Origin of the sequence: Haliea sp., assembly GCF_040221975.1 — a bacterium.
Taxonomy (GTDB): Bacteria; Pseudomonadota; Gammaproteobacteria; order Pseudomonadales; family Halieaceae; genus Haliea.
In genome coordinates, this window is record NZ_JAVJWR010000006.1 from 1 (window position 1) to 94,361 (window position 94,361).

The 94,361-nt window shown below is 62.8% G+C and carries 93 protein-coding genes; 70 read left to right on the plus strand and 23 right to left on the minus strand.

From position 1 onward, the window contains the following. On the plus strand, positions 1-139 hold a 139-nt coding region (locus tag RLO07_RS01315; protein ID WP_462290412.1), incomplete at its 5' end, for an EF-Tu C-terminal domain-related protein. Between the two features lie 60 nt (positions 140-199). Here RLO07_RS01315 and RLO07_RS01320 read toward each other — a convergent pair. Then, positions 200-559 carry an NINE protein gene (locus RLO07_RS01320; RefSeq protein WP_462290413.1) on the minus strand — a complete coding sequence of 120 codons (360 nt, stop codon included), beginning with the start codon at positions 557-559 and terminating at the stop codon, positions 200-202. A 260-nt stretch (positions 560-819) separates the two neighbouring features. Here RLO07_RS01320 and RLO07_RS01325 point away from each other — a divergent pair, with 260 nt between their 5' ends. From RLO07_RS01325 to rplQ, 30 genes are all read left to right on the plus strand, one after another. Further along, on the plus strand, positions 820-1,065 hold the full coding sequence (locus RLO07_RS01325) for a YdcH family protein (protein ID WP_462290329.1): 246 nt from the start codon (positions 820-822) through the stop codon (positions 1,063-1,065). A 127-nt stretch (positions 1,066-1,192) separates the two neighbouring features. Further along, positions 1,193-1,507 carry a TraR/DksA family transcriptional regulator gene (locus tag RLO07_RS01330; protein ID WP_462290330.1) on the plus strand — a complete coding sequence of 105 codons (315 nt, stop codon included), beginning with the start codon at positions 1,193-1,195 and terminating at the stop codon, positions 1,505-1,507. 130 nt (positions 1,508-1,637) lie between these two features. Continuing rightward, entirely contained in the window at positions 1,638-1,949 is a 312-nt protein-coding gene (gene rpsJ, locus RLO07_RS01335) for a 30S ribosomal protein S10 (protein ID WP_462290331.1), read from the plus strand. A gap of 123 nt (positions 1,950-2,072) precedes the next feature. Continuing rightward, positions 2,073-2,708 (plus strand): 50S ribosomal protein L3, encoded by a 636-nt coding sequence (rplC, locus tag RLO07_RS01340; protein ID WP_462290332.1) that lies wholly within the window; start codon positions 2,073-2,075, stop codon positions 2,706-2,708. An 18-nt stretch (positions 2,709-2,726) separates the two neighbouring features. Beyond that, a complete protein-coding gene (gene rplD / locus RLO07_RS01345) occupies positions 2,727-3,344 on the plus strand; it encodes a 50S ribosomal protein L4 (RefSeq protein ID WP_462290333.1) in 618 nt (205 codons plus the stop codon). Beyond that, positions 3,341-3,637 carry a 50S ribosomal protein L23 gene (gene rplW / locus RLO07_RS01350; protein ID WP_350144913.1) on the plus strand — a complete coding sequence of 99 codons (297 nt, stop codon included), beginning with the start codon at positions 3,341-3,343 and terminating at the stop codon, positions 3,635-3,637. The genes rplD and rplW overlap by 4 nt, the downstream gene beginning before the upstream one ends. A gap of 14 nt (positions 3,638-3,651) precedes the next feature. After that, positions 3,652-4,479 carry a 50S ribosomal protein L2 gene (gene rplB / locus RLO07_RS01355; RefSeq protein ID WP_462290334.1) on the plus strand — a complete coding sequence of 276 codons (828 nt, stop codon included), beginning with the start codon at positions 3,652-3,654 and terminating at the stop codon, positions 4,477-4,479. A gap of 36 nt (positions 4,480-4,515) precedes the next feature. Next, positions 4,516-4,791, plus strand: coding sequence for a 30S ribosomal protein S19 (gene rpsS / locus RLO07_RS01360; protein ID WP_350144909.1), 276 nt, complete (start codon positions 4,516-4,518; stop codon positions 4,789-4,791). Between the two features lie 28 nt (positions 4,792-4,819). Beyond that, entirely contained in the window at positions 4,820-5,158 is a 339-nt protein-coding gene (gene rplV, locus RLO07_RS01365; protein WP_462290335.1) for a 50S ribosomal protein L22, read from the plus strand. Positions 5,159-5,175: 17 nt separating this feature from the next. Further along, positions 5,176-5,847, plus strand: a complete 672-nt coding sequence (gene rpsC / locus RLO07_RS01370; RefSeq protein WP_462290336.1) for a 30S ribosomal protein S3 — start codon at positions 5,176-5,178, stop codon at positions 5,845-5,847. Between the two features lie 11 nt (positions 5,848-5,858). Next, positions 5,859-6,272, plus strand: a complete 414-nt coding sequence (gene rplP, locus RLO07_RS01375; RefSeq protein ID WP_290742613.1) for a 50S ribosomal protein L16 — start codon at positions 5,859-5,861, stop codon at positions 6,270-6,272. Further along, on the plus strand, positions 6,272-6,463 hold the full coding sequence (gene rpmC / locus RLO07_RS01380) for a 50S ribosomal protein L29 (protein ID WP_462290337.1): 192 nt from the start codon (positions 6,272-6,274) through the stop codon (positions 6,461-6,463). Before rplP ends, rpmC begins: the two co-directional genes overlap by 1 nt. 2 nt (positions 6,464-6,465) lie before the next feature. After that, positions 6,466-6,732 carry a 30S ribosomal protein S17 gene (gene rpsQ / locus RLO07_RS01385; RefSeq protein WP_462290338.1) on the plus strand — a complete coding sequence of 89 codons (267 nt, stop codon included), beginning with the start codon at positions 6,466-6,468 and terminating at the stop codon, positions 6,730-6,732. A gap of 40 nt (positions 6,733-6,772) precedes the next feature. After that, positions 6,773-7,141, plus strand: a complete 369-nt coding sequence (gene rplN / locus RLO07_RS01390) for a 50S ribosomal protein L14 (protein ID WP_350144897.1) — start codon at positions 6,773-6,775, stop codon at positions 7,139-7,141. Positions 7,142-7,168: 27 nt separating this feature from the next. Beyond that, the gene (gene rplX / locus RLO07_RS01395) at positions 7,169-7,483 is read left to right on the plus strand and encodes a 50S ribosomal protein L24 (RefSeq protein WP_462290339.1); all 315 of its coding nucleotides are present in this window, start codon (positions 7,169-7,171) and stop codon (positions 7,481-7,483) included. A 23-nt stretch (positions 7,484-7,506) separates the two neighbouring features. After that, a complete protein-coding gene (gene rplE, locus RLO07_RS01400; protein WP_462290340.1) occupies positions 7,507-8,046 on the plus strand; it encodes a 50S ribosomal protein L5 in 540 nt (179 codons plus the stop codon). A gap of 10 nt (positions 8,047-8,056) precedes the next feature. Then, positions 8,057-8,362 carry a 30S ribosomal protein S14 gene (gene rpsN, locus RLO07_RS01405; protein ID WP_462290341.1) on the plus strand — a complete coding sequence of 102 codons (306 nt, stop codon included), beginning with the start codon at positions 8,057-8,059 and terminating at the stop codon, positions 8,360-8,362. Positions 8,363-8,377: 15 nt separating this feature from the next. Next, positions 8,378-8,773, plus strand: coding sequence for a 30S ribosomal protein S8 (gene rpsH, locus RLO07_RS01410; RefSeq protein WP_462290342.1), 396 nt, complete (start codon positions 8,378-8,380; stop codon positions 8,771-8,773). A gap of 24 nt (positions 8,774-8,797) precedes the next feature. Next, positions 8,798-9,325: a 50S ribosomal protein L6 gene (gene rplF, locus RLO07_RS01415; RefSeq protein ID WP_462290343.1), complete on the plus strand. Its 528-nt coding sequence runs from the start codon at positions 8,798-8,800 to the stop codon at positions 9,323-9,325. A gap of 10 nt (positions 9,326-9,335) precedes the next feature. Next, on the plus strand, positions 9,336-9,686 hold the full coding sequence (gene rplR, locus RLO07_RS01420) for a 50S ribosomal protein L18 (protein ID WP_462290344.1): 351 nt from the start codon (positions 9,336-9,338) through the stop codon (positions 9,684-9,686). A gap of 9 nt (positions 9,687-9,695) precedes the next feature. Next, a complete protein-coding gene (rpsE, locus tag RLO07_RS01425; RefSeq protein WP_462290345.1) occupies positions 9,696-10,208 on the plus strand; it encodes a 30S ribosomal protein S5 in 513 nt (170 codons plus the stop codon). An 18-nt stretch (positions 10,209-10,226) separates the two neighbouring features. Then, positions 10,227-10,409 (plus strand): 50S ribosomal protein L30, encoded by a 183-nt coding sequence (gene rpmD, locus RLO07_RS01430; protein ID WP_462290346.1) that lies wholly within the window; start codon positions 10,227-10,229, stop codon positions 10,407-10,409. A 15-nt stretch (positions 10,410-10,424) separates the two neighbouring features. Then, a complete protein-coding gene (gene rplO, locus RLO07_RS01435; RefSeq protein ID WP_462290414.1) occupies positions 10,425-10,859 on the plus strand; it encodes a 50S ribosomal protein L15 in 435 nt (144 codons plus the stop codon). After that, positions 10,860-12,182, plus strand: coding sequence for a preprotein translocase subunit SecY (gene secY / locus RLO07_RS01440; RefSeq protein WP_462290347.1), 1,323 nt, complete (start codon positions 10,860-10,862; stop codon positions 12,180-12,182). A gap of 30 nt (positions 12,183-12,212) precedes the next feature. Continuing rightward, positions 12,213-12,329, plus strand: coding sequence for a 50S ribosomal protein L36 (rpmJ, locus tag RLO07_RS01445; RefSeq protein WP_462290348.1), 117 nt, complete (start codon positions 12,213-12,215; stop codon positions 12,327-12,329). A 151-nt stretch (positions 12,330-12,480) separates the two neighbouring features. Then, positions 12,481-12,837, plus strand: coding sequence for a 30S ribosomal protein S13 (gene rpsM / locus RLO07_RS01450; RefSeq protein WP_462290349.1), 357 nt, complete (start codon positions 12,481-12,483; stop codon positions 12,835-12,837). A 75-nt stretch (positions 12,838-12,912) separates the two neighbouring features. Then, positions 12,913-13,305, plus strand: a complete 393-nt coding sequence (gene rpsK / locus RLO07_RS01455) for a 30S ribosomal protein S11 (protein ID WP_304704044.1) — start codon at positions 12,913-12,915, stop codon at positions 13,303-13,305. 20 nt (positions 13,306-13,325) lie between these two features. Continuing rightward, complete coding sequence (gene rpsD / locus RLO07_RS01460; protein WP_462290350.1) at positions 13,326-13,946, plus strand: 30S ribosomal protein S4; 621 nt, start codon at positions 13,326-13,328, stop codon at positions 13,944-13,946. A 37-nt stretch (positions 13,947-13,983) separates the two neighbouring features. Then, on the plus strand, positions 13,984-14,988 hold the full coding sequence (locus tag RLO07_RS01465; protein WP_462290351.1) for a DNA-directed RNA polymerase subunit alpha: 1,005 nt from the start codon (positions 13,984-13,986) through the stop codon (positions 14,986-14,988). 58 nt (positions 14,989-15,046) lie between these two features. Then, positions 15,047-15,436, plus strand: a complete 390-nt coding sequence (gene rplQ, locus RLO07_RS01470; RefSeq protein WP_462290352.1) for a 50S ribosomal protein L17 — start codon at positions 15,047-15,049, stop codon at positions 15,434-15,436. 222 nt (positions 15,437-15,658) lie between these two features. On the opposite strand, the gene uvrA is transcribed toward rplQ, so the two are convergent. After that, complete coding sequence (gene uvrA / locus RLO07_RS01475; RefSeq protein WP_462290353.1) at positions 15,659-18,553, minus strand: excinuclease ABC subunit UvrA; 2,895 nt, start codon at positions 18,551-18,553, stop codon at positions 15,659-15,661. A gap of 175 nt (positions 18,554-18,728) precedes the next feature. On the opposite strand from uvrA, the gene RLO07_RS01480 reads away from it, so the two are divergent. The 7 genes from RLO07_RS01480 (at position 18,729) to RLO07_RS01510 (ending at position 25,294) form a co-directional block, all read left to right on the plus strand. Continuing rightward, positions 18,729-19,925 (plus strand): MFS transporter, encoded by a 1,197-nt coding sequence (locus RLO07_RS01480; RefSeq protein WP_462290354.1) that lies wholly within the window; start codon positions 18,729-18,731, stop codon positions 19,923-19,925. Between the two features lie 95 nt (positions 19,926-20,020). After that, a complete protein-coding gene (locus RLO07_RS01485) occupies positions 20,021-21,337 on the plus strand; it encodes an NAD(P)/FAD-dependent oxidoreductase (protein ID WP_462290355.1) in 1,317 nt (438 codons plus the stop codon). A 99-nt stretch (positions 21,338-21,436) separates the two neighbouring features. Next, positions 21,437-21,940: a single-stranded DNA-binding protein gene (ssb, locus tag RLO07_RS01490; protein ID WP_462290356.1), complete on the plus strand. Its 504-nt coding sequence runs from the start codon at positions 21,437-21,439 to the stop codon at positions 21,938-21,940. Between the two features lie 54 nt (positions 21,941-21,994). Continuing rightward, a complete protein-coding gene (locus RLO07_RS01495; RefSeq protein ID WP_462290357.1) occupies positions 21,995-22,879 on the plus strand; it encodes a sugar nucleotide-binding protein in 885 nt (294 codons plus the stop codon). A gap of 7 nt (positions 22,880-22,886) precedes the next feature. Further along, positions 22,887-23,417 carry a molybdenum cofactor biosynthesis protein B gene (gene moaB, locus RLO07_RS01500; RefSeq protein WP_462290358.1) on the plus strand — a complete coding sequence of 177 codons (531 nt, stop codon included), beginning with the start codon at positions 22,887-22,889 and terminating at the stop codon, positions 23,415-23,417. Continuing rightward, complete coding sequence (locus tag RLO07_RS01505) at positions 23,414-24,616, plus strand: molybdopterin molybdotransferase MoeA (RefSeq protein WP_462290359.1); 1,203 nt, start codon at positions 23,414-23,416, stop codon at positions 24,614-24,616. The genes moaB and RLO07_RS01505 overlap by 4 nt, the downstream gene beginning before the upstream one ends. A 72-nt stretch (positions 24,617-24,688) precedes the next feature. After that, positions 24,689-25,294, plus strand: coding sequence for a GNAT family N-acetyltransferase (locus RLO07_RS01510; RefSeq protein WP_462290360.1), 606 nt, complete (start codon positions 24,689-24,691; stop codon positions 25,292-25,294). Positions 25,295-25,367: 73 nt separating this feature from the next. On the opposite strand, the gene fabB is transcribed toward RLO07_RS01510, so the two are convergent. Continuing rightward, positions 25,368-26,594 (minus strand): beta-ketoacyl-ACP synthase I, encoded by a 1,227-nt coding sequence (gene fabB / locus RLO07_RS01515; RefSeq protein WP_462290361.1) that lies wholly within the window; start codon positions 26,592-26,594, stop codon positions 25,368-25,370. A gap of 4 nt (positions 26,595-26,598) precedes the next feature. Beyond that, on the minus strand, positions 26,599-27,114 hold the full coding sequence (gene fabA / locus RLO07_RS01520) for a 3-hydroxyacyl-[acyl-carrier-protein] dehydratase FabA (protein WP_462290362.1): 516 nt from the start codon (positions 27,112-27,114) through the stop codon (positions 26,599-26,601). A gap of 202 nt (positions 27,115-27,316) precedes the next feature. Here fabA and RLO07_RS01525 point away from each other — a divergent pair, with 202 nt between their 5' ends. Genes RLO07_RS01525 through RLO07_RS01535 form a run of 3 tightly spaced genes read left to right on the plus strand, consistent with a single transcriptional unit; the run spans position 27,317 to position 30,951 of the window. Then, positions 27,317-28,750, plus strand: a complete 1,434-nt coding sequence (locus RLO07_RS01525) for a mannose-1-phosphate guanylyltransferase/mannose-6-phosphate isomerase (RefSeq protein WP_462290363.1) — start codon at positions 27,317-27,319, stop codon at positions 28,748-28,750. Beyond that, entirely contained in the window at positions 28,750-29,580 is an 831-nt protein-coding gene (gene galU / locus RLO07_RS01530) for a UTP--glucose-1-phosphate uridylyltransferase GalU (protein ID WP_462290364.1), read from the plus strand. The genes RLO07_RS01525 and galU overlap by 1 nt, the downstream gene beginning before the upstream one ends. Before the next feature lie 15 nt (positions 29,581-29,595). Beyond that, entirely contained in the window at positions 29,596-30,951 is a 1,356-nt protein-coding gene (locus RLO07_RS01535) for a phosphohexomutase domain-containing protein (RefSeq protein ID WP_462290365.1), read from the plus strand. Here RLO07_RS01535 and pgi read toward each other — a convergent pair. Both pgi and RLO07_RS01545 read right to left on the minus strand, forming a co-directional pair. After that, positions 30,942-32,606: a glucose-6-phosphate isomerase gene (pgi, locus tag RLO07_RS01540; RefSeq protein WP_462290366.1), complete on the minus strand. Its 1,665-nt coding sequence runs from the start codon at positions 32,604-32,606 to the stop codon at positions 30,942-30,944. The genes RLO07_RS01535 and pgi overlap by 10 nt on opposite strands. A 62-nt stretch (positions 32,607-32,668) precedes the next feature. Further along, positions 32,669-33,631 carry a polyprenyl synthetase family protein gene (locus tag RLO07_RS01545; RefSeq protein ID WP_462290367.1) on the minus strand — a complete coding sequence of 321 codons (963 nt, stop codon included), beginning with the start codon at positions 33,629-33,631 and terminating at the stop codon, positions 32,669-32,671. Between the two features lie 250 nt (positions 33,632-33,881). On the opposite strand from RLO07_RS01545, the gene rplU reads away from it, so the two are divergent. The 6 genes from rplU to RLO07_RS01575 all read left to right on the plus strand — a co-directional run bounded on the left by rplU (position 33,882) and on the right by RLO07_RS01575 (position 38,254). Then, the gene (gene rplU / locus RLO07_RS01550) at positions 33,882-34,190 is read left to right on the plus strand and encodes a 50S ribosomal protein L21 (protein ID WP_462290368.1); all 309 of its coding nucleotides are present in this window, start codon (positions 33,882-33,884) and stop codon (positions 34,188-34,190) included. Between the two features lie 15 nt (positions 34,191-34,205). Next, entirely contained in the window at positions 34,206-34,463 is a 258-nt protein-coding gene (gene rpmA, locus RLO07_RS01555; RefSeq protein WP_462290369.1) for a 50S ribosomal protein L27, read from the plus strand. A gap of 120 nt (positions 34,464-34,583) precedes the next feature. After that, positions 34,584-35,774 carry an Obg family GTPase CgtA gene (cgtA, locus tag RLO07_RS01560; protein ID WP_462290370.1) on the plus strand — a complete coding sequence of 397 codons (1,191 nt, stop codon included), beginning with the start codon at positions 34,584-34,586 and terminating at the stop codon, positions 35,772-35,774. Further along, a complete protein-coding gene (proB, locus tag RLO07_RS01565; RefSeq protein WP_462290371.1) occupies positions 35,774-36,901 on the plus strand; it encodes a glutamate 5-kinase in 1,128 nt (375 codons plus the stop codon). Before cgtA ends, proB begins: the two co-directional genes overlap by 1 nt. A 4-nt stretch (positions 36,902-36,905) precedes the next feature. After that, a complete protein-coding gene (locus RLO07_RS01570; protein WP_462290372.1) occupies positions 36,906-37,787 on the plus strand; it encodes a ZIP family metal transporter in 882 nt (293 codons plus the stop codon). Positions 37,788-37,804: 17 nt separating this feature from the next. Beyond that, positions 37,805-38,254, plus strand: coding sequence for a methyltransferase family protein (locus tag RLO07_RS01575; RefSeq protein WP_462290373.1), 450 nt, complete (start codon positions 37,805-37,807; stop codon positions 38,252-38,254). A gap of 5 nt (positions 38,255-38,259) precedes the next feature. Here the strand turns inward: RLO07_RS01575 and hemH are convergent, their stop codons facing one another. Together hemH and RLO07_RS01585 are read right to left on the minus strand one after the other, a co-directional pair. Then, positions 38,260-39,342 carry a ferrochelatase gene (hemH, locus tag RLO07_RS01580; RefSeq protein ID WP_462290374.1) on the minus strand — a complete coding sequence of 361 codons (1,083 nt, stop codon included), beginning with the start codon at positions 39,340-39,342 and terminating at the stop codon, positions 38,260-38,262. Between the two features lie 85 nt (positions 39,343-39,427). Then, on the minus strand, positions 39,428-40,420 hold the full coding sequence (locus RLO07_RS01585; RefSeq protein WP_462290375.1) for a prenyltransferase: 993 nt from the start codon (positions 40,418-40,420) through the stop codon (positions 39,428-39,430). Positions 40,421-40,525: 105 nt separating this feature from the next. Here RLO07_RS01585 and RLO07_RS01590 point away from each other — a divergent pair, with 105 nt between their 5' ends. From RLO07_RS01590 to RLO07_RS01625, 8 genes are all read left to right on the plus strand, one after another. Further along, complete coding sequence (locus RLO07_RS01590) at positions 40,526-41,956, plus strand: amidohydrolase (protein ID WP_462290376.1); 1,431 nt, start codon at positions 40,526-40,528, stop codon at positions 41,954-41,956. A gap of 93 nt (positions 41,957-42,049) precedes the next feature. Next, positions 42,050-42,526: a MarR family winged helix-turn-helix transcriptional regulator gene (locus RLO07_RS01595; protein WP_462290377.1), complete on the plus strand. Its 477-nt coding sequence runs from the start codon at positions 42,050-42,052 to the stop codon at positions 42,524-42,526. Positions 42,527-42,643: 117 nt separating this feature from the next. Next, positions 42,644-43,816, plus strand: a complete 1,173-nt coding sequence (locus tag RLO07_RS01600; RefSeq protein ID WP_462290378.1) for an acyl-CoA dehydrogenase family protein — start codon at positions 42,644-42,646, stop codon at positions 43,814-43,816. Position 43,817: 1 nt separating this feature from the next. Next, the gene (locus RLO07_RS01605; RefSeq protein ID WP_462290379.1) at positions 43,818-44,456 is read left to right on the plus strand and encodes a glutathione S-transferase family protein; all 639 of its coding nucleotides are present in this window, start codon (positions 43,818-43,820) and stop codon (positions 44,454-44,456) included. A 30-nt stretch (positions 44,457-44,486) separates the two neighbouring features. After that, entirely contained in the window at positions 44,487-45,692 is a 1,206-nt protein-coding gene (locus RLO07_RS01610; RefSeq protein WP_462290380.1) for an acyl-CoA dehydrogenase family protein, read from the plus strand. Positions 45,693-45,704: 12 nt separating this feature from the next. Beyond that, positions 45,705-46,835, plus strand: a complete 1,131-nt coding sequence (locus RLO07_RS01615; RefSeq protein ID WP_462290381.1) for an acyl-CoA dehydrogenase family protein — start codon at positions 45,705-45,707, stop codon at positions 46,833-46,835. Positions 46,836-46,904: 69 nt separating this feature from the next. Then, on the plus strand, positions 46,905-48,302 hold the full coding sequence (locus tag RLO07_RS01620; protein ID WP_462290382.1) for an ABC1 kinase family protein: 1,398 nt from the start codon (positions 46,905-46,907) through the stop codon (positions 48,300-48,302). Further along, positions 48,299-49,621 carry an ABC1 kinase family protein gene (locus RLO07_RS01625; RefSeq protein WP_462290383.1) on the plus strand — a complete coding sequence of 441 codons (1,323 nt, stop codon included), beginning with the start codon at positions 48,299-48,301 and terminating at the stop codon, positions 49,619-49,621. The genes RLO07_RS01620 and RLO07_RS01625 overlap by 4 nt, the downstream gene beginning before the upstream one ends. A gap of 3 nt (positions 49,622-49,624) precedes the next feature. Here the strand turns inward: RLO07_RS01625 and nagA are convergent, their stop codons facing one another. From nagA to RLO07_RS01640, 3 genes are all read right to left on the minus strand, one after another. Beyond that, a complete protein-coding gene (nagA, locus tag RLO07_RS01630) occupies positions 49,625-50,800 on the minus strand; it encodes an N-acetylglucosamine-6-phosphate deacetylase (protein WP_462290384.1) in 1,176 nt (391 codons plus the stop codon). A gap of 6 nt (positions 50,801-50,806) precedes the next feature. Next, entirely contained in the window at positions 50,807-51,409 is a 603-nt protein-coding gene (locus RLO07_RS01635) for a nitroreductase family protein (RefSeq protein ID WP_462290385.1), read from the minus strand. 118 nt (positions 51,410-51,527) lie between these two features. Continuing rightward, positions 51,528-52,634, minus strand: a complete 1,107-nt coding sequence (locus RLO07_RS01640) for an LLM class flavin-dependent oxidoreductase (RefSeq protein WP_462290386.1) — start codon at positions 52,632-52,634, stop codon at positions 51,528-51,530. A 170-nt stretch (positions 52,635-52,804) separates the two neighbouring features. Here RLO07_RS01640 and RLO07_RS01645 point away from each other — a divergent pair, with 170 nt between their 5' ends. Beyond that, the gene (locus RLO07_RS01645) at positions 52,805-53,440 is read left to right on the plus strand and encodes a winged helix DNA-binding protein (RefSeq protein WP_462290387.1); all 636 of its coding nucleotides are present in this window, start codon (positions 52,805-52,807) and stop codon (positions 53,438-53,440) included. Between the two features lie 22 nt (positions 53,441-53,462). On the opposite strand, the gene RLO07_RS01650 is transcribed toward RLO07_RS01645, so the two are convergent. After that, the gene (locus RLO07_RS01650) at positions 53,463-53,897 is read right to left on the minus strand and encodes a MaoC family dehydratase (protein WP_462290388.1); all 435 of its coding nucleotides are present in this window, start codon (positions 53,895-53,897) and stop codon (positions 53,463-53,465) included. Positions 53,898-54,128: 231 nt separating this feature from the next. Here RLO07_RS01650 and RLO07_RS01655 point away from each other — a divergent pair, with 231 nt between their 5' ends. The 7 genes from RLO07_RS01655 to RLO07_RS01685 all read left to right on the plus strand — a co-directional run bounded on the left by RLO07_RS01655 (position 54,129) and on the right by RLO07_RS01685 (position 64,684). Continuing rightward, positions 54,129-56,552 (plus strand): TonB-dependent receptor, encoded by a 2,424-nt coding sequence (locus RLO07_RS01655; protein ID WP_462290389.1) that lies wholly within the window; start codon positions 54,129-54,131, stop codon positions 56,550-56,552. Positions 56,553-56,557: 5 nt separating this feature from the next. Continuing rightward, positions 56,558-57,112, plus strand: a complete 555-nt coding sequence (locus RLO07_RS01660) for a gluconate 2-dehydrogenase subunit 3 family protein (RefSeq protein ID WP_462290390.1) — start codon at positions 56,558-56,560, stop codon at positions 57,110-57,112. Beyond that, positions 57,106-58,671, plus strand: coding sequence for a GMC family oxidoreductase (locus tag RLO07_RS01665; protein ID WP_462290391.1), 1,566 nt, complete (start codon positions 57,106-57,108; stop codon positions 58,669-58,671). Before RLO07_RS01660 ends, RLO07_RS01665 begins: the two co-directional genes overlap by 7 nt. A gap of 325 nt (positions 58,672-58,996) precedes the next feature. Next, a complete protein-coding gene (locus tag RLO07_RS01670) occupies positions 58,997-59,584 on the plus strand; it encodes a UbiX family flavin prenyltransferase (RefSeq protein ID WP_462290392.1) in 588 nt (195 codons plus the stop codon). Positions 59,585-59,708: 124 nt separating this feature from the next. Then, the gene (locus RLO07_RS01675) at positions 59,709-60,494 is read left to right on the plus strand and encodes a cyclase family protein (protein WP_462290393.1); all 786 of its coding nucleotides are present in this window, start codon (positions 59,709-59,711) and stop codon (positions 60,492-60,494) included. An 84-nt stretch (positions 60,495-60,578) separates the two neighbouring features. Then, positions 60,579-63,035 carry a penicillin acylase family protein gene (locus RLO07_RS01680; RefSeq protein ID WP_462290394.1) on the plus strand — a complete coding sequence of 819 codons (2,457 nt, stop codon included), beginning with the start codon at positions 60,579-60,581 and terminating at the stop codon, positions 63,033-63,035. A 53-nt stretch (positions 63,036-63,088) separates the two neighbouring features. Further along, a complete protein-coding gene (locus RLO07_RS01685) occupies positions 63,089-64,684 on the plus strand; it encodes a cryptochrome/photolyase family protein (protein ID WP_462290395.1) in 1,596 nt (531 codons plus the stop codon). Here the strand turns inward: RLO07_RS01685 and RLO07_RS01690 are convergent. Further along, on the minus strand, positions 64,575-65,942 hold the full coding sequence (locus tag RLO07_RS01690; RefSeq protein ID WP_462290396.1) for a DASH family cryptochrome: 1,368 nt from the start codon (positions 65,940-65,942) through the stop codon (positions 64,575-64,577). The genes RLO07_RS01685 and RLO07_RS01690 overlap by 110 nt on opposite strands. Positions 65,943-66,068: 126 nt before the next feature. Between RLO07_RS01690 and RLO07_RS01695 the strand changes: the two genes are divergently transcribed. From RLO07_RS01695 to RLO07_RS01705, 3 genes are read left to right on the plus strand one after another with little or no spacing between them, the layout of a single operon-like run. After that, complete coding sequence (locus RLO07_RS01695) at positions 66,069-66,653, plus strand: oxidoreductase (RefSeq protein ID WP_462290397.1); 585 nt, start codon at positions 66,069-66,071, stop codon at positions 66,651-66,653. 11 nt (positions 66,654-66,664) lie between these two features. Beyond that, positions 66,665-68,119, plus strand: coding sequence for a RimK family protein (locus RLO07_RS01700; RefSeq protein WP_462290398.1), 1,455 nt, complete (start codon positions 66,665-66,667; stop codon positions 68,117-68,119). Next, positions 68,116-68,787 carry a 2OG-Fe(II) oxygenase gene (locus RLO07_RS01705; protein ID WP_462290399.1) on the plus strand — a complete coding sequence of 224 codons (672 nt, stop codon included), beginning with the start codon at positions 68,116-68,118 and terminating at the stop codon, positions 68,785-68,787. The genes RLO07_RS01700 and RLO07_RS01705 overlap by 4 nt, the downstream gene beginning before the upstream one ends. Positions 68,788-68,794: 7 nt before the next feature. Here RLO07_RS01705 and RLO07_RS01710 read toward each other — a convergent pair whose 3' ends face one another. Next, entirely contained in the window at positions 68,795-70,405 is a 1,611-nt protein-coding gene (locus tag RLO07_RS01710) for a tetratricopeptide repeat-containing sulfotransferase family protein (RefSeq protein ID WP_462290415.1), read from the minus strand. Next, positions 70,402-72,768, minus strand: coding sequence for a TonB-dependent receptor (locus tag RLO07_RS01715; protein WP_462290400.1), 2,367 nt, complete (start codon positions 72,766-72,768; stop codon positions 70,402-70,404). Before RLO07_RS01715 ends, RLO07_RS01710 begins: the two co-directional genes overlap by 4 nt. 235 nt (positions 72,769-73,003) lie before the next feature. On the opposite strand from RLO07_RS01715, the gene gdhA reads away from it, so the two are divergent. Continuing rightward, complete coding sequence (gene gdhA / locus RLO07_RS01720) at positions 73,004-74,359, plus strand: NADP-specific glutamate dehydrogenase (RefSeq protein ID WP_462290401.1); 1,356 nt, start codon at positions 73,004-73,006, stop codon at positions 74,357-74,359. 3 nt (positions 74,360-74,362) lie between these two features. On the opposite strand, the gene RLO07_RS01725 is transcribed toward gdhA, so the two are convergent. From RLO07_RS01725 to RLO07_RS01740, 4 genes are read right to left on the minus strand one after another with little or no spacing between them, the layout of a single operon-like run. After that, a complete protein-coding gene (locus RLO07_RS01725; RefSeq protein ID WP_462290402.1) occupies positions 74,363-75,988 on the minus strand; it encodes an ABC transporter ATP-binding protein in 1,626 nt (541 codons plus the stop codon). Further along, positions 75,985-77,355: an ABC transporter permease gene (locus tag RLO07_RS01730; RefSeq protein ID WP_462290403.1), complete on the minus strand. Its 1,371-nt coding sequence runs from the start codon at positions 77,353-77,355 to the stop codon at positions 75,985-75,987. Before RLO07_RS01730 ends, RLO07_RS01725 begins: the two co-directional genes overlap by 4 nt. A gap of 13 nt (positions 77,356-77,368) precedes the next feature. After that, positions 77,369-78,346 carry an ABC transporter permease gene (locus tag RLO07_RS01735; protein WP_462290404.1) on the minus strand — a complete coding sequence of 326 codons (978 nt, stop codon included), beginning with the start codon at positions 78,344-78,346 and terminating at the stop codon, positions 77,369-77,371. 12 nt (positions 78,347-78,358) lie between these two features. Next, positions 78,359-80,530, minus strand: coding sequence for an ABC transporter substrate-binding protein (locus tag RLO07_RS01740; protein WP_462290405.1), 2,172 nt, complete (start codon positions 80,528-80,530; stop codon positions 78,359-78,361). Between the two features lie 127 nt (positions 80,531-80,657). Between RLO07_RS01740 and RLO07_RS01745 the strand changes: the two genes are divergently transcribed. Then, complete coding sequence (locus RLO07_RS01745) at positions 80,658-83,006, plus strand: M1 family metallopeptidase (RefSeq protein WP_462290406.1); 2,349 nt, start codon at positions 80,658-80,660, stop codon at positions 83,004-83,006. A gap of 115 nt (positions 83,007-83,121) precedes the next feature. Here RLO07_RS01745 and RLO07_RS01750 read toward each other — a convergent pair whose 3' ends face one another. The 3 genes from RLO07_RS01750 to RLO07_RS01760 all read right to left on the minus strand — a co-directional run bounded on the left by RLO07_RS01750 (position 83,122) and on the right by RLO07_RS01760 (position 87,161). Then, entirely contained in the window at positions 83,122-83,904 is a 783-nt protein-coding gene (locus RLO07_RS01750; RefSeq protein WP_462290416.1) for a PhoX family protein, read from the minus strand. Further along, a complete protein-coding gene (locus tag RLO07_RS01755) occupies positions 83,787-84,476 on the minus strand; it encodes a PhoX family protein (protein WP_462290407.1) in 690 nt (229 codons plus the stop codon). Before RLO07_RS01755 ends, RLO07_RS01750 begins: the two co-directional genes overlap by 118 nt. Positions 84,477-84,731: 255 nt before the next feature. Then, a complete protein-coding gene (locus RLO07_RS01760) occupies positions 84,732-87,161 on the minus strand; it encodes a TonB-dependent receptor (protein WP_462290408.1) in 2,430 nt (809 codons plus the stop codon). Positions 87,162-87,490: 329 nt separating this feature from the next. Between RLO07_RS01760 and RLO07_RS01765 the strand changes: the two genes are divergently transcribed. Next, the gene (locus tag RLO07_RS01765) at positions 87,491-90,772 is read left to right on the plus strand and encodes a bifunctional diguanylate cyclase/phosphodiesterase (RefSeq protein ID WP_462290409.1); all 3,282 of its coding nucleotides are present in this window, start codon (positions 87,491-87,493) and stop codon (positions 90,770-90,772) included. Here the strand turns inward: RLO07_RS01765 and RLO07_RS01770 are convergent. Continuing rightward, positions 90,755-91,720 carry a calcium/sodium antiporter gene (locus tag RLO07_RS01770; protein ID WP_462290410.1) on the minus strand — a complete coding sequence of 322 codons (966 nt, stop codon included), beginning with the start codon at positions 91,718-91,720 and terminating at the stop codon, positions 90,755-90,757. The two genes, RLO07_RS01765 and RLO07_RS01770, sit on opposite strands and share 18 nt — an antisense overlap. Positions 91,721-91,926: 206 nt before the next feature. On the opposite strand from RLO07_RS01770, the gene RLO07_RS01775 reads away from it, so the two are divergent. Beyond that, a complete protein-coding gene (locus tag RLO07_RS01775) occupies positions 91,927-94,287 on the plus strand; it encodes a parallel beta-helix domain-containing protein (protein WP_462290411.1) in 2,361 nt (786 codons plus the stop codon). The last annotated feature ends 74 nt before the right edge of the window (positions 94,288-94,361 follow it).

The window sequence follows — 94,361 nt, forward strand, 5'->3', positions numbered from 1 at the left end:
GATGGTAATGCCGGGTGACAACGTGCAGATGGTTGTGACCCTGATTGCGCCGATCGCGATGGAAGACGGTCTGCGCTTTGCGATCCGCGAAGGCGGCCGCACCGTGGGTGCCGGCGTCGTCGCCAAGATCATCGAGTAAGAGCTCGAGCGTTAACGCATAGCCCGGCCTGGTGCCGGGCTTTTTCGTTTCTGGACCCGGCTACCGGTTCTTCTCGGAAATCTGCCCGTTCAGGGTCAGGAAGTCGTACAGTATCCCCAGGCCGAACAGGCCCACAGTCAGCAGGTAGATCAGACCGGTGATGATCTTGCCCATGTAGAAGCGGTGGACCCCGAAGATTCCCAGGAAGGTCAACAGTATCCAGGCGAGGTTGTAGTCGACCGGACCTTCGCTGTAGCGCCGGTCCGCGGCCCGGGACATGCCGGGTATCAGGAACAGGTCGATAATCCAGCCAATGAACAGCAGCCCCAGGGTAAAGAACCAGATGACACCGGTAATCTGCCGCCCATAATAGAAGCGGTGGGCCCCCATGAAGCCGAAAATCCAGAGCAGGTAGCCCATGAATACCGAATGTGTCTCGTTGCCTTCCCGCACTGGCCTGAACTCCGTACAATGTGTGCCCCTATCGTCTGCTGCAGCCGACTTCGGGTCAAGCACAAGTTGGTGTCGCGGGCAGGACATCTGGATAGCCTGCCCGGCCGGGCCGGGCCTGATCTGGCCGGGCCTGACCTGGCCGGGCCTGATCTGGATCATGGAGTCGAGGCCGCGGCTGCACTATGCTGCCGAAGTGGCAAAATCAGCCCGATTCACAAGGAGTCACCATGTCAGTAGAACACCATGACCTTATCCACGAATTTCCGGAATTTCGCGACCGCATCCACGAACTGAAAATGGGGGACGCACACTTCCGCAAGCTGTTTGACGAGTACCACGAGCTGACGCGAAGCATTGAGAACATGGAAAATGAAGTGACGCCGGTGGCGACACATACAGAGGAGCAGGCCAAGGTGCGTCGCTTGCACCTCAAGGACGCCCTGTACTGCATGTTGAATGCGGCGGCCGGCTAGGTGCCGGCTAGGTGCGGCCGGCCAGGTGCGGCAGCCGGCCAGGTGCGGCGGCCAGGCGCCCATGACCAGGCGTCCCTGACCGGGCGTCCCTGACCGGGCGTCCCAATAAATGTAGAGGAGGTATGATGTGACGGAATCGGCAATTCGGGCCCAGCTCGAAGCAAAGCTGGCAGGACTTGAGCAGCGTCTCGCCAGCATCAAGCGCGATGTTACCCGCAGTCACTCGATCGACTCGGCTGAGCAGGCACAGGAGCGCGAGAACGATGAGGTCGAGGAAGCCATTGGGGTGGAGACCGAGCAGTCCCTCCGCGATGTCAAGGCGGCTCTGGCGCGGCTGGACGAGGGGCTCTACGGAATCTGCGAGCGTTGCGGCGACGAAATTGCCCCGGGCCGGCTTGAGGTCTTGCCGGAAACCGTGTTGTGTGTGAAATGTGCGCAATAAGTGGCGCGCCCCGCTAAAATAATCCGGAGGCCTGCTTGACAGGCAGGTAGGCGCTCATTAGAATTCGCGTTCCTTTTTCGGGGGGCTCCTTCGCGGACCCCTGGTTTTTTATTGATTGGAGTTAGGTCTGGTGCAGAGTCAACGCATTCGTATTCGCCTCAAGGCTTTCGACCACCGCCTGATAGATACGTCTACTCAGGAGATCGTGGAAACGGCACGCCGTACCGGTGCCCAGGTCAAGGGGCCGATCCCGCTTCCGACCCGGAAAGAAAAGTTCACCGTGCTGATTTCACCGCACGTTAATAAAGATGCGCGTGATCAGTACGAGATTCGTACTCACAAGCGTCTGTTGGACATCGTGGAGCCCACGGAAAAAACCGTGGACGCCCTGATGAAACTGGACCTGGCAGCAGGTGTGGAAGTACAGATCAGTCTTGGTTAACTACAATTTGTAGCAAGACCTGCCCGCAGGCCCACATGGTCTGCGGGTGTGTAACGCCCGGTTCTTTAAAGCAAGGCGGGGCGGCCATAGAGGGTAAGCCCCGTACACTGAGAGGTTAGCAAAATGACTATTGGCTTAGTCGGCCGCAAGTCCGGTATGACTCGTGTTTTTACCGAGGACGGCGCATCCATCCCAGTAACCGTAGTGGAGGTCTCTCCAAACCGGGTTACTCAGATCAAAGAGCTCGAGAGCCACGGCTATCGTGCGATTCAGGTGACTGCGGGCAACCGCAAGGCCTCGAAAGTGAGTAAATCAGAAGCCGGACACTTCGCCAAGGCGGGTGTCGAGGCGGGCTACGGTTTGTGGGAATTCCGCCTCGGTGCGAGCGATGACGCTCCCGCTGTCGGTTCCGAATTGACCGTAGAGCGCTTCGAGGCCGGGCAGAAAGTTGATGTGGCGGGCAAGTCCAAGGGCAAGGGTTTCCAGGGCGTTATCAAGCGCTGGAACTTTTCCATGCAGGACGCTACCCACGGCAACTCCCTGTCGCACCGTGCCCCGGGTTCCATCGGCCAGTGCCAAACGCCTGGTCGCGTTTTCAAGGGCAAGAAGATGTCCGGGCACATGGGTGCAGAGAATGTCACCACCCAGGGGTTGGAAATCGTGCGCGTTGATCTGGAGCGGAACCTGCTCCTCATCAAGGGCGCTGTCCCCGGTGCACCCGGCGGCGACGTGATCGTGCGTCCCGCGGTCAAGGCTTAAGGTTAGGGGGTCTCTAGCGTGGAATTGAGTGTAGTCAAGCCAGGTAACGCCACAGCGGGCACGGTTTCCGTGTCTGATGTCGCCTTTGCCCGCGAGTACAATGAGGACCTGGTTCACCAGGTGGTTACTGCCTATCTGGCCGGCGCCCGTCAGGGCACCCGGGCCCAGAAGACCCGCTCTGAAGTGAGTGGCGGTGGCAAGAAGCCGTGGCGCCAGAAGGGCACCGGCCGCGCCCGAGCGGGAACCATTCGTTCGCCCATCTGGCGCAGCGGCGGTGTGACCTTTGCGGCCCGGCCGCAGGATCATTCGCAGAAAGTGAACCGCAAGATGTACCGCGCGGCCATGCGTTCAATCATGTCCGAGCTGGCCCGCCAGGGTCGCCTGCTGGTGGTTGAAAGTGTCGAGATTGAGGCGCCGAAGACCAAGCTGCTGGTGCAGCAGCTGGGTGAATACGGGCTCGACAACGTGCTGATCGTGACCTCGGAGCTGGGTGAAAACCTGTATCTCGCGGCTCGCAACCTGCACAAGGTGGACGTGCGCGATGTCGACGGCGTGGACCCGGTCAGCCTGATCGCCTATGACAAGGTGATGGTCACCGTCGATGCGGTGAAGAAGTTTGAGGAGATGCTGGCATGAACCAGGAGCGAATTTTCCAGGTGCTGGTCGCCCCGCACGTGTCCGAAAAGGCCGCGGTGCTGGCAGACAGTAATAACCAGTACGTGTTCAAGGTTGCGGTCAACGCAACCAAGGCCGAAATCAAGAAGTCGGTTGAGCAGCTGTTCAAGGTCAAGGTTGACGCGGTCCAGACTCTCAAGGTCAAGGGCAAGGTCAAGCGCAACAAGTACGGCCTGAGCGCCAAGCCGACCTGGAAGAAAGCATATGTTCAACTGGAGCAGGGTCAGGACATTGACTTTGCCGTGGCTGAATAAGGAGTAGGTTCGAGATGGCAGTATTAACAAGTAAGCCCACTTCGCCCGGACGTCGTCACGTCGTCCGTGTGACGACTGAGGACCTGCACAAGGGCGCTCCCTATGCCCCGCTGCTGGAAAAGCAGACCCGCAATGGTGGCCGCAACAACAACGGTCGTATCACCACGCGGCACATCGGTGGCGGCCACAAGCAGCACTACCGCATCATTGATTTCAAGCGCACCAAGGACGGTATCCCGGCCAAGGTTGAGCGGATTGAATATGACCCGAACCGTACCGCGCACATTGCGCTGCTGCTGTTCGCTGATGGCGAGCGCCGCTACATTATCGCACCCAAGGGTGTGAAGGCCGGTGATGCCCTGCAGTCCGGTGCCGCAGCGCCGATCAAGAACGGCAACTGCCTGCCGCTGCGCAACATCCCGGTGGGCTCCGTGATCCATGCGGTCGAATTGAAGCCGGGCAAGGGTGCCCAGCTTGCACGCTCGGCGGGTGCTTCCATCCAGCTGGTCGCTCGGGAAGGCCAGTACGCGACACTGCGCTTGCGCTCTGGCGAAATGCGCAAGGTGCTGTCCGACTGCCGCGCAACCCTGGGCGAAGTGTCGAACTCCGAGCACAGCCTGCGCAAGCTCGGCAAGGCTGGCGCCACGCGCTGGCGCGGTGTGCGCCCGACTGTTCGCGGTGTGGCGATGAACCCGGTCGATCACCCGCATGGTGGTGGCGAGGGTCGCACCTCCGGTGGCCGTCATCCGGTCAGCCCCTGGGGTACTCCGACCAAGGGATACAAGACGCGCTCGAACAAGCGCACTGACGGCCTCATTATACGCCGTCGTGGCAAGAAGTAAGTTCGGTCGACAGACTAGAGATTAGAGGAAGACACTGTGCCGCGTTCACTGAAGAAAGGTCCATTTATCGACCTTCACTTGATTAAGAAAGTCGAAGCCGCGATTGAGAGCAACGATCGTCGTCCGATCAAGACCTGGTCGCGCCGTTCCATGATATCGCCCGATATGGTTGGTCTGACGATCGCCGTTCACAACGGCCGGCAGCACGTTCCGGTGTTGATCAACGAAGACATGGTTGGTCACAAGCTCGGTGAATTTGCGGCGACCCGTACGTTCAAGGGCCACATTGTGGACAAGAAGGCGAAGCGCTGAGCGCTGGTCTATAGCGAGGTTTAGGAAGATGGAAGTTGCAGCAAGACTGAAAGGCGCGCGGATCTCGGCCCAGAAAGCCCGCCTGGTCGCAGACCAGGTACGTGGCAAGCCCGTGGAAGAGGCGCTGAGCCTGCTGGAATTCAGCACCAAGAAGGCGGCCCATATTGTCAAGAAGATCCTTGACTCTGCGATTGCCAACGCGGAAAACAATGAAGGTGCGGACGTGGACGAGTTGAAAGTGTCCAGCATCTTCGTGGATGAAGGTATGACCATGAAGCGTCTGCGGCCTCGAGCCAAGGGTCGCGCTGATCGGATTTTAAAGCGCACCTGTCATATCACAGTGAAAGTTGCAGACGGCCAAAGCTAAGTTCAGGAGAAGACCACATGGGTCAGAAAGTACATCCGGTCGGCATACGGTTGGGAATCGTCAAGGATCATAATTCGATCTGGTATGCGGATAGCAAAAACTATGCGAAGACGCTGATCACCGACCTCGCTGTGCGCAAGTACATCGAGAAGACGCTGGACCACGCGTCGGTCAGCCGTGTAGTAATCGAGCGTCCGGCGCAGACTGCACGAATCACCATTCACACTGCCCGCCCCGGCATTGTTATTGGCAAGAAGGGTGAGGACGTGGATGGTCTGCGCAAGAAGCTGGCCGAGCTGATGGGTGTGCCCGTGCACATCAACATCGAAGAGATCCGCAAGCCGGATCTGGATGCCAAGCTAGTCGCCCAGAACGTGGCGCAGCAGCTTGAGCGCCGGGTGATGTTTCGCCGGGCGATGAAGCGTGTGGTGCAGAACGCCATGCGCCAGGGTGCGGAGGGTATCAAGATCCAGGTGGGTGGTCGCCTGGGCGGTGCCGAGATTGCCCGTACCGAATGGTACCGCGAAGGTCGTGTGCCGCTGCACACCCTGCGTGCGGATATTGATTACGCCACCTACGAGGCATCCACGACCTACGGCATCATCGGGGTCAAGGTGTGGATCTTCAAGGGTGAAGTGATTGGCACTGAAGGCCATTCCGACGGCGCCAAGAAGACAGCAACTAATTAAGGGTTACGCAGATGCTTCAACCAAAGCGTACTAAATTTCGCAAGATGATGAAGGGCCGCAATCGCGGCCTGGCCGAGCGTGGCAGCAAGGTAAGCTTCGGCGAATTCGGTTTGAAGGCGACTGGCCGCGGCCGTATTACGGCGCGGCAGATCGAGGCGGCCCGTCGTGCGATGACACGCCACATCAAGCGTGGTGGCAAGATCTGGATCCGCGTCTTCCCGGACAAGCCGATTACCGGCAAGCCACTGGAAGTTCGTCAGGGCAAGGGCAAGGGTAACGTTGAGTACTGGGTGGCACAGGTTCAGCCCGGAAAGGTGCTGTACGAAGTGCAGGGCGTATCCGAGGAGCTTGCGCGTGAAGCATTCGCGCTGGCAGCTGCCAAGATCCCGGTGGCGACAACATTTGTAAAACGGTCGGTGATGTGATGAAAGCTAGCGAATTGCGTGATAAGTCCGCGGAGGACCTGAACAAGCAGTTGCTTACCCTGCGTGAAGAGCAGTTCAAGCTGCGGATGCAGAAGTCAACTGGTCAGCTTGGGCAGACACATCTGCTGCAACAGAACCAGCGCGACATCGCACGCGTCAAGACTGTACTGAATGAAAAGGCGGGTAACTGAACATGTCTGGTGCAGAGAAGCGGATACGGACGGCGACCGGCAAGGTTGTCAGCAACAAAATGGACAAAACCATCACGGTTCTGATTGAGCGTCGGGTCAAGCACCCGGTGTACGGCAAGTACATTACCCGCTCTTCCAAGATCCATGCGCATGATGAAGAGAATGTGTGTGGTATTGGCGATACCGTCAAGGTTACCGAGTCGCGGCCCATTTCCAAGAGCAAGACCTGGAAGTTGCTCGAAGTCGTGGAAAGTGCCCCACAGGTATAAGCGCTGTATTTTGCGGTCTGGCCGCAGTTTGGAGTAAGAGATGATTCAGACAGAGTCGTATTTGGATGTCGCTGACAACAGCGGTGCCCGCCGGGTGATGTGTATCAAGGTGCTGGGTGGCTCCAAGCGTCGCTATGCGCGTGTGGGCGACCTGATCAAGGTGACTGTCAAGGAAGCGATTCCCCGGGGCAAGGTCAAGAAGGGCCAGGTCATGACCGCGGTTGTGGTGCGTACCCGCAAGGGTGTGCGTCGCCCCGACGGCTCGCTGATCAAGTTTGACGACAATGCGGCAGTTCTGCTGAACAACCAGCAGGCGCCCATTGGTACCCGTATATTTGGCCCCGTAACTCGTGAGCTGCGCGGCGAGAAGTTCATGAAGATCATTTCCCTGGCGCCGGAAGTTATCTGATTCGGCCCCAGGAGGAGAGGAAAGGAAATGTCCAAGATCAAGCGCGATGATGAAGTGGTTATCCTGGCCGGCAAGGACAAGGGTAAGCGCGGGAAGGTTCGCAAGGTGATGGCTGACAACCGGGTGGTTGTTGCAGGCATCAACATGGTGAAAAAGCACACCAAGCCCAATCCGCAAATGGGTGTGGCTGGCGGTATTGTTGAGCAGGAGGCCCCCATTCAGGTCTCCAATGTGGCGATCTACAACCCCGCCACCAGCAAGGCCGACAAGGTTGGTTACAAAGTTGATGGGGATACCAAGGTGCGTATCTTCAAATCCAGTGGCGAGGCGATTGACGCCTGAGTCGGGTGTCAAGGGTAAAAGACATGGCAACGTTGAAAGAAAGATACAATAGCGAGCTTGCTCCCCGGCTGCAGGAAGAGCTGGGTCTGAAGAACGTGATGGAGATTCCGCGCATCACCAAGATTACCCTGAACATGGGTGTTGGCGAGGCCGTGGGCGACAAGAAGGTTCTGGAAAACGCGGTAGCGGACATGGAGAAAATCTCCGGCCAGAAGCCCATCATCACTCTGGCGCGCAAGTCCATCGCCGGCTTCAAGATCCGCGACGGCTGGCCAATTGGCTGCAAGGTCACCCTGCGCTCGGAGCGGATGTACGAGTTCCTGGACCGCCTGATCAGCATCGCCATCCCGCGTATTCGCGACTTCCGCGGCGTTAGCCCGAAGTCCTTTGACGGTCGCGGCAATTTCGCCATGGGCGTGAGCGAGCAGATTATTTTCCCGGAAATCGAGTACGACCAGGTGGACACCTTGCGTGGCATGGACATTACCATCACCACCACGGCTCGTACGGATGATGAAGGCCGCGCGCTGCTGCGTGCCTTCAACTTCCCCCTGAAAGGTTAAGAGGCTTACCATGGCTAAGAAATCGATGATCGCACGTGAGAAGAAGCGCGCGCAGACGGTAGTAAAGTATGCCGCCAAGCGGGCTGCGTTGAAGGCGGTCCTGAGCGATCAGGGCGCCACCGAAGACGCCAAGTGGGAAGCACAGATTGCGCTGCAGAAGTTGCCCCGCGATGCCAGCCCGGTGCGCAAGCAGCGTCGCTGCCAGCTGACCGGCCGTCCTCACGGTGTCTATCGTAAATTTGGCCTGTGCCGTAACAAGCTGCGTGAAGCAGCGATGCGCGGTGATGTACCTGGTCTGGTTAAAGCCAGCTGGTAACGGAGAGATTCGATCATGAGTATGCAAGATCCGCTGTCAGATATGCTGACCCGTATTCGCAACGCCCAGATGGCCGGCAAGCCCCGTGTGGAGATGCCCGGTTCCAAGCTCAAGGCCGCCGTTGCGGAAGTACTGAAGCAAGAAGGTTACATTGGTGATTTCGCAGCTGCGACAGACACCGGCAAGCCGCGCCTGAGCATCGAGCTCAAGTATTTCGAGGGCAAGCCGGTTATTGCAGAGATTGATCGAGTCAGCCGTCCGGGCCTGCGCAATTATGCAGCCAAGGGTGAGTTGCCGACAGTCCGCGGAGGCCTGGGTGTAGCTATAGTGTCCACCTCCCGGGGTGTGATGACCGATCGTGCTGCCCGGGCTGCCGGTGTCGGCGGCGAAGTGCTCTGCACCGTTTTCTAGAATTACTGAGGAAGGGCATTCAACATGTCTAGAGTCGCAAAATTTCCGGTACAACTGCCCAAAGGGGTGGAAGTCAACCAGAGTGGTCGGGATCTCACTGTCAAGGGTGGTCGAGGTACATTGGCGCTTGAAATGGGTGAGGGCATTGCCATCACTCAGGAAGGCGGCGCGGTGACCATTGCCTATGAGAGTGACAAGTCAAGCGCACTGGCTGGCACTACGCGTGCGCTGCTGAACAATATGGTCATCGGTGTCAGTGACGGTTGGGAGAAGAAACTGATTCTCAACGGCGTTGGCTACCGTGCCAAGGCGGACGGCAAGACGGTGAACCTGACCGTGGGCCTGTCGCACCCGGTGGACTATCAGTTGCCAGAGGGTGTCAGCGCCGAGACCCCGACGCAGACTGAAATCGTCGTCAAGGGTATAGACAAGCAGGCTGTTGGCCAGGCCGCTGCAGAGATTCGCAGCTTCCGTCCGCCGGAGCCTTACAAGGGCAAGGGTATTCGTTACGCGAACGAAGTCGTTCGCCGTAAAGAAGCCAAGAAGAAGTAGGTAGGTTGAGATGAGTGCAAAGAATGAATCAAGGCTGCGCCGCGCACGTCGCGCTCGCAACCGGATGCGTGAGCAGGGCGTCAACCGCCTGACAGTGCACCGTACCCCGCGCCACATCTATGCGCAGGTTATTGCTCCTGCCGGCGATCGTGTTCTGGCCAGCGCTTCGACGCTGGACGGCAGCTTGCGCAGCGGCAGCACTGGCAACCAGACCGCTGCCGCTGCGGTAGGCAAGCTGGTCGCCGAGCGGGCGAAGGCTGCAGGCGTCGACAAGGTCGCGTTTGATCGCGCTGGCTACAAGTACCACGGACGTGTCAAGGCGCTTGCCGACGCAGCCCGTGAAAGTGGACTGGAATTCTAGGGTAGGGCTATGGCGTTTAACGATCAGAAGAAGCAGCAGCAGGACGGTGACCTCCAGGAGAAACTGGTACAGGTCAACCGCGTTGCCAAGGTGGTCAAGGGTGGCCGTATATTCAGCTTCACCGCCCTCACTGTGGTCGGCGATGGCAATGGCAAGGTCGGTTTTGGCCGCGGCAAGGCGCGTGAGGTGCCGGTGGCGATCCAGAAGGCCATGGAGGCCGCTCGTCGCAACATGATTCAGGTCGACCTGAACAACGGCACGATCCAGTATCCGGTCAAGGCCAGCCACGGCGCCTCCAAGGTGTACATGCAGCCCGCGTCCGAGGGTACCGGCGTGATTGCCGGTGGCGCGATGCGCGCCGTACTGGAAATTGCCGGGGTACACAACGTACTGGCCAAGTGCTATGGCTCCACCAACCCGGTCAACGTGGTGCGCGCGACCTTTAACGGCCTGCGCGACATGGTTGCTCCGGAAGATGTTGCCGCCAAGCGTGGCAAGACTGTTGAAGAAATTCTGAACTAATTACTGGGTTGGCTAGTCATGGCTAAAGCAACAATCAAGGTTACGCAGATCAAGAGCGTCCACGGTCGCCTGAAGAACCATCGCGCCTGTATCGCAGGCCTGGGTCTGCGCCGCATCGGTCATACCGTCGAGGTGGAAGACACACCTTCCGTTCGCGGCATGATCAACAAAGTGAACTACATGGTTCGGATCGAGGAATAGATCATGTCTGATGTTTTGCGACTGAATAGCCTGAGCCCGAGCCCGGGCTCCCGCAAGGACGCCAAGCGCGTCGGACGCGGTATCGGCAGTGGCCTCGGCAAGACAGCCGGCCGCGGCCACAAGGGGCAGAAGTCCCGTTCCGGCGGCACTGTTCGTCCGGGTTTCGAGGGCGGCCAGATGCCGCTGCAGAAGCGCCTGCCGAAATATGGTTTCACTTCGCGCGTTTCGCGGACGACTGCGCAGGTACGCCTGGGCGAGTTGAACGCAGTGCAGTCCGATGTGGTGGATCTCGAGGCGCTCAAGGACGCCGATGTGATTCGTCAGGACGTGTTGCGCGTGCGTGTGTTCCTGTCTGGCGAAGTCACCAGGCCGCTGACCCTCAAGGGCCTGGCAATCACCAAGGGTGCCCGCGAGGCAATCGAACAGGCCGGCGGGAAAGTAGAGGAATAAATGGCACAAGGTCAGCTGCCAGGTAGCAACAAGGCCGGACTGGGCGAGCTCTTTGCTCGCCTTCGTTTCGTTTTGCTGGCTATTATCGTTTACCGGATCGGTACCCATATCCCGGTGCCGGGTATTGACCCTGCCCAGCTGGCGGCCCTGTTCAATCAGAACCAGGGCACCATCCTCGGTCTGGCGAACATGTTTTCCGGTGGCGCACTCGAGCGCATGAGTATTCTCGCGCTGGGGATCATGCCCTATATCTCCGCCTCCATCATCATGCAATTGATGTCGGCGGTAACGCCTCAGCTGGAGGCCTTGAAGAAGGAAGGTGAATCCGGAAGGCGGAAGATCAGTCAGTACACGCGCTACCTGACGGTGGTGCTGGCGATCATCCAGGCGACGGGCATGACAGTGGGCATGGCCAACCAGGGCATGTCCTACGATGCCTCCGTGGTGTTCTACGTGATTGCCATTACCTCGCTGGTCACCGGCGCAGTGTTCATGATGTGGCTGGGCGAGCAGATCACCGAGAAAGGTGTGGGGAACGGCATCTCGTTGCTGATCTTTGCCGGCATTGTCGCTGGCCTGCCCTCCGCCATTGGGCAGTCACTGGAGTCGGCGCGGCAGGGTGAGCTGAATATCCTCGTGCTGCTCTTTATCCTGACCCTGGCGATCGCGGTGATCTACATGATCGTGTTCATTGAGCGCGGCCAGCGGCGGATCACGGTGAACTACGCCAAGCGCCAGCAGGGTCGCAAGATGATGCAGGCGCAGAGCTCGCACCTGCCACTGAAGGTCAACATGGCGGGGGTGATTCCCGCGATCTTTGCCAGCAGCATATTGCTGTTTCCGGCCTCGATCGCCCAGTGGTTCGGGTCCAGTGGTTCTGCCGACTGGCTGCAGGATCTCGCTCTGGCCATTGGCCCCGGGCAGCCTTTGAACATCCTGCTGTTCACCGGCTTCATTGTGTTTTTCTGCTTCTTCTATACGGCGTTGATGTTCAACCCGCAGGAAGTGGCCGACAACCTCAAGCGCTCCGGCGCGTTTGTCCCCGGCATCCGCCCCGGGCAGCAGACCGCCAACTATATAGACGGCGTATTGACGAGGTTGACAGTATTTGGATCGGCATACATTGCGCTGGTCTGCCTCATGCCCCAGTTTCTGGTGGTGATGTGGAACGTACCGTTTTATCTGGGTGGTACCTCCCTGCTGATCGTTGTGGTCGTAGTGATGGACTTCATGGCCCAGGTCCAGAGTCACCTGATGTCGCACCAGTACGATTCGGTGATGAAGAAGGCGAAATTGAATACTTATGGTGCTTCCGGCCGCTGACAGGATGGCCGGTTTTTGGAGAAAAGCGAAATGAAAGTACGTGCATCAGTAAAGAAGGTCTGCAGGAACTGCAAGATCGTTCGTCGCAACAGTGTCGTGCGTGTGATCTGTCATACAGATCCCCGTCACAAACAGCGCCAGGGCTGATCCCGGTTCCGGGCTGCTGACTGTTGATTTTTAGTAAACATACCGCTAGAATGCTGCGCCTTTCGCGCCCACCCACGGAGCCAAGCAGGTTCCAGGGTGGGGCTTGATTGCCCAGCGCAAAGCGACGATTTGAGTATTTGGAGAGAGTTGGATGGCTCGTATTGCCGGCGTCAACGTACCCGATAACAAGCACGCTGTTATCGCCCTGACCTATATATATGGTGTCGGTCGCACTCAGGCCAAGCGCCTCTGCGCCGATACGGGTGTTGCTGAAAACAGCAAGATCGGTGAGCTCAGTGAAGAGCAAATGGACGCACTGCGGACCAGGGTGGGCGATCTGACGGTAGAGGGTGACCTGCGCCGGGAAGTGTCGATGAATATCAAGCGTCTGATGGACCTGGGCTGCAACCGTGGCCTGCGTCATCGTCGCAGCTTGCCGCTGCGTGGTCAGCGCACCAAGACCAATGCCCGCACCCGCAAGGGTCCGCGCAAGCCGATTCGCCGGTAGGGCGTCGCCCCGGGCGAATCCTTTTAGTGTAGCTGCACCCGTGTGCAGTGTTGATATTAAAGCAGGAAACAAAGTATGGCCAAGCCAGGTGCCAAGAGCACTCGCAAGAAGATTACCAAGACCGTGGTAGACGGCATTGCCCACGTGCATGCGTCTTTCAACAACACGATCATCACCATTACCGACCGCCAGGGCAATACGCTGAGCTGGGCGACTTCCGGCGGCTCCGGCTTCCGCGGCTCGCGCAAGAGCACTCCCTTCGCTGCGCAGGTCGCTGCGGAACGCGCAGGTGAAGCGGCCAAGGAATACGGGCTGAAGAATCTTGATGTGCAGGTGAAAGGCCCCGGCCCGGGTCGCGAGTCAGCAGTGCGTGCGCTCAATTCCTGCGGCTACAAGATCACCAATATCACCGACGTGACGCCGATCCCGCATAACGGTTGCCGTCCACCCAAGAAACGTCGCGTCTAGCGCTCACAGGAATATTTGACATGGCTCGATATATTGGACCCACGTGCAAGCTCTCCCGTCGTGAAGGAACAGATCTGTTCCTGAAGAGCGGAGTCCGTGCGCTGGAAAGCAAGTGCAAGCCCGAATCGGCTCCCGGCCAGCACGGCGCCCGTCGCGGCCGTCTGTCTGACTACGGTGTGCAGCTGCGCGAGAAGCAGAAAGTACGCCGTATCTACGGTGTCCTTGAGAAGCAGTTTCGGAACTATTACAAGGAAGCTGCTCGCCTCAAGGGCGCAACCGGTGAGAACCTGTTGCAGCTGCTGGAAAGTCGCCTCGACAATGTGGTCTACCGCATGGGGTTTGGGTCCACCCGCGCCGAGTCGCGGCAGCTGGTCAGCCACAAGGGCATCCTGGTCAATGGCGCCGTGGTAAATGTGCCTTCTTACCAGGTGCAGGCCGGTGACATCGTTTCCTTGCGCGAAAAAGCCAAAAAGCAGCTGCGGGTGCAGTCTGCCATGGCCCTGGCTGCCCAGCGTGGCGAGCCCGAGTGGATAGACTTCAACAGCGAGAAGCTGGAAGGAGTTTTCAAGTCAGCCCCTGAGCGTCAGGACCTGTCTTCCGAGATCAATGAAAACCTGATCGTGGAACTGTACTCCAAGTAATCCGACTCAGGACCAACCTACTCATACAGGTGCCAGAATGCAGATTGCAGTAAACGAATTTTTGACTCCGCGCGTGATCAACGTCGAAGAGAAGACCAGTACCCGCGCCCAGGTCACTCTGGAGCCGCTGGAGCGGGGCTTTGGCCATACTCTTGGCAATGCCCTGCGTCGCATACTGCTGTCTTCAATGCCAGGCTGCGCTATCACTGAAGTCGAGATCGACGGTGTTGAGCACGAATACAGCGCCATTGAGGGCGTGCAGGAAGACGTCATTGAAATCCTGCTGAACCTGAAGGGCGTGGCCCTGGTCATGAGCGGCAAGGAAGAGGCCGAGCTGACTTTGAGCCGCAAGGGTCCGGGTGTCGTCACTGCGGGTGATATCCAGGTTGATCACGATATCGAGATTCGCAATCCCGAGCACGTTATCTGTACGCTCACTGGCAGCTCGCATGTCAGCATGAAGCTGACGGTGGCACGCGGTCGCGGCTACTCTCCCGCCGACTCCCGCGAGAATCCCGAGGAAGAGACCCGCTCCATTGGTCGCCTGCACCTGGACGCCACTTTCTCGCCCATCAATCGCGTCTCCTACGTGGTTGAAGCGGCCCGGGTCGAGCAGCGCACGGACCTGGACAAGCTGGTACTGGATCTCGAGACCAACGGTACCATTGATCCCGAGGAAGCCATCCGTCGCGCGGCGACCATCCTCCAGCAGCAGCTGGCTGTGTTCGTGGACCTGGAAAGCGAGAGCCACAGCGAGTCCGTGGTCGAGGAAGACGAAGTCGACCCGATTCTGCTGCGCCCGGTGGACGATCTCGAACTCACCGTTCGCTCGGCCAACTGCCTCAAGGCAGAGAATATTTACTACATCGGTGACCTGGTTCAGCGTACAGAGGTGGAGTTGCTGAAAACTCCCAACCTGGGCAAGAAGTCACTGACCGAAATAAAGGATGTACTGGCGTCTCGCGGCTTGTCCCTGGGTATGCGCCTGGACAACTGGCCGCCGGCCAGCCTCAGAAACGACGACCGGGTGCTGAGCATCTAAGCTCCCGAGTTAACAGTTGGCAGTGCTGAGATAGCACAGACAGTATAGGAAAGTAAAAATGCGTCACCGTCACAGCGGACGTCAGTTGAACCGGAATGCCTCCCACCGCAAGGCCATGTTTCGGAACATGACCGTGTCTCTGGTAGAGCACGAGTTGATCAAGACCACCCTGCCCAAGGCCAAGGAGCTGCGCAGCTACGCCGAGCCCCTGATAACCCTGGCCAAGAGCGACAGCGTCGCCAACCGGCGCCTGGCGTTCGACCGCATGCGCGACAAGGCAGCCGTTGGCAAGCTCTTCTCCGAGCTGGGTCCGCGCTACCAGGCCCGCCCCGGCGGCTACATCCGCATCCTCAAGTGCGGCTTCCGCTCCGGCGACCAGGCTCCCATGGCCTACGTCGAGCTGGTTGATCGTCCGCTGGAAGATGACGCGGATTCCGACGAGTCGTAACGACTCGTCGTTGTGAAGAAGCCGGGCCAGTCCCGGCTTTTTTGTGCCCGGTGCCCCGTGTTCGGGGCCCAGTCGCCGCCCGCAGGTACTCTCGGGGGCTGCCCGGACCGTTGACGGCATGGATGCCGTCACCGAGCCCCCATGGATGGGTTCACGGCGTGTCCGGCCGGCCCCCAACAGCCACGCACGGGGCTCGGGCCGAAGCGCTACCCATCCAACAACTCAAGCGGCTGCACGCTTCCCGGCCTTGCGCTTTGGTGCCTTGGGCTTCCCGGCAGCGTCCCTGGAGGCCTGTCGCTTCAGTAGCGGCCCCAGGAACCGCCCGGTGTAGGATTTCTTCACCTTGGCCACGTCCTCGGGGGTGCCGGTGGCGATGATCTGGCCGCCACCCGACCCGCCCTCGGGCCCCAGGTCAATGATCCAGTCCGCGGTTTTGATCACATCCAGGTTGTGCTCGATGATGACCACGGTGTTGCCGTGGTCGCGCAGGCGGTGGAGGACTTCCAGCAGCTGGCGGATGTCCTCGAAGTGGAGGCCTGTGGTGGGCTCGTCGAGGATGTAGAGGGTCTTGCCGGTGTCGCGCTTGGACAGCTCGCGGGACAGCTTTACCCGCTGGGCCTCGCCCCCGGACAGGGTGGTGGCGGCTTGGCCGAGGCGGATGTAGGACAGGCCCACGTCGATCAGGGTCTGCAGTTTCCGGGCAATGGCGGGCACGGGTTCGAAAAAGGCCAGTGCATCCTCCACCGTCATTTCCAGCACTTCGTGGATGTTCCTGCCCTTGTAGCGGATTTCCAGGGTCTCGCGGTTGTAGCGCTTGCCCTTGCAGACATCGCAGGGGACGAAGATATCCGGCAGGAAGTGCATCTCGACCTTGGTGACGCCGTCGCCCTGGCAGGCCTCGCAGCGGCCACCCTTGACGTTGAAGCTGAAGCGGCCCGGCTTGTAGCCGCGGGAGCGCGCTTCCTGGGTGCCGGCGAACAGCTCCCGCACCGGGGTAAAGATGCCGGTGTAGGTGGCGGGGTTGGAGCGTGGAGTGCGCCCGATGGGACTCTGGTCGATATCAATGCACTTGTCGATGTGCTCCATGCCCCTGATCCCGGTGTGGGGTGCCGGGTTCAGCGTGGTAGCACCGTTGAGCTCGGTGGCAGCGATCGGGTACAGGGTGTTGTTGATCAGGGTGGATTTGCCGGAACCGGAGACGCCGGTGACACAGGTCAACAGCCCCAGCGGCAGCTCGAGGTCCACTGCCTGCAGATTGTTGCCGCTGGCTCCGGTCAACTGCAGCAGGCGTTTCGGATCGGCCGGGATGCGCTTGTCCGGGACCGCGATACTGCGCTTGCCGGAGAGGTAGGCGCCGGTCAGGGACTCGTCGTTGTCGATGATATCCTGCAGGCTGCCCTGGGCGACGATGCGGCCGCCGTGGACCCCGGCGCCGGGGCCGATGTCGATGATGTGGTCTGCCTTGCGGATGGCGTCCTCGTCGTGCTCCACCACCAGGACGGTATTGCCCAGGTCCCGCAGGTGGGTGAGGGTACCCAGCAGGCGCTCGTTGTCGCGCTGGTGCAGGCCGATGGAGGGCTCGTCGAGGATATACATGACACCCACCAGGCCGGCGCCGATCTGGGAGGCCAGGCGGATGCGCTGAGCCTCGCCGCCAGACAGGGTTTCGGCGCTGCGGCTCAGGGTCAGGTAGTTCAGGCCCACATCCACCAGAAAGCGGTAGCGGGCGCGCAGCTCCTTGAGGATCTTGCCGGCGATTTCGCCCTTGCGACCCTCCAGTTCAAGCTGGCCAAAATACACCTCTGCCTCACCCACGGGAAGCTCGGTGATGCTGGGCAGGTTGCGGTCGTCCACGAACACGTGGCGAGCATCCCGGCGCAGGCGGGTGCCGTGGCAGTCGGGGCAGGGCTGGGTGGACAGGAACTTCGCCAGCTCTTCGCGCACGGACTGGGATTCGGTGTCGCGGTAGCGCCGCTCCATGTTGGGGATGATGCCCTCGAAAGGATGGGTGCGCTTGTAGACGTCACCGCGATCATTCATGTAGGCGAACGCCACCTCCTCATCGCCGCTGCCGTGGAGTATGGCTGCGCGGTGGCCCTTCTTCAGCTGCTGGAACGGGGTGTCGATGGAAAAGCCGTAGTGATCCGCGAGGCTGGTGAGCATGTGGAAGTAGTAGACGTTGCGGCGATCCCAGCCGCGTATCGCCCCCTCGGCCAGGCTCGCCTCCGGGTGCAGGACAATCCGGTCGGGGTCAAAGTACTGTTTTACACCGAGGCCATCACAGGTGGGACACGCGCCCGCGGGGTTGTTGAAGGAAAACAGGCGCGGTTCCAGTTCATCGATGCTGTGGCCGCAGACCGGGCAGGCAAATCGGGCCGAAAACATGATGTCCTCGCCGCCACCGTCCATGTAGTTGATCGTCGCCAGACCGTCGGTCAGTCCGAGCGCGGTCTCGAAGGACTCCGCCAGCCTCAGGTTCAGGTCGGCGCGGACCTTGAAGCGGTCCACTACCACCTCGATGTCGTGCTTCCTCTTCTTGTCCAGCTTTGGCAGGTCGTCCAGATCGGTGACGATGCCGTTGACCCGGGCGCGGACGAAGCCGGCGGCGCGCAGTTCCTCGAAGATGTGCAGGTGCTCGCCCTTGCGCGCTTTCACCACAGGCGCCAGCAGCATCAGGCGGGTGCCCTCGGGCAGCGCCAGCACCGAATCCACCATCTGGCTGACGGTCTGGGCCCGCAGGCTCTCACCGTGTTCGGGGCAGCGCGGTTCGCCTACGCGGGCATACAGCAGGCGCAGATAGTCGTAGATTTCGGTAATGGTACCGACAGTGGAGCGCGGATTGTGGGAGGTGGACTTCTGTTCGATGGAAATTGCCGGTGACAGCCCCTCGATATGGTCCATATCCGGCTTTTCCATCATCGACAGGAACTGCCTCGCGTAGGTGGACAGCGATTCAACGTAGCGCCGCTGGCCCTCGGCGTAGAGTGTGTCGAAGGCAAGGGACGACTTGCCGGAACCGGACAGCCCGGTAATGACCACCAGCTGGTCGCGAGGGATGTCCAGATCGATGTTCTTGAGATTGTGGGTGCGTGCACCGCGGACGTAAATGGTGTCCATGAGTCTCCGGTCAGGGCCTGCCAGTCGAACCTGACAGTATAGGGGGTCGGTTCATGTTGAAGCAAAATATACCGGGTTCTACGCAGGCCCGGGAGCGGCGGATGCCACCGGGGCAGGGAAGCTGTTAACATTAGGGTTTTTGCGAAGCTGCCGGCCTGTGATTACCGAACACCCCATGACTGCCCTGGAACGTCGCTCCGTGACGTCCCTCGCTCTGCTGTACAACTTTCGCATGTTGGGGCTGTTCATGGTCCTGCCGCTGCTGGCGCTGTATGCAATCGATTTCGAGGGCGCGACCCCGACCCTGATCGGCATTGCTCTCGGCGCCTACGGCCTGACCCAGGCCTGTCTGCAGATTCCATTTGGCTGGTTATCCGACCGGGTCGGGCGCAAGCCGGTGATCATCGGCGGGCTGCTCATTTTTGCCTTCGGCAGCATTGTCGCAGCGCTGGCAGACAGCATCGACGGGATCATCCTGGGGCGCGCCCTGCAGGGCGCCGGTGCCATTGCCAGCAGCGTGATGGCCCTGGTGGCGGACCTCACCCGGCCGGAGCAGCGTACCAAGGCGATGGCGATTGTCGGTGCCAGTATCGGCCTGGCGTTCGCCCTGGCGCTGGTTCTGGGACCGCTGGTGGCGGGGTTTGGCGGCCTCGAGGCGGTCTTCGGCTTCACCGCTTTCCTCGCCCTTTGCGGTATTGCCATCGTCACCTGGCAGATACCGGACCCGCCGCGGACCGGTACAATTCATGCTGAAGTCGGCGCCCGACCAGGCCTGATGGGGCTCAGTCTGCGCAATCCCACCCTGCTGCGGCTGGACGCGGGAATATTCACCCTGCATTTTGTCCTCATGGCCAGCTTCCAGGTGGTCCCCGGGGTTCTGGAAGGGGCCATCGGCGTTGACCGTGAGCAGCACTGGCAGGTGTATCTGCCGGCGGTTTTGCTGTCCGTGTTGGGGATTCTGCCGCTGATGCGTCTGGCGGAGAAGGGCGGCCGCCCCCACCTCGTATTCCTCGGCAGTATTGGCCTGCTGTTTCTGTCGCTGGCGCTGCTGGGTCTGGTGCGGGAGCCCTGGCTGTTCTATGCCGCCCTGTGGCTGTTTTTCGTAGGTTTCAACTACATGGAGGCGGTATTGCCCTCCATGGTCAGCAAGGCGGTAGACCCGGGCGGCAAGGGCACCGCCCTGGGTATATTCTCCACCGCCCAGTTCCTGGGAATCTTCGCGGGCGGAGCCGCCGGGGGCTGGGTTCTGGAGCAGTATGGCGTGACCGGGATGACGGAACTCTGCCTGGGGCTCATTGCGCTCTGGTTCCTGGTCGCCCTGCCGGTGCCGCGCACAGTGCCGGCGGCGGTCGGCGGGGTGTCCTCGCCCTGACCTTCTCGCCTGCTTTTCCCGAGGTCAGTCTCTGGCACGACAGCGCCGGCCGGCCTGCCCCTCTTCCCGCATTGACGGGCGAGCAGCAGTGCGATGTGGCAATAATCGGCGGTGGCTACAGCGGCCTGTGGACTGCCTATTACCTGAAAACCCTGGCGCCCGATTGCGCGGTCTGCATCCTTGAGGCGGAACACTGCGGCTTCGGTGCTTCCGGCCGCAACGGTGGCTGGATGATGGCAGCACTGCAGGGCGAGCAGCGCTTTCATCATGACCAGTGGGGCGGGGATGGCGCCGAGGTGCGTCAGACAATCCTCGATATCCTGCCTGAAGTGGAGCGCGTGCTCGCTCGGGAGCGGCTGGAATGCGACTATCAGCGGGGTGGCGGGCTGTTCGCCGCGGCCCGCTATCCCGAACAGCTGGAGTGGCAGCGGCAGCATTTGGCAGCACTGTACTCCCTGGGCTACGACGAGGCGGATTACCGCTGGCTGGATAGCGCCGAACTCGGTGCACGACTGCGTGTGGCCCAGCCGCTGGGTGCCATCTATACCCCCCATGTCGCCCGCATCCAGCCGGCGATGCTGGCTTTCGGACTCGCCGCTGCGGTGAGCCGCCTGGGGGTGACAGTCTATGAGCAGACACCCGTGGTCGCCAGCAGTGGCGAGACACTGACCACTCCCGGTGGCAGCATGAAAGCGCCGGTCAGGGTGCTGGCGGTGGAGGGGTTCAACAGCCGGTTTGGAGATTACCGCAGGCGGGTACTGCCGGTGCAGAGCCGCATTATAGCGACCGAGCCGCTGACCGCGGGGCAGTGGCAGGAGCTCGGTCTTGCCAGCGGCGAGGTGTTCTCGGATGCCAGCCCGGTTGTCACCTACGGCCAGCGCAGTGCCGACAACCGGCTGGTGTTCGGCGCCCGCGGCGCCTACCGTTTTGCTGGCCGTCCCCGCAGTTGCTTTACTGGTGACCGGGAGGCGTTCCTTGAGGTCCGGCGGCTGCTGTTGGCCTGCCTGCCGCAACTGCAGGAGGTCGCGGTGACCCACGCCTGGGGCGGCACCCTGGGTATTCCCCGCTCGGGCAGCCCCCACGCGGTGCTGGACCCCGTCTCCGGGTTTGCCTGTCTTGGTGGCTACAGCGGCGAGGGTGTCGGCGCGTCGAACCTGCTGGCGCGCAGCCTGGTCGATCTTATCCTGAATCGCAATAGCCGGCTGAGCCGCATGCCCTGGTGCCGGCGCCTGCCAGTGAGCAGGGCACTCCCGCGCTGGGAGCCGGAACCATTGCGCTGGCTGGGATTCAGGGCTACCAGTGCAGTGCTGGGTTGGCAGGAGGCGGCCTGTGCCGGTGGCGCACCCCTTTGGCGGCGGCGTTTGCTGGGCCTGGCCGCCGATCGTCTGAATGGCTTGCGCGACCGGGATTGACGGTTTCTGGCGGTTATTGCTGTCGCATTTGCAGTAGGGGATTGCTATAGTCGCCGACACTATTTCATTCCCTAAACCGTCCATGACAAAGGAGTTGCTATGGCTTCACGGGGCGTAAACAAAGTCATACTGGTCGGTAACCTGGGTGCGGATCCGGAAACCCGCTACATGCCTTCCGGGGGTGCCGTCACCAACGTCAATCTCGCCACCTCCGAGAGCTGGAAGGACAAGCAGACCGGTCAGCCACAGGAACGCACGGAATGGCATCGGGTGGTGTTCTTCAACCGCCTGGCCGAGATTGCGGGTGAGTACCTGAAGAAGGGCTCCAAGGTCTATGTCGAGGGGTCCCTGCGTACGCGCAAGTGGCAGGGGCAGGATGGCCAGGATCGCTACACCACCGAGATCGTTGCCAATGAAATGCAGATGCTGGACAGCCGCAGTGGCGGTCAGCAGGGTGGCAATTATCCGCAGGACGACTACAACCAGGGCGGCCAGGGCCAGGGCGGCGCACCCCAGCAACAGCAGCCGGCGGCCTCTGGTCGGCAGACGAGCGCGCCACCTCCCGGTGATTTCGGCGACTTCGACGACGACATCCCGTTCTGATTGCGGGCTCGGCCACCTTGATCTTGGCTCACGACCGGAGACTGTGCCTTGCGCGTGTTGCTGATTGGATCCGACACCCCACTGGGTCTGGCGCTGGTGGATCATTTGCGGCGTTGGGGGCGGCATGAGCTTGAGGTTGTTTCCAGCTCCACATCACGCTGGAAGAGCGAGCGTCACGCCAAGAAAGTGGTCCGCCGTGTCCGCGCCGACATTGTGGTGGATGCGCGCCTGCAGGGCGCGATAGACAGCGGCGAACTGATTACCGAGCTTGACGTCGAGCGCAGCCACTGGCTGGCAAAGGCCTGCCAGCGCAGTAGTGGCAGCTATTTCCTGCTGTCGACGGCGCGCGTATTTGCCGGCGACGCCGGCCGCGCCTATCGCGAACAGGATGTACCCGACAATACGGAGACGGTGGGGCGGCTGTTGGCTGCGGCCGAGGCTCGCACCCGGGAGACCTGTGTCCAGCATGTCATTCTGCGGCTAGGGCCGGTGTTTGCTCCCAGTGGCATCAATGTCTTGTCGCACATGCTGGCGCAGCTTGTCGATGGTGGCAAACTGGTGCTGGACAATCAGTTGCGCGGTTGTCCCGTGGAAGCCGCGGACGCCGCCAGGGTGGTGGCCGGGGTCCTCGACCAGTTGGGCGCGGGCGCGGAGGCCTGGGGCACCTATCACTACTGCAGCCCGGACCCCACCAACTGCTACGAGTTTGCGGAAGTGCTGCTGGCTTCGGCGTCCCAGTTTTCCGAGTTTTCAGCCAACGCGGTGCAACTGCAGCCGGTGGGGCAGGACAGCCTGCCACGCAACCGCGCCCTGCAATGTGGCCGTATCCGCGGCACCTTCGCCATCAAGCAGGTGCCCTGGCGCGGCTTCGTCGCCGATGCCGTGCGTCAGTACTTCTACCAACAGCAACACCAGCAACAAAACCGCAAGGAGGCCTGAACTGTCCATGTCTGCTCCTGTTGATGAACCCCAGGTGACGCTCGGCGTTGCTGTGCTGACGGTTTCCGATAGCCGTACTGCTGACACGGACAGTTCCGGTCAGTATTTGGAGGATGCGCTGCTGGCCGCCGGACACCGCTGCGTCGACCGCCAGATCGTCAGGGACGATATCTACCAGATTCGCGCGGTACTTTCGCGCTGGATTGCGGATGAGTCGGTGGCAGCGGTGCTGGTCACGGGCGGCACCGGCTTTTCGGGGCGGGATTCCACGCCGGAGGCGGTGACGCCGCTGTTCGACAAATCCATTGACGGTTTTGGCGAGGTGTTCCGGGCTCTTTCCCTGGCGGAAATAGGTTCCTCCACCGTACAGTCCCGGGCGCTCGGCGGGTTGGCCAATAACACGGTAATTTTTTGCATGCCAGGCTCTACCGGGGCCTGCCGCACCGCCTGGACCGGAATCATTCGCGACCAGCTCGACAGTCGCCATCGTCCCTGCAATTTTGTCGGTGTGCTGCAGACCCGGGCCTCGCTGCCGTGAGCGGGCTACTGCCGGTTTCTGATGCGCTGGCGACGATGCTGGCCCGGGCGCCCGCACCGCCCCCATCGGAGGTGCGCAGCCTGCTCGCGGCCCGCGGTGCCGTGCTGGCTGGTGATGTCGTCGCCGCGATCGCCGTGCCGCCGGAGGACAACAGCGCGATGGACGGGTATGCGTTGCGCGCTGCGGAGGCTGGTGGTCCGCTGCCAGTCAGCCAGCGCATTGCCGCCGGTACCGCGGCCGCGCCACTGGCGCCGGGTACGGCGGCGAGGATTTTTACCGGTGCCACAGTGCCGCCCGGTGCTGACGCGGTAGTAATCCAGGAACAGTGCCGGGAGGTTGACGGCTGTGTGCAGGTCCTGGAGCCGGTCAGTCCCGGCGACAATATCAGGCTTCGGGGGCAGGACATCGCCGAGGGCTCACGGGTATTTGCCGTCGGGCGCCGCCTGCGCGCCCCCGATCTCGGTCTGCTCGCTGCGCTGGGCCTGGCCGAGGTGCCCGTATATCGCCCCCTCCGGGTCGCGCTGCTGTCTACCGGCAGTGAGCTGGTAGCCCCGGGCAGCGGACCCCTACGCCCCGGCCAGATCTACAACGCCAACCGGGTCGCGCTCGGCGCCCAGCTGCAGGCTCTGGGCATGGAGGTAGTGGACTGCGGGATCGTCGCGGACAGTCCGGAGGCAACGGCTGCGGCGCTCGAGAACGCGGCCGGCAGGGCAGATTGCATTCTCAGTTCCGGCGGGGTTTCCGTGGGCGAGGAAGACCATGTCCGCGAGCAGGTGGAGCGCCTGGGCTCACTGACACTCTGGCGCCTCGCCATCAAGCCCGGCAAACCGCTGGCATTCGGCGAGGTCCGGGGCGTCCCGTTTATCGGCCTGCCCGGCAATCCAACCTCCAGTTACGTGACCTTCTGTCTGCTGGCGCGCCCCTTTTTGCTGCGTGCACAGGGCGCGGTCGAGGTGGAGCCCCTGCATTTGTCTGCGCGTGCGGATTTTGTCCGGGCCCGTCCGGGAAGTCGTCAGGAATACCTGCGGGTGACGCTGGCACCGGGCGCGGACGGCATGCTGGCGACGCCGTTTGCCAACCAGAGCTCAGGGGTGCTGAGCTCGGTGTGCCAGAGCAATGCCCTGGCAGTGGTGCCGGTGGGTGTTGCGGTGAAGGCCGGTGACTGGCTGGAAGTGGTGCTGCTGGAGACGCTGGAATGAGGAGCGGCACATCAGTTGAGGTTCACTCCGACGGCCCGCAACCTGGCGGGCAGCCCTGGTGGTCGTCGGCTAATGCAGATTGACCTGACCGCAACGCCGCTGCGACGGGCAACCATCCGGGACTGGAAACAGCTGGTCGACATAACGGCCGAAGCGTTTTCCGAAGATCCGGTGGGCCGGTGGGTTTTTGGCTCGCCGCGTGGCATGAAAGTGGCCTTTCAGGTGATGGCGCGCAGTATCTATCTCAAGCATGGAATCTGCCATTTGGCAGGTGATGACGCGGCGACGATGTGGGCGCGGCATGACACGGATATGTCGCTGTCGTTACCGGGGATGCTGAAGCTTGCAGCTGGGCTGGCTGTGTACGGAAGTCGGGGGGCGGTTGCGCGGGGGACGCGCGCCGGAGAGCTGATGGCGCAATATCATCCCAGCAGCCCGCACTGGTACCTGTTTGCGATCGGGACGCGGCAGGCGGCGCGCGGCACAGGGCTCGGCAAGGCATTACTCGCCCCGGTTCTGTCCGCATGTGACCGCGATCGCATGCCTGTCTATCTGGAGAACTCCAATCCGGCCAATACCAGATTCTATGCCGCCCACGGATTCGAGCGGATGCAGGTTTTTGCCTGTGGCGAGGGCGGTCCGCCTCTTGAGGCGATGTGGCGTGAGCCGAAGTCGTAAAGCCTGGTCGCGCGCCCCTGGGCGGGCCCCCCTGGCCGGGCGCCCCTGGGCGGCCCCCCCTGGCCGGGCGCCCCTACACAGGATACTTCTGGAAGACCAGAGAGGCGTTGGTGCCGCCAAAGCCGAAGCTGTTGGACATCACCCGCTGCAGGTCGACGTTGTCGTGGCGTTTGATCGCGATCGGCAGTCCCTCCGCCTCGGGGTCAAGCGTCTCGATATTGGCCGAGGCGGCAATGAATCCGCGTTGCTGCATCAATAGCGAGTAGATGGCTTCCTGCACGCCCGCGGCGCCGAGGGAGTGCCCCGACAGCGACTTGGTAGAGCCGATGACCGGGATATGGTCGCGATCGCGATAGGCTTCGCGCACGGCCTTGAGTTCCTGTATGTCCCCGGCGGGAGTGCTGGTACCGTGGGCATTGATATAGTCCACCGGGCCCTGCACTGTGGCCAGTGCCTGCTGCATGCAGCGGACTGCACCCTCGCCCGAGGGCGACACCATGTCATGGCCGTCGGAAGTGGCGCCATAGCCCACCAACTCGGCATAGATTTTCGCTCCACGGGCCAGCGCATGGTCCAGTTCCTCGAGCACCAGCATGCCGCCGCCGCCGGCGATGACGAAACCGTCGCGGTTGGCATCGTAGGCGCGGGAGGCGCGCTCCGGGGTCTCGTTGTACTTGGTCGACAACGCGCCCATGGCGTCGAACAGGCTGCTCAGGGTCCAGTGCAGCTCCTCGCCGCCGCCGGCAAACACCACATCCTGCTTGTTCATCTGAATCTGTTCCATGGCGCTGCCAATGCAGTGGGCGCTGGTGGAACAGGCAGACGATATGGAGTAGTTGACGCCCTTGATCTTGAAGGGAGTGGCGAGGCAGGCGGACACCGTGCTGCCCATGGTCTGGGTGACGCGATAGGGGCCAACGCGGCGCAGACCCTTTTCGCGCAGGATATCCGCTGCCTCGGTCTGGCTGGCGGAGGAGGCGCCGCCGGAGCCGGCAATGATGCCGGTGCGGACATTGGACACATCCTGGTCGCTGAGCCCCGAGTCGGCGATCGCCTGCTGCATGGCAATATAGGCAAATGCAGCGGCATCGGCCATGAATCGCAGCTGCTTGCGGTCGATGTGCTCGGCGACCTCGATGACCGGGGCGCCGGCAACATGCGAGCGCATGCCCATGTCGATCTGTTCCTGCCGCAGGCTGATGCCTGAGCGACCCTCGTACAGGGCCTCGGCAACTGTTTCGGCGCTGTTGCCCAGGCAGGACACGATACCGAGCCCTGTGATCACTACCCGTCTACTCATAGGACTAGAACGACTCCGTTGATTTGAACAGCCCGACCCGGAGGTCGCTGGCATTGTAGATTTCGCGTCCATCCACGGACACCACGCCATCGGCGATACCCATGATCAGCCTGCGTTCGATGACCCGCTTCATGTGAATGTGATAGCTGACCTTGCTTGCGGTGGGGAGCACCTGTCCGGTGAATTTGACCTCACCTGAGCCCAGCGCCCGGCCGCGGCCGGGATTGCCGCGCCAACCCAGGAAGAAACCCACCAGCTGCCACATGGCGTCGAGTCCGAGGCAGCCGGGCATGACCGGGTCGCCGGGAAAGTGGCACTGAAAAAACCACAGGTCCGGGTGGATATCCAGTTCTGCAATGATTTCGCCCTTGCCATAGCGACCACCTTCCGAGCTGACGTGGGTGATGCGATCGAGCATCAGCATGTTGTCGGTGGGAAGCTGGGCATTCCCGGGGCCAAACAGCTCGCCGAGGCCGCAGGCAACCAGCTCCTCTTTGGCAAATGCGTGTTGTACGGTCATAGTGTGTCCAGTAGGGCCCTGCAGTAGGGGAGCTGCACCGGGGTCTGCGCCGTGTCCATCCGGTGGGGATTCAGATTTTAGCCGCCCATTCTAATACCTGCGGGGCACAAGTCCAGCACCGCGGGTGGGAGCCGCGAGCCCTTGCTGGCCTCGTCGTCCGTGCATCGGCTAAGATACGGGCTTTAACGAGAACGGATATACCATGCTTACACCTGTTTTGCTCTCCGGCGGTGTCGGGAGCCGCCTCTGGCCAGTGTCCAGGGAGCTGCACCCGAAGCAGTTCCTGCCCCTGGCGGGTGAACTCACCATGCTGCAGCAGACCCTGGAGCGTACCGGCAGCCTGGAAGCCAGCGCGCCGGTGGTGGTGTGTAACGAAGAGCATCGCTTCATGGTGGCCGAGCAGCTGCGGCAGGTGGGCATTGCTCCCAGCGCATTGATACTGGAACCTGTCGGCCGCAACACTGCGCCCGCGGTGGCCCTGGCGGCACTGCAGGAGCTGGCGCGGGATCCGGATGCCATCCTGCTGGTGCTGCCCGCGGATCACATCATCCAGGACACGGCGGCCTTTGCCGAAGCAGTCGCCCGCGCCCTGCCGCTGGCGCGGGAAGGTCGCCTGATGACTTTCGGGGTGGTGCCGCAGGCAGCGGAAACCGGTTACGGCTATATTCGCTGTGGCGCCTCCCTGGGCGAGGAGCTGTACGCGCTCGAGGCCTTTGTCGAGAAGCCGGATGCCGAGACCGCCCAGTCCTATCTCGACAGTGGCAGCTATCTGTGGAACAGCGGCATGTTCCTGCTGCGTGCGGCCACCTATATCCAGCAACTTGGGGAATTCCAGCCGGACATGCTGGCTTGCTGCCAGCGTGCGATGGCGAGCGCCACGGTGGATATGGACTTCATCCGCCCGGAGGCCGCCTCGTTTGCCGCCTGCCCGGGGGACAGCATTGACTACGCGGTCATGGAGCATACCCGCGCCGGCGGCGTGGTGGCACTGGACTGCGGCTGGAGCGATGTCGGCGCCTGGTCCGCCCTCTGGGAGGTGGCTGTGCGCGATGAACACGGCAATGCCATCCAGGGTGATGTCATGCTCGACAACTGTCGCGACAGCTATTTCCGCAGCGAATCGCGGCTGGTGGCTGCAACCGGTGTCGCCAACCTTGTTGTGGTGGAAACGGCTGATGCCATCCTGGTCGCGGATCGCGATCGGGTGCAGGACGTCAAGCGCATCGTCAACCGGCTCAAGGCCGAGTCGCGGCCCGAGGCCTCCCTGCACTCCCGCGTCTACCGGCCCTGGGGCTCCTATGAATCCCTGGTGACCGCGGCTCGCTTCCAGGTCAAGCGCATCATCGTCAACCCCGGCCAGACCCTGTCCCTGCAGATGCACCATCACCGGGCAGAACACTGGATCGTGGTGCACGGCACCGCCGAGGTGACCTGTGAGGAGCGGGTGTTCATGCTCGCGGAAGACGAGTCCACCTACATTCCGCTGGGCCGCAAGCACCGCCTGGCGAACCCCGGTCGCATCCCGCTGGAATTGATAGAAGTGCAGTCCGGAACCTATCTCGGTGAGGACGACATCGTCCGCTTTGAAGACGTCTACGGTCGTGACCAGTCCCCCGCCAGCAAGGAGAAAAACTGATGATCAAGAAGTGCCTGTTCCCGGTAGCCGGTTACGGTACCCGGTTTTTACCCGCCACCAAGAGCATGCCCAAGGAGATGCTGCCCATCGTCAACAAGCCGCTGGTCCAATACGGGGTCGAGGAGGCCATTGCCGCTGGCATGACTACCTGCGCGATGGTCACCGGGCGCGGCAAGCGCGCGATTGCCGACCACTTCGACATCAGCTTTGAACTGGAACACCAGATCTCCGGCACCGGCAAGGAGGTGTATCTGGAGAGCATCCGCGAGGTCCTCGACAAGGGCGTGTTCACCATGGTGCGGCAGCGGGAAATGAAGGGTCTCGGGCACGCTATCCTTACCGGCGAAGTCCTGATTGGCAACGAGCCCTTCGGTGTGGTGCTGTCCGACGACCTCTGCCTGAACGATGAGGGCCCCGGAGTGCTGAGCCAGATGTCCGAGCTGTACCGCCAGTTCCGCTGCTCCATTGTCGCCATCCAGGAGGTGCCGATGGAGGAAGTTCACAAGTATGGCGTCATTGCCGGCGAGGCGTTGAAAGATGGCATTTACCGGGTGGATGAGATGGTGGAAAAGCCCGATCCGGCGGCGGCCCCCTCCAACCTCGCCATTATCGGCCGCTACATCCTGACCCCGGACATTTTCGATATCCTGCGCGAGACCCCACCTGGCGCCAACGGCGAGGTGCAGCTCACTGATGCGCTGCAGACCCAGGCCCGGCAGGGTTGCGTCATGGCCTATCGTTTCCAGGGCCGGCGCTTCGACTGCGGCAGCGTGCCCGGCTTTGTCGAGGCCACCAACTTCGTCTATGAAAATCATTATTCCCACGGCTGAGCCAGGAGCTCCACCTTGCAGTCACTGGATTGTTTCAAGGCCTACGATGTGCGCGGCCGGGTACCGGATCAGCTCAATGAGGACATCGCCCGCCGCATAGGCCGCGCCTTCGCCCAGGTCATTGAGCCGCGCAAGGTGGTGCTCGGCCACGATGTCCGTCTCAGCAGCGAGGCGATCAAGGGCGCCCTCGCGGCGGGCCTGCGGGAGCAGGGGGTGGATGTCTACGATATCGGTCTCTGTGGTACGGAGGAAATCTACTTCGCCACCTCCCATGCCGGCATGGACGGGGGCATTGTGGTCACGGCCAGCCACAACCCGAAGGATTACAACGGGATGAAATTCGTGCGCGACCTGTCCCGGCCGATCTCCGGCGACAGTGGCCTGTTCGCAATCCGCGACCTGGCGGCCGGCAATGACTTCACCCCCGCGGCAACAGCGGGCGGCTACTACCCCCTGGATACCGCCGCCGCCTATATAGAACACCTGCTCGGCTATGTGGATGTGGCCGCGCTGCCACCACTGCGAATTGTGGTGGATGCCGGTAACGGTGGCGCTGGCCGGGTAATCGACCTGCTGGAACCACACCTGCCCTTCGAGTTCATCAAGCTGCACCACGAGCCGGACGGCAACTTCCCCAACGGTGTGCCCAACCCGCTGTTGCCGGAAAACCGCGCGCTGACCAGCGCCGCAGTCGTCGCCCACGGCGCCGACATGGGCATCGCCTGGGATGGCGACTTCGATCGCTGCTTTTTCTTCGATGAACGCGGCGAGTTTGTCGAGGGCTACTACCTGGTGGGCCTGTTGGCGGTGGCGTTCCTGCTGCAGGATCCGGGGGCCGCCATCGTGCACGATCCACGCCTGACCTGGAACACGGTGGACCTGGTGCAGGCCTTCGGTGGCCGTGCGGTGCAGAGCAAGACCGGCCACGCCTTCATCAAGGAACGGATGCGCAAGGAAAATGCAGTCTACGGCGGCGAGATGAGTGCGCACCACTACTTTCGCGACTTCGCCTACTGCGACAGCGGCATGATTCCGTGGCTGCTGGTGGCGGGCCTTATTGGCAGCCGCGGGCTGCCCCTGTCAGCGCTGGTGGCGGAGCGGGTCGCGGCGTTTCCCTGCAGTGGCGAGATCAATCGCAGTATTGCCGATCCGCAGGCGCTGTTGGCGCGGATTGCGGAACGCTATGGGCCGGAAGCATTACTGGTGGAGTCTGTGGACGGTGTCAGCATGGCATTCGAAACATGGCGCTTCAACCTGCGCCTGTCCAATACCGAGCCGGTTGTGCGCCTGAATGTGGAAAGCCGCGGTGATGCCGGCCTGATGCGCGCGCGCACCGACGAGCTGCTGGCGCTGATTGACGCTCAGGCCTGAGCGTCGGCTGGCGGTTCCCCCTGGGCCGCGAACCATTGCGACAGCAGACGCTCGGTAGCGGCGTCCATGCTCTTGCGGCTGTCCGGGTTGCGCAGGCGATCGAGAATCGCAACCCCGATCTCCTTGCCCAGTTCCACGCCCCACTGGTCGAATGAGTTGACTCCCCAGAGCTGGCCGCTGCAGAAGGTCCTGTGTTCGTACAGGGCCAGCAGGGCGCCGAGACTGTGGGGTGTTACCGCATCCAGTGTGATCACGCTGCTGGGGCGATTGCCGGGCATGGCCAGGTGTGGCGCCAGCCGATTCGCCTCCGCCGCGTCCAGGCCCCGCTCCAGCAGGCTCGCCCGTGCTTCATCTTCACTGCGCCCGACCATCAGGGTACGGCTCTGGGCGAGGCCGTTGGCGACCAGCATTTGGTGTCGAGCGCTGTCCCCGACCGCCGTGGTCAGCGGCAGGATGAAGTCCGCCGGGCACAGGCGTGTGCCCTGGTGTAGCAACTGGTGGAACGAATGTTGCCCCATGGTGCCCGCCGAGCCCCACAGTACCGGTGCGCTGTCATAGTCCAGCGGCTCGCCGTCGCGGGTGACGCGCTTGCCGTTGCTTTCCATGGTGAGCTGCTGGAGGAAGTCCGGCAGCCGCGCCAGGCCCTGATCATAGGGCAGTACCACATGGTTGCCGGCGCCGAAGAAGTTGCAGTACCAGATCTCCAGCAGGCTCAGCAACATCGGCAGGTTGAAGGCGCAGCTGGCGCTGGCGAAATGACTGTCCATCTCCTCGGCGCCCGCCAGCAGGTCGCTGAAGTTTTCCCAGCCGATTGCGATGGCGACGCTCAAGCCCACCGCCGACCACAGCGAGTAGCGCCCGCCCACCCAGTCCCACAGCGGCAAACAATTGTCGGCGGGCACACCAAAGCTGGCGGCGGCTTCCAGATTGGTGGTGATTGCCAGGAAGTGGCGCTGCAGATCGTCCACTGGCACCCCCGCGGCCAGTAGCCAGTCGCGGGCCGCCAGCCCGTTGGCCAGGGTTTCTTCGGTGCGGAAGGATTTGGAGCAGAGAATGAACAGGGTGGTGCCGGGATCCAGGCCCTGCAGGGTGTAGTGGAGGTCGGCCGGGTCAACATTGGCCACATAGTGGCAGCGCACCGGGCCGTGGCAGGCGGCCAGAGCGCCGCTGACCAGGCGCGGCCCCAGGTCGGAGCCGCCGATGCCGATATTCACCACATCCTGGATGGCATTGCCGGAAAAGCCCGTCAACTGGCCGCTGTGGATGCGCTCGCACCAGAGCCGCATGCGCTGGCGGGTATCTTCGACCGCGCTGAACTCCGCCTCGAGGCCGCCCGGGGCCGAGCGCGCACGCAACAGGGTGTGCAGAGCCGGGCGCGACTCCGTGTTGTTCAGTGGTGCACCGGCCAGCAGTTGCGCTGCCCGCTGTGGCAGCCGGGCTTGCTCCGCCAGCCGCAGCAGCGCAGCGCGGCTGTCGCGGCACAGCAGGTGTTTGGAATAATCCAGGGTCAGCCCCGCGGCACTGGCGGTAAACTCCGAGGCCCGCTGCGCGTCCTTGCTGAACAGGGTGGCAATGGAAGTGTCCTGCATCTGTGCCGCGAGGGCTTGCAGTTCACGCCAGGACGGAAGATCTGAGAGACGCGGGGTGTAGGTCATTGCGGGCACCGCCAGTGTGGTTGTGCAGTATAGGCAGCGCTGAGGCGGCCTGCAATTTGCGCTTAGTGATCCCGCTCCAGCGACAGCCTGGTGAGGGCGTGCAGGGCATCCAGGGCCGGACCCGGCGGCAGCCCCGCGAGTGCCGCCAGTGCCAGGTCGTGGTGTTCGCGGGCTCGCTCGCGGGTGTAATCCGCGGCGCCGCAGCGACCGATCGCCGCGACAATACCGGCGATATCAGCTGCCGTTTTGCCGGTGATTGCGCGCCGTACCAGGGCCTGCTCGTCGCTGTTGCCGCAACGCAGCACATGGATCAGGGGCAGGGTGAGCTTGCCCTCGCTCAGGTCGTCGCCGACATTCTTGCCCATGGTTGCGGCATCACCCTCATAATCCAGCATGTCGTCGACCATCTGGAAGGCTAGGCCGAGGTGCAGGCCGAAGGTGGCCATCCGCTCCGATCTGGCTGGATCGGTAGCGCCGAGGACGGCGGCGCCGTGGCAGGCGGCGGCAAACAGTACTGCGGTCTTGCGGGTGATGATGTCCAGGTAATCCTGTTCGCTGGTGTCGGCATTGCCTGCCCGCACCAGCTGCAGGACCTCGCCCTCGGCGATGGTGTTGGTGGTGTCCGCCATGTAGCGCAGGATGTTCATGTCCCGCAATTCAACCATCAACTGGAAGGCGCGGGTATAGAGGAAGTCACCGACCAGTACGCTGGGCGCATTGCCGAAGGTGGCATTGGCGGTGGGCCGGCCACGCCGCAGTTCGGAGACATCGACCACGTCATCGTGGAGCAGGGTTGCGGTGTGAATGAATTCGATGACCGCGGCAAAGGTGATGTGCTCGTCGCGGCAACCACCGAGAGCGGCTCCGGTGAGCAGGGCCAGCAACGGGCGCAGCCGCTTGCCTCCCGCATCAACGATATAGTGGCCGACATTCTCGACCATGGGGACATCGGACTGGAGCTGGTCGATGATCAGCCGGTTGACCCGTTCGAACTCCCCGGAGACGGTGGCGCGAATGTGTTGCATAGTATGCTGGCTTGGTAAGTGCCCGCGCATGCTAGGGTGCACCGGCAGGGGTGTCAAGCCACTGCTTTGAGGGGCAAATAAACCTTGCCCACAACGCCATGTTTGAGTAGAATCGCCGCCCTCTGGAGCTGGTCCCGCACCGTGCGGATGTCTCCGGGTTTCATGGACACTGTTAGTGCCTGGCTCTGCCCCCTTGATCGCCAAGGGTATTTTCCGAGACCGCGAGCAGGCTAACTCAACGGAGAAGACAATGTACGCAGTAATCGAGAGCGGCGGCAAGCAGCACCGCGTGGTTGAGGGTGAAACCCTCAAGCTGGAAAAAATTGAAGCCGCCACCGGGGACACGGTTGAGTTCGACCGGGTACTGATGATTGGCGGCGACCAGGTCAGGATCGGTACCCCGCTGGTGGCTGGTGGCAAGGTGACCGCAGAAGTGGTCAACCATGGCCGCCACAAGAAAGTAAAGATTGTGAAGTTCAACCGCCGCAAGCACTATCGGAGAGAAACCGGGCATCGCCAGTGGTTCACCGAAGTGAAAATTACCGGCATCACGGCGTAACGGAGGCTATCGACAATGGCACACAAGAAAGCAGGCGGCAGTACCCGCAACGGTCGCGATTCCGAAAGCAAACGCCTCGGCGTCAAGCGCTTCGGCGGCGAAGTGGTCAAGGCTGGCAACATTATCGTGCGCCAGCGCGGCACCCGTTTCCACCCCGGCGAAAATGTTCGCTGCGGCAGGGACCATACACTGTTCGCCACGTCCGAGGGGCGGGTCGAGTTTGTGGTCAGGGGTCCCAACAACCGCAAGTTCGTTCAGGTCGTGAGCGCCTGATCGGGCGCTTGCACCGAGCGGTTACAAAAGCCTCGTCAACTGACGGGGCTTTTTTTTTATACTTACAGGCAATCCCCGGGCGCGATGGCGCGCCCGGCACAGGGTGGCAATGGCAGGTCCATGAAATTTGTAGATGAAGCAAGCATCAAGGTGTTTGCGGGCAACGGTGGCAATGGCTGCCTCAGCTTCCGCAGGGAAAAGTACGTGCCTCGCGGTGGCCCGGATGGCGGCGATGGCGGCGACGGCGGCAGCGTCATCATGGAGGCCGATGAAGGCCTGAATACGATGGTGGACTATCGTTTCGTGCGCAGCTACCGGGCCCAGAATGGCGAGTCCGGCAAAAGTCGCAACTGTACCGGCAAGGGTGGTGAAGACCTGGTGCTGCGAGTGCCGGTGGGGACCACCATCATCGACGAGGACAGTGCCGAGGTGCTGGGTGACCTGGCGGAGCACGGGCAGCGGCTGGTGGTGGCCCAGGGCGGCTGGCACGGGCTGGGTAATGCCCGCTTCAAGTCCAGCACCAACCGGGCGCCGCGCCAGACCAGCCCCGGCACCGAAGGCGAGCAGCGCTCGCTGAAGCTGGAGCTGAAAGTGCTGGCGGACGTCGGCCTGCTGGGCCTGCCCAATGCGGGCAAGTCCACGTTCATACGCGCGGTGTCCGCCGCGCGCCCGAAAGTGGCTGACTATCCCTTCACCACGCTGGTGCCCAACCTGGGCGTCGTCAAGGTGGACTCCCACCGCAGCTTCGTGGTCGCGGACATTCCCGGCCTGATCGCGGGCGCTTCCGATGGCGCCGGCCTGGGTATCCGCTTTCTCAAGCACCTGACCCGCAACCGGATTCTGTTGCACCTGGTGGATATGGCGCCGGTGGATGGCAGTGAGCCGGTGGACGCTGCCGTTGCCATCGTGCAGGAGCTGGAGCGATTCAGCCCGACCCTGGCGCAGCGCCCGCGCTGGCTGGTGCTGAACAAGATTGACCTGGTGCCGGAGGGGGAACTCGCCGCCCGGCGTGCGGCGGTGCTGGAAGCGCTGGCCTGGACCGGGCCGGTGTACGAGATTGCAGCCATCAGCGGCGAGGGCACCACGCGCCTGTGCCAGGACCTCATGGTTGTGCTGGAAGAGCAGAAGGCCCTCGAAAAGACCGATCCGGAGATAGCAGAGGCCGAAGCGCAACAGCAGGCACGGATGCAGCAGGAGGCGCGGGAGCGGATCGAAGCCCTGCGTGCCCAGTATCGACGCGCAGCCTCGGCTGCTGGCAGCGACGAAGATGATGACGATGACGACGAGGTAGAAGTGGAATACGTTCACTGATGAGCAGCGGTGCGCGCACGGAAATCGCTGCTGCCCGACGCTGGGTAATCAAGGTTGGCAGCGCCCTGCTGACCAACGACGGCCGCGGCCTGGACAGCGCCATGATTGGCAGCCTGGTGGCACAGATTGCCGCGCTCAGGGCTGGCGGTGCGGAGGTGGTGCTGGTCTCCAGTGGCGCCGTTGCCGCAGGCATCGTGCGTCTCGGCTGGCCCCGACGACCATCACAGCTGCATGAACTGCAGGCGGCTGCGGCCGTGGGTCAGTCCGCCCTTATCCAGAGCTATGAAACCGCTTTTAGGGGCTACGATATCGCCTCCGCCCAGATCCTCCTGGGCCACGATGACATCACGGCCCGCGACCGTTACCTCAATGCCCGCGGTACGCTGACGACACTGCTGCGCCTGGGGGTGGTACCGATCGTCAATGAAAACGATACGGTTGTCACCGACGAAATCCGCTTCGGTGACAACGACACCCTGGCCGCACTGGTCGCCAACCTGATTGACGCGGATGCCCTGCTCCTGCTCACCGACCAGCAGGGTCTCTACGAGGAAGACCCGCGCATGAATCCCTTTGCCGCTCTGGTGGAAGCCCGTGATGTCCACGACGTCGCGCTGGACGCGATGGCTGGAGAGGGCGGTGCGCTGGGGCGGGGCGGCATGATCACGAAACTGCGGGCTGCACGGTTGGCGGCCAGGTCGGGTACGGAGACCGTGATTGCCAGCGGCCGCCATCCGGATGTGCTGGCGGAAGTGGCGGCCGGGGTCATTGTCGGCACCTGGCTGCGCACCGGCAAGCGGCCGCAGAATGCCCGCAAGCAATGGCTCGCGGGGATGGTCCAGGTTGCCGGCAGTCTGGAACTGGACGAAGGCGCGGTGCGGGTGCTGCGGGAATCCGGCCGCAGCCTGCTGCCTGTGGGTGTGCGCGCCGTGTCAGGCCGCTTCCAGCGCGGTGACATGGTGTCCTGTCGCTGCCCGGAAGGGCGCGAGGTGGCCCGCGGACTGGTCAACTATGGTGCCGATGACACCCGCCGCATCATGGGTCAGCCGTCCGCGGCGATCGAGCAGGTGCTGGGTTACCAGGGCGATGAGGAGCTCATTCATCGCGACAACCTGGTGCTGTGCTAGGCTCATGCAGATGACCCCCGAAGTGTTGCTGGTCGCCTACTGTGTTGCAATTGCCTTGCTGTCGCTGGCAGGTGGCCTGTTGCCGAACTGGGTGCAGATGACGCACACTCGCACGCAGCTGGTCATGAGCTTTGTTTCGGGCCTGATGCTGGGAGTCGCGTTCTACCACTTGCTGCCGCACAGTATCGCCCTGCAGCCATCGGCTCAGGGCGCGGACGTTTCGGTATGGTGGTTGATGATTGGGCTGATCACCATGCTCATGTTGCTGCGCATGTTCCATTTTCACCAGCATGACTTCAGTGCCGCAGAGATAGAGCATCTCGATCTGCACCCGCAGGTCGATGACCCCCATCACCATGACCACCACCATTCCGGGACGGCCCCCACCGCTCACCGCCTGAGCTGGGTCGGCCTTGCCCTCGGCCTCGGGCTGCATACCCTGATTGATGGTGTCGCCCTGGGGGCGGCCATGCAGGGTGAGCTGGGCCACACGGCCGGCTTGCTGGGGGTGGGCGTGTTCCTGGCCATCCTGCTGCACAAACCCCTGGATGCCATGTCCATTACCACGATCATGGAGGCCGGGGGCTGGAGCCGCCGGTCCCGGGCCCTGGCCAATGTGGGTTTTGCCCTTTTGTGCCCGCTGGGGGCGCTGCTGTTTTATTTCGGGGTGGACCTGCTGGGTGACGCTCGCCACTATGCGGTGGCGGTCGCGCTGGCATTTTCAGCCGGCGCCTTTATCTGCATTGCTCTCAGCGATCTGCTGCCGGAAGTACATTTTCACAGTCACGATCGCGGCAAGCTGACGCTGGCATTCGTGGTCGGTATCATTCTCGCCTACGCCATCGGCGTCATCGAGCCCGCCGGGGCGCACCTGCACGGAATCTGAGCAATCAGGAGGAACTGGTGGTAAAGCGGATTATCTACCCGCCCATGTGGCTGGTATTCGGTATCGTGGCAATTTTCGCGCTGAACGAATTCTATCCGGGGCCGCGCTTCACCAGTCTCGGCAGCCAGCTGGTCGGCGGCGCGATCCTGGTGGCGGGGCTCGCCCTGCTGGTACTTGCCGGCGGCCTGTTCAAGCGTGCCGGCACCGACATGATCCCGTTTCGCGACGTCTCGGCGCTGGTCACCGGGGGGGTCTACCGCTTCAGCCGCAACCCCATGTATCTCGGCATGGCCGCCATTCTGCTGGGCTGTGCCGTAACGGTCGGAGCCGCCAGCGCCCTGCTGGTACCGCTGCTGTTCATGGTCATTATCGAATGGCGCTACATTCGCCCGGAGGAAGCGTTGTTGCGGGGCTTGTTTGCGCAGGAGTACGCAGCCTACTGCCAGCGGGTACGTCGCTGGCTGTAGGCTCGCTAACGGCTGGCGCCCAGGGCCTGAGCCCGGGACTGGGTGGCGTCGGGGTCGAAAGTCAGCGGCAGCCAGCCGTCGATCTGCTGCTCAATGATGGTGGTCAGGGCGTCAATGTGGCCCGGATCACTGTTCAGGCAGGGAATGTACTCGTAGCGTTCACCGCCTGCCTCCAGGAAATAATCCCGGTTTTCTACTCCGATTTCCTCAATCGTCTCCAGACAGTCCGCGGAGAAGCCCGGACAGATCATCTGCACTGATCTGACGCCTGCGGCGGGCAGCCCCTGCAGCGTGTCGTCAGTGTAGGGCGTCAGCCAGGGCTCGCGACCGAAGCGGGACTGGAAACAGGTCAGGTAGTCCTCGCTGACCAGCCCCAGGGCTTCGGCCAGCAGGCGGCTGGTCTTGTGGCATTGACAGTGATACGGGTCGCCCTGCTCCAGATAGCGCTGTGGTTCACCGTGGAAGGACATCAGCAGCTTGTCGGCGCGGCCGTGCTGCTGCCAGTGGCTGCGTACGCTGGCGGCAAGCGCCTCAATGTAGGCCGGATGGTCATGGTACTGGGCCACGAAACGCAGCTCCGGCAGCCAGCGCCGGCGGCGGAAATCCGCGGCCACTGCGTCGAAGGTGGAGCCGGTCGTGGGGCCGCTGTACTGCGGGTATAGCGGCAGCACCAACAGGTGCTGGACGCCGCGGGCAAGCAGGGATTGCAGCTGCTCGGGGATGGAGTGGGAGCCGTAGCGCATGGCGTACTCGACCTGGACGGACTCACCATGCCGCGCCGTCAGCCGGGCCTGCAGTGCCCCGGCCTGGGCCTGGGTGTGCAGCAGCAGCGGCGAGCCTTCCGGGGTCCAGACAGAGCGGTAGGCGGCGGCGGAGCGCGCCGGCCGCACATTGAGAATGATACCGTGCAGGATCACAAACCAGATCAGGCGCGGCACCTCCACCACGCGCGGGTCAGACAGAAACTCACGCAGGTAGCGGCGCAAGGCGCCTTTCTCCGGCGCATCGGGCGTGCCCAGATTGGTCACCAGGACGCCGATCCGTGGTGGCTGGCGGTGGTTGTAGTCGGTGGTTCCACGGTAGCGCATGGGGCCGCATTATCCTGTGAGTGGCGCGTAAAGCCAAGCAAAGAGATGCTCGGGAGAGGGGATACGCTGGCGCCGCAGCCCCGGATTAATGCAGCAGCGTGTCGAGCACGACACCGAGCAGGAACAGGGGCGTGAAGTGGCGGGTATGGCGGAAGCAGGCGGCGGAAAACCACAGCGGCCAGAGCTTTGCCGGGTAGCGTTGGGGGCGGGTTTCAGGCTTGGGGCTGCGCAGCAGTTGCAGGTTGCGATACAGGCTCGGCAGGCTGGCAAATACCAGCAGCAGGGGCCAGCTGAAGGCGCCCGCGAGCACCAGCCCCAGGGTCAGCCCGTACTGCGCCAGCAGCAGCGCCAGCGTCGCCCGCCGCGCCCGGCGCTCGCCGAGAATGACAGGCAGGGTGTGCACCGATTTGTCGCGGTCCGCCGCCAGCTTGTCGGTGTGCTTGCCGAACAGCACGGTGGTCGGCCCGAGGGCGAACACCAGGCTCAGCCACGCGACTTCATTGCTCCAGCTGCCTGTGACCACGAAGTAGGTGCCCCCCACCATCAACGGCCCCCAGACCAGCAGCACCGAGGGCTCGCCGAGGCCGATATATTTGAGGGGCCAGGTGTAGAACAGCACGAAGAAGGCGCCCGCCAGCATCAGTGCCAGGGTCGGCCCGCTGCGCACGCTTGCCAGCCACAGGCCCAGGGCCAGGGCAATGGCCGCAGTGAAGGCAAAATAGCGCCAGAACTGCGGTTCACTCATCAGGCCATCTTCCAGTACATGCACGCCGTACTGGTTGCGGTAGTAATTGTTGCGGTCAATGCCGCGGCGGGAGTCGGTGTAGTCATTGAGCAGGTTATTGCTGGCATGGGCGAACATCAGGCCCAGGGTGCAGGCCAGCCACAGCAGGGCATTGAACTGTCCGTCGCGCCAGGCCAGCAAACCTCCCAGCATGGCTGCGGTCAGGGTCATGAACAGTACCGATGCCCGGCAGGCAAGCAACCAGCGTGACACCGGGTCCAGCTGTTCCCACTGGGTGGCATTGACCCCGGGCATTCCGTTGAGCGCGGCGGCCCACAGCTTGATATCTGGCACTGACGGTGTCCTGATCGATTTCCCCTGACGTGCGCAGCATAGCAGGCATTGCGGCCCATGCGATGGTAAGGTGAGGTTTTCAACTGGACAATGAAGGAGCTTTTCATGGCAGGCTTGCTGCGAGCGCTGGCCCTGGGCCTGTTGCTGTTGCCGGGGGCGGCGATGGCCCTGGATGATGAAGATGTTCTCGCCTGGCTGGACCGGGAGCAGGAACAGTATGCCGCCCTGGCGCTGGCGCTCTGGGACGAGGCGGAATTGGGTTACCTGGAAACCGAAAGCAGTGGTCTGCTGCAGCAAGAGCTGGCGGCTGCCGATTTTCGCATCGAGACCGGGGTTGCCGGCCTGCCGACAGCATTTGTGGCCAGCTACGGTTCGGGGGAGCCGGTGATCGGCATTCTGGCGGAGTTTGACGCCCTGCCGGGGATTTCCCAGACCGCCGCGCCGCGTCGCGAACCCCACCCTGACAAGCACAGTGGCCATGCCTGTGGCCATCATCTGTTCGGCGCCGGTTCGACCGCGGCGGCGGTGGCGGTGCGGCAGTGGATGGAGGCGAACAATATCCCGGGCACCCTGCGGCTTTACGGCACGCCGGCGGAGGAGGGGGGCTCAGGCAAGGTGTACATGGTGCGCGCGGGTTTGTTCGATGATGTCGACTCCGTGCTGGTGTGGCATCCCGCTGACCGCAACGCCGCCGATATCGCGACCACGCTCGCCAACAAGTCGGCCAGGTTCCGCTTCCGCGGCATTGCCTCCCACGCGGCTGTAGCGCCCGAGCGCGGGCGCTCCGCGCTGGATGCGGTAGAGGCAATGAACTATATGGCCAACCTGATGCGTGAGCACATGCCGCAGGAAGCGCGCATGCACTATGTGATTACCAGCGGTGGCTCGGCCCCCAATGTCGTGCCGGATTTTGCCGAGTCCTTTTATTACCTGCGCCATCCGCAGGCCGCGACCCTGGAGCAGCTCTGGAGCCGTCTGCTGGAGACAGCGGAGGGTGCGGCGCTTGGCACCGGTACAGAAATGGAGCTGGAGGTCATACACGGTAATCACAGTGTGCTGCCCAACGAAACCCTGGCAAGCGCCATGCACCGGCGCCTGACCATGGTGGGCGGGGTCACTTATGACGCGGCAGACCTGGCTTTCGCCACCGAGCTGGCGGAGTCGCTCGCCAGCCGCGAAGCGGACCTCGCTGCCGCCGCTGCCCGTATTGAACCCATGAGCCTGCTCCAGGGCATGGGCTCCACCGATGTCGGCGATGTCAGCTGGACGGTTCCGACCGCCGAGATGCGCGCGGCGACCTGGGTGCCGGGCACTGCACCCCACACCTGGCAGGCGATTGCGGCCGGCGGTACGGCAATAGGAACGAAGGGGATGATGGTGGCGGCAAAAACCATGGCGCTCACCGCGATCGACCTGTTCCTGCAGCCCGAGCTGTTGCAGGCAGCGCGCGCTGAGTTCGAGCAGCGCCGCGGAACGGACTTTGAGTACCGGCCGCTGCTGGGCGACCGCGAGCCGCCACTGGACTATCGTCGCTGAGCCAGGGGAGCAGCTTCCGGAGAACTGGTTGCTTTTGAAACCAGTTCTCCGGAGAGCTATACTGCAGAAACGCCCATCTGCCGCGGGATCCGCATGCACCACGCTCTCAGCCTGACCCGATTTTTGCCCTACCGATGCAACGCCCTGGCGCGCAAGATCAGCGTGTCGCTGTCGCGTATCTACACTGAACGCTTTGGCATCACGGTCGCGGAATGGCGGGTGCTGGTCACGCTGGCAGAGTACGGTGAGCTGCAGGCAAAACGTGTCAGTGAGCTCACCAACATGGACAAGGTGCAGGTCTCGCGGGCAGTGGCCGCAATGCAGGGCCGGGGCCTGCTGCAGCGCCGGCCCTGTGAGCGCGACAGTCGCGCTGCATTGCTGTGCCTGAGCGCGGACGGTGCCGAGCTGTACCGGCGCATAGAACCGGAGGTCCTGGCCTGGGAGCAGTCGCTGCTGGCGCCACTGGCGCCGGCGGAGCGGGACACCCTGTTTGCCCTGATCGACAAGCTGGAGTTGCAATTGGCCGCCATGCCCGAGACACCCGCCCTCGATAACCGGGATGCGCCATGACCCGGCAGCTGCAGGACTGCGGCCGGTAGTCCCCGGCGTAGCCGCTTTACGCATGCATCCGGTGCCGGCTTGCACTAAGATACCTCCTCTCGCAAAAGGACTACCCTGAGACGGACCATGTCACTGGACTTTGACAGCGCGCGCTTGCCCAACCCCCATATCACTGCGGAGCACGAGGCCTGGCGAACGCAGCTGCGCCGCTTCATCGACACCGAGATCATGCCTCATGCGGACGCCTGGGATGAAGCCGGCCATATTCCCATCGAGCTGTGGCCCAAGGCCGCTGCGATCGGGTTGCTGGGCCTGGGCTATCCCGAGGCCTGGGGTGGCACCCGCGAGGGTATCGACAGCTGGCACAGCTGGATTACCCAGGAAGAGCTGGCCCGCATCGGCGCCGGGGGCATCCCCGCCAGCCTGATGGTGCACGGCATCGGCCTGCCGCCGGTGATCAACTGGGGTTCCGAGGCCATGAAACAGGCAGTGGCGCCGCTGGTGCTGGCGGGGGAAAAACACATTGCGCTCGGCATCACCGAGCCCGGCGGCGGCTCCGATGTGGCTGGGCTGGCCACCACGGCGGTGCGCGACGGCGACCACTACGTCGTCGACGGCTCCAAGACCTACATTACCGGCGGCATGCGTGCGAACTGGGTGTCCACCGCGGTGCGCACCGGCGGTCCGGGGGCCAAGGGTATCTCCATGCTGCTGATTCCCACCGACGCCGCGGGTTTTTCCCGCACCCCGCTGGAGCGCAAGCAGGGCTGGTGGGCCTCGGACACCGCCACTCTCTATTTCGACAATGTGCGGGTACCGGTGGACCAGCTGATCGGGCCGGAAAACCAGGGCTTCCTGGTGATCATGACCAATTTCAACGGCGAGCGCATGGCGATGGCCGCGGGGATGGAGGCCATGGCCCGGGTCTGCCTGGAGGAGGCGGTAGCCTGGGCGCAGGAGCGCACGACGTTTGGCAAGCGGCTCGCCGACCACCAGGTGATCCGCCACAAGATCGCGCAGATGAAGCAGAAGATCAACGCCACCCAGGCCTACATCCGGCTCTGCTTCGAGTCGATCGAGGCGGGCACTGCCAACCCCGGTGACATCGCCCTGCTCAAGGTGCAGGCCAGCGAGACTGTTGAATTCTGCGCCCGCGAGGCCATGCAGATTCTTGGCGGTATCGGCTTCATGCGCGGCAGCCGGGTAGAGCGGATCTACCGCGAGGTGCGGGTCAACGCCATTGGCGGCGGTTCCGAGGAAATCATGCGCGACCTGGCGGCACGCCAGTATGGAGTCTGAAATGAAACTGTGGCATTGCGCCGGGGCGCGCTCGCTGCGCCCCCTCTGGACCCTGGAGGAGATGGGGCTGGAGTATGAGCTGGAGGTGCTGCCGTTCCCGCCGCGGATGCTGCAGCCCGACTTTTTACAGGTAAACAGCCTGGGAACCGTGCCGTTCTTTGTCGATGGCGCCACGGAAATGACCGAGTCCGCCGGAATCTGCCAGTATCTGGTGGACCGTTATCCGGCGCAGGCGGGAGACCTCGCTGTGGGGCCGCAGGACGCGGACTACGGCGCCTGGCTCAACTGGCTGCACCACAGTGATGCCACCCTGACGTTTCCCCAGACCATTGCCCTGCGCTATTACTTTTTCGAGCCGGATCCGGCCAAGCGCGCGGTCGCCGACGACTATGCAAAGTGGTTTCGCGCCCGCCTGCGCCGGGTCGACGACCGGGTTGCCAACCACGAGTACCTGGTCGCGGATCGCTTCACGATCGCGGACATCGCGGTGGGCTATGCCCTGTTCCTGGGCTCTGTCCTGCATCTGGACAAGTACTACAGGCCCGCGACCAAGGCCTATCTTGAACGCCTGATGTCGCGCCCCGCCTTCCAGCGCGCCAATGCCCACGGTGAGCCGCTGGTGTTGCCGGATGTGGTGTGACCCGATTGAATCTCTGCCAGGGAGTAACGCGTGAGTACGGTTAGTGAACAGGACAAGCAAGACTTCCGCAGGGAAGTGGCGGCCTGGTTGCGGGCGAACAAGCCTGCGGATCCGGGCTTTCTCCTGCCCCAGTCCTTCATGGAGGTGGGCAATGAGCAGCAGCTCGAGTTCCTGCGGGAGTGGCAACACAAGGTCTGGAATGCGGGTTACCTGGGCATGGCCTGGCCACGGCAGTACGGCGGCCAGGGGCTGGACCCGGTATTCCAGTCCATCGCCGACCAGGAGATGCGCCGTGCCGCGGTGCCGATCTGCTTCAATGTCATTGGTCTCGGCTGGGCCGGCCCGCTGATCAACGATATCGGCACCGAGGAGGAGAAGGCCCGTTACCTGAAGGGGATCCTGACCGGCGAGGATATCTGGTGCCAGGGCTTTTCCGAGCCGGATCACGGCTCCGACCTGGGCAACGCCCAGACCCGGGCGCTGCGCGACGGTGACGACTACGTCATCAACGGCACCAAGATCTGGACCACCATGGGCAACTTCGCCAAATACATGATCCTGCTGGCGCGCACCAATCCGGCGGCGGAGCGGAAATACGATGGCCTGTCCTTTTTCCTGGCGCCGATGCAGGTGCCGGGCATTGATCCGCGGCCTATCCGAAAGCTGACCGGGGAGTACGGGTTCACCGAGACTTTCTTTACCGACGCGCGCATACCCGCCAGCTGCCTGATGGGCGCCGAGGGCCAGGGCTGGAAGATCGCCATGAAGACCCTGCAGTACGAGCGCGGTGCCGAGGCCGGCGCTGCCGGTGGCCTGGCCTTCGTGCGTATTGTCATTGACGACATGATCGCAGAGCTGGCGGATGTGGAGCGCGATGGCGCGCCTGTGCTGCAGGATCCGGCGGTCCGCGACCAGCTGGTACAGCTGATCATGGAGGAGAAAGCGGTGGTGCTGGGCGACCGGCGTGCGGGCATCGGCCCCTTGACCACGGACTATCCGTTTTCCCTGCCCCTGTCCAACAAGCTGCGTTTCACCGAGAGCACCCGCCGCATGCGACAGCTGGCGATCAATCTCCAGGGCGCCGACGGCGGCCTCTACGTCGGCGACGCGGGTGCGCGCCAGGGCGGTTTCTGGCAGCGGGCCTACCTCAACAGCTTTTCCGCCACCATCGGCGGCGGCACCAGCCAGGTGCAGGCCAATATCATTGCCGAGCATATTCTCGGCCTGCCCAAATAAGGAGCGCCCGGCGTGTCAGTTATTGGTAGTACAGCGCTGAGCTTCAGCGAAGACCAGGCGATGATTCTGGATGTGGCGCGCTCATTCTGCCGCGACCAGTCGACTATTCCCGCAGTACGGGCGCTGCTGGAGTCCGCCACCGGCTTCGACCCGGCGGTATGGCAACAGATGGTCGACATGGGCTGGCCGGGCATGGCGCTGCCGGAGGCCGTGGGTGGCTCCGGCCTCGGTGTGGCGGCGGTGGTGCCGGTAATGGAGGCCATGGGCAGGTCCCTGCTCGGGGGGCCGCTGCTGAGCAGCGTGCTGGCGGGCCAGTTGCTGCTGCGATCGGTGGCAGAGCCGGCACAGGAAACCCTGCTGGCGGCGCTGGCGGCGGGGGCACCCGCCACGGTGGGGCTGCTGGACAATCACGATTGGGGTGCCCGTCAAATCCGCTGTGAGCTGGGGGTCGATGGTGTGCTGCAGGGTGCCAAGCAGCAGGTGATGGATGCGGCCGTGGCTGAATGGTTTGTGGTCGTGGCACAGCAGGCCGGTGAGCCGGTGCTGGCGCTGGTTGCCGCCGCGGATGTGCCCGCCGCGGCCCGCCGTGAGCACACCCTCATCGATTGCACCCGCCGCGCCCAGGCGATTGACTTCAGCGGCATCAAGGTGGCGGAGGACGCGGTTGTCCGCGGTCCCCGGGTGGCCAGCGGCCTGCGCGACTTGCGTCTGCTGGGCGCTCTGCTGGTAGCGGCCGAGGCCGGCGGCAGCGCGGCGGCCTGTCTCGATAATACGGTCGAGTACCTCAAGACCCGCAAGCAGTTCGGCAAGTTGATCGGGTCCTATCAGGCCCTGAAACATCCCTGCGTGGATATCCTGGTCGGCGTCGACTCGACCCGCTCGTTTGTCTACCATGCCGCGACCCTGCTCGGCGAGGACGCTCTCGATCGCGACGCCGAGATCGCCTGCCGCATGGCCAAGGCCCAGGCCACCGAGACGCTCAAGTACGCCGGTGATCGCGCGATCCAGTTTCACGGTGGCATGGGTTTTACCTGGGAGTGCGATGCCCAGCTCTATGTGCGCCGGGCGCAGTGGAGCCAGCAGGCCTATGGCGATGCCCAGCATCACCGCAAGCAGCTTGCGCATCTGCTCCTCGACCACTGAGGCCGGGCCGGACCCGGTCCGCTTCCCGTCCGTCACGTCCAGCCGTAGCGCCGCTGCGTATCAAGGGCCATGAAAAAGAAATCATCCACCATTCGCCAGGGTAGTCTAGGGCGTGGACTGGCAGTGTCCCTGGCCGGATTGCGCGCGGGCAGTGCCTTTGCCATCGACGGTGCCCTGCAGCGATTGCGTCCGGGCGGGGAGCAGGACGAGGCCGCTGCGGACTCTCCTTTCATCCGCAGGGAGGCGCGTCGCTTCGTCGCCGAGCTGGGGCGCCTCAAGGGTACCTATGTCAAGATTGGGCAGATGTTTGCCCTGCTCGGCGAGCACTTCCTGCCCCGAGCCCTGACGGAAGCGCTGCAGGAGCTGAACGCCGCGACCGAGCCGCTGCCCTGGGAGGAGATCGAGCCGCAGCTGCGGGCCAGTCTGGGCAAGCGCCTGGCAGAACTCGACGTGGAACACGAGGCGCTGGCGGCGGCTTCCCTGGCCCAGGTGCACCGTGCCACGGTGACCGCGACCGGGGAACAGATCTGCCTGAAGGTGCAGTACCCGGGCCTGCGCGAGGTCATCGACAGCGACTTTGATGCGGTGGTGCGGATGCTGTTGCTGGCGCGCTGGATCAAGGCCGGGCGCGAACTGGACGACTGGCTGGAGTCCATGCGTGCGCACCTGCACCAGGAGATCGACTACCGGCACGAGGCACACATGGGCGATACCGTGGCGGAGCTGGTGGCCCGGGATACGGCCAGCCCCGGCGGCAGCCCCTACTATGTCCCCAGGCGCTTCCCGCGCTACTGCAGCGACGATGTGCTGGCGCTGGAATACATCGACGGCTGGCAGGTCAATCGCCCGGAAGTGGCCGCCCTGTCCCAGCGCCGCCGCAATGCCCTGGGCCGCAGCATGCTGGCGCTGTTCTTTCACGAACTGTACCGCTGGGGCGTGCTGCAGACCGACCCCAATTTCGGCAACTACCTGGTCCGCAGCGGCGCCCGTAGCGACCAGCTGGTACTGCTGGACTTCGGCTCTACCCTGAGCTGTGACAAGGCCTTTCTCCGGCACCTGGGCAATGCCATTGCTGCCGGTCAGGAACAGGACCGGGATGCCCTGCTGCAGAGCCTGATCGGACTCGGTTGCCTGGATGCCAACAGCAGCGCCTATGCCCGGGAATCCTTCACTGATTTCTGTCTCGGCCTGTTGGAACCACTGCGTCCCCCGGCCGAGCTGCCCCCGGAGTATCTGAACGCGAAGGGTGAGTACCGCTGGGGCAAGTCCCGTCTGCTGCGGCGGGCGGGCAAGGCGGCGGCGAGTTCGGCGGCGTCGCTGGATTTTGCCACCCCGTCCCGGGATTTTGCCCTGATTGCGCGCAAGCTGACCGGGGTATATACCTTCATCGCGGTGCTGGATGCCGAGTTCAATGCCCACGACCTGGTGCGCCGGCATATCCGCCACTGGCGGGAGAACACCGAATGAGTGAAGAAGACACTACCAGTGCGGTGCCGGCGGGCCGGTTGCGGCGGCTGGCGGGGATGGCGCGCCTGGCCGGCGGCGTTGCCGGCGGCATGCTGGCGGAAGGCGAGCGCCAGCTGCGCGCGGGCAAGCGCCCCAAGGCGCGGGACCTGCTGCTGACCCCGGGCAACGCCCGCCGGGTGACCAAACAGCTGGCGCGGATGCGCGGCGCCGCCATGAAGCTGGGCCAGATCCTGTCCATGGATAGCGGCGACCTGCTGCCGCGAGAGCTGGCGGAGATCCTGGCACGGTTGCGGGCGGATGGCGAGTCGATGCCGGTCAAGCAGTTGCGGGAGGCCCTGCGGCAGGCTTTCGGCCCCGACTGGGATCCCGCGCTGTTCGAGTTCGAGTGGCGTCCCCTGGCGGCGGCCTCCATCGGCCAGGTACACCGCATCCGCGCCCCCGACGGCCGCGCCGCGGTGCTCAAGATCCAGTACCCGGGCATCGCCGACAGCATCGACAGCGATGTCGACAACATCGCCACCCTGTTGCGCATGTCGGGGCTGCTGCCGCGGCACCTGGATCTGCAGCCGCTGCTGCTGGATGCCCGCGCCCAGCTCAAGGATGAGGCCGACTATCTCAAGGAAGCGAAATACCTTAACCGGTTTCGTAGAGCCCTTGCCCACGACCAGCGCTTTGTCCTGCCGGAAGTGCTGCCGGAACTGACCTGGCGCAACGTGCTGGGCATGACCTACGTCGAGGGCGAGTCCATCGAGACGCTGGCCCTGCAGCCGGCGGCCGAACGCGACCGGGTCATGAGCGCCCTGATCGAGTTGTTGCTGACCGAAATGTTCGAGCTGCGGCTGGTGCAAACCGATCCCAATTTTGCCAATTATCAGTATCGTGAGCGCGATGGCGCCATCGTGCTGCTGGATTTCGGTGCCACCCGCCCGTTCAAGGCCGCCTTTGTGCGCGACTACGGCAAGCTGGCAGCGGCCGCCATGGCCGGCGACCGGGAGCGCGCGGCAAGGGCCGCGGAGCGTGTTGGCTACTCCATGGGCGAACCGGGTTCGCGTTACCGGGAGCTGGTACTGGACATGCTGCTGCTGGCGCTGGAGCCGCTGCGGCAGGAGGGGCCCTACGACTTCGGCGCCTCCGACATGCCCGCCCGGCTGATGGAAATGGGCCAGTCAGTAACCGGCTTCAGGGATTTCTGGCAGGCGCCGCCCACCCATGCGGTCTATTTTCACCGCAAGCTGGGGGGCATGTTCATGCTCGCCAATCGCCTCAAGGCCAAGGTGGATGTGCGGGCACTGATGGCGCAGCGGGTTAATGAAGCCTGAGGCTCACTGCGGTTGCGCGTGATTCTCGCGCTGGCCCGCGAGCCAGGTGGCATTGACCCGCAAATCCTCGTCCAGCAGCACCATATCCGCCCTTGAGCCTGCAGCGATCCGCCCCAGCTGTGGTTTGCCGATCAATGCGGCCGGGTACAGGGAGGCCATCCGCAAGCACTCGTCCAGCGGCAGGCCCACGATCTGGTGACAGTAGCGCACCGCGTCAATCAGAGCGATTGCGCTGCCCGCGAGGGCTCCTTCCGCATTGAGCAAACGGCCGTCCCGCACCGTGATGCGCTCCCCGTACAGCGTGAACCAGGATTGCCCGCTGCCGACCGTGGCCATGGCGTCGCTCACCAGAAACAGTTTGCCGGGCGCGGCGCAGCGGTGGGCAATGCGAATGCTGGCGGGGTGTACATGGTGACCGTCAGCGATGATGCCCAGCCAGCAGTCGTCGCTGTCCAGGGCGGCGCCGGTGACACCCGGTTCGCGGGCGGTCAGGGGACTCATGGCGTTGAACAGGTGGGTGAAGCTGCGCAGGCCGTCCTGCCTCGCCCGGCGAAGCGCTTCCCAGCTGGCTGCGCTGTGACCGGCGCTGACGATAATGCCGGCGTCGGTGAGCTGGCGTATCATGCCGGGCGCCATCGCCTCCGGCGCCAGGGTGATCAGGCAGCGGAGGTCGGTCAGGCTGCACAGCCAGTCCATGTCCTGCTGCGTCGGCCGGCGCAGGCGGTCCGCCCGATGGGTGCCGCGGCGCGCGCTGGCAAAGAACGGTCCTTCGATATGAATGCCGAGAATGGCTTTTGCGGCCGCCTGCGTCGACTCCCTCGCCGAACACACCGCGGCCACCCCCGCTGCCAACACGGCGGCGGTATCGCTGAGCAGGGTGGGCAGCAGCGCCGTGGTGCCATAGCGGCGATGGGCGGCGGCAATGTGCAATACGGTGTCGGCGCTGGGTGCATTGTTGAACAGCAGGCCGCCGCCGCCGTTGACCTGCAGGTCTACCAGGCCGGGTACCAGGAAACCGTCCGGGACATGCTCGCAGGGCAGCGACGCGGGGATGTCCGTGGCAGGCAGTAGCGCCTGCACGGTCTCGCCTGCCAGCAGCAGGCCGCAATCACTGTGCCACTGGCCGCCATCGAACAGGCGGGCAGCGCGCAGGGCCCGGTCGGGTTGCGGTTGCGTCATCCGCTGTCACTCCCGCGCAAGCGGGTTGTCCCAGCTGCCTTCGAAACAGGTCTCGTTCCAGTCCTTGCGTTGTCTTTCCGCCTCCTCGGCGCGCTGCTGTTTTTCGTTCAGCATCTGCGGGTCACCGCGGTAACCGATGGCCGCTGCCGCCATTGGCCGAAAACCACCGGGGATGGCGAAGTTCTCTTGCGCCCTGTCACTGTCAAATCCGGCCATCTGGTGCACGTGGATATCGAATTCCGCCGCCTGCAGGCTGAGAAAGGCCATGGCAGCGCCAGTGTCATAGGCGTGGTGATCATTGGGCTTGTCATTCGCGGTGAAGTGGGTCCTGGCTACCGCGAGCAGCAATACCGGTGCCTGCCTTGCCCACTCCTGATTGAATCCTATCAACGAGTCGAAAATCTTGCGGTAGCTGTCGCCCCGGTCTTTTATCCCCAGGATAAAACGCCAGGGTTGCTCATTGAAACAGGAGGGTGCCCAGCGCGCGGCCTCAAGCATGGTAAACAGCTGGTCGAGTGGCGGCACCTCAGCCCGAAAAGCCCGGGGGCTCCAGCGTGTCCGGATGAGAGTGTTGATGGGGGCGTGGGTCTGTGCTTCCTTGTGCTTCATAACAATCGCTTGTGTGATGGGGGCTGAATGGTTGGATCAAGAGCATGTGGGAATTCCCGGCCCCTGCTGGTCGAAAGACTATAGCAGGAACCCGGAATCCTCAACACTCGTTGTCCGCTCAGGCCCCGGTGCGAATGCCTCGCTTCTCGAGTATGGGCAACACGTGCTCGGCAAAATACGGGAACTCGTCGGCGTAGTTCACGAACGCGAGTGTGGTGCCGCCAAAGCCGGTCTCGTAAAGCTCGGTGATACCGTCGGCGACCTGTTCCGGCGTGCCTACCAGCGGGAAGCCGCCGTGTCCTGCCGCCATGCGGTCGCGGATGAGGCTCAGGAGATCGTGCGGGAACGAGTGGGCGTGGGCGAACTGCAGGCGTACCAGGTTGTCCACCGCGGCCCAGTCCGCATTCGTGTCGGCGTAATGCTTGTGGTAGTCCTGGGCTTCCTTCTCCGTGGGCCGGCAGACCACGTAGGAGAACGTCAACACGTTGACGTCGCGGCCCGCGTTACTTGCCTGTTCTCTCAGTTCCGCAAGCTCGTCGCGGGAGCGCGCCAGGTCGATCGCGGGCGTGAAAAGGAAGTTGGCATTTTTAACCGCGAACTCGCGTCCCTGGGGGGAACCTGCCGCGTTGACGATGGGCGGCAGATTCGAGATCGGCTTGGGGTCGGAGTGCACGCCCTTGAGCTGGAAATACTTGCCATCCCAGTCGAAGGCCCCGCTCTCGGTCCACAGCTTCCTGACGATATCGAACCACTCCTGGGCATAGCCGTAGCGGGTTTCGTGATCATCGGCCAACTTTATACCCATCGCCTCGTACTCGGGCTGGTTCCAGCCCGCGACGATGTTCAGCCCGGCCCGTCCGGCGCCAATCTGGTCGATGGTTGCAATCTGCTTGGCGACCACGACCGGGTGATTGAACGCGGTGTGCATGGTCGCGATCACCGAGATCCGGTCGGTAATCGCCAGCAGCCCCGCCGCCCAGGCCATGGTCTCCAGGACGTTGTAGTGAAAGTTGGTCTCGCCTCCGTAGCCGATCCAGCGGGCGATGGGCAGCATGAAATCCAGCCCGGCCTGGTCACATTGACGGACCAGGCGGGCATTGTTCTCCCAGGAGTTGACCCAGCGCTCCGGTACCTTGGTGACAGCCATGCCCGAGGAGCAGTTGGCTGAAAAGGTGCCGAGCTTGAAGTGATTTTTGCGGAACATGCGGTTTTCTGCTTGGTTCATGACGATCCCTCCCAGGGAATGTGAAATTTCATTATTGAATTTAAATTTAAATTTCAATCGTATTTAACTACAAATATCCAGATTGTCAACCAGCAGATCACGATCTGTGAGAAACTTGCCAGGTGGCGCCACGGGTTGCCCCGCGCGTGGTTTATTGGAGGAGGGATGTCATGCCAGGAAACAAAAAGCCCGGTTCCCCGGGCTTGCCAAGGAAGTCGAAGGAGAAACAGCCTGCGGCTCCGGATCTTGCCACCGTAGGCAGTGCCGAGGATGGTGGGCTCACTCTGGACCGGCGCTGGCATCTCGCCGAGACACCCCATGAGATTGCGGTCAGCGAGCTCGAGTACGCCATTCTCCGCTGCAACGAGGCATTCACCCGCTGGCAGGCCGAGTGTCTTGCCGCCGTCAGCGGCATCGATGTGGGGGGCAGCGACAACGCGCTCCTGCATGTGATCCGGATGAAGGAGCGAGCCAAGGGGGTCAAGGAGATTGCGCGGCTGATGAATCGCGACGACATACCCAATATCCAGTATTCACTGCGCAAACTCCTCAAGGCCGGCTTGATAGAAAAGAGTGCGCAGAGCTCCCACCGGCAGGGTGTCACCTACCATGTTACCGACAAGGGCCATGAGATCACCGAACTCTATGCCGGACTGCGGCGCAGTCTGTTGCTGGATTTCACCGGTACGGTCCACGAATTCGTGCCGCAACTGACGGATGCGGCGCGTACGCTGGATCTGATGTCGGGAATCTACGAGCAGGCGGCGCGTATCGCGGCCACCCATCGCAGCGACCAGCCGGAGTAGGCACTGCCGCGGAGCGGCGGGTCTAGACCAGGTAGAACGCGGTAGTCTCCATGCGCAATACCTCGACAGTGTCCTGGCGTTGCAGGCTGACTTCCGCGGTGACCACGCCCCGATCCGGCTTGCTTCGGCTGAGGCGCGTTGCCTGAATTCTGCACTGCCCGCTCACTGTGTCGCCAGGTCGAACGGGGGCGAGCCAGCGAACATGATCCACCCCGGGCGCAGCCACCGAGCTCGAATCGGTAATGAAGGCGTCACACAATAGCCGCATGGCGATAGCACAGCTGTGCCAGCCGCTGGCTATCAACTCCCCCATGGGTGAGTGTGCCGCCGCCACCGGATCGGTATGCATCGGCTGGGGGTCGTAGCGGCTCCCAAACTCGATTATTTCCGCTGCCGTGAGCCGATACTGCCCCAGCTGAATGAGTTGGCCGGCCTCGAAGTCATTGAAACGCCACATCTTTTTCTCTCCCGCTCAGGTTATGTGCAGTGTTGAACCTTCTGTAAACAGGGTATTTACAAGCTCGCCGATTAAACCTATGATCAAAAACACTTTAAGCCTAAAGTTTAACTGAAAAGAGTCGGTAGGTGCGAAAAGCCCGATCTTCAATAACGATATATTCACATTGGGCGCTTCTTTTGCCGGAAGAATAACGTTTTTCGAATTAAACTACGTGTAGGGGAAATTGCCATGAAGAAAAAATCGGTGTTCAAGCTGGGTTCGCTATTCGCTGCCCTGACTGTGCCAATTACCGGTGCCGCCCAGAACCTGCTTGAAGAAGTCACGGTCACCGCACAGAAGCGCGAACAGAATCTGCAGGATGTCGGGATCGCCATAACGGTATTCAGCGGCGAGCAGGTGCGCGCGCTGGGGGTGCAGCAGAGTTTCGATATTGCCGGGTTTACCCCGGGGGTGCATATCAGCGGCAATATTGCCGGCCAGAATACCCAGTTCTCGATTCGCGGTGTCACCCAGAATGATTTCAACGACATCATCGAAGCGCCCAACGCCGCTTATCTTGATGAAGGGTATCTGGCGGTGGCGCAGGCCCAGACCTTTGCGGTCTACGATATTGAGCGACTCGAGATTCTCAAGGGGCCGCAGGGTACCCTGTTCGGCCGCAATGCCACGGGTGGCCTGGTTCACTACATTTCCAACAAACCCAATTTTGATGGCACCGAAGGATACCTGGATTTTCAGGTCGGCGAGTTTGATACCCCAGCCAACGCCAGCCAGATCGTGGTCGAGGGTGCGCTGGGGGGAGCCCTGAGTGACACTGTTGCGGGCAGGGTGGCGTTTCGCTACAAGGACCAGGACGGTTATCTGAAAAATCTCTATCCGGACACTGCCTTCCTCGGCCCGCCGGGTCCCGGCGCCGGCGCTGATCTGGGCGGACAGGAAGACAAGTCCGCACGCACTACCCTGCTGTTCCAGCCAGATGACAGAATGCAGGCCATGGTCTCGCTCAACTATTCCAAATCCGAGCTGTCTTCGGGGCCTTACCAGAGCAAGCCCACCATCGGCATACTCGACCAGAATGGCGAGCTCATCAACGTGATTGACATGCCGGCTGACGAAACCCGGTTCACCATCCAGGGTGATCAGGACGGCGGTGCCAACGCCATCGATGGCAGCAGTTTCCTGCCGGGTGCGGGTATTGGTTTGCCGGGCCGCCTGGCGCCCGGTGGAGATTTTTTCGGCTACATCGACCCTGACGGCGAGGACTTTACCTTTTCCGGCGACTTTGCGTTTGAGGACCAGGCGTTTACTGAAACCTGGGGTGTCAATGTCAATCTGCAATATGAGCTGTCGAACGGTATTCAATTTACCTCGATTACGGACTTCAAGGACTACGAGAAGCTGTTGTTCATCGATGTGGATGCCGCTCCCGCCAACCAGCTGGCGAACTATGCCGGGGTCGACGCAACCAGTTTTACCCAGGAGTTCAGGCTGAACGGTGAAACCGAGCGCACCCGCTGGGTCGCCGGTGCCTTCTATCTGAATATCGATACCACCTCCGACAATGGCCTGAAGGCGCCGGTCAACAGTATTGCCGGCAGCCCGCCCTTCGCGCCGGTTGATATAGGTGTGGTCGCTGATCTGGAGACCAATTCCTACAGCGTGTTCGGTCAGGTCGATTACGACTTGACCGAGACACTGACGCTCACCGCGGGCGCTCGCCTGATTCAGGAAGAGAAGGACTTTGACCTGCTGATTGCCATCTTCCCCTCTTTTGACAGCTTCTCTGTCAATCGGGGCGATCCGATTCCCAACGCGTTTGGCGCCGGCTCGCCGTATACCAATACCGATGACAGTTCCGACACCCTGTGGACGGGCAAGCTGCAGCTGGACTGGCGCTACACCGATGATCTGTTGTTGTACGCCGGGATAAATCGCGGGGTAAAGGCCGGCAGTTTCAACGCGCCCTTGCTGGGTGCCTTTCTCGGCGCCGGCGGGGATGAAAGCCTGCCCTACGACGAAGAGATCCTGGTGTCCTATGAGGGCGGCTTCAAGAAGTCCTTTGCCGGTGGCATGACCCGCTTGAACGGCACGGCGTTTTACTACGATTACACCGATTATCAGTCGTTCCTGTTCGTGGGTGTCGGCGGCGTCGTGCAGAATAACGATGCCCGTACCTATGGCGCGGAACTCGAGTTGCAGACATCACCCATGGACGGACTGGACATCATGCTCAGCGGTGCCTGGTTCGATGCGACTGTGAAGGATGTGCCTCTGCGCAGGGGGTCGCCACTGCCTCCACGTGACGTCAAGCCAACCTATGCGCCTGAATTGCAGGCGGCGGGCCTGATTCGCTACCAGTGGCCCGCGCTGGGTGGCAACCTGGCAGTACAGGCGGACTTCTCCTATTCGGACGAATTTTTCTACAATCTCCGCAACTTTGATGCCGACAAGTTCGACAGCTATACCATCTACAACTCGTCCGTCAGCTGGAGCAGCACTGACAGCCAGTGGCAGTTGACACTGGCGGTGCGGAACTTGACGGATGAAAGAGCGGGCACCCAGGGTTTTGACCTGGCGTCCCTGTGCGGCTGTAACGAAATTGCATTCCGCGAGCCGCGCTTGTACTCCGTTGCCCTGCGGTACGAGTTCTGAGGCTGATGCAGCCGTCACCACAGCGGCGTAGCGTTCTCAAGGCCCTGGTGCTGGCGTATCCGCTGGTGTCCGGGACCCTGCTGCTGTCGCCGGCACAGGCGCGGCTGCGCAAGCTGCCGCTTGCGGTACTCGATGCCGGGGAAGCTGCAGACCTCGAGGCGGTAATAGAAGCCCTGGTGCCCGGCTCTGCGGGCGCAGGCGCGGTACATTTCATCGATTACCAGTTGGCGCGACCGGCCGCCGACAGCCTCCTGATGCTTCGCTATCTGGGTGTGCCGCAACCTCATGCGGATTTTTATCGCGGTGGCCTGGCGGCGCTGGCACAGCATTCCATCGACCGCTATGGCAAGCGCCCGGCGGCATTGCCGGATCCCGCGCTGGAGCAACTGATTGCCGATCTGATCGCTGATGACACGCCGGTGTGGGCTGGCCCCCCGGCATCATTCCTCTATTTCGTCTGGCGCAGCGATGGGGTTGATGTGACCTATGGCACAGAGGACGGCATGGTAGCACTGGGCATGCCCTACATGGCTCATATCAGGCCGCAGCAGGTATGGTGACAGTGCGCGACAAGGTTGACCTGCTGGTGGTTGGCAGTGGCGCCGCAGGCAGCGTATTCGCCGCCGAGGCGAGTGCGGCAGGCAAGCAGGTGGTGCTGCTGGAGGCGGGCCCGGCGCGCCCGCCCGGTGATCTGGTTAGCTCGCAGCTCTGGGCGCGTCGACAGAAATGGGGCGGCGCGCATGTGGAAGAAGAGGGTGATCACCGGGTCGGACACAACTTCAATGCGGGCTGGGGTACTGGCGGCAGCACCATGCACCATTACGGGGTATGGCCGCGGCTGCATGAAAATGATTTCCGGACCTTCACAGAGTATGGCCGCGGTCTTGATTGGCCGTTTCAGTATGCCGAGTTGAGGCCTTACTACGACAGAATACAGGCAGCCATAGGCCTCAGTGGCGACGCGACCCGGGAGCGCTGGCGCCCCCCGGGAGCGGCGTATCCCATGCCGCCCGTGCCCGTGTTCGGCCAGGGGCGCCTCATTGCTGCAGGCTTCTCAAGGCTGGACCTCCACACTGCGCCGTTGCCGCTGGCGATCAACACCATTCCCTATCGCGGTCGCCCGGCGTGCCTGTACGACGGCTGGTGTGATGCGGGTTGTCCCATCGGTGCGCTTGGCAATGCCCAGACCGTGTTTCTTGCCGAGGCGTTGAGATCGGGGGCAGAGCTGCGCAACGGAGCGACGGTAACCCGGCTGCTCACCAGTACTGATGGCCGCCGTGTCGAGGGTGTCGAATACCGGTCTGAGGACGGCGTGCAGCAGCGCCAGTACGCCGATGTCGTGGTGCTTGCGGCATTTACTGTCCAGAATGCCCGCTTGCTGCTGGCCTCTGCCAATAGTCATCATCCGCGGGGGCTGGCCAACCACAGTGGGCTGGTCGGACGTTATCTGATGACCCATCCTGCCGTCAGCCTTTACGGAATGTTCGACGCCGAAACCCAGCCCGGTTTCGGCCCGACCGGAGGGCAGCTGATCAACCAGGACGGTTACGACAATAAACAGGCGGTAAAGGATGCCTATGGCAGCTTTCAGTGGATCATTGCCAACGCCGTCAAGCCAAATGGCTTGCTGGGGATCGCCAACAACCGCGCGGATATCCATGGGGCGCAACTCAAGCCTTTCTTGCAGCGAGCGGTGAATCATCTCGGAGTAATGACACTCGTCGCGGAGGATATTGCGCTGCCGGAAAACAGGGTGGAACTGAGCAGCAGACGCGATGCTTTTGGCGTGCCGCTGGCTCGCGCCGTGCATAACCAGAGCAAGCCGAGCGCTGCGTTGGTCGCCCATGCCGTGCGGCAGGGGGAAGCTGTGCTGGATGCGGCCGGTGCCCGGGAACAATGGCGCGGGCCGCAAGCCGGAATGCACATCATGGGGGGCACGGTAATGGGTGTGGATCCGGCAAAGTCCGTGACCAACGGCTACGGCCAGAGTCACGATATCGAGAATCTGTATATCGCCGGCCCCGGCCTGTTCCCCGGCTCCGGTGCAGTCAACCCGACCTTCACTATCCACGCCCTGGCCCTGCGCGCCGCCGAACATTTGCTCCGCAACTGGCCCTGAACAAATTCCGGAGAAAGTCCCGGTACTTCCCGGTTAGCCATCTTTTCGTACCGCCCGAGGACAGCCTGCCACTACTGCGCGCCCGGCGACCGGGTAGCACCAAGGTGTGAAATTAGCGGCGCGACGGGGTGGTGGCGGTGGTATTCTGCCCAGTAGCTGCGGCACCTGACCACTTGCACTATTATCACGCCAGGCCCTTGGCCGGATAACATCTGGCCAAACAGTGGTCTGAGTACCCCGACGGGGGTTCTGCGCAACTGTCCAGGAGTATTTCCATGAGAGTCATCGTCATTTCCAACCTGTGGCCGGTCTCCGGGCGCATCGTATGAAGAAGCGCATCATTGTCGGCCTGAGCGGCGCATCGGGGGTCATCTATGGCATTCGTGCGCTGCAGCACTTGAGTCGCATCGAGGAGGTTGAAACACACCTGATCATTTCCGATGGTGCAGTCACCAACATCCAGGTGGAAACCGAGTGGAAAATTGACGATGTGAAGGCCCTGGCTGACGTTGTGCATCGCAACAACAATTTGGCTGCGAGTGTGGCCAGTGGCTCCTTTAACACCCACGGCATGATCATCATCCCCTGCTCCATCAAGACGCTTTCCGGCGTGGCCAATGCCTACGCGGACAACTTGCTGGTCCGCGCCGCTGACGTGGTGCTGAAAGAACAGCGCCGACTGATCCTCATGGTGCGGGAAACGCCGCTGCACAGGATTCACCTGGGCCTCATGCTGCGGGTGGTGGAGGCAGGCGCCATCATGATGCCGCCGACTCCGGCTTTTTATCACAGCCCCAGGACCATCGATGACCTGATCGACCAGAGCGTGGGCAAAGCTTTCGATCTTCTTGGGCTGGAACACGATTTGTTCCAGCGCTGGGGAGACCGCAAGAGCGGCAAACTATACGAATGAACATCGACTGCAGCGCCTGACCTGAACCATTCCCGAGGGGTGGGAGGGAGTGGTAGTCGCTGGTGGTAAAAGTGTGCACAATAACCCGCGGATACTTTAGGTGTAAACTATCAGGAGAAAGGCAATGAGTGAGCTTTCCATTCTTGGCGCACTGACCGCGGGCATGGCCGGCGGTACCATCAAAACCGTGGATTTGACTGCCACCCTCACCCCCGAATACCCCGTGATTGAGCTGCCGCCGGAATTCGGCCAGGCGGCACAGTTCCAGAAGAAGGAAATATCCCGCTACGACGAGCGCGGCCCGGCCTGGTACTGGAACGATTTCACGCTCAATGAGCATACCGGCACGCACTTTGACGCGCCTATCCACTGGGTCAGCGGCAAGGATCTGCCCAACAATGCGGTGGACACGATTCCGCCACACCACTTCATCGCCCCGGTCTGCGTTGTGGACGTCTCCAGGGAAGTCGCCGCCGACCAGGACTTTATCCTGACCCGCGGCCATCTGGAGAACTGGGAGGCGGAACACGGTCGCATTCCCGCCGGTTCATGGCTGTTCATGCGCTCCGACTGGGCAAAGGTCGTCAGTCCGGACAATTTCAAGAACGAGCGCGAGGATGGCGCCCATCACCCCGGGCCGGATGCCGGGTGCGTGCGCTTCCTGGTGGAGGAGCGCGATGTCCTCGGTTTTGGCTCCGAATGTGTTGGTACGGACCACGGACAGGCGTTTCACTTTGATCCGCCGCTGCCCTGTCATTTTTACATGCACGGCGCGGGCAAGTACGGACTCCAGTGCATGATCAACCTGGACCAGCTGCCGCCCACGGGTGCGGTGATCGTGGCGCCGCCGCTGAAGATCGAAGAGGGTTCCGGAAGCCCGCTGCGGGTGCTGGCACTGGTGCCTGCCTGAAGAACCCGGTGGCGGGACGCTTGCGGGACGCCGGGGTGGTGGTATGCTCGCAGCCACGGACGTCAATATAACAAGAGGGATCTCATGCGTCGCCGCCTACTGCCTACCCTGGTGCTGAGCCTGGCGCTCGCCGCCTGCAGCGATTCCAACGACCGCCTTGTGCTGTCACCGGCGCCGGAACCCGAGCCGGAGCCCACGGTCACCTACTCGGCGGAAGTACGGCGCACGGAGTATGGTATCCCCCATATCAAGGCCGACGACTGGGGCAGCCTGGGCTATGGCTTCGGTTACGCCTATGCCCAGGACAACTTCTGCGTGGCCATGCGGGAGATCGTGTTTGCCAGCGGGCGCTCAGCGGAACTGATGGGCGAGACCATGGGCAATGTCGAATCGGACTTCCTGTTCAGCTTTCTGAACGGCGACAAAGAGGCCTTCGAGGAAGAATTTGTTTCCGTCCTGCCCCAGTTTGCCCGCGACCTCGCCGAAGGCTATACCCGCGGCATGAACCGATACCTGGAAGAGACCGGGCTCAGTGGTCTGCCGGATGGGGAGCTGGGCTGCCGCGATGCGGAGTGGGTATTCGCGTTCGACAGCGTTGACCTGTTCCTGTTCCTGCGCCGGGAGGCCCTGCGCGGGAGCTCCGAGCAGGGTATTTTCCGGCGTGCGATTCTCGCCACCACGGGCCCCGACAACGCTGGCGGCAGTGTCTCTGCCGAAGGCCTGGACCAGGCGGCAGCTGCGCTCTCCGCAGCCGCCGCCCAACTGCGCGATCTCGACCGCGGCAGCAACGGCCTCGCCCTGGGCCGGGATGCCACCAGAAATGGCAGCGGCATGCTGCTGGGCAACCCGCACCAGCCCTGGTTTGGTTCTGGAGCCTGGTATCAGGCCCACCTGACCCTGCCCGGTACCTATGATGTCGCCGGCGCCGCGCTGCACGGCTTTCCCTTTATCGGTATCGGTTTCAACCGCGACCTGGCGTGGACCCACACGGTGTCCCTGGCGAATCGCTTCAGCCTCTACGAACTGAAGCTGAATCCGGACAACCCCCTGCAGTATGTCTATGACGGCGAATGGCGCGATATCGTGCCGCAGACCGTCACCATCAAGGTCAAGCGCGATGATGGCAGCCTGGAGGAGCGGGAACAGGTGTTCTACCTGTCGCATTATGGCCCGGTGATCAATCTCAAGGGCGTGAGTCCGGTACTGGACGGCTGGCCCATGTTCAATGGCTCGGTGCTGGCCTTCCGCGATGCCAATATCCTCACCGGGATCCGCGGTATTGAACAGTGGATCACCAAGGGGCAGGCCAGTTCCATCAGCGGGTACGTGGACGCCCTGCAGGGCATCGGCAACCCGGTCTTCCACGAGCTGGCGGCAGACCGCGACGGCAATGCCTTCTATGGTGAGCTGTCGGCGATCCCCTTCATCACCCAGGATCAACTGGATCGCTGCATCAACGGGGTGGTGGGGCCGTTGCTGGCCGCTGCCACCAGCAATGTGATCCTGTCCCTGGACGGCTCCGATTCCAGTTGTGAGTGGGGCACGGACCCGGAAGCCCCCGCCGGCAGCAACCTCTACGGCGCCTCCAAATTGCCGCAACTGGTCACTACCGATTACGTTGGCAACAGCAACAACAGCTATTGGCTCAGCGATGCCAACAACCCGCTGGAAGGTTTCCCGGTGATCATGGGTCCGGTCGGGCACGAGGGCCGTCAACAGTTCCTGCGTACCCGCATCGGTCACATCATGGTCGCGGAGCGCAAGACCGCCAGCGATGGCCTGGACAGTGAACCCCTGTTCGATCTTGAGAGCCTGCAAGGCCTGATGTACGCCAACCGGGTGTACGGTGCCGAAGTGGTGCTCGATGACGTTCTGGCGATCTGCGCCACCGGGGCTGCGGAGCCTGTTCTGGAGGCTTGCAGCGTACTCGCCAACTGGGACCGCAGGGTCAATGTCGACAGCAGGGGCGCCCAGGTTTTTACCGAGTTCTGGAAGGTGATCAGCAGTGAGCTGGGCAATGCCTTCCAGAATATCGTCCAGAGTGACGAATTCTGGGCGGTGGATTTCGATCCCGGGGACCCGCTGCACACCCCGACAGGCATTGATATCGCGGTACCCGGCAACCACGACCGGGTGATCAACGCGCTCGCGGTTGCCACTGCCCGGCTGGAGGCGGCCGGCGTCGCCCTCAATGCGCCATGGGGCGAAGTGCAGGTGCTGGAACGCAATGGGGTGCGGGTGCCGATCCATGGCGGTGCCGGCACCATGGGCGTCTACGGTGCCATCAGTGTGGGCCTCTCGGAGAGTGGCTACGTCAACCCCGGCGCCGGCAACTCCTACATCCAGGCGGTGACCTGGGATGACAGCGAGTGCCCGATCGCGGATGTGATCCTGGTGCCGTCGCAATCCACCGATCCGGCTTCGCCGCATTTCGCCGACCAGACCGAGCTGTATGCGGAGAAACAGTGGGTGCGCTTCCCTTTCTGTGAGGCAGAGATCAGTGCCGCCCAGATTGGCGAGACCCTGCTGCTGGAAGAGTAAATTCTCCGCTCTCGGCGCCTGGTCTGCCCGGTGCCGGGGTGCGTAGCAAGCACATGTCCGATTCCACACTGATTCTGGTGCTGGGTGACCAGCTGTCGCTGGCGAACCCGGCCCTGGCTACCGCCGATCCCGTCCACGACCTTGTCGTGCTGGCGGAAGTCGCGGAGGAGGCCGTCTATGTGCCCCACAACCGGCACAAGATCGCGCTCATTTTTGCCGCCATGCGCCATTTTCGAGATGAGTTGCAGCAGCGGGGCTTGCAGGTCCGCTATTTTACCTTGGCAGATGGGCTGCCCACCCTTGAGGCTGCGGTAGTCCAGGCTCTGAAAGACACTCCCTGCGCCGCGCTGCGGGTCTGTGAACCCGGTGAGTATCGCCTGCGGCAGGCCGTGGCCGGTTGGCAGGAGGCGCTGGGGGTGCCGGTAGAGGTGCTGGAGGACAGTCGCTATCTCGCCAGCCACGCCGAGTTCCGCGCCTGGGCAAACGGTCGCAAACAGCTGCGCATGGAATACTTCTACCGGGAGATGCGCCGCAAGCACGGCATATTACTGGAGGTGGACGGCAGGCCAGCCGGTGATCGCTGGAATTTCGATCAGGAAAACCGCGTCGGCTGGCGCGGGCAGGAATCCATTCCCGAGCGGCGCCAGTTGCGGCAGGATGACATCACCCGAACGGTGCTGGCGGAAGTTGCGGCCGCCTTCCCCGACAATCCGGGTGATCTCGAACAGTTCAATTATGCCTGCACGGCCGCCGAGGCCTGCCTTGAGTTCGACTGGTTCTGCCGTCATGCCCTGCCCGGGTTTGGCAGCTACCAGGACGCGCTGGTGGAGGAGTCGCCCTGGGTATTTCACAGCAAACTGTCCATGTACCTCAATATCGGCCTGCTGGAGCCGCTGCCTCTCTGCGCCAGGGTTGAGCAGGCCTGGCGCGACGGCAGCTGCAGCCTGGCGGCGGCGGAGGGTTTTATTCGCCAGGTCCTCGGCTGGCGCGAGTATGTGCGCGGGGTCTACTGGTTGACCATGCCGGAATACAAGACACGCAACACCTTCGCCGCGAAAACGCCGCTACCGGCATTTTTCTGGACCGGGGATACGGAGTTGCGCTGCCTGCAGCGGGCCCTGCGCCAGACTCTGGATCTCGGTTACGCCCACCACATCCAGCGCCTGATGGTAATCGGCAACTTCGCCCTGCTGGCGGGGCTGGATGTAGAAGCGGTCTGTGACTGGTACCTGGCCGTGTATGTGGACGCGTTCGAGTGGGTGGAGCTGCCCAATACCCTGGGCATGGCGCTGCATGCGGATAATGGGCTGATGGCCAGCAAGCCCTATGCCGCCAGCGGCAAGTACATCCAGCGCCAGGGCGACCATTGCAAGGAGTGCAAATTCAGCCCGGCGAAAATGACCGGGGAGGGCGCCTGTCCCTTCAATGCCCTGTACTGGCGCTTCATTGACCGCCACCTGGATCGCCTGGCGGCAAACCCGCGCATGGGGCTGATTGTCGCCAATTGGCGCAAGCGCGCGCCGGCGGAACGCAAGGCGATTACCGACTGGGCAGATCGCAGCCTGGCTCTGTTGCTGGCAGAGGCCAGTCCGCCGCATCGGTCACATAGAGCGGCTGACGCGGACGATTGCCGCCCCACTTGGCGGTAAAGGTGCCGTCCGGGTCGTGCTCCGCGGCCTGTTTGTGCTGGTTGCAACGGCGCCCGCCCCGCGGGTCGCAGCCCACGCCGGCGATGTACTGCCAGTTGCCGTAGTTGCTGCCCACGTCATAGTCGATCAGGTGCTTTTCGAAGAAGGCGGCGCCGTAGCGCCAGTCCAGCCCCAGCTCATGGATCAGGCAGCTGGCGCTGATCTGGCGCCCGCGGTTGCTCATCCAGCCGGTAGCCAGCAGCTGCCGCTGCAGGGCGTTGACCAGGGGATAGTCGGTATCACCCTGGCACCAGCGGGCGAAGGCGCGCGGGTCGAAAGTGCAGAAACGGTGCTTGCGGCCATTGCCGAGGCCGTGAAAACGGAACAGCCTCGGGCCATCCAGTAGGGCCCGCCAATGGAAGTACTCCCGCCACAGCAGCTCAAGGTAGAGCCAGCCGGTGGACTCGTTGCGCAACCGCTGTTGCTCGAAGGCTGCAATGGCATGCGCGACCTCTCGCGCCGACAGCGCGCCACTGGCCAGCCAGGGCGATAGTGTGCTGGAGCCGCTCAGGGGGTCCAGGCAGTTGCGAGTCAGCTTGTAGTCAGCGATGCCCTGTTCGCCAACAGTAAACTGCTGCAGGCGCCGGTGACCGGCCCGGCTGCCACCGCGCAGGGGCAGCGAGGTGTGGGGCGCGACCTCGGCGGGCGGCAGCGGCGGGAACGCGGCGGCCGTCGGTGGCGGTGGCAGACTTGTCGGGGCTGGCAGTGGCTCGGCGCACAAGTGCTCGACTGCGCGGCGAAACGGGGTGAATTGTGCGGGCAGGTCTTCCAGGTCGAAGGGGAGCTGTTGGCGCTGGAACAGGCTGTTGCCGCCATGTACCTGCAGGGGCACCGGCAGCCGTTCGCGCAGCTCCTCCAGCTGGCGCGTCTCGTAGTCTCCCGGGCAGCGGCTGGTGCCGACACGCTCTATTCGCCAGCGTTTTACCAGCGCCGGCAGCAGCTGTTGGGGGTGGCCCTCGAGAAACAGGAGGTCCTGGCCGAGTGCCTGCAGTCCCTGGCGCAACTCCAGCAGATGTTCCAGCTGCATGCGTCGACGCTGCTGCCCGATGCCCCGCAAATTGCACCAGGGCCGGGGTTCCTGCCAGATGTAGACCAGCAGCAGTTCCGACGCCGACGCGTGGGCCAATAACCCCGGGTTGTCCTGCAACCTCAGGTCCTGTTGAAACCAGTAGAGTTCGCGCATGATTGCATTGTAGTGGAATGAACAGGAGTTACGCACAATGAGAGCCTGCGGATCTCACAGTGACGGCTACGCAGCCTCTTCCCGCCTGCTGTCGCCATCGCTGGCGCCGGGGCTACAGCTGGTATACGCTTGCCGCGCATCAGCAAGCGACCCGGAGCCCGCATGAGTCACAACAACGCCCTTCTGCAACCCTGTGTACTGGGCAACCTCAGTTTGCGCAATCGCGTGGTCATGGCGCCGATGACCCGCAATTTTTCCCCGGGGAATGTGCCGGGGGATAACGTGGTGGAATATTACCGGCGGCGGGCGGCGGGCGGGACCGGGTTGATCATCACCGAAGGTACCTGCGTCGGACACATTGCCGCCAGCGGCTACCCGGACGTGCCTTATTTTCACGGCGAGGAACGCCTCGCTGGCTGGCGCCGGGTGGTGGAGGCGGTGCACGCCGAGGGTGGCAAGATCGCCCCGCAGCTGTGGCACGTCGGTGGCATGCGCAAGCCGACCATCACCGTCGGCAGTGTGGGGCTCAATGCCGACTTCATTCCAAAAGCCGGGGAGACCACTTTCCGCGAAGCCGAGCCGGCCAGCCTGGATGAACTGCTGCAGCGGCTGCAGGCAGGGGAGTTCGATCTGGTGGCCGTGGGCAGGGCATTGCTGGCCAACCCGGACTGGGTGCAGTTGCTGCACTCCGATGGGCTGGCGAACATGAAAGCGTTCCGCAAGGAATACCTTGCGACTCTGGCCTGACGGGGGGCTGTATGCACAAGACCATTATTGTTGTCGATGAAGAAGATCCGCGGCTGGCCAGTGATGCGCTCGAAGTCATCTCCTTCGAACGCTATCTGGTGGAGTTCCCCAAGCGCAATGAGCCCAAGACCCGGCTGATCAATCTCTGTGATACCGAGTACTACCTGAGCCGCGGCTATTACTGTTCCCTGCTGGCGGAGGCGCGGCAGCACAAGGTGCTGCCCAGCGTCAGCACGATCAATGATCTGCGCGATCTCACCCTGGGGCCGGACGACGATATCAACCTGGCGGCATTCGCCCCTGACCCGCTGCAGGAAGGCGAGTCGCGGGAGTTCCTGGCGTACTTCGGCTGGACCGGGGATGAGCGCCTGCGGCAACCGGTGCGGCGCCTTTTCGAGCGCTACCCCGCTCCCATTCTCTACTTCAGTCTTGCACGCAATGGTGATGGCCTGCAGCTGGTGGTGCGGCGCCACAGCTACAATCGCCTGACCGGGAGTGAACGCGACCTGTTTCAGCAGCGTCTGCAGACCTTCACCGAACGCGTCTGGCGCAGCTCTGGTTCGCGCAAGCAAAGCCGCTGGGACCTGGCCATCCTGGTCAACCCCGACGAGGCCATCCCGCCCAGCGATGCGGAAGCGATCAAGCGTTTTATCAAGGCCGCGGCCAAGGTCGGCATGCAGGCCGAAACCATCACCGCCAGCCAGGCCTCACAGATCGCCCAGTACGATGCGCTGTTCATTCGTGAAACCACGGCGATCGATCATCATACCTACCGCCTGGCACGCAAGGCTGAGCGCGAGGGACTGGTGGTGATCGACGACTCCACCTCCATTCTGCGCTGCTGCAACAAGGTATTCCTGCACGACGCCTTCAGTTACCACCGGGTGCCGTCACTGAAGACCCGCAGCGTCATCGGCGTCTCCGAGGCGGAACTGGATGAGATAGAGGCCCAGTTCAGCTATCCCTGCATACTGAAGATGCCCGAGGGTTCCTTCTCCAAGGGTATCTACAAGGTGGCCAACCGTGACGAGCTGGCATCCCGGTTGCGGGAGCTGCTGAGCGATACCGCCCTGGTGCTGGTGCAGGAGTTCATGTACACGGATTTCGACTGGCGGGTGGGTGTACTGGCGGGGCGCGCGATCTACGCCTGCCGCTACCACATGGCCCGGGATCACTGGCAGATCTACAATCACGGGGCCAAGCGCTTCGCCTCCGGTGGCTACGAAACCTTGCCGACCTTCGAGGTGCCCAAGGTGGTGCTGGATGCGGCGCTCAAGGCCTGCAAGGTGGTCGGCAAGGGCCTGTACGGCGTCGATATCAAGCAGAAAGGTCAGCAGGTCTATGTCATGGAGGTCAACGACAATCCCAGCATTGAGCACAAGGTGGAAGATGCCTACCTGGGCAAGGAACTGTACATGCTGATCATGGCCGAATTCCACCAGCGCCTGGAGCAGCGCGGCCGGTGAGTGCCCTGCCTGATCTGGCGCCGGCGGCGCTGGCCTGCAATGAGGAGCAGCTGTTTCGCCGTATCGTCCGGGACCTGCGCGAGCGCGGTTTCACTGTGTGTCCGGATGCCCTGCCGCGGTCTCTGACGGCCAGCCTGCAGGGCCACCTGGCAGAGATGAATGACGCCCGCTTTTCCCGGGCGGGGGTCGGTCGCCAGCAGGCCCATACCCTGAATGACTTCGTGCGCACCGACGAGATCTGCTGGATCAACGGCGAGTCTGCTGCCGGCCGGGACTGGCTGGACTGGGCGGGACGGCTGCAGCGCTTCCTCAACCGTGAGCTGCTGCTGGGCCTGTTCTCCTTCGAGAGCCACTTTGCCCACTACCGCCCCGGCGACTTCTACCGCAAGCATCTGGACGCTTTTCGCGGCGAGGCCAACCGCGTCCTGTCGCTGGTGGTGTACCTGAATCCGGACTGGCAGCTGGCGGATGGCGGTGAGCTGGTGCTGTATGACGAGGATGATGCAAGCGCGAGCCTGAAGATATTGCCTGGCCTGGGTACTGTAGTTGTGTTCCTGAGCGAGGAGTTTCCGCACGAGGTATTGCCCGCCACCCGCGACCGCTATTCCGTCGCCGGCTGGTTCCGCGTCAACCAGTCCACGGGGCAGCGGGTGGATCCGCCGAGATAGTGGCCTGTCAGATCTTGCCGCCGCGCTCCAGCAAGGCCTGCAGTGACGCCACGGCCTCGCCGTAGTGGCGCCAGCGCTCGAGCCCGTCGCGATAAATGCCCCGCCTGACCTGTACCGCACTGGCGGTGGCGACCGCCCCGGCCTGGTGCTGGAACGCAAGGCATGCGGGCTCCCAGGGCAGCCCGCACCAGCCGAGCAGGCGCCTTGCCTCTGTTTCGACATCGTCGATCAGCGCCTCGTAGTGGACCTCCAGCAGGCCGCCGGGCAGTACCGCCTGCCAGTGCCTGATCAGCCGGTCGAAGGCCAGGTAGTAGCGCCCGCAGTCCTCCAGGTCCAGGGCATAGCGATAGTAGGGGAAGTTGCTGGCGAACGGCTGCCGGTAGTTGCTCAGGCAGGTGTCCAGCGGGTTGCGTCGCAGGCAGATGAAGCGGGCCCGCGGCAGGGCGCGGCGGATCAGGCCGAGGTAGGCAAAGTTGAGCGGCAGTTTGTCGATGAAATGTGCAGTGTTTCCGGTTCGCGGCCGGGTGTTGTCGAGGTAGTGACGGCCCAGGGCTTTGGGATCCAGCATCAGCCCCGCCCCCAGGGTGTCGATATTGAGCACCTCGCTGCCCGGCGTCGCGGCCAGGCGCTTCACCGCCAGCGGGAAGTGGGGCAGTTCTCCGGCGGCGTAGACCGCACTGTGGGCGCCGAGGATTTGCTCCACCAGGGTGGTGCCGGTGCGCGGCATGCCGACGATAAATATTGGCTCCTCTGATTCAAGACCGTTTTTCCCCGTTCCGAACTGATCGCGCCCAAACAGGGTCGCGATGGCGCTCAGCAGGGCTTCGTCGTCGGCCACGTTGTAGTTGAGCTGCGAGCGCAGGCGCTGCTTGGCCCACTGCAGGGCCCGCATGGCTCCCGCGTAGTCCCCCGTGTCCTCCCGTTCCCGGGCTATGGCGTGACCCAGGTTGAGCTGGTCCTCCGCCGTGCGCACCTGCTCCCGCAACGGTTCCAGCCGCTCCAGGTGGTGGCCGCCGGGCTGTCCGGGGCCCAGCTGCGCAAGGCCGGCGTGGGCCCGAAAATGGGTGGGCTGCAGGGCAATGGCCCGCTCATAGGCCTGCCTCGCCGCGGCGAAATCGCCACAAAACTTGCTGCTCGCTCCCAGGTTGAAATGGAGGTCTGCCTGCCACTCGGGGCCAAGGCCCGCCGCTGCCCCCTCCGCCAGTCGGGCGCAGGCGGCGTCAAAGCAGGACAGGGCCCGCTGGTGTTCACCCGCGTGACTGAATACCGTCCCCAGGGTGTTCCAGGTACTGGCACGCCGGGGCCCGCAGGCCAGCGCCTGCTCCGCCGCCAGCAGCGCCTCCCGATGACGGCGCAGGGCAATCAGGACTTTGCCCGCCTCGGCGTGGTACTCGGCCTGCCCCGGTGCCAGCGCCGTTGCCCGCTCGATTATCTGCAGGGCTTTTTCCCGCTGGCCATTGTGGGCGGCAATCACCCCGCAGAGGAACCAGGCATCGGCATGCTCCGGGTCCGTGCGCAGGATTTCCAGGCACAGCGCGTGGGCCTCCCGCAGGCGGCCCCTGTTCAGTGCGGCCTCGGCTTCGCGCTGGAGTTGCGCGGCGGTGGCCCCTGCGTTCAGAAGCGGTACACCAGCCGCAGGCCCGTCTGCCGCGGCCGGTTCACGTTCTTGTAGTAGCGACGCAGATCCACGTCGCCGACCTGGCGGATAAAGCTGCTGTCCTGGCGCACGGAGGTCTCGGCGTACTTGTCGAAGACATTATCGGCATACACGGTCAGGGTCCAGGCATCCTTGTACCAGCTGGCGGACACGTTGTGCAGGGCGTAGCCTGGCAGTGTCTCGCCATTGTTGCGGTTACCCACCTTGGTGAGGATGTCGCCGGTGGCGGTCATTGACCAGTCCAGCTCCACCTCGCTGCCGTCCGCCAGCGGGATGGCATAGTTCAGTGCCAGGCTGCCCTGATGCTCCGGTGTGCCGGCCAGGCGGTCGCCATCAAGGGCATCCTCGCCATCCACCAGCCCGGGTGCATCCTCCGCCAGCTCGGCGTCGGTGTAGGCGTAGGAGCCCATCAGGGTGATGCGGTCAGTGAGCAGCCACTGGCCGGCCATTTCCACGCCCATGCTGCGGGCCGAGTTGCCGTTGCCGATAATCGGCAGGCCGCCGTTGGCGGTGACGTCGGCCACCTGGATGTCGTCCCAGTCGATATAGAACAGCGACGCGTTGAACAGGATGTGTTCGCCGAACTGCGAGTGCAGGCCCAGTTCGTAGTTCACGGTCTTGTCCGGCTCGATCAGGACTTCATCCGGCAGGGCGCAGACGTTCTGCACACCGGGAGGCAGCGGGTCGGGGCATTCCGGAACCGAGTTGAGACCGCCGATGCGGTAGCCCTCGCTGATGGTGAAGAAGGCCATGATGTCATCGGTAAAGTGATAGGAGGTATTGAATTTGAACAGGCTGCCGTCGTCCTCGACGCTGTTGCTTTGCAGGATCGGGTCGATCAGGTCGGGAGGTGCGCCAAAAAACACCGTGTTCAGCAGCGGCAGGTCGAAGCCGGTCCCGATGTCACTTTCATACTCGAAGTAGCGCGCCCCCAGGGTCACCTGCCAGGCGTCGGTAATCTGGTAGCCGATCTCACCGAACACCGCTTTCTCGGTCAGGCTGTTTGCCGTGATCTCGATGTATTCAAGGGCATCCGGGCGCAGCTGCACACCGCCGAAGTTGTCCACTGCGAATTGGTCGAAGCCCGGGGTGAATTCCCGCGACAGGGCGTCCAGCTCGGATTTGTTGTAGAACAGTCCCGCGATCCAGGTCAGCGGGCCTTCACTGGTGGACACAAGGCGCAGTTCCTGGTTGAGTCGGTCTTCCTCGGCGTCCTCGCGAGTGAAAGCGGCAAAGGCGGGGAATTCCTCGTAGCCGTACTCAAAGTTGAGCAACAGGTCGGTCTGGTCCCGTTGACCCTGCTCCTCGTAGCGCGATACTCCCGTGGCCGAGGTGAGTTCGGCAAATCCCAGATCGGCCACCAGTTCCAGTGCCAGCAGCTGGTTTTCCCGTTCATTTGGCTCCAGGTAGCGGTGGGCCGCTTCGTACCTGCCGGTGCCAAACGCTTCCCGATGATTGATCTGGCGGGCGCCCACGTCCATGTTCTGATAATAGTAGGTGAGCGTGCCGTCGATCTGTTCGCCCCTGTAGCGCAGGGCGACGCGGCCAGACAGTGTTTCCTCGGTGTTCGCATCTGCCTGTCGGCGCAGGTTGTTCCGCACCGCGTCCGGGTCACCGAAATCCGGTTGTGGCAGCGATATGCCCGGCCTGCGCACCAGGAAGTTGTAGTCGATAAAGCCCGGGTCGTCGGTGAAGTCCACCGAGGCACGCATGGCCAACCTGTCGTCCAGCAGCGGTATGTTGATGGTCAGGCCGCCCTCGGTGCCCAGGTCCGAGGACTGGCTGAGGTCGTAAAGCTCGCCGCGCAACTCCAGGGCCAGGGCCTCCGGGTCGGGCTTGCGGGGGATGAAGCGCACTGCGCCACCGAGGGTGCCGGCGCCGTACAGGGTTCCCTGGGGCCCGATCAGCACCTCGACCCGCTCCATGTCATTGAGCTTGAGGTCGATGTAGAGGGGAATTTCGCCGACATAGGTGGCCACGGTATCGCCACCACTGTTGCCGAGAACCTCCGAGGCGTTGAGGGAGTCCACGTTGAGGCCGCGCACGGTCAGGATGTCGCCTCCGCGCGCGCCCTGGTCGACGACGGTCATGCCCGGTACCCGGCGCGACACCTCCGCCAGATTCGTCAGGCGCTCGCGCTCGATCATGTCCGCGGACAGGGCGGTGATGTTGATCGGGATATCCTGCACCGACTCTGCGCGACGGGTGGCCGTGACGATCACTTCCTCCAGCGCTCCCGGCTGGGCCACCGTGGTGCCTGGCTGGACAATGCCGGCAATCGCAGCGGAAAGGGCGCTGGCGCGAAACAGAGCGTGTGGGTTCATGTTCTTGTTCCCCTGTTGTATTGCTTGAATAATCCCAAGCAGGGTCTATTGTCTCAAGGCCGGATGCGGTGAATATTACCGATAGTGCGACGAATGGCGGCCGCTGCGCCGTGGGCTGCCTCGCGCAGGGTATTGGACGCCGGTCATTTGCGCGGCTAAGCTGTCTCTGGCGGACAGCGGGCGCCAGGTTCGGCATTTGCCGGGTTGCAGCGATCACAACAAGGAGAAGAATAGCGTGAATTCACATCAAGCCGACGACCTGGCCACATTCATGGCGGGGGTGGAACGCCGCAATCCCGGGGAGCCGGAATTCCTGCAGGCGGTACATGAAGTGGCGATGGATATCATCCCCTACATTGCCGACAAACCCATTTTCCAGGAACTCAAGATTCTCGAGCGGATGACCGAGCCCGACCGCATCGTCAGCTTTCGCGTGGTGTGGGAGGACGACAGGGGCGAGATCAGGGTCAATCGCGGCTTTCGTATCCAGCAGAACAACGCCATTGGTCCCTACAAGGGCGGAATTCGTTTCCATCCGTCCGTCAATCAGTCGGTACTCAAGTTTCTCGCCTTTGAGCAGGTGTTCAAGAACAGCCTGACCGGCCTGCCCATGGGGGGCGGCAAGGGCGGCGCAGACTTCAATCCCAAGGAAAAGAGCGAGCGTGAAATCATGCGCTTCTGCCAGGCATTCATGACCGAGTTGTACAAGCATATTGGTCCGGATACGGATGTGCCTGCGGGTGACATCGGTGTCGGCGCTCGCGAGGTAGGCTACATGTTCGGGCAGTACAAGCGCATTGTCGGTCGCTTCGAGGGCGTGTTGACGGGCAAGGCGCTGGAATTTGGCGGCAGCCGCATTCGTTCCGAGGCTACCGGCTACGGTGCGGTCTACATGATGGAAGAGATGCTCGCGCATCACCAGGAAACCATTGAGGGGCGCATCTGTGTGGTCTCCGGTTCCGGCAATGTGGCGACTTACTGTGCCGAAAAACTGATCGGCATGGGTGGCAAGGTGGTCACCATGTCTGACTCCTCCGGCTTTATCTACGATCCCGAAGGCCTGACCCATGACAAGCTGCAGTGGATCATGGAATTGAAGAGCAAGCGACGCGGCCGTATCGAAGAGTACGTTCGCGAATTTGGCGGTACCTACCATGAGGGTGAGCGCCCCTGGGGGGTGCCCTGCGACCTGGCGTTCCCCTGCGCGACCCAGAACGAAATCACCGCGGACGATGCCAGGACCCTGATCGACAACGGTTGCCGCGGCTTGTCCGAGGGGGCCAACATGCCCACCACCCCGGAAGCCATTCGCGTCATTCAGGCCAGCAAGACCCTGCTGCACGCCCCCGGCAAGGCCGCCAATGCTGGCGGTGTATCGGTCTCCGGCCTGGAAATGAGCCAGAACAGCCTGCGTTTACAGTGGACCCGTGCCGAGGTGGATCAGCACCTGCGCCGGATAATCCGCGGTGTCCACGACCAGTGCGTGGAGTTTGGCACGGCGGCTGACGGCCATATCGACTACTTCAAGGGGGCCAACATCGCCGGCTTCAACAAGGTGGCAGCGGCGATGATTGCCTACGGCGTGATGTAGCGGTCAGTCCTCCAGCCGGGGCACTGCAGCCAGCAGTGCCCGGGTATAGGGGTGTTGCGGGGCGGTCAGGATCTGCTCCGCGCTACCCTGTTCCACCAGTTTCCCCAATTGCATGACGCCAACCTTGTGTGCGAGGGTCGGGACAATCGACAGGTCGTGGGTGATGAACAGGTAGGACACCCCGAACTCCCGTTGCAGCTCCGCCAGCAGTTCCAGCACCTCGGCACGAATGGACACATCCAGCGCACTGGTGGGTTCATCGCAGACGATCAGTTCCGGGTTTACCGCCAGGGCCCGCGCTATCGCTATCCGCTGCAGCTGACCACCGGAGAATTCGTGCGGGTAGCGGCGGGCGTGTTCCGCACCCAACTGCACCCGCTCCAGCAATTCCCGGATGCGTTCATTGCGCGCATCCTCCGACAGCGCCAGACCGAGGCTGATCATGCCCTCGGCGATGATGTCGCCGACGGTCATGCGCGGATTCATGGAGGAAAACGGGTTCTGGAAAATCACCTGGATCTGCTTGCGATAGGGCAGCATGGCGCTGCGGCCAATGCCCTGGATGGGTTCGCCGCGAAACAGGATTTCACCGCCGGCAATGTCTTCCAGGTTGAGAATCGCCCGGCCCAGTGTGGACTTGCCGCTGCCTGATTCCCCCACCAGGGCGAAGGTCTCGCCGCGGCCAATCGCCAGGGAAACGCCGTCCACGGCGCGGGTATAATCCACAGTGCGCTGCAGCAGGCCCTGGCGGATGGGGAAATGCACCTTGACGTCCTTCAGCACCAGCAGCGGTTCCTCGGTCGCTGCCGCGCGAAAGTGCCCGAGGTCGGGCAGGGCATCGATCAGCTTGCGGCTGTAGGCCTGCTGTGGATTGTGGAAGAACTGGTCGACGCTGGCGCGCTCGATCAGCTCTCCGCGATACATCACCGCCACGGCATCGGCCGTGTTCCTGACCACGCCCATGTCGTGGGTGATCAACAGCACCGCCAGCTGGCGCGAGCGGGTCAGCTCGCGGATCAGGTTCAGCACCTGCAGCTGGATGGTGACATCCAGCGCGGTGGTGGGCTCGTCGGCGATCAGCACATCCGGTTCGCAGGCCAGTGCCATGGCAATCATGACCCGCTGCTGTTGGCCGCCAGAGAGCTGGTGCGGGAAAAAACCGAAGCGCTGTTCCGGATCGGGGATGCCCACTTCAGTGAACAACTGCACAACGCGCTGGCGCAGGGCTGCGCCCCGCAGCGGCGTGTGCAATTTCAGGGTCTCGGCCACCTGGGCACCCACGGTTTGGACCGGGTTCAGGGCGCTCATCGCGTTCTGGAAAATCATCGCGACCTTGCGGCCGCGGATCTCCTGCATCCGTGCCTCGGACAGGGCGAACAGGTCCGTGCCTTCGACATCGACCCTGCCGGCGTTTATTTTCAGGGCGTCGGGCAGCAGTCGCATGGCGGCCAGCGAGGTCACGGACTTGCCGCTGCCTGACTCGCCCACCAGGGCGAAAATCTGCCCCGCCGTGAGCTCAAAACTGACGTCCCTGACGATGGGTTCGCCGCTCTCGGCAAGGACGACGGTCAGGTTGGAGACCCGCATGCAGACGCTGCCGGCCGTTTGCTGCTGTTTGGGGGCGTTCATGCGTCTACCCTCCGCAGGCTGGTACGCGGATCGAAGGCGTCGCGCACCAGATCGGAGAACAGGTTGGCCGCCAGCACCAGCGCGAACATGAAGAAGAACGCGCCGCTCAGGGTCCACCAGATGGTGGGCTCGCGCGACAGCTCGGAGCGGGCGCCGTTGATCATGTTGCCCCAGCTGCCCATGGACGGATCCACGCCGACCCCGATATAGGACAGCACGGCTTCCGCCAGCACCAGGGCGCTGAAGTCCAGCACGAAGGTAATGAGAATAATGTGTACCACGTTGGGCAGCACATGGCGCGCGAGGATACGGGTATGGCTGACACCGAAGGCGTGGGCCGCCTGCACATACCCAAGCTGGCTGATCTTCAGGGTTTCCGCCCGGATCAGGCGGCACAGGGTAGCCCAGCTGGTGACCCCGAGAATAAAGCACAGAGCGATGAACTTGGCATCCGCCTTCTCCATGCCGACCGCAAAGAAGTCCGGATTGAGGTCGATGTAGACCTGGAACAGCAGCACTGAGGCGGCGATCAGCAGGATGCCGGGGATAGAGCTCAGGGTGGTGTACAGGTACTGCACCACATCGTCTACCCAGCCCTTGAAGTAACCGGCCATGACCCCGAGCGTCACCGCGATCGGCAGCATGATCAGGGTCGCCAGGGTGCCCAGCAGCACCCCGGTGCGAATGCCCTTGAGCGACTGGTAGAGCACATCGGCGCCGCCGAGGTCGGTGCCCAGGATGTGATAGTAGCGGCTCAGGCTGACGATCCAGACACCGCCGCAAAGAATCACCCCCTGCACCACCCAGGAGGCGTGCCAGGGGTAGCGGCTGCGGCGCAGCAGCAGCCACTGGGGGCCGATCAGCAGCGCCGACAGCAGCAGACCCCAGAACAGGGCAGTGAAAGTCTTGCCCAGGATGTCCGCGCCGCGAAGGGACGGGTCGGCCAGATGTTGACCGGCGTGGCGCAGGGGCGGGTAATCGCGAATATCCTGGCCCTGTGCGTCCTTGAGATTTTCCTTCTCAAAGGAGATCAGTGCAAAGGGGGCCGAATAGGTGCGTTCGAAACGGTCGCCCATGCCTCCGGTCAGCAGGTCAAAGACGCTGCTGACCTTGTTGTCATAGAACACCTCCTCGACGGCCATGCCCTCCGGGTTCTCCAGGGCGCGGCGAAAGTGCAGGGAGTCCAGCAGGGCGATTGCGATGTAGGCGGCAATGACGGTGAAAGTAACCATGCCCAGTTTCGAACTGAACACTTCTGCCCAGCGCTCACGGGTCTGGGGGTCCTTGCGCAGGCGGTAAAAAAAGCAGGCCAGCGCAATCACCAATAGATAGATCAGGGCGTCGGACCAGAGAATCACGGGTTTCATCAGCACCACGCCCTCAGGACAGTCGTACCCGGGGATCAGCCCAGGTGTAGGAAATGTCGGTCAGGAGCAGACCGAGGATGTAGAGGACGGAGCCGATGAAGACCATGCTGCGAACGATGGCAAAATCCTGGGAATTGATGGCGTCGAGCATGTAGCTGCCCAACCCCGGGATGCCGAAGAACGACTCGATCAACAGACTGCCCATGAACAGGGAGGGAATCAATACCACGACCCCGGTGAGGATGGGGATCAGGGCATTGGGGAGAATGTGCCGGAACAGGATGCTGAGCTCGCTGCAGCCCTTGGCGCGGGCGGTACGGACGTAGTCCTGGTTGGCTTCCTCCAAAAACAGGGTGCGGTACCAGCGTGCGCCGGCGCCAATGCCAGCGACCACACCCACCAGCACCGGCAGGATCAGGAATTTCCACACCTGGCCCTCGGCGTGGAAGCCGGAAATGGGCACCAGGCGCCAGGTCTTGGCGATCAGGAACTGGCCGCCGATGATATAGAACAGGTAGGAAATCGACATCAGCGCCACGAACAGGAATACGGCGCCGCGATCCAGCCGGGTACCGTGGAACATCACCACCATCAGCGCCACGCAGATGTTGACGCCGATGCCCACCAGGAACGTGGGCAGCGCCACGGCCAGGCTGGGCCACATGCGGGAGGCGACGTCGGTGGTGATGTCGCGGCCGCTTTCCGAGCGGCCGAAGTCAAAGACGAACAGGCGCACGGACTTGTCGAAGAAGATTGTCTCGGTAAGGCGTGCCACCCCGGCGGCGTCGGGGTTCAGGAACAGCGGCTTGTCGTAGCCGTTCTTTTGCTTCCAGTTTTCGATGGCCTCGGGGGTGACGTACTTGTCGCCGAGTTGAGACGCGGCCATGTCGTCCGGGGAGTTGACCACGAAGAACAGGGTGAAGGTCAGCAGGTTGACGCCGATGAGGATGGGAATGGCATACAGCAACCGACGAACAATGTAGGCAAACATGGGGAGATCCTGTTATTGGCGCGCAGTCGCCCTGAGGCGGCGGCGGTAGGCGATTATTCCCGGCAGCAGCAGCGCGAGCAGCAGCACGGCTCCGGCGTACAGCGGCCAGATCACTGGCTGGTTCCACTCGGCGCGCTTCTGCTCGCGCAGCGATTCGTCGATGCGCACGTACTTGAGCGTGCTCTTGGAGATTCCGTGGCGCTTGTTGTTGTGCACCCAGCTGTTGTTCAGGTAGATGTCCTTTGGATAGTAGGCGAACAGCCAGACTGCGTCTTCACGGAACAGCTCCACCATCCTGGCGACAATGGTTTCGCGCTTCGGGCCCGGGGGCAGCACGCGCATCTCGCGAAACAGCTCATCGTACTCTTCCGACGCGTAGTTGGCGTTGTTGGCGCCGTCGCATTTGCAGATCAGCGGGCTCTCCGGGCCGAACAGCAGGAACAGGAAGTTCTCCGGGTCGGGATAGTCCGCCAGCCAGCCGTGAGAGAAGATCTGGGTATTGCCGGTGAGCAGTTTTTCCCGGGTGCGGTTCCAGTCCGCCGGCCGATATTCCACCTGCACCCCGATACGGGCGAAGGCGCGGTCGATCCAGTTCATGCTGGTATTGGAGATGGCCTGGCTCTGGACATCAATGAAGATCTTCAGGGGCTCGCCGGTGCGGGCGTCCCGGCCGTTGGGATAGCCCGCTTCCACCAGCAGCTGCCGCGCGTGTTCAATCGACTTGCGCTTCGGTTTGCCGTCCACCCAGTCATAGACGTAGGGATTGATACCTGCCTCGCCTTCGACAAACCCGGGAATGCCGGGCGGTATCGGCATATGGGCGGCAATACCGTTGCCCTTGTAGAAAATGTTCAGGTATTCCTCGGTATCAAAAGCGATCTGCAGTGCCCGGCGCAGCTTGCGCTTTTCCTCGCTGTAGCCGCCCACCACCGGGTCGCGCATGTTGAAGCCATAGTAGTAGAGGGCGGGCTTCACATCCGGTGATACGCTGATATTGCGGTCGGCCATTTCCGCGCTCAGTTCCACGCCGTCGGGGCCGACCACGAAAGCCTGGTCAAACACGCGGTTGGTGTTGCCATGGTTCTCTCCGGAGCGGTCGTAGTAGCCCTGCAGGAACTTGGTCCAGAGGGAGAGCACTTCCTTTTCCAGCCGGAATACCGCCCGGTCTACCAGCGGCAGGCGCTTGCCGGCATCGTCCAGCAGACCCGCCTCCGCATCACCTGGCTCGCCCTCGCTGGGGTAGTAGTCCTCGCGGAAATTGGGGTTGCGCTCCAGCACAATCTCGCTGTTCGGGTCGTTCTTCACCATCATGAACGGACCGCTGCCCACCGGCCACCAGTCCAGGGTCAGGTTGCGATCGATAAACCCCGGGTTATGGAAAAAACGATCCACCTCGGGAGGAATGGGCGAGAAGAAATGCATCGCCAGCCAATAGCGGAACTGCGGGTAGCGGCCGATGATGGTGATCTCGAAAGTGTGCTCGTCGATCACCTCCAGTCCCTGCATCGGGTACTGGTCGAGATCCAGCCAGCCGTCCCGCTGCACGTCCTGCAGGCGCTCAGAGAATTCCGTCATGCCGACAATGTACTGGGCCATGAAGCCGAGCATGGGCGAGCCGTTGAAGGGGTCGGCCAGGCGCTTGATCGCGTAGACGTAGTCATTGGCGTGGACGGCGCGGGAGCCGGTGTGGGGAAAATCGCCTATCTGGCTGAAGCTGCGCCCCTCCCGCGGATCGCTGAAAACATAGCGCGGGGCTCCCGATTCGTCGACTGCAAAGGCCGGATGCGGCTGATAGCGGGCGTCCGCGCGCACGGTCAGCCGGTAGCGGGAAAACGCCACTTCCTCGAGGTCGGGATCGATTTCGTCGCCGTTCGCGTTCAGGTAGGTGATGTCGGGAAGAGCCTCGGCGCCCAGGGGAATCAGTTGGTAGGGGCGTTTCAGGAAGTGGTAACCCATGGGCGGCTCGTAGATCTGCATCAGGATAAGCGATTCATCCGAGGCGTAGGAAATGGCAGGATCCAGGTGTTTCGGTGGCGCCGGCGATATCATCGACTGGTAGGTGATCAGGCCTGCAGGCGCGGGCGGGTGTGGATTGTTCCAGGGGCCGTCGGTGCAGGCGGCAAGGAGCAGGGAACAGCAGAGCAGGGCGGCGGCCCGGTTCCGGGCGGCCAGTCGCGACAGCATGTTTGTTAGTCCGTTTGGCGGTCAGGGGTGCGATGTTAACAGCAAATACACTGGCGGTTAACTGTGCGCCCGCTTGTGCTCGCGAAACGGCGAAGGCGGCGTATAGTAGCGGCTGGGAGGAGAGTCGATGCGCGTATGGATTGGGTGGCTGGTGGTGTTGTTGGGGGCCTGCGGGCAGGTGGATGAGTTGCCGGTAGAGCCGGGGGTGTCACTGGCGCTGGCGGAACACCGCGCCGAGCGCCTGGCGGGTCTGCATTACAGTCTGTACTTCGACATCCCTGCGCAGCAATCGCAGCCGATTCACGGTGAGATGGAGATCCGGTTTACCCTCGCCAATGCCAGTGCTCCCCTGCAGCTCGACTTTCGGGCCGGGGCGGAGGCAGTGAAAACACTGGTGGTCAACGGCAGGGCGCTGACAGCGCTGCCGCAGCGCGAGCATATTGTGCTGCCGGCGACATCCCTGCGTACCGGCACCAATACAGTGGCAATAACCTTCGTTGCCGGCGACAGCGCTCTCAACCGCAATCCGGATTATCTCTATACCCTGTTCGTGCCGGACCGCGCCCGCACTGCCTTCCCGTTGTTCGACCAGCCCGACCTGAAGGCGACCTGGGAGCTCAGCCTCAGGCTGCCCACCGACTGGACTGCGCTGGCCAACGGTCCGCTACTGGTCGCGGCGCCGGACGCGGGGGCCACCCGGTACCGGTTTGCGGTCACCGAGCCGGTCAGTTCCTACCTGTTTGCTTTTGTCGCCGGGCGCTTTGACGCTGTATCCCAGTCCTGGGGCGAGCGCGACATGACCCTGCTGCACCGGGAAACCGACCCCGACATGCTCGCCCGCAACCTGGATGCCATTTTTGCCCAGCACCGGGCGGCGGTTGCCTGGCTGGAGGACTACACTGGTATTGCCTACCCGTTCGCAAAGCTCGACTTCGCGCTGATACCGGCATTCCAGTACGGCGGCATGGAGCATGTTGGCGCCATCCAGTACCGGGCCGAGTTGCTGTTGCTGGATGAGAACCCGACCGACGAGGAGCTGCTGCGCCGGGCCAGCCTGATCGCCCACGAAGTCGCCCACATGTGGTTTGGCAACCTGGTGACCATGCGCTGGTTCAATGATGTCTGGACCAAGGAAGTGTTCGCCAACTTCATGGCGGCGAAAATGGTGAATCCCGAATTTCCCGACATGGACCACGAGCTGGGCTTCCTGCTGCGCCACTATCCCGCTGCCTATGCTGTTGACCGCTCGGCGGGGGCGAACCCTATCCGCCAGCACCTGGGTAATCTGAACGAAGCCGGGCAGATGTACGGCCCCATTATCTACAACAAGGCGCCGATCATGATGCGGCAGCTGGAGCGGATAGTGGGGGAGGAAGCATTCCGTCGCGGCATGCGGGAGTATCTTTCCCGGTACGCTCACGGCAATGCCAGCTGGCCGGCGCTGGTGACAATTCTGGATCCGCTGACCGAGGTGGACCTGCGAGCCTGGAGCGAGGTCTGGGTACACGGCAGCGGATTTCCCGAGCCTTCCCTGCAGGTAGAGGATGAGGCGCTTTTCTATGGCCCGCGGCCGGCGCGGCTGGCTGATCTTGACGGCTGGCAGGATCTGGCGCTGGTGGACAGGGGGCGACTGCTGCTGGACCTGTACGAGGGGGTGCTGGCCGGCGCGGACATCAGTGCCCCGGCTTACGCCGACGCGCTGCTGGACATCGTGGCGGAAGAGCCCAACCAGCTTCTGCTGGCGACCGCCCTGTCTCAGCTCAGCCGCCTGCAGCAGTCATTGTTGCCGGATGCAGCCCGTGGCAAGCTGCAGCCGCGCCTGGAGGCTGTGTTATGGGCGGGTATGGCCGCCAGCGATGAAGCCGGCCGCATCAGACTGTTGTTCGACAGCCTGTCGCTGTTGGCCGTGGAGGCGGAGTCGCTGCAGCGTTTGCTGGCGATCTGGCGGGGCGAGGCCTCCGTGCCCGGGCTGCAGTTGTCCGAAAACGACCGTATCCGTCTCGTCGAGCGTCTTGCCCTGCGCTTGCCGGAGCAGGCGCAGGCCATTGTCAGCGCGCAGCTGGCAAAGACCGGCAACCCCGACAGCAGGCGTCGACTGGCGTTTCTGGCACCGGCGCTGGCGCCAGACCCCGCTGTCCGCGACCGTTTCTTTGCCAGCCTGGCGGAACCCGGCAACCGGACTACCGAGAACTGGGTGCTGGATGCACTGGGTTATCTCCACCATCCTTCGCGTACCGCGCATTCGGTGCGCTATATCCTCCCCAGCCTGGAGCTGCTGGAGGAAATCCAGGTGACAGGAGATATCTTTTTCCCCTCGGGCTGGTTGCACGCTACGCTGGAGAACCACCATTCCGCGGAGGCTGTGGCCACAGTGCGGGCGTTCCTCGCGGCGATGCCGGACTACAATGAGCAATTGCGGATGAAGATTCTGCAGGCGCTGGACATGCCCCTGCGGGCCCAGCGACTGGCGCAATAAAAAACCCCGCTACCGGTTGCCGGTAGCGGGGTTGATGTGTCGGCTCCCGATGATCAGGAACCGATGATGCCACCGTCCTTGCGGGTAATGACGATGGTGCAATCGCGGGGGATGGTCACACCGTCGGTGGGGGCGGGAAATTGGTTCGCGTAGGATCCCCGTTACCCGGGTGCTGGGTATTGATGAACATGGTGCGCCGGTCTGGCGTAACCGCGATGCCGGTGATTTCATCACTGGTAACGCCGCTGAACAGCCGCCGCACGTCCATGTCCGGACCGCTGTCGTAGGTGCTGGCAACGACCATCTGGTTGTTGAGCCCCTTCTTCTGGCCGCCGTCGGTCTGGATAAAGATGCGCCCGTCGGGGTCGATCCAGATGCCGTCCGGGTCGGAGAAGGTGCGCTCGTCACCATCGGCGTGGGTGTCCTGGGCGATGATGAAGATGTCCCAGGTAAAGCTCAGGCCCGTGTGCTGGTCGCTGTCGTGCCAGCGGATGATATGGCCGTCGGCGTTGGGTGCCAACGGGTTGGCGGCATCGGCCACAGTGCGCGCACTGTTGTTGGTCAAGGCACAGTAGACGTCGCCGTTGGGTGCCACGGTGGTCCACTCCGGGCGGTCCATGGGGGTGGCGCCGGCCTTGTCGGCAGCGACCCGGGCGAAAGTCAGGATCTCTTCCAGGCTCATGCCGGCGAGGGCCGGATTGTTGGGGGAAAGCTCCAGCCAGTCACCGCTGCCATCGTCATTGAATTTTGCCGCATACAGGGTGCCGTGATCCAGCGGGCTCATGCCCTGGGCGCGCATGGATTTCCAGTTGCGCTCGGAGACAAACTTGTAGATATAGTCAAAGCGCTGGTCGTCCCCCATGTGGCCAACGATGCGTCCGCCGCGGCCTTCAACAATGGCGATGCCCTCGTGCTTGCAGCGACCCACGGCGTGTAGCCGTTGGCGCAGTTGTTGACCGTGCCCATGGGCACGCTGTCGGAGGCAATAAGATCGCTGCCCGCAACCGGGCCGCTGAAGGTGACTGGCGTGTTGACATGGACCCTGCGGTTATATTTGCTGCCCTTGACCAGCTTCCAGCTGCCATTTTGCTTGCGAATCTCGACGACGGATATGCCGTGGGCATGCTGGGATGTGTTGACGTCGGCAACACTCTCCGGTGCAGCCTTGCCAAGCACGGTGCCGTTGCCGCCGAACTCGTGGTTGATCGCCAGCAGGCCACGGGTATTGCTGCCGCGGAAGGGGAAGAACCACATCCCGTCGTGGCCGATACCGACCTGCTGCGCCTGTTGTGCGGCGCTGGAGCGGGTGTCGGGGTCACCCAGGTAGTCCGTCACTGTGTTGTCGAGGGAGGTACCCCAGGGAATCAGCACCTCGTACTGGTAGTCCGCGGAAATGGAGGGCACGGGGCCCGTGCCCTCGGCGACAGGGACCGGACTGAAACTGACGCTGTGAAGGTGGAATTTGAGCACGGCCGCAGGCCCATTGCTGTGGCCGCCGTACGCTCAGCGACCCGCGATGTCCCGCGAGTCCGCTGTTAGTCGATGGTGGGTCTGGTTTATTGCAGCGCCGTGGCGGATTCGTGGCAGAAAAATGAACTTTTTGGGTTGGGGGTGGTGCGGTGGCCTATGGGAGGCACAAAAAAGGGCCAGCGCGAGGCTGACCCTTGGGTAGAGCGGGGATTGGGTTGGGCGCCCCCGGCTGGGCGCCCCCGGCTGGGCGCCCCCTCAGAACCGATAGATCGCGTCGAAACCAAAGGTGCGGGGCTGGTTCCAGACGTTGCCGGCGAAGCCGAGGGTGCCGAAGTCGATACCCCACTCCCGGTACTCCTCGTCGGTGAAGTTCTTGACCCAGGCTGACAGGCGCAGCTCGCCACCATTTCCCACGGACAGTTCATCCAGCGTCAGGCGGGCGTTGGCCACCGTGCGGCTGTCCGCTGTGTCGAACTGGTTCTGGAACGGATGGAAGGTCATGCTGTCGGTATAGGTGACATCCACCCGCGCGCTCAAGGCGCCCATTCCGGTGTTGGGCAGGCTGTACTGCAGTCCCAGGGAGCCGGTATTTTCCGGAGCCCGGGTAACCGTGGTGACACTGGCGATGTTCTCGATCTGGTTGGTGACCGGGTTGCGGGCGTTGTATTCGTCGAACTCCGCATCCAGGTAGCCATAGGTCAGGTCCAGGGTGATGTTTTCGCTGAGCAGGGCGAAAAGCTCCACCTCAAGCCCCTGGTATGTCGACTCCCCGGCATTGGTGATCCGGCTGGAGGCACCGCCGCTTCCCGCTTCGAAGACGGCAATCTGCATGTCCTGGTAGTCATTGTAGAACAGGGCGGCATTGACCCGCAGGCGCTGGTTCAGCCAGTCGGACTTCAGGCCCAGCTCGTAGGAGTCGAGTTGCTCCTCATCATAGGCCTCCTCCCAGGCCGTGACACTGGAAGCCCTGGAGTTGAAGCCGCCACCATTGTAGCCGGTGGAGTGGGTGAAGTAGACATTCATGTCCGGGGTGACCGCGTAGTTCAGGGTCAGCAGGTAGCTCAGGTCATCCCACTTGTCGCGATTGGTGAGGCGGTCGTCGATACTGGTGTGGCCCAGAGTCTCGTTGAACAGGAAACCGTCGCGCTTGTCCTCGGTGTAACGCAGGCCGACGGTGATATCCAGGTCCTCGGTGAGAGAGTAGGTTGCCTGCCCGTAGACCGCGCTGGATTCGGTGGTCTGGCCGTAAATGAAGTCTACGAAGCCGTTCAGGTTCGGATCCGCACCCGGGAAGGGGAATGGCAGCGGCAGGCGCTGGCTGCCTTGGCACACCGGCCCGGTGCCGAAGTCCTGGCAGAAACCGGCGCCGATAAAGGCGCCCCCGATGGCGCTGCCCACAAGGAACTGGATCGGCAGGGCGAAGGTTTGCGGGTTGTCCTGGTAGATCTCTTCTTCGTAGTAGTAGAGGCCGACGGTGTACTGCAGCCGGTCATTCATGGCATCGCCAATCAGTTGCAGTTCGTGCGTCTCCAGCTCGATCCCGCCCTCGGGTATCGAGGCCTGGAAACCCTGGGTGGGAATGGACTGGCCACCGCCGTAGAACAGGTCGCGCATGGTGTAGGCGCCGCCGTCGAGGTCAGTGGAGTCGTAGCCGGAATCGGTCTCCCGGTTGGCGTAGATATACTTGATCATGAACGGTTCCAGCTCCCAGGAAACCGTCAGGTTGTGGCCGTCCACCTCCAGCCACTCGTCGCTGACACCATCCAGGGTGAACTGCTCGCGCCGCTTGTTCGGGTCGCCCACGGTGGCGGCCATCTGCTGGAAAATCTCCCCCCCCAGGAAGGTGTAGGGAAAGGGTGTGTCGGTAAAGCCGTTGAAGATACTGTCCTTGACCTTGGTGACCTGGAACGGTGTGGGTACACCGCGATTGTCGGTGCGGTCGAAGGTGTAGTCGATGATCAGGTTATCCGTTGGCTCCAGGCGCAGGGCCAGGCGGTAGGACTGGTTGTCTTCGCTGCCGAGGTCGCGCTCGCCTTCTGGCCAGTCATTCGTGGCCCAGCCGTCATACTCCATCTTCGCCGCCGACAGTTTTACCGACAGCATATCGGCCAGCTTTGGCAGGTCTACCGAGCCGGAGAGGCGCCGGTAGCCATCGTTACCGACGCTGGCTTCAAGTTTGCCGCCCAGTTCGCCGGTGGGCTTGATGGTGGTGACGTTAATGGCGCCGCCGGTACTGTTGCGTCCGAACAGGGTACCCTGCGGGCCGCGCAGTACTTCCACGGACTGCAGGTCGACAATATCGAAGACTGCGCCCACGGTCTTGCTCATGTAGACCCCGTCCAGGTAGAAGCTGGTCTTCGGGTCAACCATCAGCGAAGTCTCGCCGCTGCCTACCCCGCGAATGTAGATCGACATGTTGGAGTTGGAGGATGGCTGTTTCTGGATATTGGTATTGGGCGCAAAGCTGCCGATGTCAGTGACGTTGTAAATTCCGAGGTCCGCGATTTTCTCGGCGTTGAACGCGGTGATCGCGATAGGGGTGTCCTGGAGCAGGGTCTCCCGCCGCTGGGCGGTGACGACCACCTCTTCCAGGGCCAGGGTCTGGGCCTGCGCCACGGACATTACCGGGAACGGTGCCGCGGCGATTAATGCTGCTGCTATGGGGGTGCGAAGGTTCTTCGGCATGGTAAGGCTCCGTAATCGTTATTATGGGCGCCCGTGGGGGCAGCCTGGTCACCGTGGCAACACGTCGTGTTGGACTACGCGGATAAATTGTGCTTGTTGTAATCCGCAACCGCAGTTTAACTTTTTTTGCGCCTCCCTCGTCAAGCCCTGCATAGTGTAAAAATTACCCCGTGGTTCAGGCTGTCGGCCTCGGCTGGGATTCTGCCCTGCTGATGTTTCCGGGCACGGGTCACGACCCTGCGGTGAGGGCATTGCCAAGCAGGCTGCGGCGTGCTTTCATCACCCGAGGCGGCCAAATTGTAGTCGCTGTAAGTGAGGCGTTAACAGCCATGGATGCAGTACACAGGCATCGCTATGCCGGGGTTCTGCCTGGGCTTTTGGCCATGGTGGTGCTGGTGGTGGGAGTGACTGCCAGCGTGCTCGTCTGGGAGCACAGCCGCCAGCGTGAACGCTCCCTGGTCGAGAATGCCTTTGTCGCTGAGGCGGACCGGCTGGCCGCCGTTATCAAGCGTCAACTGGATACCTACGCTATCGTCATGCGCGGTCTGCAGGGCCTCTTTCAGGGTGCCCGGGAAGTGCAGTACCGCGACTTTCTGGCCTATACCCGCGCCCTGCGCGCGACCTCGGATGTTGCCGGTCTGCAGGGCGTCGCCTGGGTGGAGCTGGTGCGGCGCGAGCAGTTGGCCGCACACACAGCAAGAGTGCGCTCCCAGTTGCCGGTCGATTACAACATCCATCCCGGCAGTGACAGCGACCTGCTGGCCCCGATCATCTACATTGAGCCGCTGACCGGGGATAACCTGGCGGCGATCGGGCTGGATATCTACCAGGTGCCGAGGGCGCGGGAGGCGGCCGAGCTGGCCAGGGACAGCGGCACTATTGTCATCACCCGGCCCATTGGGCTGGTACAGGACAGCCTGCGCGATCCGTCCCCCTCGTTTGTCATGTACCTGCCGGTCTATGCGGCGGGACTGGCCGCCGATACGGTTGCTGCCAGGCGGGAACACATCATCGGTTTTGTCGATGTCCCCTTCCGGGTAACCGACCTGATGGCCGGATTGCGCAATGAGATCAATCCGGCAATCGACCTGGACATCCACGATGGTGATCTGGCTGACCCGGCCAATGTTTTGTATGCCACCGACGCGGTGTCCCACGCAGAGCGGCTGCAGGCGGGAGAACTGCAGCGACGGCAGGTCCTGGAGGTGGGTACTCGCAGCTGGACGCTGCTGATGAGCACGACCCCCGCGTTCCGGGCGGCCATTGTGGTTCCCGCGCAGTCGCTGCTGTTGCTGTTCGCGGGCACTATCGCCAGTCTCGCGCTGGCACTGCTGGTGCTTGTCCTGGCCCGGGGTCGCGATCGCAGTGAGCGACGTGCGGCGCGCCTGAGCAATCTCTACCACGCTCTGAGCGAAGTGAATCAGGCCATCGTCAGGATGGACAGCGAGCGCGACCTGATGCCCCTGGTGTGTCGGATGGCGGTTGAATTTGGCGGCATGCGAATGGCCTGGGTGGGCCGGGTTGATGCCGACACCGGGCGGATTGTCACGGCTGCCAGTGTCGGCGAGGGTTGCGACTATCTGGACAGCCTTGAGCTCTCTGCCCGCGCGGACCAGCCGGGTGGCAGCGGCCCGACCGGCACGGCTGTGCGGGAAAATCGCCCGGTCATCATTAACGATTACCTGGGCTCTGACCTGACCCGGCCCTGGCATGAGCGCGCCCGCAACTATGGCTGGCGCGCGGCAGCGGCGTTTCCGATCCAGCGTGGCGGTCGACCGTTCGCGGTGCTCAACGTTTACCACCACAAGCCCGACGCCTTTGATCCGGACGCGACCAATCTGTTAGCGGAAATGACCACCGACATCAGCTTTGCCCTGGACAACTTCGACCGCGAAGCGCAGCGGTCCAGGTTCCAGAAGGCGGTGCGAGAGAGCGAGGCCCTGTTGTCGACAATCCTGGAGAATGTCGGCGCCTGTATCTACCTCAAGGATCTCGAGGGCAAATACCTGTTTGTGAACCAGCAGGTACTGGATCTGTGGGGTGTCGAGCGGGAGCAGGTGATCGGTTTTGGCGACGACAGGTTCTTCGACGAGCGCACAGTGGCGCGGGTTCGCGAAAACGACCGGCGGGTGCTGGACTCGGGCCAACCCGAGGAGATGGAGGAAGTCGACAGCATCCGTGGTGGCAAGACCCACGTATTCTGGTCGGTGAAGATTCCCCTGCGGGATGCAGAGGGCAAAATCTATGCGCTGTGCGGTATCTCCACCGACCTGACCGAGCATCACGACAATCTTGAGCGCATTCGCCTCCTGAGCAACTACGATTCCCTCACCGGCCTGCCCAACCGGGAGCTGCTGCGGGAGAAGACCCGCATTGCGCTGACCTCGGCGCAGTCAGGCGGCGCTGAGGCAGCACTGCTGTATATCGATATTGACCGGTTCCAGATCATCAACGACTCCCTTGGCCTGAATGTCGGGGACACGGTGCTGAAGGAGCTTTCGAAGCGCCTGACGGCGGAGCTGAGCCTGGAGGCCACCCTCTCGCGGATGGGGGGCGATGAGTTTTTCCTGCTGCTGCCAAATACCGATGCCGGGCAGGCTGTGGCCATGGCCGAGCGTCTGCTGCTGCTGGTGGCAGGGCCATTGCAGGCCGGCCGGCACCGCCTCAATCTCACCGCCAGTATCGGCGTGGCCTGCTTTCCCCGCCACGGGCGGGATCTGGACCAGCTCACCCAGTCCGCCGATGCCGCCCTGTCCCGGGCCAAGCGGGCCGGGCGCAACACGTTCAAGGTCTTTTCGGAAGAGATGCGGGCGCGGGCCAATGAGACCCTGCTGATCGAAAATGAACTGCGCGATGCCCTGGCCAACCAGCGACTGAGCTTGCACTACCAGCCCCAGGTCAGCATCACCAGCGGCGAGATTACCGGGGTGGAAGCGCTGGTGCGCTGGCAGCACCCCGAGATCGGCTACGTTTCTCCGGCGCGCTTCATTCCCATTGCCGAAGAGAGCGGCCTGATCCTTGAGATTGGCAACTGGGTGTTGCGCACGGCGATTGCACAGCAGGCAGAATGGCTGGAGGCGGGACTGCCGGTGAGTTCAGTCGCGGTCAACCTGTCCGCGGTACAGCTCTTTCGCGCCGACTTCACGGCCATGGTGAGTGGTTTGCTGGAGGAGCACGGGTTGCCCGCGGGGATGCTGGACCTGGAGCTGACCGAGCGTATCGCGATGGAGAACTCCGGCAGGACCCTCGCGACCCTGACGGATCTCAACGATCGGGGTGTAGTGCTGTCCATCGATGATTTTGGTACCGGTTATTCTTCCCTGAGCTACCTCAAGCGCTACCCGGTTCAAAAGTTGAAGATCGACAAGGGTTTCATCGACGGGCTCGCCGACGACCCCGAGGACCAGGCGATCGTGCTGGCGATTATTGGCATTGCCAGGGGCCTCGGCTTCCAGACCGTGGCGGAGGGAGTGGAAACCAGGGAGCAGTTGCAGTTCCTGCAGCAACACGGTTGTGAGGAATATCAGGGCTACTACTTCAGCAAGCCACTGCCACCGGCAGAGCTGGAGACGCTGTTACGCAGGCAGGTCGCGTCAGATACTGGTCGTTAACACCCAGGCGGTATAGGCGCCAAAGCACAACAGCAGTACCCCGCCTTCGAGGCGATTGATCCGTCCCGGACCCCGGCGACGGTAGCCCATTACGCACAGCAGCACGGCGAGACCGGCCATCGTGGCCACGTCCCGGCCGAGGACTTCCGGCGGCACCGTGATCGAACTGATGCCGCCCGCGATACCCACAACCGCCAGCGTATTGAACAGGTTGGAGCCGATGATATTGCCGAGGGCAATGTCGTTCTCACCCTTGCGGGCGGCGATGACCGAGGATGCCAGCTCTGGCAGCGAGGTGCCGATGGCAACAACCGTCAGACCGATAACCAGGTCGCTGATCCCGAGGCTCAGCGCAATATCGACTGCGCCCCAGACCAGCAGGCGGGAGGCGGCAATCAGCGCCAGCAGGCCTGCCACCAGCCACAGTAGCGCACGGCGCAGGGGCATGTGGGCGACGGCTTCGAGATCCGCGCTGACCTCAGTGCCAAGCTGGTCGGCCTTGCCGCTCATGCCCTCGCGTATGCTCCAGGTCATCAGCGCCGCGAATACCGCGAGCAGCACCACCGCTTCCATCCGGGAGACGGTACCATCCAGCAGTTGCCAGGCTGCCAGGGCGGTCACCGCCAGCAGGATCGGCAGTTCCTTGCGCAGGATCTGCGAGTGCACCAGCAGAGGACTGATGAGGGCAGTGATGCCGAGGATCAGCGCAATGTTGGTGATATTGGAACCGTAGGCGTTCCCCAGCGCCAGCCCCGGATTACCCTGGTAGGCGGCCATGGCCGAGACCACCATCTCCGGTGCCGAGGTACCGAAACCGATGATCACCATGCCGATCAGCAGTGGCGGCACCTGGAAATGCCAGGCAGTTGCCGATGCTCCCGCTACAAACCTGTCCGCACTCAACACCAGAATAACCAGGCCCACCAGAACGGCCCCCACTGCGATCATTGGTTTCCTCCTCTGCCGTGCCGGCACCCGGATGGGTGGCCGACGAGAGGCCCACGATACTGCGCAAACAGCACCACCGCTACTACCCCCGCAGCGGTAATAATCCGCTTGTCGGTCAGCAATGTGCACTGAAAAATTATGCCGAACACCCTTTTACGCGCTAGTCTATGTCTTACCTAAACATAAACATAAAAAGGTGTGATCCGATGGCTTATTCAGGCAAAGGCTTGTTGCTCGTCCTGCTGACTTTGGGTCTGCTGGCCTGCTCCGACAGCAGTGACCGGCCGGCGCCGGCAGAGCCGCCGGTCCAGCCTGAAGCGGTGGATCCCAATCTCGTCGAAGTGGCGCCAGGGGAGGACTTCCAGCGGCGCCTGCTGGAAGCGCTCATCAACGCCGAGCCGGGCCAGACTATCGAGCTCCCCGAGGGGGAGTTCGCACTGGATGGCACCCTCTCCCTGGATGTCGACAATGTCACGGTACGCGGACAGGGACCCGGGCGGACGGTGCTCAATTTCGCGACACAGGCCTCAGGGGGGGAGAGCATTCTGGTGACCAGCAACAATGTGGTGCTGGAAAATTTCGCTCTCATCGACCCCCCTGCCGATGGCGTAAAATTCAAGTTCTCCAACGGCGTCACCATGAGGTCGCTGCGGGTGGAGTGGACCTGTGGCCCCTGTGCCAGCAATGGCGCCTATGGCCTGTATCCGGTGCAGACGCAGAACGTATTGATTGAAGATAGCGAGGTCATCGGTGCCAGCGATGCCGGCATCTACGTGGGCCAGTCCGACAACATCATCGTGCGCCGCAACCGGGTATCACTGAACGTCGCGGGCATTGAAATCGAAAACTCGATCAACTCCGATGTCTACGAGAATATCGCCGAGAACAATACCGGTGGCATTCTGGTGTTCGACCTGCCCAACCTGGCGCTGGACGGGGAGCGTGCGCGAATCTACGACAACACCATCCGCAACAACAATACCCCCAACTTTGCGCCAGAGGGGAATATCGTTGCGATCGTGCCCACAGGCACCGGCATCCTTGCCATGGCCTTCGACGACATCGAAATTTTTGGCAACCGTATCGAGGGCAACCAGTCGCTGGCTATCGCCATTGTCAGCTACGCGATCAGCGGACTGACCACCGACGATGTCAACTACAATCCCGACCCGCGGCGCATCCATGTGCACGACAATGAATACAGCGACAACGCCCATGATCCCCAGGACCTGGTGGCCGATATTGCCGGTCTGTTCGACGGGTTCGGTGGCCTCCCGGAGATTGTTTACGATGGCCTCGGGGAAGGACCGGGCGCCTTCGCCGACGCCGACCGCATCTGCATAGCGGAAGCCGAAGCGGTGCGTCGAGGAGTGCTGTTCCAGCCTGGTGGTGGCGGCCCCAGTGTCGATCCAGCCTTTTTTGACTGCGCCCACGCCTCCCTGGCGGAGGTTGCGCTGGATACACCCGAGGTGATTGCCGAAGGCGAGCGGCCTCCGACTGAAGCGGAGATCGCCGAGCTCTGTACCCCCGCCGGCAGCGAGGTCAATTTCGATGCCGTGGAGGTGAATTGCCGGGAACTGGCGGGATACAACCTGTTCGCGGACGCGCTGGAGCCGCGCAGCGAAGCCAATGGCGGTATCCTCTACGAACTGACCAGCGAGCTGTTTACCGACTACGCGGAGAAATACCGCTTTATCTACGTACCCGATGGTCTGCAGGCGGCGTATTCCACCCGCGACGCATTCGATTTCCCGGTGGGGACCATCATCGCCAAGACCTTCACCATGCCCAATGACTTCCTCAACCCGGCAGCGGGTGAAGTCATCATCGAGACCCGCCTGTTGCTGCACCGCCGCCAGGGCTGGGCGACGCTGCCCTATATCTGGCGCGCAGACGGCAGCGGGGCGGATCTCACCGTGGCCGGCGGCCGCCGCACTCTGGAGTGGATCCACAGCGATGGCATGACCCGCAGCACCGACTACGTTATCCCCGATGCCAACAGCTGCAAGACCTGCCATGGCGTGACCCGCGCCGAGACCGGAAGCGGCGTCAATCGGGAAACGGTGAGCCTGCCGATTGGCCCCAAGGCGCGGTTCGTGAACCGCGACAACCGCTACGCGGGCGCAAGCAAGAACCAGCTCGTGCACATGGCCGAACTGGGAGTGCTGGCCGGCCTGCCTGCGGACCTTGCCGCCATCGAGACGGCACCGGATTGGGAGGATCCTGCGCAACCGCTGCAGGCGCGGGCCAAGGCCTACCTGGATATCAACTGCGCCCACTGTCACAGTCCCGGCGGCTTCGCCAGTAATTCCGGCATGTTCCTGGAGTTCTGGCGCGAGGTGAATTCCACCTACGGTATCTGCAAGCCGCCGGTGGCAGCGGGCGCCGGCTCGGGAGGCCTGCAGTTCGATTTTGTCCCCGGCGATGCCGATACTTCCATCACCGTATTCCGCATGGATTCCAACGACCCGGATGTGCGCATGCCCGAGATCGGACGCAGCATCATCCACGATGAAGCGGTCGCCCTGGTGCGGGAGTGGCTGAACAGCTTGAGTGGCGGCTGCTAGTGGGCTGCGCGGCTAATTCGGTAACATTCAGCCGTCGCACAAGCGTTGTGGGCAAGGCGCGCGAGCGCAGGACT

Bases quoted from the DNA above. Each gene is read 5' to 3' on its own strand.
- RLO07_RS01735 (WP_462290404.1), bottom strand. From the start codon at position 78,346: ATGTTTGCCTACATTGTTCGTCGGTTGCTGTATGCCATTCCCATCCTC.
- RLO07_RS01625 (WP_462290383.1), top strand. From the start codon at position 48,299: ATGAGTGAAGAAGACACTACCAGTGCGGTGCCGGCGGGCCGGTTGCGG.
- rpsD (WP_462290350.1), top strand. From the start codon at position 13,326: ATGGCTCGATATATTGGACCCACGTGCAAGCTCTCCCGTCGTGAAGGA.
- RLO07_RS01640 (WP_462290386.1), bottom strand. From the start codon at position 52,634: ATGAACCAAGCAGAAAACCGCATGTTCCGCAAAAATCACTTCAAGCTC.
- RLO07_RS01660 (WP_462290390.1), top strand. From the start codon at position 56,558: ATGCAGCCGTCACCACAGCGGCGTAGCGTTCTCAAGGCCCTGGTGCTG.
- rpsK (WP_304704044.1), top strand. From the start codon at position 12,913: ATGGCCAAGCCAGGTGCCAAGAGCACTCGCAAGAAGATTACCAAGACC.
- rpsQ (WP_462290338.1), top strand. From the start codon at position 6,466: ATGTCTGGTGCAGAGAAGCGGATACGGACGGCGACCGGCAAGGTTGTC.
- rpmC (WP_462290337.1), top strand. From the start codon at position 6,272: ATGAAAGCTAGCGAATTGCGTGATAAGTCCGCGGAGGACCTGAACAAG.
- RLO07_RS01685 (WP_462290395.1), top strand. From the start codon at position 63,089: ATGTCCGATTCCACACTGATTCTGGTGCTGGGTGACCAGCTGTCGCTG.
- RLO07_RS01745 (WP_462290406.1), top strand. From the start codon at position 80,658: ATGCGCGTATGGATTGGGTGGCTGGTGGTGTTGTTGGGGGCCTGCGGG.
- hemH (WP_462290374.1), bottom strand. From the start codon at position 39,342: ATGCGCTACCGTGGAACCACCGACTACAACCACCGCCAGCCACCACGG.
- RLO07_RS01645 (WP_462290387.1), top strand. From the start codon at position 52,805: ATGCCAGGAAACAAAAAGCCCGGTTCCCCGGGCTTGCCAAGGAAGTCG.
- RLO07_RS01740 (WP_462290405.1), bottom strand. From the start codon at position 80,530: ATGCTGTCGCGACTGGCCGCCCGGAACCGGGCCGCCGCCCTGCTCTGC.
- RLO07_RS01570 (WP_462290372.1), top strand. From the start codon at position 36,906: ATGCAGATGACCCCCGAAGTGTTGCTGGTCGCCTACTGTGTTGCAATT.
- uvrA (WP_462290353.1), bottom strand. From the start codon at position 18,553: ATGGACACCATTTACGTCCGCGGTGCACGCACCCACAATCTCAAGAAC.
- RLO07_RS01730 (WP_462290403.1), bottom strand. From the start codon at position 77,355: ATGAAACCCGTGATTCTCTGGTCCGACGCCCTGATCTATCTATTGGTG.
- rpsC (WP_462290336.1), top strand. From the start codon at position 5,176: ATGGGTCAGAAAGTACATCCGGTCGGCATACGGTTGGGAATCGTCAAG.
- moaB (WP_462290358.1), top strand. From the start codon at position 22,887: ATGTCTGCTCCTGTTGATGAACCCCAGGTGACGCTCGGCGTTGCTGTG.
- rpsN (WP_462290341.1), top strand. From the start codon at position 8,057: ATGGCTAAGAAATCGATGATCGCACGTGAGAAGAAGCGCGCGCAGACG.
- rplN (WP_350144897.1), top strand. From the start codon at position 6,773: ATGATTCAGACAGAGTCGTATTTGGATGTCGCTGACAACAGCGGTGCC.
- RLO07_RS01620 (WP_462290382.1), top strand. From the start codon at position 46,905: ATGAAAAAGAAATCATCCACCATTCGCCAGGGTAGTCTAGGGCGTGGA.
- fabB (WP_462290361.1), bottom strand. From the start codon at position 26,594: ATGAGTAGACGGGTAGTGATCACAGGGCTCGGTATCGTGTCCTGCCTG.
- RLO07_RS01545 (WP_462290367.1), bottom strand. From the start codon at position 33,631: ATGCAACACATTCGCGCCACCGTCTCCGGGGAGTTCGAACGGGTCAAC.
- RLO07_RS01680 (WP_462290394.1), top strand. From the start codon at position 60,579: ATGCGTCGCCGCCTACTGCCTACCCTGGTGCTGAGCCTGGCGCTCGCC.
- RLO07_RS01510 (WP_462290360.1), top strand. From the start codon at position 24,689: ATGCAGATTGACCTGACCGCAACGCCGCTGCGACGGGCAACCATCCGG.
- RLO07_RS01635 (WP_462290385.1), bottom strand. From the start codon at position 51,409: ATGAAGCACAAGGAAGCACAGACCCACGCCCCCATCAACACTCTCATC.
- rplW (WP_350144913.1), top strand. From the start codon at position 3,341: ATGAACCAGGAGCGAATTTTCCAGGTGCTGGTCGCCCCGCACGTGTCC.
- RLO07_RS01600 (WP_462290378.1), top strand. From the start codon at position 42,644: ATGTCACTGGACTTTGACAGCGCGCGCTTGCCCAACCCCCATATCACT.
- rplX (WP_462290339.1), top strand. From the start codon at position 7,169: ATGTCCAAGATCAAGCGCGATGATGAAGTGGTTATCCTGGCCGGCAAG.
- galU (WP_462290364.1), top strand. From the start codon at position 28,750: ATGATCAAGAAGTGCCTGTTCCCGGTAGCCGGTTACGGTACCCGGTTT.
- rplQ (WP_462290352.1), top strand. From the start codon at position 15,047: ATGCGTCACCGTCACAGCGGACGTCAGTTGAACCGGAATGCCTCCCAC.
- rplF (WP_462290343.1), top strand. From the start codon at position 8,798: ATGTCTAGAGTCGCAAAATTTCCGGTACAACTGCCCAAAGGGGTGGAA.
- RLO07_RS01700 (WP_462290398.1), top strand. From the start codon at position 66,665: ATGCACAAGACCATTATTGTTGTCGATGAAGAAGATCCGCGGCTGGCC.
- rpmD (WP_462290346.1), top strand. From the start codon at position 10,227: ATGGCTAAAGCAACAATCAAGGTTACGCAGATCAAGAGCGTCCACGGT.
- nagA (WP_462290384.1), bottom strand. From the start codon at position 50,800: ATGACGCAACCGCAACCCGACCGGGCCCTGCGCGCTGCCCGCCTGTTC.
- rpmJ (WP_462290348.1), top strand. From the start codon at position 12,213: ATGAAAGTACGTGCATCAGTAAAGAAGGTCTGCAGGAACTGCAAGATC.
- RLO07_RS01655 (WP_462290389.1), top strand. From the start codon at position 54,129: ATGAAGAAAAAATCGGTGTTCAAGCTGGGTTCGCTATTCGCTGCCCTG.
- RLO07_RS01605 (WP_462290379.1), top strand. From the start codon at position 43,818: ATGAAACTGTGGCATTGCGCCGGGGCGCGCTCGCTGCGCCCCCTCTGG.
- RLO07_RS01765 (WP_462290409.1), top strand. From the start codon at position 87,491: ATGGATGCAGTACACAGGCATCGCTATGCCGGGGTTCTGCCTGGGCTT.
- RLO07_RS01770 (WP_462290410.1), bottom strand. From the start codon at position 91,720: ATGATCGCAGTGGGGGCCGTTCTGGTGGGCCTGGTTATTCTGGTGTTG.
- RLO07_RS01480 (WP_462290354.1), top strand. From the start codon at position 18,729: ATGACTGCCCTGGAACGTCGCTCCGTGACGTCCCTCGCTCTGCTGTAC.
- proB (WP_462290371.1), top strand. From the start codon at position 35,774: ATGAGCAGCGGTGCGCGCACGGAAATCGCTGCTGCCCGACGCTGGGTA.
- RLO07_RS01325 (WP_462290329.1), top strand. From the start codon at position 820: ATGTCAGTAGAACACCATGACCTTATCCACGAATTTCCGGAATTTCGC.
- RLO07_RS01760 (WP_462290408.1), bottom strand. From the start codon at position 87,161: ATGCCGAAGAACCTTCGCACCCCCATAGCAGCAGCATTAATCGCCGCG.
- rpsH (WP_462290342.1), top strand. From the start codon at position 8,378: ATGAGTATGCAAGATCCGCTGTCAGATATGCTGACCCGTATTCGCAAC.
- RLO07_RS01715 (WP_462290400.1), bottom strand. From the start codon at position 72,768: ATGAACCCACACGCTCTGTTTCGCGCCAGCGCCCTTTCCGCTGCGATT.
- pgi (WP_462290366.1), bottom strand. From the start codon at position 32,606: ATGACCTACACCCCGCGTCTCTCAGATCTTCCGTCCTGGCGTGAACTG.
- fabA (WP_462290362.1), bottom strand. From the start codon at position 27,114: ATGACCGTACAACACGCATTTGCCAAAGAGGAGCTGGTTGCCTGCGGC.
- rplU (WP_462290368.1), top strand. From the start codon at position 33,882: ATGTACGCAGTAATCGAGAGCGGCGGCAAGCAGCACCGCGTGGTTGAG.
- RLO07_RS01775 (WP_462290411.1), top strand. From the start codon at position 91,927: ATGGCTTATTCAGGCAAAGGCTTGTTGCTCGTCCTGCTGACTTTGGGT.
- rplE (WP_462290340.1), top strand. From the start codon at position 7,507: ATGGCAACGTTGAAAGAAAGATACAATAGCGAGCTTGCTCCCCGGCTG.
- RLO07_RS01650 (WP_462290388.1), bottom strand. From the start codon at position 53,897: ATGTGGCGTTTCAATGACTTCGAGGCCGGCCAACTCATTCAGCTGGGG.
- rplC (WP_462290332.1), top strand. From the start codon at position 2,073: ATGACTATTGGCTTAGTCGGCCGCAAGTCCGGTATGACTCGTGTTTTT.
- RLO07_RS01465 (WP_462290351.1), top strand. From the start codon at position 13,984: ATGCAGATTGCAGTAAACGAATTTTTGACTCCGCGCGTGATCAACGTC.
- RLO07_RS01320 (WP_462290413.1), bottom strand. From the start codon at position 559: ATGGGCTACCTGCTCTGGATTTTCGGCTTCATGGGGGCCCACCGCTTC.
- RLO07_RS01695 (WP_462290397.1), top strand. From the start codon at position 66,069: ATGAGTCACAACAACGCCCTTCTGCAACCCTGTGTACTGGGCAACCTC.
- rplV (WP_462290335.1), top strand. From the start codon at position 4,820: ATGGAAGTTGCAGCAAGACTGAAAGGCGCGCGGATCTCGGCCCAGAAA.
- secY (WP_462290347.1), top strand. From the start codon at position 10,860: ATGGCACAAGGTCAGCTGCCAGGTAGCAACAAGGCCGGACTGGGCGAG.
- RLO07_RS01665 (WP_462290391.1), top strand. From the start codon at position 57,106: ATGGTGACAGTGCGCGACAAGGTTGACCTGCTGGTGGTTGGCAGTGGC.
- RLO07_RS01725 (WP_462290402.1), bottom strand. From the start codon at position 75,988: ATGAACGCCCCCAAACAGCAGCAAACGGCCGGCAGCGTCTGCATGCGG.
- cgtA (WP_462290370.1), top strand. From the start codon at position 34,584: ATGAAATTTGTAGATGAAGCAAGCATCAAGGTGTTTGCGGGCAACGGT.
- RLO07_RS01675 (WP_462290393.1), top strand. From the start codon at position 59,709: ATGAGTGAGCTTTCCATTCTTGGCGCACTGACCGCGGGCATGGCCGGC.
- ssb (WP_462290356.1), top strand. From the start codon at position 21,437: ATGGCTTCACGGGGCGTAAACAAAGTCATACTGGTCGGTAACCTGGGT.
- RLO07_RS01595 (WP_462290377.1), top strand. From the start codon at position 42,050: ATGCACCACGCTCTCAGCCTGACCCGATTTTTGCCCTACCGATGCAAC.
- RLO07_RS01525 (WP_462290363.1), top strand. From the start codon at position 27,317: ATGCTTACACCTGTTTTGCTCTCCGGCGGTGTCGGGAGCCGCCTCTGG.
- rplR (WP_462290344.1), top strand. From the start codon at position 9,336: ATGAGTGCAAAGAATGAATCAAGGCTGCGCCGCGCACGTCGCGCTCGC.
- rplP (WP_290742613.1), top strand. From the start codon at position 5,859: ATGCTTCAACCAAAGCGTACTAAATTTCGCAAGATGATGAAGGGCCGC.
- RLO07_RS01670 (WP_462290392.1), top strand. From the start codon at position 58,997: ATGAAGAAGCGCATCATTGTCGGCCTGAGCGGCGCATCGGGGGTCATC.
- RLO07_RS01590 (WP_462290376.1), top strand. From the start codon at position 40,526: ATGGCAGGCTTGCTGCGAGCGCTGGCCCTGGGCCTGTTGCTGTTGCCG.
- rpmA (WP_462290369.1), top strand. From the start codon at position 34,206: ATGGCACACAAGAAAGCAGGCGGCAGTACCCGCAACGGTCGCGATTCC.
- rpsE (WP_462290345.1), top strand. From the start codon at position 9,696: ATGGCGTTTAACGATCAGAAGAAGCAGCAGCAGGACGGTGACCTCCAG.
- rplB (WP_462290334.1), top strand. From the start codon at position 3,652: ATGGCAGTATTAACAAGTAAGCCCACTTCGCCCGGACGTCGTCACGTC.
- rpsM (WP_462290349.1), top strand. From the start codon at position 12,481: ATGGCTCGTATTGCCGGCGTCAACGTACCCGATAACAAGCACGCTGTT.